Below are 115,343 nucleotides of genomic sequence, written 5' to 3'. Positions count from 1 at the left end.
CCGTAACCAGCTTTTGATCTCGGTGAAGCCCATCGTTCGGGGCCGTGTGCCGTTCGTTGACGGCGCCACACCGGACTCAGTGGACTGCATGGTCTCTGGCCTCCGTGAGGACGTCGTGCAGGGCAGGGGACAACGCGCGAGCCGTGCCGTCGGCGCTGTCGACGAGTCCAAGGACGAGCATGCCGCCGGCGAGCTCCACGCCGTCGGCGGATCGGCGTACGGTCCCGTCGATCCGTACGCGAGCGGCGCCGACGTGACCGACCGCGGTCTCGACGCTCAGCTCGTCGGGATAACGCGCCGAAGCGCGGTAGCGCATACGCACCTCGACCATGAAGAGTTCGGCTCTGTCGCGGGCGAGCACGCCGAGCCCGACGCCAAGACGTTCGAGGTTCTCCAAGAGGGCGGTTTCCAGCAGGGACGCGTACCGGGCGAAGTGCACGACGCCGGACGCGTCCGTGTCGACGTGCTCGACCCTGCGGCGAACCGGAACCAGAGCGGTCATGCCGTCATCCGTTGTGCGGCAGTCGATCCGGCCACCAGCCGGGCGGCGATGGACTCGACGTCGTCTTTCGTCGCGACCAACGGCGGGGCGACTCGCATGGTGGGGTGCAAGTAGCGCAAGCCGTGTGAGCGACGTCCGGCCCCGGACATGAACTCCACGTACACGCCATTGCGGATCATGCAAGCGCGCAGGTCACCGAGCCTCGCAGCGGCCGGTTCGGTCAGTTCGACACCGTGCAGGAAGCCCACTCCGCGTGTTTCCCGGTACAGCTCAGGGAACTCGGCCACCAGTTGCTCACGCAGCAGCGCGCCAAGGTGTTCGCCTGCTTCGGCGGACCGCGCAAGCAGATCGTCCTCGACGATGTGGTCTAGTCCGGCCCGGATCACCGCGCAGGTCAGCGGACGCAGATCGGACGTGGCGACCGCACCGGTCGACCGTACATCGAGACTGCGACGCGCGATGACCATCGATGTGGACAGTGCGCCCATACCAAGGCTTTTGCCGATCACTGTGATGTCGGTCGGGATTGGGCCCTGAGCGTCCGACATCGCGAAGAACCGGCCTGTCTTGGCGAACGTCAGCACCTCGTCCGCTACGAGCAAGGCTCCACTGTTTGCTGTCAGAGCGGCCAGGTCGCGTAGGTAACCCTCTTGCGGAACAAGGATTCCAGCGTCACCCTGGACCGGTTCGACCACGACGGCCAGCACTCGGTCGCCGTTGCGGGCGAACCACTCCCGCGCGGCGTCGATGTGCCCGAACGGAATATGTTCGACGGTGAATCCGAACGATTCCGGGGCGATCGTGGGCAGCCCGACCCGGTAGTGCCGGCGGTTGAGCAACGAGAGCAGACCGCCGGACCAGCCGTGCCACGCCCCTTCGAACGCCAGCACGACGTCACGCCGCTCAGCGCCGGCAACGGCTTTCAGCCTGCGCCGGTCGAAGCGGGACTCCAAGGCCAGGCGCAGTGCGAGTTCCATCGCCTCGGAGCCCGAATTCCGGCCGCTGACGACGTATTCCGCCACCGGGAACCTGTCGGCGAAAAGCCCGTCGGTCCCGAACAGACGCTCCAGCAACAAGGCCCGTTCCAGTGACGCGACCTCGTCGGTCACGTAGCCCGCAGTCCGCACCGCCTCGGCGAGTGCGGTGCCGACCACGGTCGAACCGGCCCCGAGGCAGGCCGAACCGTAGCCACCGCTCGCGTCGAGGACGTCGAACGACCTGCCGGCCTGTGGCCCGGCCAGTTCGACGAAGTGCTGGACGATGCCGCTGGCTCCCGTGCAACCGAACGGGAGTCGTGACCCGCCATAGTGATCCAGCTGGACGACTCGGTCGAACCAGGCCACCGACGGTGGATCGCCGGGGTGGACGCCGGTCGCGTTCGTGACTGACATGCGGGCGTGCTTCCTCTCCATGCCTGCCGAAAGATATTGCGCCGAAAGGGAAAGACCGGGCTCAGGAGCTGGAGACCTCGGAACGGGCCTGCAGATCGCGCACCAGAGTCGCGACGGTCCGGATGCTGGTGAAGTTCTCCGGGCTGAAGTCGGTGTCGGAAACGGTCACGCCGAACTTGTTCTCACACTGCACACGCAGTTCGACGAAACCCAGCGAGTCCAGACCGAACTCGCTGCGCAGGCCGTCGTCCACGCTCATTCGCTCGGGCGGTACTTCGACAAACAGATCGGTGATCAGGACGGAACGGATGGCCGACTCGATGTCGTCGATGATGACTCCTCGGGACGTCAGCTCGTCCCCAGCGGCACTGCCTGACCCGCCGGGTGCGACGCGGTGTGGGCAAACTGCTCGATCTTGCTCGGCACTCATTTGATAGTGATCGGAAGGCGACTGCTGCAACCAAAGGTGAACGGATCAAGATCGGGTCGTGAACAACGTCCTCGATCAGCCTGCTGTGTCGGCCGGACGGGTTAGCCGGTTACGACGTTGCTGGAGCCGTGTGCGTGCCGGGATCCGTTCCGCCGCAACCGGTTGCGCGGCCGGGTGTTGATCCTGTCGGAGGTAAGTGGCGAGTAATCGGACTGTGGGGTTGGCGAAGAGCACGACCGAGGAGACCGGCCGCCCGAGAGCATCGGCGAGCCGTTCCTGCACCTGGCCCAGCAGCAACGAATGGCCGCCGATGTCGAAGAAACTCTCGTCCAGGCCTACATTTCCAACGCCCAGCACCTCGCGCCAGATGGTCTGTACCAGCTCCTCCATGGTTGCCGGTGGTGTGCTCACTACGGCCGCTCTCGGTGTAGCCGGCGGTATTGGCAGTGCGCTCGCGTCGATCTTGCCGCTGAGAGTGACAGGCATGCTCGTGAGCAGGACGTAAGCATCCGGCAGCATCACGGACGGCAGGCTCCTGACGAGGTGCCTGCGCAGGTCAGGCACCTCAACACCGTTGACATCATTGAGAACCGCGTAGGCCACCAGCCGTTTTCCGGATGAGTGATCATCGACGGCGCGCACATGCGCCTGGCGTACGGCCGGATGTGTGGACAGTGCAGCGCTGATCGCGGCAGGCTCGATGCGGTGCCCGCGAACCTTCACCTGCTCGTCATTCCGGCCGACAAAGACGAGACCTTCTCGCTCCGCGCGCACCAGATCACCGCTGCGGTACGCCCGTGACCAGCCGAGCGCGGGTATTGGTACATACCTTCCGGCTTCGTTCGAGGGGTCCAGATATCGGGCCACGCCTACGCCTCCGATCACCAGTTCGCCGACCTCGCCCCAGCGGACCGGCGCGCCGTCCTCGTTGACGACCGCGAGTTGCCACCCGTCGAGTGGTAAGCCGATCCGTACGATTTCTCCCCGGACGAACTGCCATCCGCACGCGACCACGGCTGTCTCCGTTGGCCCGTAGGTGTTCCACACCTCCCGATCGGCGTGCAGGAACCGAGTGGCGAGTTCTGGCGGGCAATTCTCCCCGCCGAGGATCAGCAACCGCACGCCCGGCAGTGCATCGGCTGGCCAGAGCGCTGCGAGCGTCGGCACCGTCGAGACCACTGTGACGCCACGCTCGTTCAGCCACGGGCAGAGTTCGGCGCCGGACCTGACCAGGATTCGCGGCGCGGGTACGAGACAGGCTCCACTGCGCCAGGCAAGCCACATCTCCTCGCAGGACGCGTCGAAGGCCACGGAGAACCCGGCGAGTATCCGGTCACCTGGGCGGAGTGGACTATCCGGCAAGAACATTCGCGTTTCGGCATCGGCCAGTGCTGCAGCGGATCGGTGGGTGACCGCAACGCCTTTGGGGCGTCCGGTTGTGCCCGAAGTGAAGATGATCCATGCGTCGTCATCAGGCGTTGGGCGCCGATGTGTACCACACGCGGGCACTTTCGCCCGAAGCCGTAGCTCCTGCCCTGCTTCGAGGATGGCACATACTCCCGCTTGTTCCCACACCATCTCGGCGCGCTCGTCGGGATCGTCCACGTCAACCGGGACGTACGCTGCCCCGGAGGCGAGTATTGCCAGTATTGCCAGATAGATGTCGGCGGTTCCGGAAGGCATGCGCACGCCGACCCGATCGCCGACGCCGATACCGGCCGTGCGAAGGTGAGCGCGTGTGAGTTCGACTTCTTGCGCCAGCGCGGCATACGTCAGAACCGTCTTGCCGTCGTCGATCGCGGGGGAGTTTGGATGCGCGTGAATTGTCGCGTCAAGAACGTCGAGCAACGTACGCTCGGGTGGAGCGGGACGTGCTGGCAGCACGGCAAAGAGATTGTCCATTGTGGCCCCAAACCGATGGGAAAGCATGCGTCAGGCGGAAAACCGGCCGCTGACAGGAGAGCCGTTTTCCCCTGTGCTGTCAAGGTGAACAGGACGGGTCACCGGCAGGCAAGGTCATGTTCACCGAACGTCTGCCCGTCGTCCGCTCCGCCCGTCACTTCCGGCCGGTTAGCGTCGTGACTCACGATGACGAACGTCGATGAGAACTTCCAGGACGAAGACGAGAGCGGCTATGTGGCCGTCATCGGGATGGCCGGCCGGTTCCCAGGTGCCCGAAGTGTTGACGAGTTCTGGCGGAATCTGCTACAGGGCAAGGAAACCATTGAACGGGCCGAGGCTGTCGAGGCTGGATACGTTCCGGCGTATGGAGTACTGAACGGCGCCGATGAGTTCGATGCGGAGTTCTTCGGCTACACGGCCGAAGAGGCGTTGATCATCGACCCGCAACAGCGGCTGCTGCTGGAATGTGCCCATGAAGCACTGGAACGTGCCGGGCACGGCGGCCCGCAACGCCCGATGACGGGCATCTTCGTCGGAGGGGCCAGCACAGACCACGCCACCCGCCTACGGCACAAGTCCGTAGCGGAAAGCCAGATACGCCTGGGCAACGACCTCGACTACCTCGGCAGTCGGGTCGCCTACAAACTGGGCCTCACCGGTCCGGCAATGTCTGTGCTGACTGCTTGTTCGTCGTCGCTTGTCGCTGTGCACGTCGCCATTCAGTCCCTACTCGCCGGTGACTGCGCTATGGCTCTCGCAGGTGGCACGAGCGTTCTCGCCGGCATGCCCGTGCTGCGCCACGATCCTGGCGGGATCTTCTCGAGGGACGGGCATTGCCGACCCTTCGATGCGGCTGGTGACGGCACGGTCGGAGCCAGCGCGGTAGGCCTCGTTGTGCTTCGGCCTCTTGCGGATGCGCGTGCCGAGGGCGATCACATCCATGCCGTCATTCGCGGAACGGCTGTGAACAACGACGGCCGCAACAAGATCGGATTCGCCGCGCCAAGCGTGGCCGGTCAGGCAGAAGCTGTTCGTGCAGCCCATTTGGTGGCCGGGACAAGTGCCGACGAGATCGGCTACGTGGAGACACACGGCACCGCGACAGCGTTGGGCGATCCCATCGAGGTCGCGGCCCTGACGCAGGCATTCCAGGCAAGCACCGGACGCACCGCGTACTGCCGGATCGGCTCGGTCAAGTCGAACATCGGGCACGCCGACGCGGCGGCCGGAGTCGCCGGGCTGATCAAAACCGTACTGAGTGTCGAGCACGGCGTGCTTCCGGCCACTTTGCACTACACCCAGCCGAACCCGGAGATCGACTTCGGCTCGTCGCCGTTCGAAGTCAACACTCACACGCAGCCGTGGGCTACCGCAGGACGTCCCCGGATCGCCGGGGTCAACGCGATCGGCATCGGTGGTACCAACGCGCACGCCGTGATCGCGCAGGCCCCACCTCCGTCCCCGACCACGCCGGGGCAGCCGCATCAACTCCTGGTGCTGTCAGCGAGAACCGACGACGCCCTTGAGCGTGCGGTGTGGCAACTGGCTGAGCACTTGGCTGATCACCCCGACACGGATCTCGCCGACGTGGCGTGGACGTTGCAGACCGGACGGACACACCACGCCAAGCGCCGGTTCTTCGTGGCCTCGGATACGGCCGAGGCCGTCGCCGCGCTGCGCGGCGACGGCCCTGGCCAGACGTATCCCAGCAGTGCGATAGAGACAGGCGAGTTGTGGGTGTCCGGAGCTGAAGTGGACTTCGAAGCCCTGCACACGGGCGGTCGGCGCCGACGGACGTCGTTGCCGACCTACCCGTTCGAGCGGCAGCGCTACTTCGTTGCGGCCTCAGCACTTTCGTAGTCCCGCAACCGCCGTATCGGTGAGAAGAGCGGGGGAATGAACGACAGCACATTGAGGGCCGCGGCCATCCAGAACACTCCCGGCAGCCCGACCGAATCCACCAGCAGACCGCCACCGGCCGCACCAAGGGGGATCACACCCCATGTGGCGAACCGGAAAACGGAGTTCATCCGGCCGAGCAGGTGCGACGGCGTCACCGCCTGGCACAGGCTGACCTGCAGAACGTTGAAGATGTAGGCACCCAGGAACACCACAAAAAGCCCGAATCCGAAGGATACCGGCCCGATCGACATCGGCAGGGCGATCGATCCGCCGGTGAACAGCACGATCGCGACCATGAAGGCCGTCCCGGTGCCGAACCGCCGCGCGAACGGTTCCGCCACCAACGCCCCGAGTATGCCACCGCCGTTGCCGATCGCCAGTACGACGCCGATCACTGCAGGGGTCATGAGCAGCTCGTTCGCCGCGTAGACCACCTGCAGTGCAAGCACTGCGGCGAACGCGAGTTCAGCCAGGGTCGCGCAGAGTAGCAGCGGCCGGATCAGCGGGTGGCCGAAGACGAATCGCAGACCTTCCTTGATTTCGCGGCGCAGGTTGAGCCGCTCGGCCGGGGGCGCCGCGCGGGGCTTGCCCTTGATGAACAGCACGAAATAGGCAGAGGCCAGGTAGGTGATCGCGTCCGCGAGGATCGCCAGGGGAGCGGTGAGCACCTGGACGAGGAAGCCACCGACTCCGGGACCGCCGATCTGGGCCACCGAGCGCGACAGCTCAAGCTTGCCGTTCGCGTCGACAAGCCTGTTCTCCTCCACCAGATCGGGCAGAATGGACAGCTGGGCCACGTCGAAGAACAAGGTCCCCAGCCCGATGCAGAACGCCACGCCGTACAGCAGCGGCATGCTGAGCTGATCGGTCCACAAGGCGACCGGCACGGCCAGCAAGGCCACTGACCGCCCCACGTCGGCGACGACCATCACCGTCCGCAGGGGCAGCCGTTCGACCCAGACCCCCACAGGCAGGCCGACCAGCACGATCGGCACGTACTCCACCGCCCACAGCAGGCCGATCTCAAAAGGTGAGGCGTCCAGGAAGAACAACCCCACCAACGGCAGTGCGAGCAACGTGACGCTCGTGCCGAACAGGGTGACTGTCTGAGACAACCAGAGATTGCGGAATCCGGCCACCCGCCACAGACTCTCGCGCAGGCCGGGCATCACCGGGCAAGCCTGTCGTCGATCTTTGCTGACATCGGGAAGGGCATCCTCTCGCCGGCGGCCGGGGCAGATTTCCCAGCCGGGATCGAACAAGGATCACGGGGTCAGCGGCCCCGGTCTGGCGCGTCACGCCCGACGCGGACATCGGTACCGTGGACTCCGAGTCCACCACGCGAAGGCTGCTCCCAACCGAACCCCGGGAAGAACATTCGATGATCACAACGTGTACAGATGCGGAGCAGGAGCACAGAGTCCGATATGGACAATCGAGAGCCGGGGACCAGTGGGCGAGGGCTCTGCACAACTTGTATCTGGTCACTCTTGCTGTCGCACTCGTTGCGACTGTGGTGTCTTTTCCGGTTGGAGTGGACTGGGTTGTCGCGGGCGTCGCCGCTGTTGTGCTTGGGGTTGTGGATGTGGCTGTGCGGCCTTCGGTCGGCTACTTCCTGGTTGCCGGGGTGATTGTGGGTGTGCTGACGGCTGTGTTCCCGATGTTCGCGGCGGTGGGGTTCGGGCTGCTTCCGTTGGTGTTCGTACAGTTGCCGCGTTGGGGTGCGGTATTGGTCGGAGTGGTCACGACCGGTTCGCCGTATGTCGTGCAGCCGTTGGTACGGACGCTGATGGCGGGCGCCGGTTGGGAGCGTGAGCCGGTCATCAGGCTGGGGCCGGCGTACTTTGTGCTGGTCGGGGTTGCCTTGCCGGTGTTGACCGGTCTTTTCACAGCCGGTGCGGTGCAGGCACTGCGTCGGCAGAGCCGGTACCGGCAGGCGTTGCTTGACCAGTTGTCGGCCACACGGGCGGAACTCGCGAACGCGTCGAGGCTTGCCGGGCAGGCTGAAGAGCGTCAACGGCTGGCTCACGAGTTGCATGACACGCTCGCGCAAGGACTGTCCGGGGTGCTACTCCAGTTGGAAGCGGCTGAGCAGCACCTTGATGGAGACTCGGCACGGCTTGTCGTGCGGGCTAGGGAAATCGCTGGTTCCTGCCTGGTGGACACACGGCGGGCGGTGGCGGCGCTGCGTCCGGAGCCGTTGGACAAGGCGGCTCTTGCCGATGCGGTGCGGCAATTGTGTGTTCAGTGGGCTGAACTGACCGGTATCCCAGCTGACTGTGCTGTGCAGGGGCCGGTCCGCCGCTTTCGTCCGCAGGTTGAGGTGGTCGCGTTGCGAGTCGTTCAGGAGGCTCTGACCAATGCGCGCAAACACGCTGCCTCCAGCGGGTTGACCGTCACTGTCGAGTATGGCACGCAGATGCGTTTGGTGGTGCGTGACGACGGCTGTGGATTCGATCCGGCCATCGTCACGAGTGGGTTCGGCCTGGCCACCATGCGGGAACGTGTCGCGTCGATCGGTGGCACCCTGTCGGTCAGCAGTGTGATCGGTACTGGCACCACTGTTACCGCGACCTTGCCTGACGTATCCACCGGAGACAGCCTGTGACAGATCCGATCCGCATCCTGCTCGTCGACGATCACGCAGTGATCCGCGATGGGATCTCCGCGATGCTTGCCCCGCACGACGACCTCTGTGTTGTAGGAGAGGCTGCGGACGGCGCCACAGCAGTGAGGCTTGCCGCGCAACTGCTTCCGGACGTCGTACTGATGGATCTGCGCATGCCCGACGAGGACGGCGCCCGCGCAACGGCCCAGATCACTGCACTGTCGCCGCCCCCACGTGTGCTCGTCCTGACGATGTACGACTCCGACGCCGACATCATCCGGGCTATTGCGGCCGGTGCGATCGGATATCTGTTGAAGGACACTCCGCGCCGGGAACTTCTCGACGCGATCCGTGCCGCTGCCGCGGGCAATTCCGTGCTGACTCCTTCAGTGGCCACGAAACTGGTACGTCAGCAGCACAGTTCCCGGCCAGAACTGTCCACTCGTGAGTGCCAGGTGCTTGTTCTGGTGGCCGAAGGCGCTACCAACAAGGACATCGCCGAAGCGCTCGGCGTCTCGCAGGCCACGGTCAAGACCTACCTCACCCGCATCTTCACCAAGCTCGACGTCGCCGACCGCACCGCCGCCGTGACCGCTGCCCTGGCCCAGCAGCTGATCTCACTCGACCGCTGTCGTCCGGATGGCTGACACAGGGTGTCGACTTTCGCCCGTCGCGGGGTGCTCCTGGGCTCGGCGACGCTGTGGCGCATGACATCGATGCCACGACGTGCCCTGCTCAGCGGCGCGATGGCGGTCGCCGCGACCGCCGGTCTCAGCACGGCCCGAGCCGACGGCGCGCCACAGGGCAGGCCTTGCGACGCGGTGGAAGGGCTGCTGCGGCTTTTCGCCACCACGCCGGTGGTCGCGTTGAACGAAGGCGCGCACCACCTTCAGGACTGCTGGGACTTCCTGGCCGCGGTGATGTTCCATCCTGGCTTCCGCGAGGTCGGCGCGATCGTCATCGAACTGGGCAACTCCCGCCACCAGAACGTCGCCGACGACTTCGTCAACGGCGGGATCGTGCGCAAGTCCACCCTGCAGAAGATCTGGCGCGACACCACCCAGAGCCCGTTCGCCACCGGTGACATCCCGGTGATCTTCCGGCTGCTCAGCCTGGCCCGGACGATCAACCTGCACACGCGGCGGGCGAACCCGCTGCGGGTGCTGCTGGCCGACCCGCCCATCGACTGGACCCAGATCCGCAACCGTGACGACCACGGGCGCCTGCTGTCCCAACGCGACGACAGCTGGACCGAGGTGATCACCCGCGAAGTCCTTGCCAGACAACAGCGTTGCCTCACCATCGGCGGAGGCCTGCATTTCTTCCGTAACCTGCCTTTCCTGGGCACAGTCCCGCCCGGAACTCCGCTACCGAGTCACAAGAACGTTTCAGCCCTGATCGAACAGAAACATCCAGGCTCGGTAAGCGTCGTACATACTCACGCAATAGTCGCCCGGGACAAAATCGCTCAGGTCGAACACCATCTGAACGGCTGGGCCCGGCCCAGTATCGCCGCCACCGCCCGCACTTCATATGGGACGGTTGCCGCGGCGGACATCATGAGTGATCTGCCACCTGAGATCCGCCAGCGGTTCGGCAGCCTGACCGTCGCCGACCTCGCCGATCACGTCCTGTTCCTCGGCCGGCGCAGCGAACTCACCGCCGCCGTCACCGACTGGGAAGTCTTCTACGAGCCCACCTACTGGGCCGAACTGAACCGCCGCAAGGCCCTCATCGAGTTTCCCCGCGATCTCGATCAGCTGCGGCAGGAGGAGAATCCGGCCATGTTCTAGAAGGCCATGCTCTGGAAAGGCCTCACCTGGCGACCTCGGCCGGGATCGCGGGGACGCTGGCGGACACGGCGGTGCCGCCGCCTGGCTCGGACTCGACCGCCAGTGCGCCCGCGAGCCGGGATACTCGCTGCCGCATGGTCATCAGGCCGTATCCGTCGGACTTCACCACCTCGGGATCGAATCCGACGCCGTCGTCGCGCACGTCCAACGTGACCAGATCCTCCATATAGGACAGCGTGAGGCCCACGCGTGAAGCCCGTGCGTGCTTGGCCACGTTCGCCAACGCCTCCTGTGCGGTGCGCAGCAGGGCCACCTCGACTTCGGGGTGCATCGGCCTTGCCGTGCCCGTGGTGGTCAACTCGACCTGGACATCTCCCGTGCGCGCCCACCCGTTGACCACCTCGGCCAACGCCTCTGGCAGTGCCGCGTTCTCCAACTGCGCTGGGCGCAACGCGTGTACCGATCGCCGGGCCTCAGTCAGGTTCTCGCGTGCCAGCCGGGCGGCTGTCCCGACGTGTGTGCGCCAGTCTTCTGACTGTTCAGCGGCCTGCAACTGGGTGATGATGGCGGTGAAGCCCTGCGCCAGGGTGTCGTGGATTTCGCGGGCCATTCGTCGCCGTTCGTCCAGTACGCCCGCTTCGCGTGCCTGGATCAGCAACTGCGCTTGCAGGCTGGCGTTCTCGTCCATCGCAGCGGCGAGCTGGTCCACCATCTGTTTGCGCTTGAGGCTCTGCTGGGCCGCGTTGTAGCTGAGGAACGTGATCGCGCAGGCGAGTGTCACGACGAACACCACCACGGCGACATAGATCGCGATGGACTCGATGTTCGCGGACGGGAACCCGCCGACCAACGAAGTGGCCGCGAGAACACCGGTCACTGAGACACCGACGAACTTCCATCGGCCCGGTAGCACCTCGATGGCGTAGATGTAGCCCGCGTAGGAGAAGAAGCCGAACATCGAGTTCCGCAGTCCGAGTACGGCGAAGAAGACGAGCACACCGACCACGAAGACGGCCATCAGTCCGCGCCGTTCCCGCCAGCCCGGGTGCAGCGTGAACCACCACAGCATCCACAGGCCTGCCAGCATGGCGATCCCCAGGTTCACCAGTTTGGCCGGCTGTGGGTCGTCCGTCGTGCCCAGATAGAGCCCGGTTGCGACAAACAGGACGAAGTAGGGGACCGCTGTGGCTGCGGAGGCCAACCTGCGCTGCCACCCGTTCACGCATTACTCCCCTCGGAAGGTCCTGGTCGCGACGGTACCCTCGGGCGGCGCGATCAGCGCGGTGATCGACAGGCGGGTCCGGTCACTCGGATGGCGGCAATCCGCAGGCCTGTGCTCCTCGAACACCTCGCGAGGGGATATCCGATCGAAACCGTCGTTTCCGACGATCGGTTCGGAATTTTCAGTAGGATGCCGCGCAGGTCGGGAGAGGGGCTCAGCACAGTGCGACTTGAGCTTGCCCAAGTGATACGACGGGTTTTCGGCAGGCGCGGGTCGGCGAGTTTCGGTGCCGCGTCGTTGGGAGTGGTGCTGCTGGCCGGTGCCGCGCTGGGAAACGGCCTGGCCAGGACCGCAGTGGACGTGACCGACGGCCTGACGTGGCTGCCGGACAACCCGCGCGGTGAAGTGGTCCAGATCAATCCGAGTTCCGGCCGTCCGGAGACCCGATTACAGGTCAGCGGCGGCGACGCGCAGCTTGAGATCACCCAGAAGGACGGCCTGCTGGTCGTGCTCGACCGGCGGACCGGCCAGATCACCAGCATCGATCTCGCCACCCTGCTGGCCGGCGGTCGCCGCCAGACTGTGCCCGGCACAAGCAAAGTGCTGATCTCCGAAGGCCGGGTCTACGTCGTCGACCGAGCGGCCGGGACAGTGCACAACGCCGAGCCGGTGTCGCTCGTGGACGTCGGTGAGCCGTGGCGGGCCGGAAAACCGCTGGCAGACGCGGTTGTCGACGAGAAAGCCGTGCTCTGGGCGGTGGACCAGGACGGTGTCCTGCACGCGCTCGAGTGGTCGGACGCGGAGTCCCGGTTCGTCGAACGCTCGGCGCGCCAGATCGTCGGTGCCGGCCCACGGACAGTCCTTGTGCCGCACCAGAACGGCGTTACGTTGCTGGACCTCGGCAGTGGCGTGATCGTCCAGACGGGTACCGGACGGGACGTCAACGCCTCCATGCTGCAGCTGCCAGGCGAAGCCCTTGGCGCGCAGACCAGCCCGGCCGGGCTCGTCCCGGCTTCGGTGCCAGGCGAGTCGATCGTGGTCATCGTGGCCGGTGATTCGGTCTTCCAGGTGGATGTCGGCGCGTTGGGCTGTGCCCGGCCCGGTCGCCCGGTTGTCTTCCGGGACAAGGTGTACGTCCCTTGCCTGGGCGAAAGCCGTGTCATCCTGCTCGACCGTTCCGGCGGCCGGGCGGGTCCCGACGTGCGTACTCCCGGAAACGGTGACCCCGAGATCGTCGTCGACGACGGCCAGCTGCTCATCAACGCGCCAGGCGGTGAGCAGGGCGTGCTTGTCGACTCCGAAGGCAACACCAGCCAGATCACCGTGCGCGACCCGGATCTGCCTGTGGTGAACCCGGATCGGCCACCCGCGCCGCCGGAAGTCCCGGCGCCGCCGCCACCTCGCCCGCCGCGCGAAGACCCTGGGCGGCAGCCGGGACGTGGCCCAGGCACACCGCCGGGAACGCCGCCTGGACAACCGAGTTCGCCCTCCACTCCATCAGAACCACCGCCGCCACCACCTCCGTCCGGTCCGGCGCTGTCGGACAAGACACCCTCGGCACCGACCGGTGTCTCGGTCGTGCTGCAGAACCGGAGCGCGAGCGAGGTGACGGTGACAGTCAGCTGGGGTCCGGCGATGGACAACGGCGACCAGATCACCGGTTACGCGGTCGTGGCGAACTTCCCCGGCGGCAGCCGGAACGCGCAGACGACGGCCGTCTCTACGCAACTCACTGTGCCTTGCAGCAGCGGCACTCTGTGTGCGGGCGGACGGCTTGACGTCTCGGTCACGGCGACCAACAGCGTGGGAACCGGGCCTGCGGGCACCGGTTCGCTGAACGTTCCGCCTCCGCAGCAGGGAAACAACCCTCCGCCTCCCCCTCCGCCCCCGCCGTCGGAGACACCACCTCCACCGCCTCCTCCGCCACCACCCCCTCCTCCGCCACCACCCCCTCCTCCACCACCTCCACCACCGCCGCCTCCCCCTCCACCACCACCACCGCCTCCTCCGTCGATGCCAACGGCAGGCGCGACTGTGATCACCACCGTCGCGAGGGTCAGTGTGTTGAGCAGGCGGTTGACGTTGAGCCCACCGGCGGACTGGGCCGGCCACAACGGGACGTGCGAGGTCGTGAACATGACCTACGCGTACCGGTACCCGATCGCTTGCTCCGCGACCACGGTCAACGTCGACGTCGACACCGGCAACAACCGGTTCGTCGTCCGGGCGTACGCCAGCGACGGCAGCCGGTCGGTGGATTCCGCGCCCAAGGTGGTGACCGTGCGGGAACCGACTTGCGGGAAGGTGCAGTGTTTCCGGTCGGAGGCATCCGCCCAGACCGGGTTCGGAGCGGGTGACGCCGGGATCGGCCTGCTGGTCGCGGCCGGTGTGCTGGCTCTGCGCGATCGGCGCCGCGACAAGGAAAGCAGGACCAAGTGACGGCGATGACCAGCGCGCCGGTCGGGGAACACGAGATCGCCGCGTTCCGGCTGCTGCACTCACAGGTGGCCGACGCCGTGGAAACCGCGTTGCTCGGCAAGCGGGACGTGATCGACCTGGTGCTCGTGGCGATGTTCGCGGGCGGGCACGTCCTGCTGGAGGACGTGCCCGGAACCGGGAAGACGACGCTGGCACGGGCGGTCGCGAACGCGCTCGGCGGCCAGTCGCGGCGCGTGCAGTTCACCCCGGATCTGCTTCCGTCGGACGTCACCGGCACGTCGGTGTACGACCCGCGCAGCGGCGAGGTCCGGTTCCGGCCCGGACCGGTGTTCGCCAACGTAGTGCTGGCCGACGAGATCAACCGTGCAGCGGCCAAGACCCAGTCCGCCCTGCTGGAAGTGATGGAGGAGCGCACCGTCACGGTCGACGGTGTGGGGCACCCGGTCGGCGAGCCGTTTCTTGTTGTGGCCACACAGAACCCGATCGACCTCGACGGCACGTATCGGCTGCCGGAGGCTCAGCTGGACCGGTTCATGCTCCGCACGTCCATCGGATATCCCGAGCGGCAGCACGAGCTGAACGTGCTACGGCCGGGCAGCCCCGCTGGGCGAATCGTCCAGGTGCCGGCGGTGACGAGCCCGCAAATGGTGGCGCAGTACAGTCATTTACTCGCCAACCTGCATGTCGCAGAGCCGATCCTGACCTATATCAGCGAAATCGGTGCGGCGACGAGAGCGTCCGACCGGCTGAGGCTGGGCGCGAGCACCCGTGGGCTGCGTGCGCTCGTCCGGTGTGTGCAGGTCTACGCCGCCGCGCAGGGCAGGCATTTTGTTGTGCCCAGCGATGTCCAGCGGCTGACCGGGCCGGTGCTCGCCCACCGGCTGGTGCTCACCAGGGAGGCTTTACTCGCCGGTGCCACCAGTGAGGAAGTGCTCAGCGCCGCCGTGCAGAGCGTTCCGGTTCCGCGGCCGGGCCCGTGAAGTCCGGCAAAGTCCGGCTCACCCTGCGTGGCGCCGGGACGCTCGTGCTCGGGATCCTGTTGACAGGACTGGGAATCTGGTGGCGCTATCCCGGCTTGACCGGGTTCGGGGCGGCGCTGACGGGGCTGGCTGTGGCCGGGTTCGTCTCGGTGCTCCGGTCTGTGCCGGTCGAGGCCCAGCGGGACGTGCATCCGCGTACCGTGCACCGCCGCAGCGTGTGCACCGGCACGCTGGAGCTGGCGAGTGTGAGCCGGCGGTTCCCGGTGCATCTGGACGCGACCGACCGGATCGCTGACGAGCCGGTCGTGGTCGACGTGCCGCCGCTGGGGCCGGGGGAGCGGACCAGCGTCGACTACCGGATCCCGACCGAACGCCGGGGAGTATTCCCGGTAGGGTCGCTAACCTTGCGGCGCAAGGGTTTTCTGGGCATGGCCGATTCCCGGACGGTGCTCGACGACACTATCGAGGTACGTGTGGTCCCGCGAGTGCTTCCAGTTCGCGGTGTGCCCGCAGGTGTACGTCGCGGGCATATCGGCGCGGACGAACGCGTCGAGCACGGCGGCACGGACCTGGTAGGGCTACGGGAATACGTACCCGGTGACGACCTGCGCAGGTTGCACTGGGCCACAAGCGCGCGGGCCGGAGCGCTGATGGTCCGTGAGGATGCCGATCCGGGACGCCCGCACCTGGCCGTGATCCTGGACGACCGGCCGGGCGGTCACTCTGAGCCGCAGGGTTTCGAGGACGCGGTGGAGCTGGCAGCTTCCCTGCTCAGCGCCGGAATGGTGGCCGGGCACCCGGTTCGCCTGATGGCCACCTCGGGCGCGGCCGACCTCGAAGTCCCCGCCGGGGTGATCGAAGCCGGAGGCGCGGACGCCGACATGGTCATGGCCGTGCTCGCCGACTTGCAACCTGTTGATGAATCGGCGAACGCGCCCAGCCAGCTGCCCGCTCGCGACCTTGATGTCGTCGCCGTGGTGTGCGGTGCGAACGCGGACCTGGCGCCGTTGCTTCTCGATGCCGGGCGCGCTTCTGTTGGCGTTGTGCTGGTTGTGGATCCGAACGTGCAGGACATGTCCGCGATGGGCTCTGCGCTTGTTCTTCGTGCGCCCAGGGTCGAAGAACTCATCCAGGCGTGGGACACGGTGGTGGCCCGGTGAGCGCGCTACGCGTCGGCTGGTCTGTCGCGATCCTGGCCATCGGTGCGGTGCAGCTCGCGCGCGGGTGGGCGGGCATCGTTGCGGTCGCTGTGTTCCTGGCCGCGATCGTGATCACTTACGGCCTGGTGTTCACTGGCAGGAAGCTGGGTTTCGGGGCTGGGTACACAGTCCTCATTGTACTGTCACTCGCAGTCGCCGGTGCGTACTTCGCCGCGGGTAGCGTTGTGTCGCCGACCGATCCTACCGAGAAGCTCAGCGTGCTGGACACGTTGACCGGCACTGTGCCACGGCTGCTTTCCATGGCTCGCCCTGCACCAGCGACTGCGATGTTGCTGATCCCAGGCGTGTTACTGGTGATCGTCGTGTCGCTGGTCGCTGCCATGTCATTGCGCGGACGTGCACTGCTGGCTCCCGCAGGTGGCGCCGCTGTCCTTTACACGGCCGCGGCGCTGCTCACGGCGGGGCAGGCGGACCGGACCGGGCTCGTGGCCGTGGTTCTGGTGGCCCTGACCGGGCTCGGCTGGCTGATCATCGACCGGCCCAGGACAGGGCGGCGCTATCTGGTGCTGCCTGCCATGCTGCTCGTCGTCCTGGCCGGGCTCACCACGATTGCCACGATTCTGCCTGCTGCCAACGCCTTCGATCCGCGTCGGCTGGTCAAGCCGCCGGTCACCGAACTGAGTGTGGCCAGCCCGCTGCCCAAACTGACGTCCTGGGCGGCGGCGAGCGGCGCCGAGCTTTTCCGCGTGCGCGGCCCGGAAGTGCCATTGCGGCTGGTCACGTTGTCCGACTACAACGGGGCGTCATGGCGGGCCGCGTCGCTCTACGGCCCGATCGGCGCGGTCGCCCCGCCAGATCTGCCGGACGGCGGGCAGACCTCGAGCTCTGACATCGAGATCACAGTCGAGAAGCTGACCGGCTCGTGGATGCCGACCGCGGGCCGCCCGTCGGCGACCAACGCCGAAGCCGCCGTGGTCGACCCGGATTCCGGCTCGATGGTGCTGCCCGCGGGCCTGGCCGAGGGCATGCGCTACCGGTTGACATCCACTTTGGACACCCCGGACGACGAAAGTCTGCGCGCCGCGACCGTTCCCTCCGGCCCAGCGGCTCGCCGTTACCTTTCCCTGCCAGGATTGCCCTCCGCGCTCGCCGAGTACGCCCGCAGGACGGTCGCCAACTCGCGCACGCCGTTCGAACGGGCGATCGCGATCGAGGAAGTGGTCCGGGCAGACCGGCGTCCGTCGGCGGACGCACCGGCCGGGTCTTCGTACACCAGGCTGGAATCGTTCCTGTTCGGCACAGGCAGCGTCGGCGCGAACGCGGGCACCGCCGAGCAGTTCGCGTCGGCGTTCGCGGTGCTTGCCCGTGCGGCTGGGTTGCCGTCTCGGGTCGTGGTGGGCTTCCGGCCGGTGCAGGCAGGCCCGGACGGTACGGCGGTGGTGCGGGGGAGCGATGCCACCGCGTGGCCGGAGGTGTACTTCGACAAGTGGGGATGGGTGGCGTTCGACCCGATGGCGGGCGACGCGGCCGGTCCGAGTTCGGCGGCTCGCCGGGACGTCCTCAACCGGCTCGCGGCAATGCCTCCGGCGCCTCCGCCTTCGGCTGTCCCAGGTGCCGTTCCATCGCCACGGCAACCCACAGCTGCGGCTCCCGTCGCTCCGAAGAACGAGCGTTCGTACCTCCTGCTGCTTGGCCTTGTTCCTGTGGTCATGGTGCTTGTGCTCGGAATGATGCGAGCAGGTCGGCGATCCCGGTTGCGTCGAGCCGGAGCGACCGGGGCGTGGGTTTACGTCCTCGACGCTTTGCTGCTGGCCGGCCGTAGTCCGGCGCGTCATGTCACCGCACCGGATGTCGCTCGCGGGCTGGCCGAGCCGGATGCGGTGCGGCTCGCGGAGCTCGCTGACCGGGCCGCGTTCGCTCCTGGGCCACCGCTTGGAGGCGCGGATGCCTGGCGGCTGGCGGTCAAGGTGCGTAGTGGCGTGCGCCGGGAAGTTCCTTGGTACCGCAAGCTGTTCTGGGCATTGGATCCGCGTCCGCTGTGGCGGCGTTAACGGTCGGTGCAAGAACGTTCTGACACGCCGCGTTCGTTGGCCGGATCGTTGAGCCCGATGGCGAGCACCTGGTAACAGTACTGCTTCGTGCCGCGGTCCAGTCCGTCCACAGTGAACGTCCGGGTACCGGCGGCGATGGTCCGCAGCGGCTGCGGTTTCGGCCCGGTCACGTCGAGTACGACGAACTGCGCCTTGCCCCCGGACGGATCTGACCACTGCAGCTTGATCGTGGTCCCGTTGTCCTCCAAGGCAGTGATCTTGGGTGCGAATGCCGGGTCGTTGACCAAAGACGGTGACGGTGCACTAGTCACAGTGGACGGAACAGGCACGGTTGTCGTCGCGGGTGGTGGTGTCGCTGTGCCGGGATCCCGGTTGTTGAGGAACACCGCGGCAACGCCGATCGCACCACCGGCAAGCAAGGCCAGGGCGGTGAAAACCACCGTACGGCCGCGTTTGCGCTTCGGCAGCTGTGGTGCTTCCGGCTGGACCGGCTGGTACACAGTGGGCATGGTCAGCGGCTCGGGGTCCACCGGTTTCGGCGGGTCGAGGCTGAACCACTCCGGCTGGGGAATGTCGGTCGGGGCGACTGTGGGCTGGTCCGGTAACTGGACGGTGATGTCGGAGATCTCGGATGGGCCTTGGGGCAACGAAGGCGTCCAGCCTTGCGTTTCGGTCTTGATCGCGGTGAGCGCCGCCCGGAGTGCCATGGCGTCGGGATACCGTTCGCCGCGTTCCTTGCGCAGGCACCGGGAGATCACCTCGCGGAGCTCCAGCGGAACGTCCTGACGGCGCAACGGTCGCGGCTCGGACGACCGGAGCCTGCCGAGATAGGACAGCATCGTGTCCTCGTCCGGGTTGTCCGACGCGAACGGCGCAACCCCTTCCAGCAGCGTGAACAGCGTCGATCCGAGCGACCACAGGTCATCCACCGCGGCAGGCGTCTGGCCGTCGACCATCTGCGGCGCCGCGTGCCGATAGCTGACCATCTGAAGCGATGTCGTGTGCCCGGCGTCGGCCATCCTGGCGATCCCGAAATCCGCGAGGACATAGGACGTCGGCAGAATGAGAATGTTCTGCGGTTTGACATCCCGGTGCAGGAAGCCTTGTCCGTGCGCGAACGCGAGTGCGTCCGCCACCGCGACACCCACGGCGATCACTTCGCCGACCGGCAACGGACCGTACTCACGCAACCTGTTGTGGAGCGAACCGAGGTCGTAGTACTCCATGACAATGCATGGGCGTCCATCCGGCGCAGTACCGGTGTCCAGCACGGTGACGATGTGCGGATGCTGACGGCCCAGCCGGACCGTGATCTCCAGCTCCCGCCGGAACCTCGCGACCCGCGACGGATCGTCGACGTTGATGACCTTGACCGCCACGAACCGGTCCAGCCCGTCCTGCCTGGCGCGGTAGACCGTTCCCTCGCCGCCCTCGGCCAGCGCCTGGAAATCGCTGTACCCGGGCAGTCGCATGTCGCCGATCGGAGCGGTCTGCGCGGGTTTCGGTGCCCACGCGCTTGACTCGGCGTCGTTCGGCTCCCCATCTTGCCCGGTCAAACAGCACGCCCGTCGATACCCATGGCGCCGGCCTGATGCACTCGCGCCGTTGGAGGCAATGGTATCGCGCGGCTGGTCAGGCCGTGGTCGTTTGGAGGTCGAGCTTGCCCTGCCTGCTGGCCCAGCGTTCGAAGACAACGGTGCCGAAGGGCGGGATACTCGCGAGCAGGGCGAAGAACGTGATGCGGTTGTCCCAGCGTTGCCGGTTGCGCAACGCCAGGGTGACGACCACGTAGCCGACGAAGATCGCGCCGTGGATCGGACCGAAGATCTGCACGCCGATCTCGTTGCGCACCACCACGTACTTGAAGAACATGCCGATCAGCAGGCCTGCCCACGACACTGCCTCGGCGAGGGCCAGAAGCCGGAAACGTCCGATTGGAGTGGAAAGCATGCACCTCATTCTGTGACGTGATCGCGGTCACCGGCCGTCCGGGGTACGTCATGCGACGCGGCTCAGGCGGGCAGTTCCCGTTTGACGACGTTGAAGATCTCCTCGTCGAGGAACGGTCTGCCGGTGTTGAGCAACCACTGTTCCATGACGCGGTAAGGATCCTTGTGGTATGTCATCTCGCCCGCCCGGGTGGTGCGGACCAGCCCGTTCTGCACCGTCACCGTTGTTTCGCCCAGGTGGACGATGAAACCCCGGTAGCCGAGCGGGTTGGCCAACTGGCCCGGCGTCGCCACCGGCAACGCCGCCAGTTTCTCTTTGAACTGGGCCGTATCCGTTTCCGGCAACCGCCATTCCGGATTCGGCCTGCCGGAGAAGATGTCGAGCTCGACCCGTGCCTGCGTCACCGCGCTCCCCGAGTTGGGCCCGGTGGTCTGCCCGCACGCGGACAGCAACAACGCCAGAAGCAGAAGCACCTGTTTTCCGGGCCGTGCGTTGATGGTGACTCCTACGCTACGAGTGCCGTGCTGTTGTTCTGGTAGAAATAGCCGCAGAAGTCGGTGTAGTTGCCCCTGCAGCAGTTGTTGGGAGCGTACCCCTGGCCGTTGTACTGGTAAATGCTGTTGCCGCAGTCGTCGGTGTATTTCGCCGGAGTGGCACCCGGCTTGTGGCCCCACCACCAGTTCGGCCCGCCGGTCACCAGGCGGTAGAAGTGATAGTCGCGGTTCGGCCAGATCACCAGGACGATGGTCAGCCCATTGGTCTGGCACCCGTCCTTCCAGCCGTCGGAGTACAGTCCGGCGCTCACTCCGCCGCAGGTGATGGATGTCGCGGGATTACCGCTGCGCCGCCCGGGAAGGGCGTACCGCGAATTGGCGATGTGGTTGCTCGCGAAGCAGTAACAGTTGTTCCTGCCGATATACGCCGGATCGTTGAAGGTGCTCGCGTTGGCGTTGAAATAGTTGGAGCCGCAGGCCCACCAGGTGGATCCTTGGATTCCGGTCTCGTCGGGCCCGGTCGGCCCATGGGGATCCTCGGTCGTGTCCTCGCCGCGGGCGGGCGCACTGTCGCGGACCTCAGTCGGGTCCACCGCCGTCCACGACGACTGCACGAGGCTGACGCCCTGCGCGGCGACGGAACGTAGCTCGTCGTCAACGGTGGTGTCCTGGGACTCCGAGGTCCCCAGCAGCCATTCGGCGATGGACGCCTCAGTGGCCGGTTTGCTGCCCACCCGGAACGCGAGCGGCAGCGAGCGGCCCGCGGCGAACCGGGCCCTGCTCCACGCACTGTCGTCCGGCTTGGCCAGCCGGACGAGCATGCCGCGATATCCGAGGCTGAACTGTTCGTCCTCGGTGGCCACCGGCGACAGTTGGGCCGGGTCGGCCACGACCCGCTGGATCAATTCGTCTTCCTGCGAACCGGACAGCGTCCAGGTCGGATTGGGCATCCCGGAGAAGATGTCGAGTTCGATTTCAAGCATATTCCCACCTCGCCGTCCTTGACACAAAAGGCTTCGCGCAGGGGGCAATGGAAATTCGCCGTATGGCGATCCCGGTGACCTCCCTGTCCTCAGGTATACACCGACATTCTTCGGTGAACCAGGGAGTTTATCGGGTGCTCACTCGATTGATCCCGGTATTGACGGCGGGCGACGATGATGCCGCACGAATGCGGGTTTCGCGGCCCGATCTTTGTATCGAACGGATGAAGACCACTTGGCAGTTCGAAACTCGGTGTGCGGCTACGCGTTCGCCCGGCGGAGGCGTTCGGCCGCCTGCGCGCGCACAGCATCACAGGCCACCGGGCGATCGCCGTGCAGGGCCTCCCAGCGGGAGTTGTGGACCGCAGGCCACAGGCTGGCCGCCCACGCGACTTCCTGCTCCTGCACAGTGAACCGGTGCCCCCGGAGATCCTGGTAGGCCGCCAGGAAAGCGGCGGAGCTCTCGATCGGGGCCAGGGTCGGCTGCGCGGAGTTGGCGAACATCCCGCACGCCGCACCCGCCAACGCCGCCTCCGGTTGCCACGCCAGGCTGTCCCAGTCGTGCACCGCCCACACTTCTCCGTTGTGCCAACGCAAATTCTGCGCTTCGAAGTCGGCGTGGCCCAGCACGCACGGCAGCTCGGCGGCCAGCAACCGTTTGCGGGCCCGCTCGGCCGTCTCGATGACGTAGACGGGCACGGCACTCTGGTCCCGCTCATCCAGGAAATCGAGCTTCGGCCACAGCCCGGAATCCGTGTGGTCCCAACGAGCCCAGCGTGGATTCGGCAGCGGCGGCGCAACAGTCACGTCGACCAGCTCGGCCATCAACCGGGCGAAGACCTGCGCGTAGCGCACAGCAATGTCAGGCGAGTCGCCGCGCAGCATTTCACCACCAGCCAGGGACTCCTCAGCGTGCACGGCCAGCGCGCCAACGACAACCACAGGCGTGATCGGCCGCGCACACGGAAACCCCCGCTCCGCCAACTGAACCTGCGCGGCAACACACGCCACGGCCCGGCCGTCATCCTCCCGCGCCTTCACCACGACATCCCGCCCACCAGCCAGCCGCAACCCGAACACCGCCGATATCGACCGCCGCTCGAACAGCACACCGACCGGCTCGTCCCCCAACTGGCCGGAACACCAGCCCGGCAGCCAGTCCGGCAAATCATCCGATGACACAGTTACGAGAGTGCCATGCGCGCGTTGATCTGTCGTGCACACGGAGTATTCCGCGTCCCCAGGGTTGCCACTCCGGGGGCACAGCGGAAGAATTCCCGCTCTCAACAGGGGGTGGGCAAAGTTGTCTTCGGAGCACCGCGAGCTCGGATCGAGCCTCTTCGGGTCGGAGCCATGGCAGCCTGTTCGGGCGAGGGCCACGATCGCCATGGTCGGGATCGCGCTGGCGATGGTGGGCGACGTTGTCGACCTGGTTGTCACCTGGCGCGTGGTGGACGGTTACGAGCGTTATCTGGCGGGGACGGTCAGCTGGCCCGAACTGGTTGCGTCGACTGACTTCGTCACCGCGTTGAACTGGCCGTTGGTGACCGTGGACCTGGTGGCAGGCATAGCGTTTCTCATGTGGATGTGGCGGGCCTACAACAATGCCAAGTTCTTCGGTGGTGCGGCCTCGCAGCGTCTGACCCAGGGCTGGGTGGTCTTCGGCTGGATGCTGCCGGTTGTCAACTTCTGGTTCCCGTACCGGATGATGTCGGACATCTGGCGGGCGAGCCCGCCGGTGCGGCTGACCAGGACCGCACCGATCCTCGGCATCTGGTGGGCGGCCTACCTGGGCGCCACGGTGATCGGCCTCGTCTTGCGGTTCTACCGGGAACCGGACATCGACGACCTCGGCACCTACCTGAGCCTCAGCGTCGCGGGCACAGTGCTGTCGTGCGCCGCCGGCGTGCTGATCTATCTGATCATCAACCAGATCACCGTGTGGCAGAACGAGGCCCGGGACCCCGATATCGGACGTTGACCTGGCGCGTTCCCTGCCAAGGGAGGGCACATGCGGGCACTGGCCGCGCTGGTTCTGCTGGTGTTGTTTCCCCTTGTCGCGGTGTTGCTCGCCGCCGCGAGTGTGGTGCTGGCGCTGTGGTCTCTGACGACCGGCTCCCCGGACCTGGCGCGTGTCCTGGTCATGCCGGGCATGACTGTGTTGGTGGTACTCGTTGTCGCGACCCTGTCGCTGTCGCGGGCGCGCCGCGTCCCTACGGCGGTGGAGGTCTCGGATCCGCAGCTCTGGGCATTGGTGAAGGAGGTGGCGGCCCGGACGGGAACGCCGCCGCCTGACCGGTTACGGCTGATCGCGGAACCCAACGCCTGGGTGTTCCGGATCGGGGCCCTGCGGTACCTCGATGTCGGCTTGCCGTTGCCGGCAGTGCTGGATGTCGACCAGATGCGGTCGGTACTCGCGCACGAAATGGGACACCACAGCAGTGGGCACGTCCCGTTCGCCTCAGCGGTGTACCAGGGCTACGAACTGATGACACGCATTGTTGCGGGGTTGGGTCCGTCGCCGCTGCGGCCGGTGCTGCGCGGGCATCTCGCCCTGTACTGGCGGGTGGCGTCGAAGGTGTTGCGGGACCAGGAAATGGCGGCGGACCGTGTCGCCGTCACCGTCACGGATGCCGCCACGACAGCGAGTGCGCTCCTGGAGATCACCCGATGCGGTGCGGTGTGGGAGAACTACCTGACGAAGTTGGGCGCCCCGGACCGGATTGTGCCCGGCGATGTCTGCGGAGGCTTCCGCGAGTTCTACCGGTCACCGGAAGGAGCCGAAATCCGGGCAGTGCCGTCGGCCAGACAGGTTCCTGGTGACACGCATCCGCCGATGGCACACCGGATCGCCGCGATCGGCGCCGTCGAGGACCGCGTCGGCGATCCGGTCGCACTCGCGGGCTGGACCGACCTGACCCAAGCTGTCGACGAACTCTTGTTCCCCGCGGCCGGCAGGGACCGGCTACCGGTGAAGCAGTATCTGGCGGAGACACGCCGAGACCGCGACCTGCAGACGACGGGTCGCCTTTTCCGTGCCGCGCAACGGATCGGCGGTAAGGGAGACACCGCAGGTGTGCTCGACCTCCTGGAGAACGGCCGGGCGCCCGAGTTGGCAAAGGAAATCCTGCGGGCAGATCCAAGGCCGCGACTGGCGCAGGTCGCCCTTGTTTCCCACTTGGCTGCCGCGCTGGAATTGACCGCGGACGGCGACTCGCTGCAACTGGCCAAAGCGGCTGTCGCCGGGGACGTGCGCGAGGCTCGTGGAGCCCTGACGTCAACCGTGCTCATTGCTCCGCCGCAGCAAACGTTCGCTTTGTTAGGCGCGATGACCGCTGTCGATGTGAACGGCAGGCCGTTCGTGCTGATATTGCTGGAGCACGGACTGGCGTTGTTGCCGACCACCTACATCGATCCGACTGTCGCTCAAACCGTCGAGCAGATCCAGGCATCCGGAGTCCTGCCGGAAAACGCGTGGCGCCTTTGGTATGAGGACTTCGCTGCTGCCCGCGTCGCCGCCGGACGGAAGCTACGGATGGACATCGAACTGCGTGACGGTACGCGCTTGGTGCTGCGCGAAGTCGGTGTCACCGAGGCATTGACGCTCGGTCCTCGCAGTCCACATGGGATCTTGGCGGGCGTCGCCGCAGCGCTGGAGGGTGTCCAGGACAGGGCGCCACGGCGGGGACTGCCGTTGGCGACGCCGAAATCCGCCAAGTTGTCCACCACGATCGCAGCGACGGAGTCGTACGCCAGACGGCTCATCAGCCTGGTGCTCATTCTCGCTGCGGTGCCGTTTGCCGCTGCGGCGGCCACAGGAACCAGTCCTGGCGCCATAGTGCCCGCGCTGGCCTGTGCGATCACCGGGCTGCTGTGGTTCGTCATCGACGCGGCGATGCGCCCCAACCAGACTCGTTGGCGTGGCTTAGGTTTCTCGTTGTCCGGCTTGGTGATCATCGCGGCCGGTGTGGTCGGCCTGACCTATGCCTTCAGGCCGGAACCCGTCGCCGGGTTCGCCGCGTTCGGTGTGGGCCTGTTGGTGCTTGGCGTGTTGCGGTGGCGCGGGCGCTGGCTTCGGATACGCGGCAACGGGTTCAAGGTCACCGCTCTACTGGCCGCGTGTATGGGCGCTGGTCTCATGGTGAGAGACGGCGTGGCGGGTCTCGTGTTGCTGATGATCTCCGCCGTGCTGTTCGGGGTCGGCGAGGCATTCGCCCGGTCGGTGCGGCGTTCCCTGTTCGGGGTGCCGGATCGGGTGAGCGTGGCCGGGGCGATCGCTCTGTTCACCTCGATCACGGGCGTGCTGGGCATCGGGATGGCGGTGTGGGCGATCGTCGAGGCCCGCAGGATGGGGGTCCGGCCGACCCTCGGACTTACGGCGTTGGCACTGTCGATCGCGGTGCTGGTGATTCTTTGGATCGTCCTTGTAACAAACAGTGCGCCGTCGCACTCCTAGTTGGTATCCACGACGAGGGAGGACGAGATGGAAACCGTACTGGGAGTCATCGCGATCATGCTGGCACAGGCCGTACTCCGGCTGGTCGAGCAGCGCGTCACCCGTGAACTGCCGGAAAGCAAGCGGCGATGACCGCGCCTTGGCACGAGCAGGCGATCCACGAGGCCTACGAACGCAACGTGGATCGCCTGGTGGCCTACGCCCGCCGCACCATCAGGTCGCACAACCTGTCGGACGCCGAGGCGGACGCGGAAGGAATCGTGCAGGACGCGTACCTCAAAGCGCTGACCCGATGGGCGGAGATCGAGGAACCGGTGCCCTGGCTGTACGCGGTGATCACCCACCGGGTGCGGGAGATCCGGCGCCGGTCGGTGCCGACGACCGAACTGACCGAGAGCGCGGGTTGGCGCTGGTCGTCGGCTTCGGCGCCGGCCGGTCCGGACGTGGCCGCGGAGTTCCGGGCCGTGCTGGGAGATCTGGCCCGTCTGCCGGAAGCCGAGGCAGTTGTGACGTATCTCGCGCGGGTCGAGGGCTGGTCACACGACGAGATCGCCGAATACCGCAGCATCACCGCAGGTGCGTCCAGGGTGACGCTGCATCGCGCCACCCAACGGATGCGGTTGCGCTGGTCGGCCCTCAACAATTGGACGCGGCCGGCTTGGCAAGGACGTCGTGCCTGGTGGGGGACTGTTTTCGGGTGCCTGCTGGTGGGCATGATCGCGGTGATCCTGTTGCTCTGAGATGGAGTGCCCAGGTTGCAGAGTTGTTGAAATTTCATACACTTGCACTGACGGTGACCATCGTGAGTGAGGAGTGTTACGTGCAGCGACTGCGGGATTTGGCCTTACTGGTGGCCCGGCTGGGCGTCGGCATCGTGTTCATCGCCCATGGCTGGCAGAAGTTCTCCGAGTGGGGAATCTCGGGCACTGCGGAGTCCTTCGGTCAGATGGGTGTGCCCATGCCGACCCTCTCGGCCTGGTTCGCCGCGATCGTGGAACTCGGCGGCGGCGTGCTGCTCGTCGTGGGGCTGGCCCTGCCTGTGGCCGGCGTCCTGCTCGCAGCGGACATGCTGGGCGCGCTTTTCCTTGTGCACGTGGACAACGGCCTGCTGGGGCAAGGCGGTTATGAGCTCGTGCTCGTGCTGGCTGTGGCTGCTCTGGCGGTCGGGTTCAACGGTGGCGCGTTCTCGCTTGACCGGGCCGTGTCGGCGAAGAAGGCGACTGTCTCTGTCTGATCTTGGGCCCAGGTCGGTCATTGCCGACTGACCTGGGCCAAGGATTTAGATGTTGTGAACATCTGGATGTTGTGAATATCCTGATCGCCATGGCGACTCGACACTTGTATGCGGTGCGGCACGGTGCGGCGGATTCGTTCGGTCGGTTGACCGATGCCGGGCAGCGTCAGTCGGAACTGCTGGGGGAGCGGTTGGCAGGTCTGCCGGTCGACGCCGTGTGGCACTCGCCCCTGCCCCGGGCGGTGCGGTGTGCCCAGATCGTGGGTGAGTACCTGCCGGGCGTCGCCGTGCGGGAGGCGGCTGAGCTGCTTGACCACGTGCCGTATGTGCCGGATGAGATGCCTCCGGCCTGGGCGGGGTTCTTCGACGGGTACGACGCGGCGCAAGCCGCTGAGGGTGCGGTCATCGCGGATTCACTGACCGACAGGTTCGCGCGGCCCGCCGAAACCGAGACCCACGAAGTCCTGATCACCCATGCCTATCCGGTGGCCTGGCTTGTGCGGCACGCCCTTGACGCGCCACCGGTGCGGTGGCTGGGGCTGGACTGTGGCAACACGGCGCTGACGGCGATCGAGTATCGCGACGGCCTGGCGCCGACAATGTTGCTGTACAACGACATGAGCCATCTTCCGGCTGAGCTGCGCTGGACGGGGTTCGGGCCCGGCGCCCTGCCGTGAGCGCTATTGATCACGAAGCACGGCATGGGCGGCGCTGAGGCGTTCGGCTTCGTCGCGTTCGGTGTGGTCTCCCGATACGTCGTCGGCCCACTCAAGTAGCCGGTGCAGGTGGGCGTCCGCTGTGGTCGTGACGATGCGAGGGGTGCCGAGGACGACTTCACCGCTGGTCCCATCGATGGTGACAAGGGTGCCTTCGCTGATGGTGCGCCCACCGGCGCTCACCGAGGCGGCGTCGATGGCGAGGCCGGTGATCCCCACGACGGCAGGCTTTCCCATCGCTCGTGCGACAACGGCGGCGTGACTGGCTGGGCCGCCGCGGGCGGTGACGATTCCTGTCGCAGCGGCCAGACCGCGCATGTCGTGCGGGGAGGTCTCCGGACGCACCAGGATGACCGGGCCGTCCGTGGCCATATGCACGGCTTTTTCGGACGTGGTCGCGACCCTGCCGACCGCGACACCGGGACATGCGCCAAGCCCTCGGGCGAGGATGTCGGTCTTCTCCGCTATCCGGTGTGTGCGGACGTGCCGGAGATGCTGCGGTGAGACCCTGAGCAGTGCTTCGTGACGTCCGATCACGCGCTCGTCAGCGAGGTCGGTGGCCACGCGGACAGCGGCACCGCCGACGAAACGGCCAGGCCGCACCTGCAATATCCACAATTCGCCTGCCTGGAAGGTGAACTCGACATAGCACGCGTCGCGGTAGTGCCCCTCGGTTCGGCTCAACGCATCGAGTAGGCCCGCCCATACTGCCGGTTCCCGGTCCGCGAGTTCGTGCAGTGGCCGGGTCAGTGATCTGCCGGAGACGACCTCTTCACCCTGATGTCCAAACAGGACTTCACCGAACGGGACGTTCGCACCGGTGTTGGGATCGCGGCTGAACGCGACGCCGGTGCCGCTGCGGTCGTCGCGGTTTCCGAACACCATCGTCTGCACGATCACGGCTGTGCCGAGGTGGTGCGGAATGTCATGCAGTTCCCGGTAGGTTCGTGCGCGCGGCGTGTCCCACGACGAGAACACGGTCTCCACCGCCAGCTCCAACTGCTGGGCAGCGTCGTCGGGAATCGGCCGATCACTTGTGATCGCGGAGGCGAAGCTGGACAGGAACCGCTGCCGCGAGTCCAGTGCGAACCGCGCGTCACCCGTCTCGGCCGCCAACCCGGCTGTGGCTTCGCTTGTGAGGCCGAGGTTGAGGATCGTGTTCATCATGCCGGGCATCGACACGCTGGCCCCGGAGCGGACAGACACCGCCAGCGGCACCTGTGCTCCTCCGAAGTGGCGTCCGGTGGCGGCTTCGAGGTCGGCGATGGCTGTCGCGAGTTCGTCGTCGAGTCCGCCAGGAAGGCGCCCATCACGCAGGAACGCGCGACATGCCTCCGTGGTGACAACGAACCCGGCGGGCACGGGCAATCCGAGACGGTGCAGGACCACGAGGCCGTGTGCCTTGCTGCCCACCATCTCCGCGGTCTCCTCCAGCAGGGCGGAGATCGGCCGAATCCATTTCATCGGGGGATTCCCAGTGTGGCAAGGAGATCTTCGTGAAGCTCGGCCCATACGCAGTGATAGGACGCGGTGTTGTCGGTCACGTACGCCCGATCTCCCGATGTGGCGCGGGCGAGGGCTTCGGCGAGCCGGGCGCGATACCGGTCGAACCGGGGCAAGGCGGCGGACAACTCGGCGCAGACGACAGCGGCGCGCTGGTGGAACTCAGTGAACCGATCGAGAACGCGGGCGTCATAGGACGGATCGTTGTGGTCGTTGGCGGTCATGACACCGTCGATGGATCGTAGCTGCCACGCGGCGCAGAGGTCGAGCAGTTCCGGGTTGAGCACAAGAAAGCTGTCGAACACCGCTGTTATGGCGGAGCGGGCGCCGGCTGACTCCAGCTCGGCGGTGATCCGCTCGGCATCCGCGGCCTTGCCGGCATCCGTCATTCCCCACCCGCCGAACTCACCGGCCATGTGTGTGACAAGACCGGCGACCGCCAGGTCGATCAGCTCGGACTCCACATCGGACTCACGCAGGCCCGCCGCGGCGGCGATCCGGGGGAGACCGGCGAAACCGATGCAGCGGAGAGTGTGGAGCACCAAGAGATCGGTGCCGGTCGCGGGAGGGGTCATGATTTGGCCTTCCTTGGCTTTGCGCTGGTCGAGGCTGCCGCGTAGGCGGCGCCTCGTCCGTGGGCGCGGGCGACGATCGCGCCGTTCTGGATGCGTACTGCGGCTTCGGTATCGTCATCGGGATCCGGGACTCCGAGCGCTGAAGCGACTGCGGCGTTGTCGTCGAGCACCAAATGCAAGGGCGGCAACGTGAATACGCGCCGCAGACATCCCGTGAGGTCGGTGATTCTGAGGCGTACCAAGCGGCCGGTTTCGGCAGGGTCGTTCGTGACAACTACTACCGTTACCTGTTCGCCGGGTCGCGTGGAACGGATGGCTTCCTCGGCGGCACTGAGGCGACCGGCTCCCAGTACCGCGATCAGGCCGTCGGTGTTGAGGTCGACCTGGGCCCCGCTGATCTGGTCGGTGAGTTCCGCGGGCGGATTCCACGTGTCCTGGCACGGTTGCGCCGGGGCGGCGTAGGGGAGGTGCGGTGGTGCCCAGGTGTCGGCCAGGTCGATCGTCGTCAGATGCTGACACGCGAGCACTACGTCAAAGGGGTCGCCTGCACCCGGTGCGGTTTCGGCTAGGTGGCCTGAACCGTCCAGCAGTGTCAGTACCAGCGCGGCCAGTCGTACTCGCCGCGCTGGCCCCTTACTCGCCGGTTCGCACGACTCCAACGCGGTGGCGAGCAGTAGCGCTTCCAGTTGGGCGACCTCTGCCAGTACCGCCCGTCCGTGGTTGTCATCGAAGACGCCGACCAGCGAGCGCAGTTGCAGGCGTCCGCCTGGAGCTGTGTCGTTGACCATGGGCAGGCGCTCGAGCCAGGTCCGGGCGAATACTCCCAGCGCATCGGCCGGCGGCAACGGCGGTGTTCGGGGCTTGTCGATGTTCTCGACCATGTCGATCAGGACTGCGAGGTAGAGCGCGCGTTTGCTCGGGAAGTTCGAGTACACCGCGCCTCGGGTCAGCTCCGCCCGCTCGGCGATCCGGTCGACCTTCGCCGGGGCGTAGCCGTGCTCGGTGAACTCTTCCTTCGCCGCGGCCAGCACCTTTGCGCGGGTGCGCACCTGCTGCTGTGCTCGCGTCAGCCGAACCATCGCAGCACTCCTTCCCAAGACCTTCGACATCAGGATACTATCAAAATCCGGATGTCGTGAACATCTCTGTTCAGGTTTGGTTGGGCGCCCGGCTTTGCTTCTGCTTTGGTGCTGGTGGCTGGGCTCTGTTCTGGTTTTGGTTCGGTGTCGGTGGCTGGGCTCTGTTCTGGTTTTGGTTCGGTGTCGGTGGCTGGGACGGCTCGATTTGATGACGCGGGAACCCCTGAGGCGGCCACGTCAGGACCAAAGGGCAGGCCCAGTGACGTCGTTGACGGTGAGCGAGACGGTGGACGTGGTGATGCAGCTCCTCGGCGAGCGTCAGGAAGATCTCGGTGTCCCGAAGCTCCACCCACATTTCCGTCGTAACACGTAGCTGGACTTTTCGCCAGGAACACAGTTTCTGCCTGGCTACGGCTTGCGGGCGATTCCGCCGATCAGGAGTTGCCGTATCGGGGCCAGAGGCTGGGTGCGGGGGCCGTCCGGCCACCAGTCGGCGACCGGGACCAGGCCTGGTTCGAGGATTTCCAGGCCGGCCAGCATGTCGGTGATCCGGTCGATGGGCCTGAACTGGATTGTGAGCAGGCTGGCGCTTTGGAATGCCGCTTGCAGCCGCAGGATGCTTTCCGCGAACTCGTGGTCGGGGCCTGGGTCGAGCAGGTGCGCGAACACGACGTAGGAGCCCGGTGCGCAGGCGGCCGTCAACTCCGCCATGATTCGCCAGGGGTCCCACTCGTCGACTATGTAGTTCATGGTGCCGGCGTGGCAGAGGGCTACCGGCTCGCTGAAGTCGATGTACTTGCGGACCGTTGGGTTGCCGATCACGTCCTGGGGGTCGCGGAGGTCGGCCTCCAGGATGCGTGCCTGGTCGTTGCCTGCCAGTAATGCGCGGCCGTGTGCGAGGGTGAGCGGGTCCTTTGCCACGTAGACGATGGTGGCTTCGGTGTTGGCTCGTAGCACTACGTCGTGCATGTTCTCTGTCGACGGGAGGGCTGGGCCGCAGTCCAGGAACTGCCTTATCCCGGCTTCGGCGGCGAGGAACCTGGTGGCGCGCAGCAGGAAGTTGTGAATGTCCTGGGACATCTCGGACAATCCCGGCGCGATCAAGGTCAGCCGGTCGCGCACTTCGCGGTCGTTCTCGTAGTTGTCCTTGCCGCCGAGCATCGCGTCGTACAGACGGACCAGATTCGTGACCTCTTCAGGCACGACGTACTGGTCGTCGTCGCCTGGAAGGTCGTCGTCCTGTGTCATGCGCAGCGTGCCCTCGTCACACTAACAGCCTAGTGCCTGCAACCGGTGCCGGTCGCGCACAGGTCGGTCACTGGCCGCCCAGCGCCGGCCCGAACAGCAGCAACAGATAGCGAATACAGCTCTGCAGCGGCCTGTCCATGAGTGTCGCGCCGGCAAGCAGCGCGATGGCGGTAAGCCCAGCGGCGATCGCATTGGTCCGAACCGGTTTGGCGAACATCGCGGCGATCAGCGTGAACGGCAGCCCGCCGCCGAGATACCCAAGAATCAGTTGGGTAGCCAGGTCGAACCCGGCGTCGAACGTCACCGCCGCGGCAAAGCCCCACCCAATCAACCCGCCGCCACCCACCGCGGCGGTCCACAGAATGGCCGCACGCGTGTCGTTCGGCAGCCACGTCACATCTTCAGTCCGCAACCCAACCGCAAACAACGCGACAAACAGGACAGCAACCAACGCGAGCAACGCGAACAGCATCAGCCCCGACAACCCGGAAAGCGCCCGAAACGGCCGGTCACCGCGCCCAGCCGTCAGAAGAACGGCAACGGTTCCCATAGCCACCGAGCCGGCGAGCCAAGTCCCGCCGAACTGCCATTTCACGAACGCGCACCTTAGCACCCGGTAGAAATGCGAGGCGTGGAACTTGCCGGCCGGGCCTGAGCCCGGCCGGCAACGCTTTGTCAGCTGTTGTCGGCGAAGAATGAGCAGAAGTTGTCGTTTGTCTGGGTTTCGCCGGTGACCTGGTGGTTGACGTCCAGGAAGATTCCCCAGGTGTGCTGGTCGACGACCTTCTTGGTGAGCCAGTAGAAGGTCGAGACCGACTGGCCGGCGGCCATCGGGGCCTGGGAGAACCTGACGTTCGCCTCGTTGCCCAGTTGGCCTGAGAACTCGTCGATGCCGTACACCGGGCGGACTCTGTTCTGGAAGGTCTGGTTTCCGGTCGGCGCGGTGCCCTCGTTCTTGTATGTGACCAGGAGTTTGTACCAGTCGATGCCGTCGCCGTAGTCGACTGGGTCGTCGACGATCGTGCACTGAGTTACGTCCAGGTCGGGGCCGGCCGCTGCCTGTGCCGGGCCGCTGCCGAGCAACAGCGAACCGGTGAAGCCGAATGCGAGTGCCATGCCACCAAGGCTTTTCTTCATGCCTGTGACTTTCCCTTCGAGTTGTTCCGTTCTGTGCGAACAGCTTCAGGGGAAGCGCTGGGCGGGCACATCGGTGGCTATTGCCTACGCGCCCGTTTCAGGGATAGAGCGTCATTCCGGAATCGAGGGCGATCTCGGTCAGTTGGGCGATGGTCAACGGCGGGATGGTGCTACCGGCCACGGTGTCTCGTTTGCCGTCGGAGGGGACGTTCTCGGCGACCACGGTGACGCCTGTTCCGTCGAGCTTGGTGACGTCCACTCGATGTGTCTTCACCGCGCCACGGCCTGACGTTGTGGCCACGATTGTCTCGCCGTTCGGGCCCGTACTGGGAGTGCAGGACTCCTGCGTCTGGTGATCGGTTGGGGGCGCACAGGCCTTCGCCGGGGTGACGTCGCCGCCGAGCCGGCCGATCACCGACCAGACGCTTCCACTTTCCGAGCCGTTGATCAGGGTGGCCCTGGTCTCCAGGTGGTCCGAGCCGCCGCTGCAGCCGTTGGCGTGGGGCTCTGCCTGCGTGGATACGTGGTAGTAGGCCAGTGGCGGGTGCATGATCCCCTCGGGGTACTGGGCCGCCTGGTTCGGGGCGAGCAGGGTGCCTGCCGCGGCTCGGTCGAGCACGGCCTTCTTCAGTACTGCTGACAGGCGGACGGCCGCTTGCTTGATGTCCACCGGCAGCCGGGGTGCGGTCGGAGTGTTGTCCGGACAGTACGTCTGTGTCTCCGGCGAAGGCAAAGGCGACGGTGACGGTGACGACGACGTGACTGGTGGCGGAAGGACCGCGGGCGGGGCCTCGGTGTGGCCGGACAACGTGACCGCGCCGGCGGAGATCGCGATGATCACCAGGGCGACGGGACCCACCCGAAGCCAGGACCTGCGTCGTTCCCGGGCTATCACCCGGTCGACGTCCACAGTGGACGGCGGGGTCGGGCCGATCGCCCGGTCGAAGTCGTCGATGTCCATCTCGTTCTCCATCATGGTTCGACCACCCGGGCCCGCAGGGTGTCCAGGGCCCGCGCGGTCTGGCTTTTCACCGTGCCCGCCGAGCAGCCCAGGATCTCCGCGGTCTCCTCGACTGACAGGTCGCAGTAGAACCGCAGGACGACCGCGGCCCGGCGCCGGACGGGCAGTTCGGCGAGCAGGTCGAGCAGCCCGGCCCGCTCCACGAGATCCGGACCCATGGCCACCGGGACCTCCGGCAGGTCCTCGGTCGGCTCCTCGCGCCGCCACGGCCTTTGCCGTTCGTCCAGCCAGGTCCGGACCAGGATCTGCCGGACGTACGCGTCCAGATGCGTCATCGCCCTGGCCCGTAACCAATGCCGGTACAGCTTCCCGATCGTGATCGACACCAGGTCGTCGGCGAGGAACCAGTCACGGCACAGCAGATACGCGGTGCGCCTGAGCACCTCCATCCGGGCCGTGACGTAGTCGCGGTACGCCGATTCTTCCGGCCGTTGCACCCCAGGGACCTCCCGTGTCGTCTCCCCCCGGTGCATCCACGCTCGGCAGGGCCATCAGGTTTGGCCGCGCGAGCAACCTCGTGCGGTCCGCGTCCCGTTGCAGCAGTGGAGGGGTTTCCCAGAGCGAGGAGACAGAGTGACGAGATCGACCCAACGGCAGGTGGCCGCTGCCCTGGTCACGACAGCGGTGTTAACCGTGATCCCGGCCGGCGTGGCAGTCGCCGCACCGGGAGCGCAGAGCACACCGGCTTCGCCTGCCCAGGTGACGCTGATCACTGGGGACCGGGTGACCGTCCGGACAGGCGGGTTCCAGGTGACGCCCGCGCCACGCGGACGGCCGATGCCGTTCCAGGAGTACACCCGCAACGGTGATCGCTATCTGGTGCCGGACGACGCGGTGCTGCTGATCCAGTCCGGCCGGCTCGACCGCGAGCTGTTCAACATCACCGGTCTGGTCGGCCAGGGCTACGACGACGCGCACACCACGAGCATTCCATTGCTGGTTCAGGGATCGCAGGCGTTGGCGCGCAAAGCGCCGCAGGGCGGCAAGGTTCGCCGGGAACTGCCCGGCCTGGGCATGACCGCACTCGATCAGGGCAAGACCGAGACGGGCTCGTTCTGGCGGACACTTGGCGCCGAAACCTTGGCCGCGGGCCCGGAAAAGATCTGGCTCAACGGGAAGGTACGCGCGACCCTCGACCAGAGCGTCCCACAGATCGGCGCCCCCACCGCGTGGCAGGCGGGCTTCACGGGCAACGACGTACAGGTCGCGGTGCTGGACTCCGGGATCGATACCGACCATCCCGATCTGATCGGCAAGGTGACGCAGGGCAAGGACTTCTCCGGCAAGGGCTCCATCGAGGACGGTCACGGTCACGGCACGCACGTGGCGTCCACGATCACCGGCTCGGGCGCGGCGTCGGGCGGCAAGTACAAAGGTGTCGCGCCTGGTGCCAACCTGGCCGTGGGCAAGGTGCTCGACGATGCCGGTGAAGCGACCGACGACATGGTGCTGGCGGGGATGCAGTGGGCGTCCGCCGAGATCCGCGCCAAGGTCGTCAACATGAGCCTGGGCAGCAGGCGCCCGAGCGATGGCACCGATCCGATGTCGGCCGCGGTCAACACCTTGAGCCGGCAGAACGGCACGCTGTTCGTGATCGCCGCAGGCAACTCCGGCGGGGCTGAGACGATTGCCAGTCCGGGTGCCGCCGACGACGCGCTCACCGTGGGCAGTGTGACCAAAAAGGACAAACTGAGCTGGTTCTCCAGCCGTGGCCCGCGGATGGGCGACGGCGCGCTCAAACCGGAGATCGCCGCACCGGGCGACGGGATCGTGGCCGCCCGCCCGGCCGGCGTCCACGCCGACGACCCGGTAGGGGACGCGTACCAGCGGATGAGCGGCACGTCGATGGCGGCACCGCATGTCGCCGGCGCGGCAGCGATTCTGGCTCAGCAGCACCCGGATTGGGCCGGGGACCGGTTGAAGGCGGCTCTGGTCAGCAGTGTCGCGCCTGTCGCTGAAAGCCCGTTCGCAGTCGGTGCAGGTCGTGTTGACGTCGCACGCGCCATCCGTGCGACGGTGGTCGCGACTGGGAGTGTTTCTACCTATCTCCCATGGCCCAACCAGGGTGCGCAGAAGCGGCAGACGGTCACCTGGCACAACTCCGGCACCGCCCCGGTCACCCTTGGCCTGCAAGCGAACCTGACCTCGGCTGACGGTCAGCAGGCGCCTGCCGGGCTGCTTGGTCTGGCCGCGAACAGTGTCACTGTTCCCGCTGGTGCGAGTGCGTCGGTAGACGTCATCGTGACCGCACAGGACGACCGTCCGGGCACGTACAGCGGTATTCTCAGCGCCCGCACCGCGGATGGTGTGATCTCCACTCGCACAGCCATTTCCGTACGCCAGAAGGAGCAGAGGCACAACCTGACGGTCACATTGCTTGATCGCAATGGTGTCGCTCCGCCGGTGGACCCCGAGCGGCCAGGCATCGCGATCATCAACCTGGACACCGGTGAGGTAACCAGATTGTTCCCGGGCACGATCGATCTGCCCAAGGGCCGTTACACCGTGCACGGCGTGATTGAGACTGCCAGAGCCGGGCAGGAGCCGGAGCTCAGTATGATCAGTCACCCGGAACTGGTGCTGGACAAGGATGTCACGCAGGTCCTGGACGCCAGGGCAGGCAAGCTCGTCTCCGCCGAGCCGGACAACCCCGCGGCCGACGGCGGAACCCACACCATGAGCGCGTTCAGCAAAGTCCGCTCCTGTTCCTGCACATTCGGGTATTTGGTCGAGATCAACCCCAGGCTCTACCCGATGTTCGCGGCGACGGTCCCGGGCACGGCGTCGGACGCGTACGCCTTCGGGCAGCACCGGCGAGCCACCGAACAGGTGCTGGAGCTGTCGGCGAACGACGGCCAGCCGTTCCAGGTCAAGACCGAGTGGTACCAGGCCTCGCTCACCGCGGAGAACCTGACTCTGCCAGTGGTGCACGGCGGTGCGGGGACAGTGGAGGACATCGCCAGGATCGATGCCCGCGGCAAACTCGTGCTGGTCGACATTCCACGCACAATCTCGTACGAAGACATGGTGCAGCGCACCAAGAACATCAAGGACGCCGGCGGCAAGCTGGTGATGGTGAACTTCTTCGACGAGGCCCCTGGCACCTCGGTGCTGGGCGGGGGACCGATCGAGCCGTTGGCGCTGCCGATGCTGTACTCGTTCAAGAGCGTGACAGCCGACAGGTTCGAGGCATACGTCAAGAAGGGCAACGCCGCGGCGAAGTATGTCAACCGGCCGTTCCCGAACTTCCGTTACGAGCTGGCCTACGGCGTCGAGCGTCAGCTCAGCACCCCACAGGTGCACAAGCCGAAGGACCGGGAGCTCATCCCGGTCCGGACCTCGTACCACGACAACGTTCCCGGCGAGGTGCGGTACTGGGCTGCCATGGATTTCTTCGGCAACTCGCTGTACAGCCAGTACACGCAACCGGCTGCCGGGCAGCAGGAACGGATCGAGTACTTCACCCCGGGCAAGTGGGCGGTGTCCTGGTCGACGGCAATGCGGGGCCCGAGTTATGATGACCAGCTTGACCTTCTGCAGGGCAAGTCCTACCGGATCGGGTGGAACAAGGCGGTGGTCGGCCCGTCGTTCCGCGGCCTGACCCGGACCAACGTCGCCGAGCAGCCGCGTCCCTGGGTCATGCGCAAGGACGGCGAGATCAACGGCTGGCTGCCGCTGTGGGGCGACTCGGCCGGCCGGGCCCGCCGGGTGGACGAGTTCCCAGGTCCCGACATCTCCGGGGAGTTCAGTCTGTACCGGAACGGAAACCTGCTCAAGAGCGTGCCGGTGGCGGACCCGGCCTTCATCCCGGTGCCGGATGAGGCGGCCGACTACCGGCTGACCGGTGAGGTCAACCGGAAGGGCGACCCGAACTGGCCACTGTCCACATCGATATCAGGTGACTGGCGGTTCCGTTCGTCCTCGGCGGACGAAGGCAAAGCCCTGCCGCTGCTGAACGTCCGGTACGACCCGGCTGTCGACCTCCGCAACCGCGCGCCAGGCGGGAAAGCCTTCTCGTTCCCGGTGTCCGTGGAGCGGCAGGGCGGAACACCCTGCGTCGCCAAGTTCACGGTCGATGTGTCCTATGACGACGGTGCCACCTGGCAGCCTGCTCACGTCTGGCACATCGGGAACAGCTGGAACGTCGGCGTCAAGCACCCGGCGTCCGGCTTCGCTTCCCTGCGGGCCAACGTGACCGACACGGACGGCAACTCGGTGCAGCAGACCGTGATCCGGGCCTACCAGATCGGAAGCTGAGAAAGTTTCGCGCGGACCGTCAGGACTTTCCTGGCGGTCCGCACCTCGCTGTTCTACTTGGCGTTGGCAAGGGCCGTCTTGGCGTCGCTGAAGAAGCGGGTCACGCCGTCGGCGACGGACATCTTGGCGAAGGCGACCTGTTTGGCGGCGGCGTCCAGGGCGTTCTTCACGTCGTTGTAGCCTGCCGGAGCGGTCGGGGCGTTGGGGATGCCGTCCTTGACGACTTCCTGGGAGACGTACTGGCCATAGGTCACGTCTCGTTTGTCGGAGGCGCTCAGGCTGGGCAGCAGGGTGTTGAGAGCCTTGTCGGAGGGCGGGAAACCGCGCTGGATGCCCATGATCTTGATGGCGTCGGTGTCGGTGGCGAAGAAATCGATCAGTTTGGCGGCGCCGTCCGGGTTCGAGCTCTTCACCGGGACGCTGAGCAGGACACCGCCACTGGGAGCCTGGCCCGTCTTGCCGTTGCTGCCGCGCGGGACGATCACGATGTCCAGTGCGTGCTGGGTCAGCGGCTGGATCTGGGCGAGGCCCCAGCCGGTGGTCATCGCGACCTGGCCGGTGATCAGCGGGTGGTTGCCGGTCGCGGAGTCCGCATTGGACAGCATCTCGGGCGGGCAGATCGCGCCGGACTTGCGCAGGCCCTCCCAGTAGGTGAACCATTCCTTGAGGTCGTCCTCGTTGAAACCCAGGACGCCCTCGGCGGTGTAGAGATCCTTGCCGCGCTGCCGCAGCCACGGCTGCAGCGCGCCGGAGTCGTCCCGGGACGCGTCCAGCGCACCGTATTTGCCTGATCCCATCGCCTTGGACAGTTCACCGGCGATGGTGGTGAAGTCGTTCCAGGTCCAGTTGTCGGTCGGGACCGGGATCTTGGCCTGTTCGAAGACGTTCTTGTCGTACACGACAGGGGCATATCCCGAACCTGAGGGGACGCCGTATGGCTTGCCACCGACGGTTCCGGCCGTACGCACAGCTGGGTACAGGGTGTCCAGGTGGATGGTGTCAGGGATGTAGCGCGACAGGTCGGTGAGCACGCCCTTGGCCGCGTAGGTGCTGACCAGGGCCGTGTCCATCTGGAAGATGTCCGGTGGGTTGCCGCCGGCGAACTCGGTGTTCAGCTTGTTGAAGTAGCCGTCGTAGCCCGAGAACTGAGCCGTGACCGTGATGCCGGTCTTCTGCTTGAACAGATCGAGCGTCTGCTGGTAGGCGCGGTTGCGGGCCTCGCCGCCCCACCACCGGAACACCAGCGCGCCGCTCGACGAGGAACCGCCGCCGCCGCTCGGCGGGGCGAAACCGCACCCGGCGAGCCCGGCCGCGGCGACGCCACCGGCCGCGAGGCCGAGGAACCCTCTCCTGGAGAAGTTTTCAGACATGTGCTGCAGCCTTTCTCTGGCGGTGAAAGGTCATTTGATGCCGGTGTTGGCCACGCCCTCGACGAGGCGTTTCTGCGAGATCAGGAAGACGGCGACCGTGGGCACCAGGGTGATCACGGACATCGCGAGCATGCCGCCGTAGCTGGAGCCGCTGGCCTTGTCCACAAAGGAGTTCAGGCCCAGTGGCGCGGTGTAGCGGGTGTGGTCGGACAGGTACACCAGTTGGCGCAGGAAGTCGTTGAACGTCCAGATGAACGTCAGGATCGTGGTGGTGATCAGAGCGGGTTTCAGCAGCGGCAGGATGACGCTGAGGAATATCCGGCCGTGCCCGGCGCCGTCCAGTTCGGCCGCCTCGTCGAGTTCCTTGGGGATGCCGCGGATGAACTGCACCATCAGGAAGATGAAGAACGCGTCGTAGGCCAGCAGGTACGGCACTACGAGCGGCAGGAACGTGTTGATCCAGTTCAGCTGGTAGAAGATCGTGTACTGCGGGATCAGCGTGGCCTGGAACGGCAGCATCAGAGTGCCGAGCATCAAGGCGAACCACGTTTTGCGGAACGCGAAATCCAGCCGCGCGAAAGCATATGCGGCCAGCGAGCAGGACACGACGTTGCCGACCACGACGCAGGCCGAGATCACGATCGAGTTGGACAGGTACACGCTGAACGACGTGCCGGTCGCGGTCCAGCCGCTGATGTAGTTGCCGAGCGTGAAGCTCGTCGGGAACGGGTTGACCGTGGTGAAGATCTGGTTCTCCGGCTTGAACGACGCGCCGACCAGCCAGACCAGCGGGTAGATCATCACAGCCAGGACGATCAGCAACATCGTGTGGGCGCGCCAGTGGTACTTCACGCGGCGCGGACGGGGCAGGGCGGAAACTGTCATCACGGAACCTCCCTCTCAGTCCGCGTAGTTGACCCAGCGGCGGGCCGACCAGAAGTACAGCGCGGTGAACAGGCCGATCACCGCGAACAACACCCACGCCATCGCCGAGGCGTAACCCATCTGCATGCTGCCGAAACCCTTGAGGTACAGGTAAAGCGTGTACAGCAGGGTCGAGTCGATCGGCCCGCCCAGGCCACCGGAGACCACGTAGGCCGGGGTGAACGTCTGGAACGCGTTGATCGTCTCCAGCACCAGGTTGAAGAACACCATCGGCGACAGCAGCGGCAGGGTGATCTTGAAGAACATCCGGACCGGGCCGGCGCCGTCCAGGGCGGCCGCCTCGTAGAGATCCTGCGGCAGCTGCTTGAGACCGGCCAGGAAGATCAGCATCGGGGTGCCGAACTGCCAGGCGGACAACAGCACCAGCGTCCACATCGCGTACCGCGGGTCGCCGATCCAGTCCGCGCCCTGGATGCCGAACAGGCCGAGGAAGTCGTTGAGCAGGCCCTGCTGGGAGAAGATCTGCCGCCACATCACCGATACCGCGACGCTGGCGCCGAGCAGCGACGGCAGGTAGAACACCGATCGGTAGAAGCCCAGTGCTTTCAGGCCGCGGTTGAGCGCCATCGCGACCAGCAGCGCCGCGGCGAGCTTCAGCGGTACTGAGGTCACCACGTAGATCAGCGTGACTTTCACTGACTGCAAATACCGCTCGTCCTGCAGCAGCATCTTGAAGTTGGCCAGGCCGGTCCATTGTGGAGGCGTGAGCAGGTCGAACTTCGTCATCGACAGGTACGCCGAGTACGCCATCGGCAGCAGGGTGAAACTGAACAGGCCGATCAGCCATGGTGCGAGAAAGCTGTAACCGGCCAGATTGTGCTTGTGCCGCTTGCGTTTGTGCACCGGTATGAAAGCGCCTGTCCTGGCATCCGGCGGTTTGAGCGCGGTGGATGACATCTTTTCTCCTGGGACTTGCCTGTTGATGGCTGCCGTCTGCACACGGCGCTGTCCAGGAGTCCGTCCCAGGGAACTGGAATGCGCTTTCCGAGACTGTAAGGACGACTTATCGTGCTGTCAAGGTCACCTGTCGTACACCGTCCTCACGGGCCAGATGAGTGGCGCCGAGGACGGTCGCGCGGTCGCCGAGGCGGCTCACGACCACCTCGGTCGGCCAGCTGAGCTCGGCGAGCGTGGCCGCGATCCCGGCCGTGAGCAGCGGATTGCCGCCGACCCCGCCACCCAGGACAAGCAGGCCGGGATCGAGCACCGCGCAGACGGACACGGCCAGTTTGCCGATCTCCCGTGCGTGTTCGGCGACCAGCACCTTGGCCAGCGAGTGGTCCTGCTCGGCCAGGTCGAACAGCGCATGTGCACTCTCGGGAACCTGGCCATGTTCTGCCGACCATCGGGCGCGGACCCGGCGCAGCAGGCCGGGGGAGCCGAGGCGGGCTTCCAGTGCCTCATGGCCCGCGGACTGGCCGTCCACCCATGGGTAGGCGAGCCGGGCGACTTCGCCCGCGGCCCCGTTCGATCCGCGGATCAGCTTGCCGTTGACCACTATTCCGGCGCCGATCGCCATACCGGCCTGGAGATACACGAATGTGTCCTGTGAGCCGCCTGTGCCTTCGTGCAGTTCGGCGATGGCCGCGCAGTTGACGTTGTTCTCGGTCCGGACAGGGGCGCCAGGCGGCAAGGCGAGCGCGTCGACGGCGGTGTGGATCCGCTGCTCGATCGTGGGATCGCCGGCGCGGCCGGTCGGTGTGACCACATCGGACACCGCGACCACAACCGCACGAAGTGGACCACTGCGTGTACGTCTGCGCAGCGCGGTACGGATCATGGCGTGTGCGGAGGCCGGCTCATCGGTGTGGTCCTCGTCCAGCAGCCTTCCGTCCAAGCCGATCACGCGGTAGGCGACCTGGGTGGAGCCGCGGTCGATGGCCAGCGCATATCCGGCCTCAGGGCCGAGCTGGTAGACGGCGGCGGAGCGGCCGGTCGCGCCGAACGCCGTTCCGTTGCGCTCGACGAGCCGCAGCGCCTCCAGTTCCGCCACCGCCGTGGAGACCGTGGGCTTGGACAACTCGCATGCGGCCGCGAGCTGCGGCCGAGTGGCTTTCCGCAGCTCTGCCAGCGCGGCGAAGACGTCACTCGCGCTGTCGGAAAGCGCTGACTCGACCATGGTCGCAGACCGTACACCTTGACAGCGGACGGTGTTAGTAAGTTCAATGCTTAACTAACCAAGCGGGTCCCAGCCGCTTTCCCTGCTGTATCCCTCCGTGAGGAGGTCGCCGCCAGCCCACGCACACCCCGGTGTCAGCCATCTCGAGGGAGGGAAACTGTGCCGGAACTGATCTCCGGTGTTCGGGTGGGGATCGATGTCGGCGGCACCAAGACGCACATCCACGCCACCCGCGGCGGCGAGACGATCGCCGACCGCGTGGTCGCCAGCGAAGGCTGGCTGCCCTCGGACGGCCCGGCCGCGGCCGCCTTTCTCGCAGAGTTGATCGGTACGACTGTGCGACAGGCCGGAGTAGACGGGATTGTCGTCGGCGCGCATGGATGTGACAGTGCCCGGGCCTGTGCGGTCGTGCAGGAGGAGCTCACACGTCTGCTGCCGGTCGCGTGCCTGGTGTGCAACGACGCCGAACTGCTGGTCCCGGCGGCCGGTCTGGCCGTGGGCGTGGGACTGGTCGCCGGTACCGGATCCGTGGCCGTCGGGCGGGATCGCCAGGGCGAGTCCGTCTACGTCGGTGGCTGGGGATGGCTGCTCGGCGACGAGGGCAGCGCGTCCGGTCTCACGCGGGAAGCCGCGCGAGCGAGTCTGGCGGCCCGCAACCGTGGCGAGCCACCTGATCTGCTGGCCGACCTGCTGGTGCGGTCGTACCAGGTCACCGAGGTCACCGACCTGCCTGACGCCATGGCGGCCGACCTCGGCGCCGCGGGCTGGGGCAGTCGCGCCAGCCTGGTGTTCGACGCGTTGAACGGCGGGTCCGCGCTCGCTGAGGCAGTCGTGCGGGAAGCCGCCGAAGCCTTGGCCGGTCTCGTGGCGATGCTCGCCACCAGGGATGTGCCGGTGGATGACGTAGTGGTCGCAGGTGGGGTGATTCTCAACCAGCGCAGGCTGTTCGACGCTTTCCTCCGTGAACTCGCGGTGGTCGCTCCGAGCAGCAAGGTGCACCGGTTGGCTGTGCCGCCGGTACATGGTGCCGTGCGATTGGCCGAGCAGCTGAAATGACGAACGTGGTGCTGATCGGTGCACACGGTCACGGCCGGGTGCACTTGGCCGACCTGCTGGCCAGGGACCACGCCGGACTGCTTTCCCTGCGTGGGATCGCCGACTTGCGGCAACCGGAACCGTTGCCGGGCATTGTCTTCGACACCGACGCGGTCCGGCTGATGGACAGGCTCCGGCCGGATGTGGTGGTGATCGCGACCCCGATGCACACCCACGCCGAGCTGGCCTCGCATGCCATGTCGTCCGGCGCGCACGTGCTGCTGGAGAAGCCGCCGGTGACAACGTTGGCAGACCATGAACATCTGCTCGATGTCGCTGCGCGGACTCGCCGGCACTGCCAGGTCGGGTTTCAGGCGTTCGGGTCGTCCGTGGTGCGGGAGCTGATCAGCCGGGTCCGGGCAGGCGAGCTCGGTGACGTGCGACGGATCAGTGTCGCCGGTTGCTGGTACCGGGATTCCGCCTACTACAGCCGTTCTGCGTGGGCAGGACGGCGTGCTTATGGTGATGGCGCTCTGGCGAATCCGTTCGCACACGGGCTCGCGATCGCGCTGCGACTGGCCGCCCCTGATCCCGGCACCTCGCTCAGTATGCGTGCTGAGCCGTATCGTGCCTACCAGATCGGGACCGACGACACGATGAGCGCCAGAATCGATGCGAGCACTGGTGTTTCGGTGACCGTGGCGGTGACATTGTGCGCACGATATGAGTTCGAGCCATATGTAAAGGTCTTCGGTAGCAGGGGACAGGCCACTCTGTGGTACACAAAGGACCTGTTGCGAGTGGGCTCCGAGGAGATCGCCGGTGACCGGGTGGCACTGATCGACGACCTGATCACGAACCTGGACGCCGATCCCGGGCAGGACGTCCTGTGCAGCCCGCTGCGCGCTGCCTATTGCTTCACCTCGGCGCTGGCCGCGATCCAGGACAGGCCGGGTGAGCACGCGATTCCCGAGCGGTACCAACGAATCACGCCGACTGGGCGTACTGTTGCGGGGATCGAGGACGCGGTGGTGGCAGCCACGGAACAAGGGCTGCTGTTCTCCGAACTGAACCTGCCCTGGGCCGTCAAGGAGCTCACATGACGCCGGTGTACCTGCCGAGTCAGCACGCCAGCGTGCACGACCTGCCCGACGACCCGGAAAGCCTGCGGGCAGCGCTCGCCGACGCGGTCGCCACGGTGATCGCCCGTCAGAGCCCGGACGGCAACTTCGAAGACCCGGCCGCTGATGACGATGTCGGCGACATGTCGCTGGGTGTGGTCTCGCTGCTGTGTCTCGCCTGGCATCGAGGTGACCGGCGGGACACCGAACTGGTCGCCGCTGCCCGCCGCGGCCTGGATTTCGTGCTGGCACACCGGATTTTCCGGACCGACAATCCGGGGGAGCTGTTCTACCGGATCCGCGACAGCGGCCTGCCGTACGCTCGATATGTCCTCGCCGCCGGGGAACATCCGTTCGGTGACTGGCCGAGCACGGTGTGGGCGATGCTGCACGCGGTCAACGTGCTGGAACTCGGTCAGGGACTGTGCACGCGGTCGCAGTATGCCGAACTGACCGAGGTGACCAGGGGATTCTGGCACTGGCTGACCGAGGCCAGCCTGTTCAATCCCCAGCAGACCGCCAACCAGGCGATCGGTGCCGTCGCCGCGGGCTTGGCGCTGGGCCGGCTGCTGGCCGATCAGTCGATAGTGGACAAAGCAATGTCTTTGTACCACAACGAGGTACGTGCTGCGTGCGTTACGGACCGAGGCTTCCGGCTGCCGGTCGAGCACGGCGCCGGCCATGACCAGAACTACCTGCCCATCTCGCTGACGTTCCTCGCGCGGGCCTATCAGATCAGTGGTCAGGAGTGCTTCCTGCAGGACGGCGACGAGATCGCCCGGCACCTGGAATGCAGGCTGTCCGCGCGTGGCTTCGACTACGGCGGGCCGCGCTACAGCGAACAGCACTGCGGCTGCGAAGGCATGCTCGGACTCCGGTTCTTCGGCAACCGAATCGAGGCCGACCTCGGCCGTTACCTCGGCGACCGGCGTGTCGCCTACTACTGCGCGACCACGCCCGGCGTACCCAGCGGGCATTTCGCGTTCACCACCGTCTGGTTCTACCAGGACGACCACAAGTGGTACCGGCATCCGGCCGATGACCCGGTGTCGACGCCTTACTCGCTGCGGCACGGACGTGTGTCCGTGTCGTTGACCGAGCAGCTCACGCCGTACCTGATCGATGCCGCCGGGACTGCCGTCATCGAGTCTGTTGTGGACCACCAACACGGGATCGGCCCGTTGGTGCGGTATCCGGACGGAGAATCGCTGCTTCTGGTCCGTCCGCTCGGCCCGGTACGCACGCGGGATGTGGCGATCACCGGCCTCGCGGGCAAGCTGGTGACCAAGCCTGTGGTCACCAGAGACCAGGTCATGCTTGCCGTGCAACACCTTTACGTGTCCGACGGCGACCGGATGTACGTGGTGGCAGTGCTCGATCGGTCGGCACTGCCTGCTGACGTGGACCTGACCTTCCTGGCCGGTCTGCCTTACGCGGCCGAGGAAGGTGAACGTCAGCACAAGATTCTGACGGTGTCGGAGCCGGACGCCACCCCGTTCGACCTTGGTTCGCCAGGCGAAGTCCTGGCCACCAAGGGAATCCTGCTCGCCGGTGGTCTTGCGATCAGCGGAAGCGCACCCCTGCGCGTGGTCAATCCACCTGCAGGCCGGGAATACGTCAACAGCCCTGAGACTATTGGTCTCACACAGGAACAGGTGGCGTTCGCACTCGGCGACGACCCCAGGGGGTACGGCAATCCGGATCACGGATGGCACCGCGTCGCTCAAACCAATCACGTGCTGGCCGACCCGATCCCGGAAACGCCGCACGGCCGAGCAGTGTTCGCCCTGTGTTATGGGCCTGACCCGAACCCGATTGCCCTGACAGCGGAAGCGATCGAGGAAGGTGTGCTCGTGCGTGCGCCGGGATTCGTCGCCCTCATCGGCCACCCGGCCGGTGATGAGCACGGCGATCCCATCCTGCTGCTGAGTGCCCGATGAGCCTGTTGTCCCTACGGGGAAAAATCGTTGCCGAGTACGTGATCGACCCGGACATCGACCCAACACTCGTCCCACGCCCATACCTGCACCCTGTACGCACGCTCACAGGCACAGCGGTCACCGATGTGTTGCCCGAGGATCACGAATGGCACCTGGGCGCCGGCATCGCGATGCCCGACGTATCCGGCACAAACCTCTGGGGCGGCCGCACCTACGTACACGGACAGGGATACGTCTGGCTGCCTGATCACGGCCGAATCGTGCACACCGGCTGGCGTTCCCAGTCGGACAACGCATTTGCCCATGATCTGCACTGGCTCAGTCCGAACGGCACCACCCTCCTGGAGGAACAGCGTGAGATCCGCGCCGAAGCAGTCGACGACCGGAGTTGGCGCCTCACGGTCAGCACTCGTCTGACCAATCCTGGCAAAGCGCTGGTGGAATTGCGTACTCCGGCGCTCAACGGCCGGGGCGAAGGCGCAGGCTACGGCGGATTCTTCTGGCGCCTGCCACCAACCATCGACGTAGAGCTCTCCGCCGGCTCACTGCGCGCCGAGTCCGCGATCAACGGTTCGGCCACACCTGAGTTGACCGTGTCCTCGGCGCGGTACAGCCTGACGTTCAGCGGCCTGGCCGACAACGACCGTTGGTTCGCCCGGATCGCTGAATACCCCGGCATCGGAGCCTCACTCGCGTTCGACCAGCCACTCGTCATCGGCCCCGGCTGCGCACTCAGCCGGACCTACCACGTGGTGATCGCCGACAGGTGAGCTACAAACCGATGTTGGCCTGAGGGCCTGACTTGGTGCGCAGCAACGCGGGAACCTGGGCCGTTGGGTCAAGGGTGTAGGAGTAGAACGAGCTTGGTGTGAACGCCGAGCCACCGCTCTGCTGCTTGCCGCTGGATTTGACCACAGTGCTGCCGGACTGGCGCAGTTGCGCGGCGCTGTCTTTGTAGTAAGGGTCTTTGACGTTCTCGAAGTAGCTGTTCTCCAGGACCATCTTTGTCGCGCCGCGGGCGTAGTTGCCGTACGAGGTGACGTTCTGGAGGTAGTTGTTGTACAGGTGCGCGTAGGCGACGTTGTCAGTGCTGGGGTTGCGCTGCTTGGTGTCGCGGATCCAGTTGTGGTGAATGGTCATTCGCGCGGTGACGTTGGTCGTCCAGCCGATGCCGAAGGACTTGTTGTTCTGTGCCAGCACGTTCCAGGAGACGGTCAGGTAGCTGGTGTCCTTACGGCTGTCGATCAGGCCGTCGTTCATCCGCGTGATGGTGTTGTGGTCGATCCACACGTGGTGCGCGTTGTCCAGCTGGATGCCGTCGTAGTCGAACTCCTTGTCGTCAGGATCGTCCGACGTCATCCGTGTGTCCCTGATGGTCAGGTTGCGGATGATCACGTTGTGCACGCCCGAACCCAGGAAGAACCCGCCGTTGACGATCTGCCCGCTCGTGCCCACGCCCACAATGGTCTTGTTCGAAGCGACGCGTATTTCGGTGCCGTAGGGGGCGACTGTGATCGTGCCGTTCACCCGGATCACGTGTGGGGCGCTCGCTGTGGCGTACTTGACCAGGTCGGCGTAGTTGCCGACGGTGACCGTGGCGCCGCCTGCGCCACCGGTTGTGCCTCCGCTGGTGCCGGCGAACCCGTCGGCTGTGTCAGCCCAGACGCGCACACCGGGATCTGCCTGCGCGGGCGCCACTGCCAGAAAAGCCATGGCAGCGACCGCGACGGCGACTGACCGCCGAATCGGTTCCGGCCAGGATTTCGCTGGAACGAACATGGAAACTCCTCGTTCTGCAGGGAAGTGCCGCACTGTGCGGAAGGGCAAGGCGGCATGTCTGGGAGCGCTCCCAGATTGTGACTGTAGTCACGGCGTTACCGGTTGTAAACCTTTGCGCTCTGGTCGGCGCCGGATCCGGTAAGCGCTTTCCCTGTAGGATGGCTCAGCCCTGGGCAGGGAGCCTGCTACGCGCGGTGGCCATGACCACCGGCACGATGGCCAACGCCAGGATGCCGCCACCGATGGCAAGCAGGGGATAGCCGGCAGCCGCGACGACGAGGCCTGAGGTCATGCCGCCGGCGCCGCCCGCGATGGCGATGGAGACGTCGACCGTGCCCTGGGTTTTGGCGCGTGCGGCCAGCGGGACGGCGTCGGTGATGATCGCGGTGCCGGTGACCACGCCGAAGTTCCAGCCCAGTCCCAGCAGGGCAAGGGCCACCGCGAACAGGGCGACGGATTCGCCGGGGGCGACGGCGGCCACGATTCCGGCGGCCAGCAGGACCAGACCGGCGGCAGCGGCGATGGTGAGGCGGCCGTAGCGGTCGACGAGCCAGCCGGTCACGGGCGACGGCAAGTACATCGATCCGATGTGAATGGCGATGACGAGGCCTGAGGCCGCGGTGCCGTGGCCGTGATCTTGCATGTGGACAGGCGTCATCGTCATGATCGCGACCATGACCAGTTGGGTGAGCACCATGACCAGCGTGCCGGCCAGCACACCGGACCGGCTCGTTCCGGCCGCCGGGCGCGGCACCTCGCTGGGATCGCCCTGCTGTTCGGCGTCCAGGGTGCGGGCCAGCAACAGTGGGTCAGGGCGTAGCCAGACGGCCAGAACCACGGTGGCCATTGCGTAGGCGGCACCGGCGAGGATGAATGGCCCTGCCAGGTAAGGGATTCCGAGTGCGTGAGCGAGGTCACCGGTGACCGGGGCGAGGTTGGGGCCGACGACGCCGCCCAGAGTGGTGGCCACCAGGACGGTGGACACGGCGCGGGCGCGTTGCGTCGGCGCGGCTAAATCGGCTCCGGCGTAACGGGCCTGCAGGTTGGTGGCCATGCCTGCGCCATAGACGAACAGCGCGAGGAACAACAGGACGGCGTCGCCGACGACAGCGGCAGCAACGACGCCCGCGCTGCCGACAGCACCGGCCAGATACCCGGCGGCAAGGCCAGGACGGCGGCCGCGGGCATGCGAGATGCGTCCGACGGCAATGGCTGCCAGCGCGGAACCTGCGGTGGACACCGCACTGGGCAGCCCGGCAAGGCTCGTGGAGTCAAGCAAATCCTGCGCGAGCAGGGCACCGACGGCCACGCCTGCCGCTAGTCCGGCGCCGCTGAGGACCTGCGCGGCGACCAGAACGGTCAGGATGCGGCGTTGTGCCTGGGAGCGTGTCCCGGCCGGCACTGAAGTCGTCACTGGAGAGTTTCTTTCGACAGGCGCCACCCGCACAGTGTCGGACGGGTGGCGGATGGCGCCGGACTCGGGTGATCAGTCCAGATCCAGGCGTGCGATCAGACCGGCTGCGGTGAACGCGGCCACCAGTTCGGCACGGCCTTCAGTGAAGTGGGTCCAGCTGTTGTAGTGGACGGGGACAACCCGGCGGGCGCCGAGGATCTCGGCCGCCTCGGCGGCCTGTGCGCTGGTGAGCACGAGCGGTTCGCCGTCGAAGAGGACAGGGATACGGGGAGCCCCGGCGAAGAGGATGGCGGTGTCCACCGGGCCGAACCGTTCGGCGATCTCCTTGACCGCGTCGAGCGAGGCGTTGTCGCCGCTGACGTAGACCGTGGGCAGGTCCTCTCCCGACAGGACAAATCCGACAACCTCGCCGGTGAGCGGTTCGACCTCCTCGCGCGGGCCGGGTCCGTGGACGGCAGGCACACCCGTCACCGTGATCGTGCCGCCGCCTGGACGGTCCAGCTCGACCGACTCCCAGTCGGCTAGTCCCTTGGCGCCGTTGCCCAGGCGCTGCCCGCCTCCGGGCGTGGTGAGGGTGAGTGCGACGTCGGCGAGCAGGGCCCGGCCGGAGTTGTCGAGGTTGTCGGCGTGCTCGTCGTGGGAGAGCAGGACCACGTCGATGCGGCCGAGGCTGTCCGGTGTCACGGCCGCATGCGCCGTCTTGGTCAGCTGGCCGCCCGGCACCGGGTAGTCGCCGGGGGCGTCGAAGGTCGGATCGGTGAGGAACGTCAGCCCGCCGTAGTCGAAGAAGGCGGTGGGGCCGCCGAAGACGCGGACAGGGAACTGCTCGGTGGTGACCACGAAGAAATCTCCTCACGGATGAAGGCTCATATATCCGTGAGAACAGTAGAGGTTTCTCACGGATAAAATCAAGCCGTACCATGAGACTTATGACCATCGAGCCCGCGGCGGGAGCGGAGAAGTACCTCGCCCTCGACTTCGCCAACAGCGCCGTCGCGCAGCCCGGTGGGCAGTTCATCGACTTGCTGGGCACCCCTTCGGCAACCAACCGGTGGCTGACCGAACGCGGCCTCGCTCCGGCCGAAGCCGGAATACAGGAGATGTGCGCGGCCCAGTTGCGCTCGATGCGTGAACACATCAGATCGTTGCTCGCCGCGCGCGTTGCCGGGATTCCCGCCTTGCCCGCGGCCCTGTCCGCCGTCAACGACGCACTGAGCAGAGTGCCCACGGCCGCGCTGCTGCACTGGGACGAAAAGAACGGCCCTTACCGCGCGGCGGCGTGTCCGCCCAACGAGATCCTCGACCGCGCCCTCGCCGCCCTGGCAACCAACGCAGCCGACCTCCTCACCGGCCCCGACGCCGATTCCCTCACCACCTGCGATTCCCCTCCCTGCAGCCGCTACCTGCTGCGCCACGGCCGCCGCCAGTGGTGCTCCACCCGCTGCGGCGATCGGGTCCGCGCTGCACGCGCCTACGCCCGGCGCACCAAACTGAACGCGGACTGAACTGGGAACCGGCACAGCCGAATGGATCTAGTTCGTCCTGGGCGAGCCTCGGCAGGATTCAGTGCGCATTGTCCACCCTGCAACCCATCGAGGTCTTCATGACGGTCCGAAGAACGATCGTGCCGCTGAGCGCGCTCGTAATGTCCCTGAGCGCCATCCCGACGGCCGCGGCCGCCGCCGACACCAACCTGGCCCTGAACAAGCCCGCAACCGGTTCCGCCGTGTGCGCGAGCTCCGAAGGACCGGAAAAGGCTGTCAACGGCAGCGTTTCCGGCGGTAACAGCGACAAATGGTGCTCCACGGCCAGCAGCAAGTTCCTGCAGGTCGACCTGGGTGCCACCGCGTCGGTCACCAGTTTCGCCATCAAGCACGCCGGTGCCGGCGGAGAGTCGGCGACATACAACACGAAAGCATTCACCATCTCGCTGTCCACCAACGGCACCACGTGGACTACTCCGGTTACCGTCACGAACAACACGGCAAGCACCACGACGCACCCCATCACCGCGACGGAAGCCCGTTACGCCAAGCTGACCGTCAACACCCCGACCCAGACCACCGACTCGGCGGCGCGTATCTACGAGTTCGAGGTCTACGGCACCAGCACCGGAACCCCAGGCGGCGGCACCATCTCGGTGTTCGACCACATCCCCCAATTCGGCATCTACACAAGCAACGACCCGGCCAACTACACCCCGCCTCCAGGCGTCCTGATGTGGAACCGGGGCACCGAGTTCGCCAGAAAGCTGACCGACGCGGAGAAAGCGCTGATCGGCAACGACCTTCGGGTGCGCGTCAGCTACCACGCCCAATGCGACAACTACGACCGGATCGGCACGGTGTTCTACGTCGCCGTGCCAAAGGGCACAACACCGACCGCGGCCACACCGCGAGTCACCCTCCAGGACTTCATCACGCCATTCAGCAACTACTGGCGTGGCACCAAAGCGAACTACACATTCCCGGACGCCGACCTCGGCCCGTACGCCGGCTCGCTCGCCGACCCGAACAAGGACATCTACCTCGGCATAGGCGGCGGCTCAAACCCGTACCGAGGCGACGCCTGCGAGTCACACCCCGAGGTCACCCCCGAATTCAGGGCAATAGGCTTCAAGTACTCGATGTCGCTGATCTCGACCACGGCCCTGGTGGCCAAGGACCACGACGTCACCGGAATGATCTCCGGCATCCGCGAGACAACGAACTCCATCAACGCAGGCCCAATCACCCACACCGCAGCCAGCAACCGAGGCGACATAGCCCTCGTGATAGCCGGCTACGGCTCAGCCGCAGGCGGCGAAGAGTACTCCAACACCACAGTCACCGTTTCGGTCAACGGCACCCGCGTCGGCTCGTTCTCCACCGCCGTCGACTGCGCCGCCCTCGAGCAATACAGCCCAGACGGAAACCCCGGAATCTTCCGCAACAACACAACATCCAACCCACGCAGCTGGTGCCCCGGTGGCCTGATCCCCAGCCGCTACTTCCCAACAGGTGACATAACCGGAAAGAACGTCAGCGTAACCATCGGCATCGCCCGCTCGGTGCCTTACGTCGGCGATTCCGGCTACCGAACAAGCGTCTCCCTCCTGGAGCACTGACCCCACTGCTGGCCCGCCACTCCCGGCGGGCCAGCACAACCAGAAGCTGAACAAAGACCGTAACCCCCACACCCAACGCAAACGCGGCGCCACCAAGCGGCCTGACGAGAGTCGACACCGTGACACAGAAAGCCGCGAAGCTGAACAGACCCATCAGCACCCCAGCCAAGGTCCGCGCAGTCACGTCGGCCCCATGCTGAGCGTGCCCAAAAGCCGCAACAACACTTGTCGCGACAGGAAAAGGCGCCAGCAGACCAGTCCAGTGCGGCCCCAACACACTGGAAGCCGTTGTCACAGCAAGAACCAAAACCCCAGTGGCAACAGCACGCCCAGGCAAATCCCACACAGACGACCGCCGCGGCCTCGCCGAAGGCTCCGACCCCGGCATCAGAACCATCGCCACCGTCGTCGCAGCCAACGAAAGCACAAGCCCACCAATCGTCGTGACAGGAACAAACGACAGCCCAAAATCCACGGCAAGAACAGCAACCCAACTTATCCCAACCGTGGCAAACCACCCGAATCGACGCGCAGCAAACGCAAACACCACCGCAAACACAGCCAGCGCCACAAGCCCAAGCAACGACGAATCAGCCGCCCGACCAACAAAGTCGCCGCCATGAAGACAATAGGAGATGAACAGAATCGGCCCAGCCACAATCGGCAGCCCAACCAGAATCCCCGCAACCCCAGCCCCCCAACGCCACCCAACCAAAGTAGACCCAACAACCAACAGGGGAGCAAGAAACAACTTCATCGCCAGAACGTCCACTTGCCGACAGTCTACCCGAACGCGCCCCACACGCCATTGTCCTGGCAGCCCGACATGAAGGGCCAGTTACCAGTCGCGGAGACGAAGGGCCGGCGGCCCCGGTCAGCAACCCAGCGACCGAGCCAAAGGCTCAGCGGCTCCGGTCAGCACCCCCAGTCGGAACGAGCACCGGTTAGCAGGGACAAGGCACTGCCGTGCCAGGTCGGTGGCCCTGAACGGAACCCGAGCCGGAAGAGCCTGGCGGGCCCGGTTGGCGCCCATGAACGGGAAGCGGGCCCGGTTGCCGAGCTTGAAGGTCTGGCGTGCCGGGTTGGCGCCCCCCGTCGCGAACCCAGCCCCGGTTACCGAGCCCCAGAAAAGCCAAAAGCGCGTCAGCGCAACAAGAGTGTGTCCTGGTGGCCTCATCCTCGGTCGGCCTGGGCGAAGCCTGATCACACATGTCCAGCGCAGCGGCGAGCACCCCAAGCCCGGCGCCCCGCAACGAAACCCGACCCAAACCCAAGTCGCCTTGAAGCGAGAAGCTGAAACACTGGGAGCGTCGGCGAACGAAAGCGTGCGGTGTCCTGGGCATGTGTGGTTACCCTTGGGCAGGCCGACCGAGGATGGGGACGCGAACCGCTCTTCCCCTCATCCGAGGGAGGTTTGCCGCCCGGCGAGGGCATTGTCTTTGAAACAATCACAGCCCCAACATCAGCCCGAGGCTCATCCAGGAAGCCATGCACCACAGGGAACCCACCAGGCAACACCCAAGCCTTACGCCACTCAGGTGAACCCAGTGCGAACGGCCCACCCGCACCGACTCACCCCGTGAAAACCCCAGATCAGACCCAATCCCCTGTAGACTGGACCAGGGACGCCCCCCAGGGATGGGTGGGGGACTGTCTATCCAAGGATAGGGCGAATCAGCCTTGAAGGTCTGGCTCGGTTGGGCTCGGGGCGGAAGGCGGGCCCGGCTGCGGCAGGACCGCGGCCGGGCCTGAATGGTCACGATGCGAGTTGGTCTTTTTCGATTTCTGCCATGGTGTTCATGGCGTGGCCGGCGACGATTCCGCCGTCGACGGGGAGGACGGTGCCGGTGACGTAGCTGGATCGGTCGCTGGCGTAGTAGACGGCGGCGTTGGCTATGTCTGTGGCTGTGCCGTCTTGTTGGAGGGGGCGGATGGATTTCATTGCCTCGCGGAGGCGGCGGGTGGCTTCGGCGCTGTCGGGGAGGTGTGCTGTGGCGGTTGAGACGATGGAGGTGACGATGGCGCCGGGGGCTATGGAGTTGACGCGGATTCCGTGGTGGGCCAGGTCTATCGCGGCGCACTTGGTGAAGTGGATAACGCCGGCTTTGGCCGCACGGTAGGAGAGTTCTCCTGTGCCGGCGCGGATTCCGCCTATTGATGTTGTGTTGATGATTGAGCCGCCGCCGTTTTCGGCCATGTGGCGGGCGGCATGCTGGGTGCCGAGCATGACTCCAAGGAGGTCGACCTCCATGATGCGGTGGAAGTCGGCGAGTTCGTCGTCGAGGAAGTTGGCTCGCATGGCGGTGGGGATACCGGCGTTGTTGAACATGATGTGCAGCCCGCCGAACCTGGCCACCGTGAAGGCGACCAGGTCGGCCACCTCACCCGAGGCGGAGACGTCGGTCTGCTTGAACTCCACGCCGGAGCCCAGTGCCGCGGCCACTGTCGAGCCGAGTTCCCGGTTGATGTCGGCGATGACGACCTGGGCTCCTTCTTCGAGGAATCTTTCGACTGAGGCGCGGCCGATGCCGGAGGCGCCTCCCGTCACGATCGCCACTTTGCCTGACAGTTCGTTGCCCATGATGGGGTTCCTTTCCCTGAACGGGTTACCAGGTGACTGGCAGCGAGGTGACGCCGAAGGCGAAGTGGTCGGATTTGAATTCGATCTGGTCGATGTCCGTGGCCAGCGCCAGCGTGGGAATGCGCCTGTAGAGCGTGCCGTAGACGATCTGCAGTTCGGCGCGGGCGAGTTGCTGGCCGACGCATTGGTGGATGCCGAAGCCGAAAGCGTGGTGCTGACGGGCCTCGCGGTGCAGGTCGAGGCGCTCGGGCGACGGGAAGACGCTGGGGTCCCAGTTGGCTACGGGCAGCGGCACGATGATGCCTTCCCCGGCGCGGATTGTCTGCCCGGCGATCTCCACGTCCTCGGTGGCGATGCGGCGCAGCCCGTGCTGGGCGATGGACAGGTAGCGCAGCATTTCCTCGACGCCGTCGGCGATGACCCGAGGGTCGTCGGAGTCACGGAACACCGCGAGCTGCTCGGGGTTCTGCAGCAGGGCGAACGTGCCGAGGGCGATCATGTTGGCGCTGGTCTCGTGCCCGGCGATGAGCAGCACCACGCCCATCTGGGCGGCTTCGGCCACGGTGAGCTCGCCCGCCGTGACCCGCTCGGCGATATCGAACACCCAGCCCTCGCCGGGCGAGTACATGCGTTCGGCGATCAGCTTGGCGAGATACTCGCCCAGTTCTCGCCCGGCGCGCTCACCTTCCTCCGTGGTGGCGTGCCGGTCGACCGCGACGACGGCATTGCGCTGGAAGAACTCGTGGTCTTCGTAGGGCACGCCCAGCATCTCGCTGATCATCAGCGTCGGCAGGGGCAGCGCCAGCGCGGTGACCAGGTCGGTCGGGTTCGGCCCGAGCAGCATCGCGTCGATCAGGTCGTCGGTGATCCGCTGGATCGCCGGGCGCAGGGCCTCGACCCGCTTGAAGGTGAACGGGAACGTCATCAGCCGCCGGAACCGGGTGTGTTCGGGGGCGTCGGAGTTGAAGACGGTCAACGGCCGGTGGGCCACGTTCTCGGCCATGTTCAGGTTCTGGTGCGGGAAGCCGGGCAGCCGCTCGTCGGCGCTGAACCGCGTGTCGGACAGCACTGCCCGTTGCTCGGCGTGGCCGGTGATGAACCAGTGTGTGCTGCCGTCCCAGATCCGTGCCTTCGAGATGGGTGCCTCGGCCTGGGCTTCGCGTTGCTGGGGCGGCGGGCTGAACGGGCAACCGGCGGCGCGGGCGGTGGGGAACTCGAGTGTCTCGGTCATGACTCCTCCTGAATGGTGATGGCCAGCGCGGGGCAGACGGCGGCGGCGTGCCGGACGTCGGCCGCGAGATCGGCGGGTGGGTTTTCGTTGAGCAGAATGACGATTCCGTCCTCGTCACGCTGGTCGAACACAGCGGCCGCGGCGGCCACGCACTGTCCTGCTGCGACACATTTGGCTTCGTCGATGAGCACCTTCATGGGATTCTCCTTACTGGACTGTGGCGAGCGCGTTGACGATTTCCACGCGGCGCAAGCGGGCCTGCTTGGGCATGTTCCAGCCCACGATGCCGGTGACCCGGCCGTACCGGCTGTAACGAGCGACGAACCGGCCGTCCGCGATGTCTCCGTCCACAATGGTCACGTCGGCGCCTGTCGGAACCGTGCCGTGGACCTGGATCTTGACGTCGAACTGGTCGGTCCAGAAGTAGGGGACCGGGGTGTAGGGCTCGTCGGCGCCGAGGATGGTGCCGGCGACGGCCGCGGCCTGTTCCGTGGCGTTCGTACGGTTCTCCAAGCGGATCAGGGTGCCGAGATGTTCGTCGTACCAGCGGGCGACGTCTCCGACGGCGTAGATTCCTTCCGCTGCCCGGCAACGGGAATCGCAAACAATTCCATTGTCGACCGTCAGGCCGCTGCCCGCGAGCCAGTCGGTGGCCGGGACGCCGCCGACGGCCACCACAACGACATCGGCCGGGAGTTGCTCGCCGGTGTCCAAGCGCACTCCTACGACCCGGCCATCGCGGCTGGGCAGCCCGGTGACTCCGGTACCGAGCCGAAGCCGTACGCCGCGATCGGTGTGCAGGTCACCCAGCAGGCAGGCGACCGCAGGGCCGAGCTGGGCGGCCATGGGGGCCAGCTGTGGGCCGACCATAGTGACGTCCAGCCCCAGGGTGCGTGCCGTCGCGGCGATCTCGGCGCCCAGAACGCCCTCTCCGACGACGACCAGCCGTGAGGCCGCCAGCAGGTCCGCACGCAGGGCGAGGGTGTCTTCGAGCGTCCGCAGCACGTGGACGCCCGTCAGCCCATCCTGCCCCGCAAGGGTCCGGGCTCGCACGCCGGTGGCGATCACGATCGAGTCGGCTCGCAGGTCACGGCCGGATTCGGTGTGCACAGTGCGGGTCGCCGCGTCGAGACCGGCCGCGGGATCGCCGAGAACGAACTCCACGTCCAGTTCGGACAGTGCCGTGGCCGGTCGGAGCGTTGCTCGCTCGGGTTCCCACTGGCCCGACAGGACCTGCTTGGACAACGGTGGCCGGTCGTAGGGCAGGTGCCGCTCTGCGCCCAGAACGGTCAGCTTGCCTTGATATCCCTTGCGCCGCAGTGACTCCGCAGTGGACAGTCCGGCCGCGCTGCCGCCGACGATGAGAACGCTGTTCATGGTTTTCTCCTAGGAAGCTTGACGCAGGACGAGTCCGGAGGCGGCGCCCAGGGCGACGACGCCGAGGCCGATTCCGGTCATGAGGCCGGCCGCGCCACCCACGAGCAGGAATGCGAGGGCACCGGCTGCGAAGTTGAAGAGGAACAGGAACCACAACACGGGCCGCGAGGACAGGAACGACCTGATCGGCTCCCGGCGGGCCAGGAAGTACCCGGACACCAGCGAGATGAGGACCATGGTGACGCTGGCCATGGTCTCCTGTGTGTGGTCGAAGATCAGGTGCGAAACGGACACCGTGCCGAGCAGTCCGAACACGAACACGAGCCCGAGCACCCACGACACCAGCGTTTTCACGATTGCGTCCTTTCCGGACGGACCAAGTGGATTTGCTGGTGACTACTTTTCCCGTGCGGGCTCGTCGGCAGCAGCGGGCACAGTCCCGAATCGATGGTGTAGACCGCTACACCATGACGGTGACGCTCGCCTGCCCCCGTTGGTGTCCTCGGTCGCCTAGCCTCATCACATGCGTGAGACGGTGCGGCGAGCAGGCCGGGCCACGGTTCTGCTGGCCAAGACGGCGGGCATGGCGTTCGGTTCTTACCTGTTCATCACTTTTCTGCTGATCGCGATAGTCGGCACGGTCGTGGTGATCGGGATCGGAGCCCTGCCTGAGTCGGTTCTCATGGTGCGCAAGTTCGCCGCGGCCAAGCGGCGTTACGTGGCCGAATGGACGGGCAGGGAGATCCCTGAGGCGTACCAGCCCTTGCCCACCAAGCTCAAGGACAGTGTGCGCGCGGTCCTCCGCGATCCCTGTACGTACGCCGACCTGCGGTGGATGTTCGTCCACTATGCCTACAGCCTGCTTGCCTACCTGGCGGTGCTGCTGTGGCCGGTCGGGCTGGTCGTGGACGGTGTCTGGTGTAGGCTGTTCCGCCGGAACGCGGTGGTGCTGCCGTTGATCAACCGGCTCGCCGATCTTGACGCCAAATGGTCCGAGGCCCTGCTCAAGCCCCCGCCGAAGGCACGGCTGGCCCAGCGGGTCGAGCAACTGACCGAGACCAGGGCGGGCGCGATCGCCGCGCACGGCGCCGAACTGCGTCGCATCGAACGGGACCTGCATGACGGTACGCAGGCGTGCTTGGTCTCGCTGTCGATGCGTATCGGTCTGGCCAAGCGGATGTACGACCGCGACCCGCAGTCCGGCCGCAAGATGCTGGACGAGGCGCAGGCGCTCGCCGAACAGGCGCTGACCGAGCTACGGACCGTCGTGCGCGGCATCCACCCGCCAATCCTCACCGACCGTGGGCTGGTCGGCGCGGTCCAGGCGCTTGCGGCCGGTAGCGCGCTGCCTGTCGCGGTACGAGTGGACGGTGTCGAAGAGGGGACACGGGCACCCGCCGCGATCGAGGCGGCCGCGTACTTCGTGGTGGCCGAGGCGTTGACGAACGCGACGAAGCACAGCGGCTGCGATCGGGTCGAGATCTGTCTCGTCCAGACAGGCACCAGCCTGCGCGTGGCGGTGCGTGACGACGGGCGGGGCGGGGTCGAGAATCTCCCGGAGGCCTCGGGCAGCGGCCGGGAGACGGATGGGACCGGGCTGGTCGGCATGCGTCGCCGGGTCGCCGCCATGGACGGGACCATGACCGTGATCAGCCCTGCCGGAGGACCGACGGTGATCGATGTGGAGCTGCCGTGCGTGTGGTGATCGCGGAGGACAACGCCCTGCTGCGGGAGGGCCTGGTCCTGCTGCTCACGTCGGCCGGGCACGACGTGGTGGCCGTGCTGAGCGCCGGGCCGGAGATCCTGCCCGCGTTGCTGGAGCACCGCCCGGACGCGGCCGTGCTCGATGTCCGGATGCCGCCCGACTACCGGGACGAAGGCCTGCGTGCGGCGCTGGCGGCGCGTATGGAGCTGCCTGATCTGCCGGTGCTCGTGCTCTCGCAGTACGTCGAGCAGACGTACGCCGCGGAGTTGCTGGGTGGTGGCGCGAGCGGTGTGGGCTACCTGCTCAAGGACCGGGTGGGCCGGGTCGACGAGTTCCTGGAGGCGCTGGACCGGGTCGCGGCCGGTGGCACGGCACTCGACCCGGAGGTGGTCACCGAGCTGCTCGCCCGCCGCCGGGATTCGCCCCTGGACTCGCTGACCCCGCGTGAGCTGGAGGTCCTCAAACTGATGGCAGAGGGGCAGGACAACACGTCCATCAGCGAGACTCTGGTGATCACGGAGCGGTCGGTCAGCAAGCACATCGGCAACGTGTTCGGCAAACTCGGTCTGCCGCAGAGCGAAAGCGGGCACCGGCGTGTGGTGGCCGTGCTGACATACCTGAACAATTCGTGAAGGCAGCCGGATCGAGGGGAACCCCGCAATGCGCGCCAAGCTGAACGCCACGAAAACCCGGGCCGCGTTGCGCAATTCGGCACGCATCTCGCTGCAGATGCTGTTGATCCTGCTGCTGATGGGCGTGGGGCTGTGGCTGCTGGGCTGGATGTGGCCGGTCGTCTGGCCGTTGGTGATCGGTCTGCTGCTCGCGACACTCACCTGGCCGATGACCCGGTTCCTGCGCAAGCGCAGGTGGCCGCCCGCGCTGGCGGCCTCGGTCGTGACGATCCTGTTCCTCGTGGGGTCGGCCGGCATCCTGGCGCTGATCGCGGTGCCGGTGGCGTCCCAGTCCGGTGAGCTGGTCGACGGCGTGGTCGACGGCATCCAGCAGTTGCGGCAGTGGGCGTCCGGGCCGCCGCTGAACATCGGCGACGACCAGATCAGCAGCGCGCTGGACACGGCGGTCGCCCGTATCCAGGACAGCATCGGCAACATCCTCAACGCCGCCGTCACCGGGGTCGGCGCCGTGGCGAACGGCCTGATCACCGCCGTTCTGGCGCTCTTCCTGATGTTCTTCTTCCTCAAGGACGGACCACGGTTCCTGCCCTGGCTGTCGCGGCAGCTGCCTGGCCGTCTCGCCTCGGATGTCCCGGCCGTGGCCGAGCGCTGCTGGCACACGCTCAGTTCGTTCGTAAAGTCCCAGGCGTTCGTGGGCCTGCTGGACGGCGTGTTCATCGGTCTCGGCCTGTGGATCGTGGGTGTACCGTTAGTGCTTCCGCTGGCGGTCCTCACGTTCGTGGCCGCGTTCGTGCCCATCGTGGGTGCGTTGTTCGCCGGTGTCGTCGCGGTCCTTATCGCGCTGGTGTCCAACGGCCTGACGGACGCGCTGATCGTGCTCGCCATCATCATCGCGGTGCAGCAACTCGAAGGAAACGTGTTCCAGCCCATGCTGCAGAGCCGCAGCCTGGGCCTGCACGCGGGAGTGGTGCTGCTGGCAGTCACCCTGGGCGGCAGCCTGACGGGCATCACCGGCAGCCTGCTCGCCGTGCCGGTCGCCGCCATGATCGCGGTGGTGTGGGGCTATATCCGGGAGCAGCTCAGCGATCCGGTGGAGGAGCCTGAAGCGGTACGCGACGAGCTTCCGTAACGCCGTGGAACGTGAGTATTGTTCGGGTTGGCTGAGTGTTAACGTTAACATCATGATCGGTTCGCCTGCTTGACGGATGTGTCGCGCAGACTGCGCGCCTGCTCGACCTCACCACTTGGAACGCCAGGAGCCGCGCATGCCCACCTCGATCATGATCAACCGGCGGGCCGTGCTGCGCCGCTCCGCGCTGCTTTCCGTCGGCCTGCTGGTGGGCCCCGCGGCCGTGCAGGGCCTTGCCGCGCCGGACACCACCTCGCCCTTTGTGGACTGGTACCGGTCCAACATCGTGGCCAACCAGACGCCGGAGACCAACGCGGCGGTCCGCATCCTCTCCGGAATGCGGCAGCTGTGGCGGACCGGGCCGACGTGGGACACCGGCGTCGTGCTGAACCAGCAAGTGTTGCGTGCCAACATGAACCACTGCGCGCGGATCACCAGGACGCGCACCGATGCCGAAGCCAAACGCGCGTTCATCTTCGACCGCCAGCACCAGAGCTACGCCATGATCGGCGGACTGGGCCCGTGGGCGGAGCTCTACAAGGCGGGCGCGAAAGCCGTCACGAGCATCACCTCCGCACCGGACGGCACGCCGCCGGCGAAGATCGACGACGCCGTTCCGCCAGGCGCGCCTGCCGGGTCGGCACTGGGCGCCGGCTCGCAGGATTCCCAGCTGGGCCAGGTGGTTCGCTTGGTCGACACGGTGCGTGGCCCGTTCGCCTCGGGCAACCCGTCCAAGTTCGCCCACCAGTACCCGCGGCCGTGGCGGATGACCCCGGACAGCAAGGTCGTCCCGACCGGCGCCACGGATTCCCTGGGTTACCCGGTGTACCGGTCCGAGGTGAAGGTCGCCCCGCAGCTGCTGCGTCAGCGCAGCACGACCCCGGCCGAGGACGGCGGCTTCCCCAGCGGCCACACCAATGCGTTCCACCTGGCGGGCCTTGCGCTGGCCTACGCGATTCCCGAGCGGTTCCAGGAGCTCGTGGTGCGGGCCCTCGAACTGAGCGATACCCGCATCGTGTCCGGGATGCACTCGCCGCTGGACGTCATCGGCGGCCGGATCCTGGCCACCGCGCTCGCCGCGGCCACGTTGGCGGACCCGCAGAACGCCGAGCTGAAAGCCGCCGCCCGAGCCCAGGCCGCCAAGTACTTCCAGGACAAGCCCGCCAGCGGCGCTGATCCGTACGCGGACCGTAAGGCCAACGCCGCGATCGTCGCCTCGAAACTGACCTACGAACTACCTCGCAACGGCTCGCATGCGGCGATGACGGTCCCCAAGGGTGCCGAGGTCCTGCTGGAGACGCGGCTTCCGTACCTGTCCGCCGAGCAGCGGCGCGAAGTGTTGCGTACTACGGCACTACCGGCGGGATACCCGGTGCTGGACGGTCCCGAGCAGTGGGGACGGCTCAACCTGTACGCCGCTGCCGACGGCTACGGCGCCTTCGACGACCGCGTGCGTGTGTTCATGGACGCGAGCCGTGGTGGTTTCCACGCCGCGGACACCTGGCGTAACCCGATCGCTGGCAATGGCGGCCTCGTCAAGGCCGGAACAGGCGAACTGACCCTCGCAGGAAGCAACCGTTACCGCGGCGGCACGCGTATCGAAGACGGAACTCTCACCGTCGCGTCGCCAACGGCGCTCGGCAACGGTGACGTCGAGCTTCGGGGCGGTACCTTGCGGCTGGCCGAGGAATGCGCGCAGGTGCAAGGCACCTACCGGCAGGCATACGGCACGACGCTGGCCGTCACGCTCGACGCCTGGTACCGGCCCGCACTCACGGTCTCCCGATCGGTCACCATCGACCAGGGCGTGACCCTGGAGATCACGATCGACCCGTCGCACTGCGGTGCTTTCCTGCCGGTCCTGGCCACGCCTTCGCTGCGGGGCAGGTTCTCGTCGATCAAGCTCCTGACCGCGGGCTTCCGAGCGGTTCCGGTGTACCTGCCGACCGGACTGTCCATCCGGCTCGTGCCAATCCGCTGAACGAGTGAAGGGTGGTGGCAGCCTCAACCCCCGGTAGTGAGGCTGTCACCACATTCACCCCCCGCGACCTGCAAGCTGTCGCACAACCACAATCGGTCAGCGGGTGGTGGCACGGCAAGGGGTTGCCCGTCGCCCATTGGCGAGGAAACAGGGAAACCCGCTCCTGGTTGACGGAGTTGATCGTCCCGTGCCACCCTTTCACTACTTAGTTAGTGAAAGGGTGTTTGACTGTGGGGATGAAATCGGTGGTGGTGGCGTGATCTGGGTGACATGGCGACAGCAACGCATGTCGATCCTCACCATCGCAGGCCTCGTTCTGGTGCTGGCAGGGGTGCTCGTCTATGTGCGGGCCGATGTGATGTCCTTGCTGCCGAACAGGGCCGTGGTCAGCGACAAGTATGAGATCTTCCTGAATGCCTTCACGGCTGTGATGATCGTTGTGCCGCCATTGGCCGGTGTGTTCACCGGTGGGCCGCTGTTCGCTCGTGAGATCGAACAGCGCACACACATCTTCGGGCTGACACAGGCGGTCAGCCGGCGGCGCTGGCTTGTCACGAAACTCGTGATGGCCGGCGGAACTCTCGCAGTCTCGATGATCACGCTCGGGATGGTCGCCGCCTGGGCTCTCGGCCCGCTGAACTTCCTGACGATGTCGAGCAGGCTGAGCAACCCGTCGTTCGAGATCCAGGGCCTGACTGTGGCCGCGTATTCGCTCGCGGCGTTCACCATCGGCGCGGTTCTGGGACTGCTGCTGCGCAATACCCTGGCCGCCATGGTCGTCACCATCGTGGCCTACGCCATCCTGCTGTCAGTAGCCATCATGGTCCGGCCTTACTATGCCGAGCCCACCCGTGTCGAAACTCCGCTCACATCAGCACCGGACGTGGATCCCTTCGAAACGTGGGCACTCGGTGGCGGCTACCTGGACGCCAACGGCAAGAAGGCGGACCGCGAGCTGTGCCTGCAAGCCGGGAAGGAGACACTCGACTGCCTGCGGGAGCACGGGGTCGTCGGTGTCTTCACCGATGTGCACCTGCCCGGCCAGTTCTGGCGGTTCCAGCTGACCGAGTCAGCCCTGTTCCTGATGCTGAGCGCCGGGCTGCTGGGTGCGGGCGTGCCGATCGCCCGGCGCAGGCTCAGCTGACGCCGGTTCGCAGTGGGGCACCGGCGCGGTGCAGGTGACGCAGGGCCTCGCGATACGAGTTGATCAAGCCGGTCTCGTGGTAGGGCACACCGATCTGTGCGCAGTAGTCGCGGACGATCGGCTGTGCCCGGCGGAGGTTGGGCGTCGGCATGCTGGGGAAGAGGTGGTGTTCGATCTGGTAGTTCAGCCCGCCCAGCGCGAGGTCGATCATCCGGCCACCACGGACGTTGCGGGAGGTCAGGACCTGGCGGCGCAGGAAGTCCGGCCGGTCGTTGCCGGTCAGCGTGGGCATGCCCTTGTGGTTGGGCGCGAAGATGCACCCCATGTAGACGCCCCACAGTCCTTGGTGCACGGCGAGGAAGACCAGAGCCTTGTCCGGGGACAGCACGAGGAACAAGGCGACGAGGTAGCCCGCGAAGTGTGTGAACAGCAGCGCGGCCTCCGTCCACCGGTGCTTCAACTCAGGGCGCCACAGCGAACGAACACCTGACACGTGCAGGTTGAGCCCTTCCAGCGTGAGCAGCGGGAAGAACAGCAAGGCCTGCCGGCGGCCGATCACCCTTGCCAGGCCCCGGCTGGCCCGGGCTTGGCGCTGGGACCAGACCAGAATGTCGGGAATCACGTCCGGGTCGAGCTCCTCGTGGTTGGGATTGGCGTGGTGGCGGGTGTGTTTGTCCATCCACCAGCCGTAACCCATGCCGATACCGAGGTTGCCGAGCAGCCGCCCGGCGATCTCGGTGGGCCGCCGGGCCCGGAACACCTGCCGGTGCGCCAGATCGTGCGCGGCCAGGGCCATCTGCCCGAACATCGCGGCGAAGAACACCGCGACGAGCAACTGCCACCAGGAATCCCCGACGTAGAGGAACGCCGCTATGCCCGCCGCGTACAGGCCGGCCAGCGCACCGAATCTGGCGACGTAGTAGCCGGGCCGCCGGTCGAGCAGGCCCGCCCGCGCCACCAGGCGGGACAACCTGGCGAAATCACTGCCCGTCCTGGGATCCGGCGACAGCGCATCGTCGATGATCATTACCCCAGTCTGGGATCGCCACTCAGCCCGCGACATGGGCCCAGCACCCCGATCGATCGGGGGGAAGACCCTACCGTCACCAGGATTCCCACCGGAGCCGGCGGGCAAGGCCCGCCGGCGTCACATTTCATTGCAGCCGGTGCCAGTAGACCTGTCCGCTCGGACCGGTTATCACGAGGTTGCCGTCGTTCTGTACAAGGAACAGGTTGGCGGCTGTGCCGTTCGTGGCAACGTGCCACAACGCGACCCCGTTCGCGCGGTACAAAACGAAGTTGCCGTCACTCTGGAAAATCGCGAACGCTCCGGGATTGCCGCCTGTGGAGCTGTGCCAGATCGCTTGGCTCGCCTGGTTGTAGAGCACCAGGTTGCCATCGCTTTGCATGGCCAGGGTGTACAGGCCGTTCTGCGAGCGCAGAACCTGGCCCGACGACAGCGATTGACCGCGGATCAGGCGGTCCGGACCGGGCGCGGGCGCCGGTGGCGTCGGGTGGGCGACAAAGAGCATCCGGTTCGGTGAGCCTGGGCCAGGATTGCCGACCAGGCCCATGGTCGCGTTGGCGTACAGGGTGCCGGCGACCTGTTGCGGGTTCAGGCCAGGGTTCGCGCTCAGCACGAGTGCCGCGGCACCGGCCACGTGCGGGGCGGCCATCGACGTTCCACTGAGGACAGCCGCGCTAGCGTCGTTGTCCTTGCCCGCGGAGGGGATGTTCACGCCGGGGGCGAAGATGTCGGTGCAGGCGCCGAAGCTCGAGAACGAGGCCCGGAAGTCGTTGGGATCGGTGGCGTTGACGGTGATCACCTCACCCATCCGGGCCGGGGTGGACGCGCAGGCGTCGGCGCCCGAGTTGCCGGAGGCGACGGTGTACACGATGCCGTCGGCGACGGAGTTTCGGATCGCGGTTTCGATCGTCGGCACGGCTGTGGCGAATCCGAGGCTCATGTTGGCGACCGCCGGGCCGGACGTGTGGTGCGCGGTGACCCAGTCGACGCCGTTGAGGACAGCCGAGGCGTTGATGTTGCCCAGGCAGTCCCCGACCTTGACCGAGACCAGCAGCACGCCTTTGGCCACTCCGAAGGACGCGCCACCGACAGTCCCGGCGACGTGCGTGCCGTGGCCGTAGCAGTCGGTGTTGGGTCCGCCGAACGTGTTGACGCCGAAGAAGGCCCGGCCACCGAACTCCTGGTGGGTGATCCGGATGCCACTGTCGATGATGTAGGCGACGACATTGGACGCGGTGTTCGGGTAGGTGTAGCTGCCCAGCAGTGGCCGGATGCGCTGGTCGATCCGGTCGAGACCGTGTGACGGCGGGTTGAACTGTGTGGCGTCGACGGAGCCGGTGACGTCCTGCTGGACACGCAGCACCGCGGGATCGGCGGCCAGCCGCCGGGCAGCGGCCTCGGTCAAGGTTGCCGCGAATCCGTGTACAGCGTGTCGATAGGTGTGTGTCACGGTGGCGCCATACCGGCTGGCCACTGACTCGGCGGTGCGGGAGCGCGCGCTGCCCTTGAGTTCGACGATGTAACTGTCCTTGATGGCGTTCGGGACGCCCGCGCCGAGAATCGTGCCCTCGGCGGCGGCCGCCGGTGCAGCGAGACCGAGGACCAACACGACCCCGGTGACGATAGATGACCAGACCGGCCACCTGCGAACCTGCGTCATCGGATTCCTCCGGAGTAAGGGAATGCCCGGCCGACGGCCGAAGCGCGCCGACACTAGCCGCGGGCACTGATTTTCCGCTGATTCCGCACTGATTCCAGGGGGATGCGATTACGGCCCGGCCGTCCGGCGCGATAGATCACCCAGGCAGGTCTTCGTTATGAGAACGGGGTTTTGGCTGTGCGGTTTCGGTTGCTTGGGCCGCTGGAGGTGTGGGACGGCGTGGCCTGGTCGGAGGTCGGTCCGGCCCGGCAACGAACCGTGCTCGCGGTTCTGCTGATCGAGGCGGGACGCGTGGTGAGGACCGACCGGCTGGTGGACGAGATCTGGGGTGAAAGTCCGCCCAGGACGGCCACGAACGCGTTGCAGGGGCACGTAATGCGGTTGCGGCGGTTGATGGGGGACAGCTGCCCGCTTGTCACCACGAGACAGGGTTACCAGTTGTTGGCCGAGGACGATGACCTGGACACATCGGTGTTCGGCAGGCTCGTCGAGTGCGGCAAACGGCATCTGGCGCAGAGCAGACCGTACGAGGGCGCGACGCGGCTGGCCGAGGCGCTCGCGTTGTGGCGCGGGCCTGCACTTGCCGACGTTCCGGGATGTCCGACCGTCGACACAGCAACGCAATGGCTCGAACAATGCCGGCTCAACGCGGCGGAGGACCGCATCGAGGCCGAACTCTCGCTCGGCCGGCACGCGGAGGTCGTCGACGAGCTGTACCGGCTGGTCAGCGAAGCCCCGCTGCGTGAACGACTGCTCGCGCAACTGATGCTTGCCTTGGTCAAATGCGGCCGACGTGGTGAGGCACTGGACGCCTACCACGCGGGCCGCAGCGCCCTGATGGACGATCTCGGCGTCCTGCCCGGAACACCGTTACTCGAACTTGAAAAGGAGATCCGGGCCGGCAGCGGGATCACCACGACGGCGGTCCGAGTCGTTCCCGCACAGTTGCCGGCCGACGTCTCCGGGTTCACCGGCCGGACGGTCTACCTGGAAAAGCTGGACAAGAGCCTGCCCACCGGTTCCCACTTGGGGATCGTGACGATCACCGGTGCTGCCGGGGCCGGAAAGACTGCTCTGGCAGTACATTGGGCTCATCGCGTGCGGCACAGGTTTCCCGACGGCCAGCTGTACGTGAATTTGCGCGGATACGCCGACGGTGCTTCTTCGCGCCCGCTCGACGTACTCGCCGGGTTCCTGCTCGCGTTGGGAGTGCCCGCGGAGGACATCCCGATCGACGTGGACCTGGCCGCCGCGTTGTACCGCAGCAAGCTCGCCGACACCCGCACCCTGGTGGTGCTCGACAACGCCGGCGATGCCGACCAAGTCCGGCCGCTGCTGCCGGGTGGTCCCGGCTGCATGGTGGTGGTCACCGGCCGCGATCAGTTGCGAGGCCTGGTAGCGCTGGAGGGCGCGCATGCGTTGACTGTGGAAGCGTTGCCGCCCACCGAAGCGATGACCCTGCTCACTCGGTTGCTTGGCGACCGGGTGACTGCCGAGCCGGATTCGGCTGCTGAGCTCGCCAGTCTCTGCGGATGTTTTCCCTTGACGCTGCGGGTTGTTGCGGCAAACCTGTCCGCTCATCCGCAGCAGCTACTGGCCGACTGTGTGGCGATGCTGCGTGACGGTGACCGGCTTGGCGCGTTGGAGGTGGCCGGGGATCGGCGGGCCGGGATTCGTGCCGCGATCGGTCATTCCTATGCGGCGCAACAGGAATCCGCTCGTCAGGTGTTCCGGATGCTTGGCGTGGCGCCCGGTCAGGACGTCACGGTGGCTGCTGTTGCCGCGTTGTGTGCTGTCCCGCTTGACAAAGCCGCTGCCTTGCTGGATCGGTTGGTCGTGGCTCACCTCGTCGAAGAAGACGTGGCCGGACGGTATTCGATGCACGACTTGCTGCGGCTGTATGCCATCGAGCGTGCCGACGCCTGGGAACGTGATCTCGCGCTTGACCGGCTGCTGAGCCATTATCTCGCCAGTGCGGACGCGGCAGCGCGAATGCTGTACCCGGAGAAGCTCCGGCTGCCCGTGCCCGCACATGATCCCGTGTCATTCGAAGACCACGCGCAGGCCATGGCGTGGCTGGACGGGGAACGCCGCAACCTGGTCGCGGCGATCCGGTTCGCCGCAGGCAACGGTCGTCGAGCAATCGCTTGCTTGCTCGCAGACACGCTCCGCGGCTACTTCGACATCCGTATGTACACTGTGGACTGGCTGGCCGTCGCGCAGATCGGCCTGAACTGCGCGGAGCCGGGCGACGGGCGGGCTCAGGCGGCCGCGCAGCTGAGTCTGGCTCTGCTTGCCTGGAAGCAAAGCCGTCATGACCAGGCGGTCGAGCACTACACACACGCTCTTGCGCTCACACAGAGCGTCGGCTGGCTGGCAGGTCATGGTGCCGCGCTGGGCAATCTCGGCAAGGTCTACGCCGATCTCGGCCGGCTCGAACTGGCTGCGGAGCACCACGCCCAGGCACTGGCGATCGACCGCCGGACCGGTGAACTCACCGCGCAGGCAATCAAACTTGGCAACCTGGGCGAGGTCTGTCTCGATCTCGGCCGGCTGGACGACGCGATGAGCGCTCTCACCGAAGCTCTCGACCTGCACCGGCAAGTGGGTTCGCGGGGCAGTGAGTCCATTGTGTTGCGTGCCCTGGCTCTCGTGCACCACGAACGCGGCGACAAAGCCAAGGCGTTCGAGCTGGCGACCGAGGCGGTCACCGTGGCCCGGGGAATCGGCGGCCAGCGTCAGCTCGTCAAGGCGCTGACTGTGTTCGCCGCGATCCATCACGAGTCCGGTGACGACCGGCAAGCCGCGGCTGCCAACAAGGAGGCCCTGGACCTCGCCCAGGAACGCGGTGACCGGTGCGGCGAGATCGAGGCCCGCATAGGCCTTGCCGCCGTGCACAGGATCACCGCTGATGCCGAGCAAGCGATCGCACTCGCTCGTCAGGCAGGTGCTCGCATTCTGGAAGCCAAGGCCCTCACGACACTCGCCGCCATCCAGCTGGACTGCGGCCGGCCTCAGGAGGCGGCGGCCACCGCGCGGGCCGCCATGGCAATCCACTCGGAAACCGGGCACCGGCTGTGGCTCGCGCGGACACGTGCCCTGCTGGACGGCTAGGCCGTGTCGCACCGCTGCTTCAGGCCACTGGTCTCCATCTGCAGGTAACGCCGGGTGAGCCTGCTGCTCAGCGTTCCGACGAGCACCCCGACCGGTCCCTGCTGGACAAGCCGCAGGCTCACCAGCGTGCCCTCGCCGGACGGCTCAATCCGGTGGTGTGCGGTAGTCGTGGCGCCCGGCCCACCGGCCCGCCATACAAACGACCGCTGCTCGACCAACTCGGTAAGTGTCCACACGGTTGCCGGGAACCACGGCTGGCGTATCCGGATCCGCTGCCCCACATGCAGCGGCCCAGGATCGACCCGGGCAATCGACGAGACCGACGCGGTCCACTGTGGCCATGACTCGACGTCCCCCAGCACCTCCCACACCCGCTCCGGCGCCGCGTCGATCAGTACCGACGAGCTCCACTCCATCTCCCGAGGGTAAATGTCTCCGGCGGTGGACGACCAGGCCGCCCACCGCGAGACATCAGCCGAGGTGGTCGTTCGCGCCGCTGACCCAGGCGATGTAGCGGTCGGCGGACTGGCGGACGGCCTGTTTGGCGTCGGCGAGGACTGTGCCGCCCAGCAGGCTGTAGAGGCGTTCGAACTCGTAGGGCTCGAGCCGGTCGACGATCCGCCGCACCAGGCCGGCCGAAAGGGGGATCTTGTTCGGGTAGCTGCGCATGAACGTCACCCACCCCTTGGCCGGGACGGGGACGATGGTGTCCCCGCTGAGCAGGGTTCCGCCGGATTCGTTGGCGATGTGGGCGACCGCGGCGCCGGGGAAGTGCCCGCCGCCTTCGATCAGGGTGACCCCGGGCAGGACGAGTTCGGTGCCGCTCCACTCCCTGATCACCGGGTCTTCCCGCTGCACCCATCGCCGGTCTGCCGAGTGCACCAGGACCGGGATGTCGCCCAGCCGGTGGCTCCAGCTGACCTGCGAGCCGTACATGTGCGGGTGGCTGGCCACGATCACCGCGGCGCCGCCCAGTTCGGCGATCTTGTCGGCGGTGTCCTGGTCGAGGTGGTTGGGCGGGTCCCACAGCAGGTTTCCCGCGGGCGTCTGGACCAGGTGTGTCCACTGGCCGATGCCGAACTCCGGTTCCCGGTTGAGCCGGTGGACGCCGGGTTCCAGTTCCTGGTGCACGAGTACGTGGCCGTCGGCTGCCAGCTTGTCCAGCGTCGTCCACGCCTGACCGGAACCCGGTACGTACTGCCGCTCGTCGACGCAGATCTGGCAGGTGGTGGGTGGTTGTTCGGTGTCGGGGTGCTCGACCCCGCAGGTCGCGCAGATCCAGATCGTCATGCGCACAGTCTCGAACCTCAAGCCGGCTTGAAGTCAAGGCCTTTGGAAGCGTTTTGGAAGCGGCCGGGCGGACACTGCGCGCGAATCGCTGGGGACGAGGAAAGGGTTCGCACTGATGGGGTATGCGATGCGTCGGGCAGCGGTGGTGAGCGTGGTGGCGGCAGTGGGCACGGTCGTCGTGGTTCCGGCGGCGAGTGCCATGGCGGACAGCGTGTCAGGTTCCTGTCGCGCGGACGGGTTCCGGGGCTCCGCGAAGCTGGTCTACAACAAGGTCGGCGGGGTCTACCGGCCGACCGGGATGACGGTGGGTGCCGGGCCGCATCTCGGGGAGACCGAGCCTGCCCTGGTCCGGGCCCGGATGCGGATCAGCCATGTCGAGGGGCACGAGGAGATCGTCGACTTCGACAAGACCAGAAGGGGCCTGGAGACAGGCGGCTCGGTGGCTGAGCCGGTCGAGGACGTCGCGATCCCGATCACCACGTCGATGACGATGAGTGTGACCTTCACCTTCGTCCGGCCCGGTGGTACCCGGCTGACCTGCCGCGTTGTCAAGGAGGTCGACGCCTTCACCTCCTAACGAGTCAGTGAACATCGGGTGGCCAATTGATGTAGCCCAGCCGTTGATCGATCACGAAGGTCCCGTCGGAAGCCCGGATTTCTATAGGGTTCCGGCGACGCGATCCGCCAATCGCGCCGTTGCGACTTTTCGAACGGGGACACATGCGTTACCGCGTACTGGGGCCGGTGACGGTGATCGACCAAGGCAGATCGGTGCGGCCGGGTGGGCCGAAACAAGCCGCTCTGCTGGCCGTGCTGTTGCTCAACGCCAACCGGGTGGTGGCCGAGGCCCGGCTGATCGAGCTGATCTGGGGCGACCGGCCGCCACCGAGCGTGCGCGGCCGGATCCAGGTGTACGTCTCGGAACTGCGCAAACTGCTCGGCCGGGACGTGATCTCGCGGCGTCCGTCCGGCTACGTGATCGAGGTCGGCTCCGGTGAGCTGGATCTGGACCTTTTCGACGCGGCCGTGACAAAGGCCCGTGGCAGCGGGCCGGACGCGGCCGGGCAGTTGCGATATGCACTGTCGCTCTGGGACGGGCCGCCGTTGGCCGGAGTGACCGAGGCACTGATCGACAGCGCCGGCCCGGCGTTGGCCGAGCGAAGGCTTGCCGCGCTCGACGAACTGTACGATCTGGAGCTCGCAGCCGGACGGCATGCTGAAGCCGTTGGCGAACTGCGGGACGCCGTCGAGCAACACCCTTTGTCCGAACGGTTGCGCGGCCACCTGATGCTCGCCCTGCACCGCTCCGGGCGCACGTCGGAGGCCTTGCAGGTCTACGACGAGACCCGCGCCCGGCTGGTGGAGGAACTCGGGATCGATCCGGGACAGCCGTTGCAGGACCTGCGGACCCGGATCCTGACCGGCGAGGACAAACCCATCGCCTCGGCGGTGGTGCAACAGACCGGCATCCGTCCCGCGGAACTGCCGCTGGACGTCAGGGGATTCGCCGGCCGGACGGCTGAGCTGGCCACATTGAACTCCGCGCCCGACGGGATCTGGGTGATCAGCGGAACGGCCGGGATCGGCAAGACCGCGTTGGCTGTCCACTGGGCGCACAAGGTCCGCAAGCGTTTCCCGGACGGGCAGCTGTACCTGAACCTGCGCGGTTTCGAACGGGAAAGTACGCCGGTGGCCCCGGCCGCGGCGCTGGCCCAGCTGGTGCGCACGCTGGGCGTCGATCCGGGCGAGATGCCCACTGAGCTGGACGAGCTGGCACGGTTGTACCGATCGTTGCTCGCCGACCGGAAAGTCCTTGTCCTGCTGGACAACGCGCGGGACGCCGTCCAGGTCATGCCGCTGCTGCCGTCCTCCGGACTGGTGCTGATCACCAGCCGTAACCGGCTCGGCGAGGTGGTCGCCCGCGCCGGTGCCCGTTCGCTGCCGCTGGGCGCGCTTCCGCCAGAGGACTCGTCCGCCCTGCTCACCGCGGTCCTCGGGGCGGAAGCTGTGGCCGCGGAACCGGAAGCGACCGAGCAACTGGCCCGGCTCTGCGGTCACCACGCCCTCGCGCTGCGCATCGCCGCGGCGAACGTCTCGACCACGATCGCCGGTGTGGTCGCCGAACTCGGCAAGGGCAGCTCGCTTGACCAGCTCATTGTGGACGGTGCCGACGAAGGGGCGGTGACCGCCGCGTTCGCGTTGTCCTATCAGGCGCTCACACCGGCGCAGCAACGTACGTTCCGGATGCTCGGCCTGATTCCCGGCCCGGATTTCACCGCCGAGGCCACGGCCGAGCTGACCGGCGTCGACGTCCGCCAAGCCACCAAGCAGCTCAAAGTGCTTGCTGCGGCAAACCTCGTGGAGCCGTACACACCGGACCGCTATCGCTTCCACGACCTGGTACGCCAGTACGCGAGCGGACTGGTGATGGAGGACGACACCAGGACACGCACCGAGGCGTGGAACCGGTTGTTCGCCTACTACCTCGCAGTGGCCGACGCCTTCTCGCGGCTGCTCGGGCCGAAGATCGTCAGCCTGCCGCGGGAGCCGATCTCCGGCCGGGTGCCGGACATCGAGTTCACCGACGTCAGCTCCGGCCTGGCCTGGCTCGATCCCGAACTGGGCAACCTGACTGAGGCCCTGCGGTACGCCGCGGCGCACGGGCCGTACCCGATGGCCTGGTACCTGGCGGATTCCCTGCGCCGGTTCGTGCACGACCACGGCAGGCGCGCCGAATGGCTGGAGATCGCACCAGCCGTCCTGCGCGCCGCCGACCAGCGCGGGCAGGAGCAGGTCGCCGCGCTGATGCATCTGAGCCTCGGCTCGGCGTACTTCCGCGAGGGCCGCCATGAGCAGGGCATCCACCACATGACGCAGGCGGTTGAGGTCAGCCGGGCCTGTGCCTGGCCGGAGTGCGAGGCCACGGCCGTGGCCAACCTGAGCTCGCTGATGGAGTGGACCGGCAGGTTGATCGAGGCGGTCGGGCACGGCCGTCAGGCTGTGCTGCTGTTCCGCCAGATCGACGCCAAACCCGGTCAGTGTCTCGCCCTGAACTCGTTGGGCTGTCACTACCGGCACCTCGGCTGGCTCACCGAGGCCCAGGACTGCCTTGCCGAGGCGATCACGTTGGCGCAGGCGGAAGGGCTGGTCTTCTGGGAGGCGGCCGGTCTGGCCGACTACGGGCATGTCCTGCTCAGCATGGGCAACATCGCGGACGCGCTGGACGCGTTGCTGCGGTCCCGTGCATTGTTCGACGCCTCGGGTTCCAGTTACGGGCTGGCGATCGCGTTCACCGGGCTGAGCCAGGTGCGTATCGCCGCCGGAAATCCTGCGCAGGCCAGGCTGGACGCTGTGAGCGCGGTGGAACTGGCTCGGCAGGACGGGGACAAGGTCGCCGAGGCGACCGCCCTGATCGCAGTGGGCAACGCCCAGGCCGAGTTGGAGATGTGGCGGCAGGCCGAGGAGAGCCACCGGCTGGCCGTGGACATCACCACCAGGTCCGGCCTGCATTGGCAGCGCGCCGAAGCCATCGCGGGCCTGGTGCGCAGCATGGCCAGGCTGCGGCGGATCGACGAGGCGTACGCCCTTGCCGCAGAGGCGCTCGCGGTGGCGATGCAAGGCAAGTTCGTGCTGATCGAGGCGACCATCCGGATCGCGATCGCCGAGGTCCACCTCGTCGCGGGCAGGCAGGCCGAAGCTCTCGAGCAGGCCATCGCCGCCCGGGAGCTCTGGCTGGCCAGCGGGCACGTCACCGGCCAGCAGACCGCCCAGCGGCTCCTCGATCGCCTGCCCGCGTCGCAGGCCTCGTAGCAGTCTCACCGCCAGCGGACTCGGCCTTCCCCGCTGACCGTCACCAGTTCACCCGCGGCGGTGAACCGGGCCGCGGCGACGTCGTCCTGCGCGCCGGTGGTTTTGCCCGCCGCGTCGACGATCTCGAGCTTTCCCTGTGATGCCAGGGCAAAGGTGGTGCCGGACGGGTGCGCGGTCACGATGGCCTCGCCGGAAACCCGTTTCGACCAAGTCTGTTCGCCGCTCAGCGCGACACCGCGGACCGACGTCGTGCGGGCGTGATTCTGGTCGACCGACCGCTCCACCACCGCGCCACCAGCTTCGCCGAACGCGCACTCCCCGGCACTGCTCAGATCGGTGCGCAGCGGGATCCGTTGCCCGCCATCGAGAATCAGGGCCGGTTCGAGGCCCACCAACGCGACGGCCTTGCCGGTCACGCAGGCGCCCCAAGCCTGGCCCCGGGGTGTCTTGCTCTCCACGATGTGCCAACCGGTTTCGTCGTGCCGTGCCCGCATGAGCGTGGCGGCGGTGTCCTCCCGTGCGCCGGAGAAGGCGACTGCCTCGGTGCGGTCCGCGTTCTCGAACCATCGAAGCCGATTGTTGCTCAATGGAATCTTCTCTTCCGGCATCCCCGGGCGGACCAACCGCATCCACGAGCGTCGCGAGTCACCTTCGACGACTACCGCATCGGTGGGCGACTTCGCAGTCAGCACACGACGGACCGGCGTGGCGGTCAGCCGCAGCGGCTCGCCGTCCGACGTCCACGGCTCAGGATCCTGGCTGTCCACCGGGCCGACGCCGGAGAAAACCGCGTCCGGGCACCGGGCCATGCATCGCGCGTCCGCGTGGATCGCAAGCGCCCGCCGGTCGGTCCACACCTGCTTGCCTGACCGGTCGACACCGATCAGCGTGTCGCTCCTGATGTCCAGCACGATCGCGCCGTCGGAGCTCGCGCCGATCAGGGTGAAGTCCTGCCGCTGCAAGGGCGGCCGGCCAGAGCCGGCCGCCGAAGAGCCGGCGACCAGCATCAGCCCACCGGCCAGCGCGGCCACCAGTTTTACGCCCATGGATCGACGGCCGCGGCGGCGGCCACACCCATGCCGATCTTCCTCATTGGCCGGACTCCCTCTTTCGCTCGTCCCGGCGTGGTCCCAAACCGGTTGCGGGCGACGCTATTGAGCGGTGCTTCGTAACGACTTCCGTCCCGCTTCCATCTGCCTTCCCGCCAGCTTCTCCTGCACGGGGCGGCGGTCACGGCGGATCAGGAGGAACGCTGGGAGCGTCGCGATGGCGGTCAGAATGAAGGTCGCCGGGTAGCCGACCGAGGCGACGAGCAGTCCCGCGCCGAGCGCGCCTGCGGCCATGCCGAGGTCGTAGGCGGCGTTCCAGATCGCGCTCACGGCGCCTTCTCCGCCTGCGGGCACGCGGGCGTACATCAATGTCTGTGTCGCGTTCTGCAGTACGCCGAATCCGGCGCCGAACACGAATGCTCCGCCGATCACCGCGATCGGGCTGCTGGTGGCGGCGATCGCGGCGATGCCTACGGCGGTCAGTGCCAGTCCGGGCGCCAGCAAGTGGGCCGAGCTGTGCCGGTCGCCGATTCGGCCGGCGAACCAACGGGCCACAGTGGACGCTGCGGGCTGGGCGAGCAGTGCGGATGCTGCCACCCAGACCGGCTGGTCGGTGGTGGCGAGTGGGAGGAAGGTGATGAGCACGCCTGCGGCACCGGCCGATGCGGCGAAGATCGTCGCTGGACGCATGAGTACGGCGCTACGCAGACCGGCGAGCACGCCGTGATCGCTTGTTTTCGTGGAGGCGTCGCGTTGGGGGAGTCCTGGTATGGACGGCAAGGCGAGCAGCGTGGCCGCTGCTGTCGCCACGAACACGGGCGTGTATCCCCAATGCGCGGCTGCCCAGACGCCTGCGGGCAACGCGAGCATGCCAGGCACGCCACTGACGATTCCAACGAGCGCGAGGCCTTCGCCGCGTCGCTCGGCGGGGATGAGCGTGGCGGTCAGGGCGCCGCCGGCCACGACGCTGATCGCGAATCCGGCGCCGCGCACCACGTTGACCGCGATGATCACCCAGGTGTTGTCGCTGACTGTCAGGATCAGGATCGGCGTTCCCAGCAAGGCCAGTCCGAGGGCCAGTGCCCACCGGTAGCCCACCCGGGCGATCAGCCGGGGCGTGACCAGCTCACACAACACCGTGGCCAGCAACAACACGACCGTCGACAGCCCGGCCCCGCTGTCTGAGCCTGCCTGCTGCGCGAACAGCGGCACGACCGACAGCGGCAGGAAGAAACCGATCGCCGCGCCGACGATCGAGACGAAGCGCAGCAGCAACGCGCGGGTGACGAGCCTGGGCCGGATCTCTGGGGTGGTGGTCATGTCAGAAGACGCTACGAGGCAACCGGAGCACCGGTAAGGTCCAGTTTCATGTCTGTGGAGTGGGCCGGTTGGGGGCCGGAGCTGTTGCTCACGATCGATCGGGACAGCGGCGTGGGCCTTCGCTCCCAGCTTGAGGCTCAGTTGCGGGACGCCATCCGCTCGGGTCGGCTCGCTGGTGACGAGCGGCTTCCGTCCTCACGTGTGCTGGCCCGCGTGTTGGGGCTGTCGCGTGGTCTTGTGCAGGACTGCTACGCGCAGTTGCAGGCGGAGGGGTACCTGACCAGTCGGCCAGGGGCACCCACGCGGGTTGCGGCGGACGCAGCCCCCGTCCGGGACGCTCCTTCACGGCCAAGCCCACCGTCTGTGCCACGACAGGTGATCGCTGACTTCCGGCACGGTGTGCCTGATCTTGGTCTCGCGCCGCGCGAGGACTGGGCCTGGGCGATCCGGGAAGTCTGCCGGACAGCGCCGAACACTGCTTTCGACTACGGCGACCCGATCGGTGAGCAGCGGCTGCGTGAGGTGCTTGCCGGGTATCTGCGACGGGTGCGGGCGGTCGCGGCGACCAGTGACCACGTCGTTGTCTGCAGTGGAATGGCGCAGGCGTTGGGATTGGTGCTGAAGGTTCTTGCCGCTGAGGGCGTCGACACCCTTGCCTTTGAGGATCCTGGAGCCGGTAACTCGACGACTGAGCAGGCGACTGCGGCAGGCATGGCCGTGGTACCTATTCCGGTGGACGAGGATGGCCTTGACGTTGCCGCGCTTGAGCGCAGCGGGGCGCGTGCTGTGCTCGTCACCCCTGCTCACCAGTGGCCCACAGGTGTCGTGCTTGCCGGGCACCGGAGGCAGGAACTGATCGCGTGGGCGCGTCGGTGTGACGGCGTGATCATCGAAGACGACTACGACGCCGAGTTCCGCTACGACCGTGAGCCAGTTGGTTCGCTGCAAGGGCTTGCCCCTGATTGTGTTGTCTCACTGGGAACTGTGAGCAAATCACTCGCGCCTGCCCTGCGTCTGGGCTGGTTGGTCGCGCCCGATCGGCTGCTCGCGGCGTTGGCGCGCGCCAAGTTCATCGCCGATCGTGGCAGCCCGGGGCTTGACCAGCTGGCGTTGGCAACGCTCATCGAATCCGGGCGCTACGACCGGCATTTGCGGCGTGCACGCGCTGAATACGCGGCCCGGCGGGAAACTCTGCTCACGGCTCTGGCCGAACATGCCCCTGACTTGCGTGTCACAGGGCTCGCGGCTGGTTTTCACGCGGTCCTGCACCTGCCGCCCGGCACCGACGAGGACCAGTTGATCGAGCAGGCCCGGCAGCGCGGCGTCGAACTCTACGGCATGGCCACGATGCGTCGCCTGCCTGCAACCGAAGGGCCGCAACTGGTACTCGGCTTCGGCGACACCCCGCGGCGGGCGATCGAAGCCGGCATCGCGACCATCGCTGACCTGCTCGGACGCTGACTGACCCGGTTTTGTCGGTGGGTGGATGTAGCGTCAGCGCGGACAAGCCAACCGAGGGGGAACGTTGATCGAACTCACTGTTGTCTATTGCGAGGGCTGGGATTACGAGGGTCGACGGCTGGTCGGCCCGCTTCCGGAGGCGGTCGCGCGCGAGCGCGACGAGGCGGGGGAGCAGTACGCCGTTGTGTTCGTCGGGGACGACGGTCAGGCGGCGGCTGTCACGGAGATTTGCTGGCAGGCAAACCATCTTTCGGTGTCTCATGTGGACGGCTCGAGCGAGTTGTCCAGTCAGAGCGTGCATCGGAGACTGGCCGATCGGATGCTGACCGTGCGGATCCAGCAGTGGAATCCCGAGAGCCTTGCCGAGTTCACCGGTACCGGCCGGCGCGAGCTGACCACCAGGGCAGGCCAGGGCACGCAGGTCACCATCGACCAGATCGATGTGGACGAGATCACCTGGCCCATCCCTGCCTTCGGCGACTGGGCCAGGTTCGCCCGGCTCGACGACGCGACTTTCACCCAGGCACCAGATCCTTCGCCCTATGTGCCGACGGAAGAGCGGCCGTGGCAGGCGCCCAAACCGTTGCAGCCAGGTGATTTGGCGGCGATGTTCCGAGCAGCGGGTGAGGTCGTACCGGCGGGCGTGCTCCGGATGCCGAGCGGCTCGCTGATCGTGATCGATCCCGGTTACCTCGGCCTGGGACACCAGCCGCGGCCGTTCACCGCCACGGCTCCGCCCGGTGAATATCCCGTCGAGCTGGCCGTCGTCGATGGCCGGACCGCAGGCGCAAGGGTGATCGTTTCCCATGAACCAGTGGCCACATGGGAACTCGCGTTACGCGAGGGTCAGGACCCCAGGCAGCTCGGGAACAAGGAGTTCTACGGGTTCGGGGTCGATTCCGGTCAGGCTTGCTTCCTCGACGCGGCAGCGATGCCAGGGCTGGACGAGGCAGGCGACGACCTGGTCGACGACCTGACGGACACACCGGAGGACGGATCCGTTTCGTTGGACGACCCGCGCACGGGCGCGAACCTGGTCGCCTTCTGGAGCGGACCCGGCGACGGTGCCTACCCGGTCTGGGTCGGGCGCACGGAGTCCGGGCAGGCCGCGTGCTTCGTCGCGGACTTCCTCATGATCAGACAGGAGGACTGATCAGGCTCAGCTGGTCATGTGGCGGGCGCTGATGGCGCGGGTGGCACGTTCGACGACGATCTCCAGCGAGGCGCCGATGTGTTCGTGCAGCAGGCGCAGGGCTTTCTCCAGTTCGCCGGACTGCACGTTCTCCATGATGTCGATGTGCTCGGCGATGGAGGTCTCGATGCGGCCTTCGACGATGAAGTCGTACATCCGGATGTAGCGGATCCGGCGGTTGACCGACTCCAGCGTCGCGACCAGTTCCCTATTGCCGGAGGAGGCCAGCAGGGCTGTGTGGAAGCGTTCGTCCTCGAGGACGAACTCGGTGGTGGGCGCGGGTGGGTCGGCGCGCAGGCCGTACCAGTACTCCAGCTCCTGTGCGAGGGCGGAAGGGGAGTGTTTGATCGAAGGGTTCTCGATGCACCGGGTGATCCCGCGCAGCTCGACCGCGATCCGGACTTCGTAGAGGTCGCGGATGGCGCCCATGTCCGGCACGACAACGGAGTAGCCGTACTCCTCGCGCCGGATGAGCCCGTCCGCGAGCAGGCGGGTGAGCGCCTCGCGGACAGGGGTACGGGACACGCCGAGGCGCCGGGCCAACGCGGGCTCGGTGAAGCGCTCGTGCACGGCCCATTGGCCGCTGAGTACCTCGTCACGCAGACTGAGGTAGATCGTGTCCCGGAGTGGTGTCGTCATCTCAGATGGTCATCGCGGTTCGGACGGAGTCGATCGCCTCGGCACCGCCATGTCCTGAGGCCGTCACATGGCCTGCAGCCAGGACATAGTATCGCCCGGCTGTGGCCAGGGCGAAGCCGATGTGCTGCTCGACGAGCAGCACGGCGAGACCGGTCGCGGCCAGGTCCTGGACGGTGTTCTCGATCTCGGTGACCACCGACGGCTGGATGCCCTCGGTCGGCTCGTCGAGGATCAGCAGCCGCGGGCCGGTCAGCATGGCCCGGGCGATCGCGAGCTGCTGACGCTGCCCGCCGGACAGCAGGCCCGCGCGGCGTGACAGCACGGGCCGCAGCGCCGGGAACAACTCAAGAGCCTCGCCGACGGGTTTGCCACCTTTGGTCTCGGCGACGAGACGAAGGTTCTCCTCGGCGGTCAGTTGAGGAAAACACTGTTGTCCTTGCGGCACATAAGCCAGCCCACGCCGGACGCGTTCGTGCGGTTTGAGACGCGTGATGTCCTCGCCGTCGAACACGATCCGGCCTGAGCTGGGCTTGAGCAACCCGACGGCCGCACGCAGCAGCGTCGTCTTGCCCGCGCCGTTGTGGCCCATCACGGCCGCGACGCCGTTTGTCGGCACCTCGATAGTCGCGCCGTGCACGACCGTCGTGCGACCGTAGCCCACGTGGATGTCCTGTAGTTCCAGCATCAGGCCTGCACCTTCGATCCTGGTCCGAGGTAGACCTCCTGCACACGCGGGTCTGCCTGCACTTCGGCCACAGTGCCCTCGCTGAGCACCTTGCCCGCGTGCAGCACTGTCACCGAGGTCGCGAACGACCGCATGAAGTCCATGTCGTGCTCGACGACGATCACAGTCCGTTCAGCACCCACCCGCTGTAGCAGTTCGCCGGTCCGGATGCGCTCGTCAGCGCTCATCCCGGCCACGGGTTCGTCGAGCAGCAGCACACGGGCGTCCTGGACCAGCAGCATGCCGATCTCCAGCCACCGTTTCTGGCCGTGCGCGAGCACTCCGGCAAGCTGATCGCGCTGGCCGGCGAGCCCGATGGTCTCCAGCGCTGCCTCGACAGCGGGCGGGACACCGAGGCGGGCCCGCAGCATCGTCAGCGGGCCACGTCCCGCGCCTGCCGCGATGTCGAGGTTCTGCAGCACGGTCAACTGCTCGAACACGCTGGAGGTCTGGAACGTCCGGCCGATGCCCAGCCGGGCGATCCGGTGCACCTTGCGCCCCACCAGTTCGTCACGGCCGAACCGGATCGACCCGGTCGCCGGTGCCAGGCCGGTGACCGCGTCCACCAGCGTGGTCTTGCCGGCGCCGTTCGGCCCGATCAGGAACCGCAGATCCCCTTGCAGCACAGTCATGGTGACGCCGTCGACGGCCTTGAACCCGTCGAAGGTCACCCGCACGTCGTCCAGCTCAAGATAGTCGGCGTTCACGCGGTCCTCCTGCGCAGCGAGGCCAGTGCGGACAGGCCGTTGGGCAGGAACGCCACGACCAGTACGAAAAGCGCACCCTGGAAGTAGCTCCAGAACGAGGGAAAGCTCTCCGACAACGAGGTCTGTGCCCAGGCGACCACGATCGCGCCGAGCGCCGGACCGAGCAAAGTGGACCTTCCGCCGATGGCGACCCCGATCACGAAGGCGATCGACGGCACCACCCCGATCGCGGCGGGGGAGATGATCCCGACTATCGGCACGAACAACGCGCCGGCGATCCCGGCCATCACCGCGGCGACCACGTAGGCGACGATCTTGACATTCGCCGGGTCGTAGCCGAGGAACCGCACCCGTTCTTCCTGATCCCGAACGGCCACAAGCAGTTCACCGTACCGGGAGCGGTAGAGCTGCCAGACGATCACGAGCATCGCCAGCAGCACCCCGGCCGCGATGTAAAAGAGCATGCGCTTGTTCACCGGGTCGAACAGGTTGAACCTGAAGAACGACCGGAACCCGTTGAGCCCGTTCGTGCCGCCGGTGGTGGTCTGCTGCCCGATCAGCAGGATCGCGAACGCCGCGGCCAGGGCCTGGGACAGGATCGCGAAGTAGGCACCCCGGACCCGGCGCCGGAACACCGCGAGACCCAGCCCGAACGCCACCAGTGCCGGGATCAGCACGATGCCCAGGATCGTCACGACAGGCGAGCGGAACGGCTCCCACCAGCCCGGGACCGTGCCCGATCCGTACAGCCGCATGAAGTCCGGCACACCGGTCGGCCCGGCGTCGGACAGCTTGAGGTGCATGGCCATCACGTACGCGCCGAGTCCGAAGAAGACACCCTGGCCAAGGGTGAGCATGCCGCCGCGGCCCCACGCCAGCCCGATGCCGACCGCCACGATGGCGTAGCAGACGAACCGGCCCAGCAACGACAACCGGAAATCCGACAGCACAGCGGGCGCGAGCACCAGCAAAGCCAGTGCCAGCGCGACGAATCCAGCCAGGCGCCAGTACCTCAAGCCAGGCTCCTTGTCCGTACGCTGAAGATGCCCTGCGGCCGGATCTGCAGGAACACCACGATCACGGCGAACACCGCGACCTTGGCGATGCTCGCGGTCGTGGAGTACTCGAACGTGGCCTGCAGCAGGCCGAGCCCGAACGCCGCGATCACTGTGCCCTTGATCTGCCCGATGCCGCCGGCCACGACGACCAGGAACGCGTCGACGATGTAGCTGGTGCCGAGCGTCGGGCCGGTCGAGCCGAGCAGGGTGATCGCCACGCCGGCGATTCCGGCCAGCCCGGAGCCGATGAAGAACGTCAGCCGGTCGGTCGCCCGGGTGGAGATTCCCATGGTCTCGGCCAGGTCCCGGTTCTGCACCACCGCTCGGATTCGCCTGCCCAGCGCGGTTTTCACCAGAACCAGTGCCAAAGCCGTCACCGCGGCGACCGACAGTACGAGGATGAAAAGGCGCGCCGCGGGTACCTGGGTGAAGCCCAGGTCGACGCTGCCTGACAGCCACGACGGAGCCCGCACGTCCACGTTCGGCGCGCCGAATACGTCCCGCGCGAGTTGTTGCAGGATAAGGGAAACACCCCACGTCACGAGCAGGGTGTCCAAGGGCCTGTTGTACATCCGGTGGATCAGCGTGGCCTCAAGCAGCAGCCCGAGCATGCCGCCGATCAGGAACGCCACCGGGATAGAGACGACCAGCGACACACCGGCGTCGCCGATCACGTTCTGCACCACGAAAGCGGTGTACGCGCCGGCCATCATGAACTCGCCGTGCGCCATGTTGATCACGCCCATCTGGCCGAACGTCAGCGCCAGGCCGAGCGCGGCGAGCAACAGCACCGAGCCGAGAGACAGCCCGGCGAACAGCTGACCGGTCAGTGCCTCCACACCGGTCCTCCCTTCGCTCTAAGGAAGGCCGGGCCCGTGGGCCCGGCCCGGCTTCTCAGCTCGACAGGCCCTTGCCCCAGTCGTAGCCCTTCAGGAACGGGTCCGGCTCGATCGGCTTGCCCGAGCTCCACTCGGTGTGGATCAGGCCGTCCGTGCCGACCTTGCCGATCAGCGCGGTCTTGGCGATGTGGTGGTTCTCGCCGTCGACGGTGACCTTGCCCTCCGGCGCGTCGTAGCTCACGCCGCCCGCGGCCTTCTTGACATCGTTGGGCTGGAACGAGTTCGCCTTCTCCACCATCGCCTTCCACAGGAACAGCGAGGTGTACGCGGCCTCCATCGGGTCGGACGTGACCCGCTTCTCGCCGTACTTCGCTTTGAAGGCGGTGGTGAACGCCTTGTTGGCGGGCGAATCGATGGTCTGGTAGTAGTTCCACGCGGTCAGCTGGCCCACGAGGTTGTCCACGCCGACACCGCTGACCTCTTCCTCGGCGATCGACACCGACACGACCGGCATCGCGGACGCGGTCAGCCCGGCGTTGCGGTACTCCTTGAAGAAGGCCACATTCGAGTCGCCGTTGAGCGTGTTGAACACCGCCGAGGCGCCGGCCGCCTTGACCTTGTTGACGATCGTGGCGAAGTCGGTGTGCCCGAGCGGGGCGTACTCCTCGCCCTTGACCTCGATCCCGTTCGCCTTGGCGTACGCCTGGATGATCTTGTTGGCGGTGCGCGGGAAGACGTAGTCCGAGCCGACCAGGAAGATCGACTTGATGCCCTTCTCCTTGAGGTAGTCCAAGGCGGGCACGATCTGCTGGTTGGTGGTCGCGCCGGTGTAGAAGATGTTCGGCGAGGCCTCCAGGCCCTCGTACTGCACCGGGTAGAACAGCAGTGCGTTGGCGCCTTCGAACACCGGCAGCATCGCCTTGCGGGACGAGGAGGTCCACCCGCCGAAGACCGCGGCAGTGCAGTCCGAGCTGATCAGCTTGGTCGCCTTCTCGGCGAACACAGTCGGCTCGGACGCGCCGTCCTCACTGACCACAGTGAGCTTCTTGCCCAGCACGCCACCGGCCGCGTTGATCTGCTCCGCGCCCAGTTGCAGCGCGTCGTGCACTGTCTTCTCGCTGATGGCCATGGTGCCGGACAAGGAGTTGAGGAACCCGACCTTCACCGAGGCTCCGGATGTGTCCACACAGGACGAAGCGCTGGCGGTGCCGCCCGCGGTGTCGTCGACTCGGCTGCCGCACGCCGTGGCCACCAGGGCGACAGCGCATAAGACGAGGATCTTCTTCTGCACGATGAGGCCTTTCATCAGCGAGGTGGCGCTGTGTACAACCCTGTGCACCTCGACGTATCCATGTCCGGAGGCTATGAAGCCCGTGTTTCCGATCTGATCGCCGAGTGTCACCGGCCTGTTTCTCAGAGTTACGGGCATCCTGGGGTCGGAGTTACGTACGACTTGCGTCAAGTGGCCCATAACGCAAAGCGCGAGCCATGCGCAAGACGCCGATCGTCTCGGTCGCCGCGGCCGGTCGGCCGGCCTTCAAGACGTTGGTCTTTCGTTGCGGGTGCTTGCCGACTGGGGTGCGTCCGGCAGCCGTAGTAACCAGCGAGCAGCCTCGCGGCGAAAAGGAGCCGGTCATGAAGAAGTCCATTGTGGCGATCGTGTTGGCGATGCTGGTGGTCGCCGGTGGTGTGGTGATCGCGGTGATGAAGTTCAGCGGCGAATCATCGGCGATGAAGGCCGGGGAATGTGTGGCGGTGGCCAACCACAACGAGGACCGCGCGGATGTCACGACCACCGCCTGCGGCAGCGACAAAGCGGTGTTCAAGGTGGGTAAGATTCTCACCGAGGCCGCCGGGAACTGTCCCGACGTCGTTGACGAATACACTTCGGTCGTGCCCAACGCCGGTGGCGGGAAGCTGTGCCTGCTGCCCAACTTCCTCGAAGGCGGGTGCTACAAGCCCGATGACACCGATGACAGCTGGGGCAAGTCCTCGTGCGCGGGCGAGGACACAGTCAAGGTCACCAAGGTCCTCTCCGGGGTCACCGACGGCACGGGGTGCCCGGACAGCGAGACCGGCCAGGACATGGCCTTCCCCGAACCACCGATCACCTACTGCCTCTCTCCAGTGAAACCGTGAACTCGCCCCTGGTCACGGTACGTAGAGATAAATGTGAGCGGAGCACACGCCCTGATCAGGACGCCACGACTCGCCCCGCGAGTCGTGGCGCTCGGCTGCGAGCTGGTCTTGCTCGGATTCGTCGGTGTCGTCAGCTACATGGCGGCGTTGTACATCGACTGGAGTTCGGCACCATGTGCGACCCCCAGTGCGAGGTTGCTCGTCGCGGGCGGCGCGATTCTGGTGGCCGCTGTCCGGCGGCTGTTGCCGGTGACCGCACTGCTTGCCGCGTCGGTGCTGTTCGGGCTGTACCCGGCGACAGGTGTGACCGTGGCTTTGGCGGCGTACGGCGTCGCTGGGCGAGCCTGGTCGGTCAGGCGGCGGGCCGTCGGGCTGATCGTCGCCGCGTTTGTGCCGTTCACGATCGCGCTGGTCGGGTCGGGGTACCAGTGGCGGGTCTCGTTCATCGTCTTCGGGGTCGCCGCGCTGGTGTGCCTCGCCGGGCCGGTCGCAGTGCAGATGCTGCTGGGACAACGGGAACGGTTGATCGGCGCGCTGCGGGACCAGACGAGGTACGCGGCGTCCGCGGCCAGGTTGCAGGAGCGTTCCCGTATCGCACAGGAGATGCACGATCTGCTCGGTCACCGGCTGAGCCTGATCTCGCTGTACGCGGGCAGTCTCGAAGTCGACGCCACGAAGCCGTCGCATGAAACCGAGCCCGCGCGGCTGATCCGGGGGACAGCGCGCACGGCGATGGACGAACTGCGCGCGACACTGGGGATGCTGCGTCAGCGCGAGCCGGCCGCCACAAAACCCGCGGACTGCACCGGCACATGGTCGGACGTCGCCGAGCTTGTCCGGCAGGCACAAGCCGGTGGCATCCATGTCGAGCTGCACTGGTCGGGCGCCGACCTGGTGGGCGTCGGCCAGCCGATCCGGCAGGCCGTGCACCGGATCGTCCGTGAAGGCCTGACGAACGTGTACCGGCACGCACCCGGGTCGACGGCCAGTGTCTTCGTGGAGCACGGCCAACGCAGCATCCATGTGGGTGTCTTCGACGACGGCCGTGTGGGGATCGGGACGCCCGGCACCGGCCTCGGCCTGGTCGGGGTTCAGGAACGAGTCCGGCTGCTGGGCGGGAGTTTCCTGGCGGGAGCCCTGCCAGGGCAAGGATTCCGGGTCGCGGCCGAACTTCCGCTGGCCATCGCCCCGCCCGCGCCCGTCGAGCCGGACACCGACTCCGAACCGGCCGACAACCGCTGGGCCCGTGCCGGAATGTCGGCGGTGCTGGCGACCGGGTTGATCGGTGCGGTCGCGATCCTGGTGGTCACGTTCAACTCGGTGACGTTCAACGCCCCACCCGAACTCGTCGGCGCCCCTCGCGTCGGCAGCACCCGTGCCGAAGTCACCGACTACATCGGGCGCGACGATGTCCTGGCCCGCCAGGCCGCCCGCGGACTCGAGACGAACCCGCCGCAAGGCGCGGACTGCATGTACACCTATTTCTCCACAGAGGACGGCACGATCATGATCGAACGCTATTGCTTCCGGCAGGACATCCTGGTCGACAAAGCCAGATTCGGTGTGCCCGCGTGACCGCCGGGAAAATCCGTGTCCTGCTCGCCGACGACGAGCGCCTGCTGCGCGCCGGCATCCGCCTGGTACTCAGGCACGCCGAGGACATCGAAGTGATCGCCGAGGCCGACGACGGCAGCCAGGCAGTGGAACTCGCCTGCCAGATGCCCGTGGATGTGGTCCTGATGGACATCCGCATGCCCGGCACCGACGGCCTCACCGCCGCCGAACAGATGGCCGAACGCGCCCCAGGCGTGAAAGTCGTCATGCTGACCACATTCGGCGAACACGACTACATAACCCGCGCCCTGCGCGGCGGAGCTGTCGGCTTCATCCTCAAAGACACCGGCCCCCAGGAACTGATTCAAGCCGTGCGTGCCGCGGCTCACGGCGGCGCCATCCTCTCGCCCCGCATCACCAAAGACCTCATTGACCAACACGTCACCACCAACGACACCCGCACCACCGAAGCCCGCCGCCTGGTAAGCGACCTGACAGATCGCGAACGCCAAGTCCTGGTTCTCATCGGCCTCGGCACCTCCAACGCCGAAGCCGCGCGCCGCCTCTACATGGGCGAGGGAACCGTCAAAACCTACGTCAGCCGCATCCTCGCCAAACTAGGCTGCGCCAACCGAGTCCAAGCCGCCATCATCGCCCACGACGCCGGCATGCTCCCCACCCGCTGACAGAGTCCCCGGCTGCCGGACCCACATCCCCACTGCCACCAACACCCCAAATCCTGAATTCAGTGTTCAACACTCAGCCCACCAGAAAGGCACCGCACAGCACCGCATCCAGCGTCCCGGGTGACGGGACTGTCCCGATCATGCCGCAAGCTGAGTTCAGTGCTCACTTGGACTGAGTGTGACATGCTGAATGCAGCATTCGCCCGATCAACAAACCTGAACGCTGAATACAGCAGCACCCCGCACCCTGAATACAGGCATCCTGAATACAGCTGAGCCGCATCCTGAATACAGCCTGGTCGAGGCCTGTGCTCTACATGCTGAATGCAGACGTCTGAAGTTGAGGATTGCGTGTTGTATGCAGCAGGGCCGAGGGCTGAGTGCTGCGTGTTGAATTCAGGTGGGCTGAGGGCCGTGCTCTGCATGTTGAATACAGGTTGGCTGAATGCTGGGCTCTGCATGCTGCATGCTGAATTCAGGGGGCTTGGTGGAGGAGTCTGGGGCGTTCGGGGTGAGGTGCCCCAGGTGCCGGGGCCTCTGGTGGCTTTGACTGTATATACCGGTGCCCAGGGATCCCGCCGAATCCCTGGGCACCGGGCCCCGAACCTCCTCCGGGGCGAACAGTCATGGCCGGCGGATTGAGGAATTCCTGCCGGATGCGGTGCCCGAATTCACCGCGGGCAGGGCAAACCACTGGCCGTGACTGTCAGCGTGCGGTGCAGTTGCGTGCTGCGGTGGCGGCCTGGTTGGCGCGGTTGGCCTGCTGACTGGCGGCCTGGCGGGCCTTTGCCGCCCGGGTGGTCTGGTTGTTGGCGGCGGCCTTGGCGCGGGCGGCTTGGCGGGCCTGGCGGTTGGCGTTCTGCTGGGCCTGTGCCGCTTGCTGACGAGCCGCTTGCTGAGCGCCGTTTTGGGCAGCGCGGGTGGCTGCGGCGCGGGCTGCCTGCTGTGCTTTCGCGGCACGGGCGGCTGCACGGTTTGCCGCGTTGCGGGCCCTCGTCGCGTTGTTCGCCGCTCGCTTGGCTGCCTGCTGAGCCTTCGTCGCGCGGTTGGCGGCGTTGTTCGCGTTGTTGTTGGCCGCCTGTTGCTGCTGGGCGTTGCAGGCCCGGTTGTTCTGGTTCGCCGCGTTGCCCTGGTTGTTGTTCGCGTTACCTTGGTTGTTCGCGGCACCCGCGTTGCCCTGGTTGTTGTTGGTGGTGGTGTTGTTGGCTCCTTGGTTGTTGGCATTGCCGCGGTTGTTGGCGCCCTGGTTGGCTGCGTTTCCTTGATTGTTGGCGGCGTTGTTCTGGGCTGAGGTACTGGGTGTGGGACTCGGTGTCACAGCGAAACTTGTCCCGGTCGTCGCGAAGCTCAGCGCTGCGGCGAACACAGCTGCGAGCACGCCCCGGGAAATGGTCTTCGTCATGCCCGATTCCTTTCATTGTCGGCCCCGCCTTACCGCGTGGCCAGTCGATCGGAAACACGGGTTCCGGGGTTCGGCGAGTTCACGAAATCCGCAGCCCGGAACGATCGTCCCCGCGGTGTGGCCGATCGGCAGCGAAAGTCGATCCGATCGGCATATTGCGCTTCGCCGTCCTGGCCGTGAGGTACCAGTTCTTTGAGTTCTCTGTGAAGTCCGGCGGGTGCCCGGTCATCTCGGTGAGACTGGAGGCATGTCGCAGACAAAGGTCCTGGTCGTCGATGACGATGAGTTCTTGGCCGACGCGGTGTCCACCGCGTTGCGGTACGAGGGGTTCGACACGGAGATCGCTGGGACCCGGGCGGCGGCCCTTGGTGCTGTGCCACGGTATCGGCCGGATCTCATCTGGTCCGCCGGGAGTTGCGGCCGTTGGACCGGATCGCGCGCACGGCACAGGCCATCGGCAGCGGCGACCTCACGCAGCGCGTCGAGCCCGTGGACCCACGCACCGAGATCGGTCGGCTCGGCCGCGCCCTGAACGACATGCTCGGCCAGCTTGAAACCGCCTTCGGCAAACGACGCGCCTCCGAGCAGCAACTGCGCACCTTCCTCGCCGACGCGTCCCATGAACTGCGCACGCCTGTGGCCACAGTTCGCGCCTACGCCGAATTGTTCCGCCGTGGCGCTGCGGATCGCCCTGCGGATCTGGCTAGAGTTATCGCCCGCATTGAGAGCGAAGCCGAACGGATGGGCGTCCTTGTCGACGAAATGCTCCTGCTGGCCAGACTCGACCAAGGCAGACCTCTCGACCTGCGGCCCACCGACCTCAACGACCTCGCCGCCGATGCCGTCGCCGCCGCCCGCGCCACCGAACCTGACCGGCCGCTGATCCTGATCGCCTGCAGGCGACCGGTGATTCTGCCGTGTGACGCCACCCGAATCCGTCAGCTGCTCGACAATCTTCTTGCCAACGTCCGCGCTCACACTCCGTCGGATGCTGGTGCCACTCTCACGGTCGGCGTCGACAATCGCATGGCCACGATCGATGTCGCCGACACCGGGCCCGGGATCGCCGAGGCCGACCGACCGCACGTCTTCGACCGCTTCTACCGCGCCGCCCACAACCGCGCTGCCGGGACTGGTCTGGGCCTGTCCGTTGTCGCTGCCGTCGCCCGCGCCCACGGCGGAACCGCAAGTGTCCATACTGGACAGAATGGCAACGGGACCCGGCTGCACGTCGAGCTGCCGGTCACCCGGGAGGTAGAAGTCCACGGCCTGGCCACTGCTGCCGGCCAGCAACGTGCTGACGCCACCATGATCAGCCCAGCGCCCGCCTGCCACCATTTCCGGTCGGTGCACACCCGGATCACCGTGAAAATCAGCACCCCGCCGACCGCGACCAGCGCGGACGTCAGCACATGCTCGGTCAGCAGATAGACGATCAGGAACAGGATCCGCGAGGTGAAGGCCTCCGCGATCGTGCGCCACCCGCCCACCATGGCGAACACGTGCAGCGACTTCCGCGTCAGCAGACCGAAGTTCATACGATCAACCCTGCGGTACAGATCTTCAGAACCTCTGGGATACCTCTGCGAGAACTCAAGGAACCTGGATGTTGTTATCAACCGTCGAGGTGACTTCTGGTCATCCACAGGGGTGGAGTAATGCGTGCCGGGTTGATGGACCTCAGAATCCGGGTCAGCTGTGAGAAATCCCTGACCGGAAACTTGATCAGTTCGGCGAGGCGGCGAACCGTCAGGTAGTCGGCGCGTTCTCGCGCGTCACTGGATACTCGGGACACGCGGCCGATGACAGCCGGCTCGCTCAACTCTCCGCTGGATGCGTGCATCCCCGACGCTTTTGTTCGTTCGTAATCGATCTCAGTGCGGCCCTGTGCGTGCCGGACGACTTCTTCCACATCGGACAGTGAACGAGTGCCGGTCAGTTCGCCCACGAACAGATGCGCTTGCGTCACCCTTTCCATTGGGGTGGCGTAAACTTGCCCGGTGGTGTCGTTGAGGATGACCTGCAGTCCGGCGTCTCGAATCTCGGCCGTTCCGCGTTTCCCCGCGACGGCGGACACCCAAAGTCCCGTCGCCTCTGACGGGTGCCATTCGAAGATGGGCAAAATGTGTTCGACCTGATCGGGGCGGAGGTCGGGGTAGCGAGTGCAGTGCAGCGCCCGGCACCGTCCGGCTACCTGCTCCTCTGAAAGTTCGCCATCGGTGCCAGGCCCTGCGATGAGCACCTCGCACGGAAGTCGGGTAAGGGCGCACGCCGCCAATGCGAGAGCATCGGCAAGTGGACTGCGCAGTTCTGGTTCATCGCCTCTGGCAACAAGGTCACCGCCGACGTCAACCAGGACAAGCGACGATGCCCCAAGAAATCGGGCAATCGACTGAAGCTGTTCGGCCATCCCGATGGCGCCGCTGTATGGGTCAAGCAGGAATAGGCGTGCGTCGAGTTCGCGGGCGAGTCGGGGCAGGGTTGAGCCGGCGGGTGGTTTCAGGGTGGTGTTGGGCGTGATCTCCCAGACGTGTGCGGCGTGTTCGTTGAGGTTGTTGAAGTCTTGGGCGCCGCGAGGGCCGGGGAGCGGGTCGATGATCAGGCGGTCCCAGGCGTAGGTGGCGATGGCGGCCCGCTCGCCGGGTGCGTTGCGATTGGCGAGGACGGCGGCGGCGATCGCGTCTCCTCCGCCGCCTGCGGCCACGTACAGCGTTGAGGTCACTCTGTGACGTTAGCCCTGAGAGTCCCGCAAGGATCTGTGCGCGGCGGTATAGTGGCCACTGGCATAGGCCAGTGAGGAGGTGATGGCGTGCCTGAGATTCAGGAAGCTGTGCCGAAATACCTGCAGATCGCCAACTTCATCAAGAATGAGATCGTCCGGGGTGATCGCAAGCCGGGGGAGGAGATCCCGTCTGAGCGGCAGATCGCTTTGGAATGGAGCGTCGCGCGGCCGACGGCGGCGAAGGCTTTGAACGCGCTTCGCGTGCAAGGACTTGTTGAGTCGCGTCAGGGATCCGGGACTTACGTGCGTGATCCACAGGCCGCGATCCGGGCGAGAGAGCGGTACCAGCGAGCGCGGAAGTTCGGGCGGATCCACGCGACCGGTGACTATGCGGAGATCAAGTCCGCGGAAGTTGTCGACGCGCCGGACTATGTGCGGGAAACGTTGGCGCTGAAGGAGAACGCTCGTGTTGTGCGGCGGCAGAGGGTCACGTTCAGCACGGTTGACGGGCCGGTCGAGTCGTCGGTGTCCTGGCTGGACGCGAACCTGGTCGAGGTGGCGCCTCGGTTGGTGAAGACGGAGCGGATCAAGAACGGCACCGTGAGGTACGTCGAAGAGGTGACAGGCCGGAACGCGGCGTACGCGCGGGACCAGGTGGCGGCCCGGCTCGCGACAGACGAAGAGGCGCGGGACTTGAACCTGGGAGGAGAGGGTTCGGCGGTCCTGGTCTATCGCCACACCGTCTACGATACCGCTGATCAGCCGTTGGAGTTCGCCGAAGCGGTATACCCGCCCAACAGGTGGACGTTCGAGCAGAAGTACTCCGTCACCGAGTAGGCGGGTCTCCGCTTGCCTCAAGTGGCATATGCCACTACGGTGGCTAGTGGGCAAGGCCACTTGAGGTGCCGGTGGAGACCGGGTGGCCTTCGAGGCGAGTATCGGCTCGTGAGCGCCACTCCTGACCGGACGGCGACTGTCGACTTGTTCCGCCCCTGTGGTGCCCGCTCGCGATAGTCCATAATAGACAGATGGGTCGCGCGTTGTCGAGCGCATCTTGGACTGTATGAGTCTTTGTCAGGTGGCGAAGGCGGAAGTGTGTTCTTGTGCCCATTGTTGGAAGGGGGTGGCGGGGCGGCCGAGGACTTGCTTGGCTGTGTCTGTTGCTGGTGATCCGCCGGTTGCCGCGGATGCGATGAGCTCGATGATCGCGTCGACGGTTTCCGGGTCGGCGAAGTGACTAAACTGTTGGCGTGCTTGGGTTTCTGAGAGTTCCTCGATCTTGAGGTCGCGGCCGATGGCGGCGCCGACGAGTTCGACCTGGCGGCGCTGGGACAACAGTTCGCTGCCGGTCAGTATTGCGCTGACCTTCTCATTGGCTGTGCCGGTGAGGGCGGCGACTGCGACGGCTGCGATGTCGCGTTCGTGGATTGGCGCCGTCATTGCTTCGGGGTGCACCAGTCGTACGACACCCTCGGCGCGGATGGAGTCGGCCCAGCTCAATGCGTTGCTGGCAAGCACAAGTGGGCGGATCGGCGTCCAGGGTAGGCCTGAAGCGTCCATTGCCTGCTCGATCGAACGGTGCTCTTCGGCGATCCGGTTGCCCACTGCGTCGGGCAGGAGGACACTTCCGGATGACAACAACACAATGCGTTTGAGATCGGCGTCCTGAGCTGCGGTGATGAAACTGTCCGCGCCTTGTGTCGGGGCGTAAAGGAAAACCTGCTGCACTCCGTTCATCGCGGCCCTCAGTGTCGCGGTGTCGGTCAGATCGGCGGTGACGATCTGTACGTCGGCGGGTAAATCCGCCGACTTGCGGTCGCGTACGGACGCGCGCACCGACTTCCCTGCTGTCAGCAACTGGTCGACGACATGCCGCCCGACACTGCCCCGGGCTCCGATCACCAAAGTTGTCACGAGGATGCTCCCCAGCGTAGGCGAATCTGTGCGCGCCTTCGTGGTTACGAACCGTGACAGGCGAAGCGTTCCGGCGCCGCACTTCGCGTACGCCAACGGTAGCAGGTCAGCTGCCGCCGACGATTCGGCGTAGGGCGGCGACATGGCCCTGGTAGGCCGACCGGCCGGTTTTGGTGAGGCCGAGCCAGAGGCGCTGGCGGGTGTCACGGACGGCGCGGCGTTGTTCGACGTAACCGGCGTCGGTGAGTACTGAGATGTGCTTGCTGAGAGCGGATTTGCTGACGCCGAGGACTTCCAGCAAGGTGCCGAACTCGATTTCCTGCACGGGATCCAGGGCTGCGCAGATCCGCAGCCGGACGGGGGCGTGGATCACGTGGTCGAAGCCGTCGTCGGTCGCCGTTGTGGTTGATTCGGAACTCACTGACGCGCCGCCCGAGTGCGGAGTGTGTGTGCGGTGATGGTGAATACGGCGAATCCCAGCACTGCGGCTGTGACGGGCGCCCACCATCCGAGCAATGCCATGAACGAACCTGCGGTCAATAGGAAGACCGTCGGTCCATACAGCAGAGCGGCTTCACGCAATCGCATCGCACTGCGTGTCCAGCCCTCGCACACGCCGCGAGCGCGGCTCGTCCTGATGGTGAGTACGAGTAGCAGCAGTGTGAGCGCGACTGTGCTGGTGAGGCCCAGCCATAGCGGCGACAGCAGGGTGGTGAGTGGCACTGCGGCCATGCCTGCTCCGATGGCGTACCAGTGCCAGGCTGGATAACCGGCCCACGCCACGCGTGCCCGGCTCTGTTCTGTCGATGCCAAGGCGGCCAAGGCTTCGGCCGCGGTGACGTGCCCGTGTGTTTCCATGGTGGCAACTGTAGAGTTTCCGCTCTGGAAACGCAAGCTAGATGTGGACCGCGTGCGAGAGGCGCAGCGGCAGGCTGCTCGGCCCTCGGGTGTTGGCCGGGCGCCACTTCAGGTCGTCCTCGGGCACCGCGAGACTGAACTCGGTGAAGTGTCTCAACAGGACAGTCAGGGCGACCTGTGCCTCCATGCGTGCGAGGTTGGCACCTATGCAGAAATGGGTGCCGCGCCCGAAGGCCATGTGGGCGTTGTCCTCGCGTGTTATGTCGAACCGGTCGGGGGCGGGGAACCGGTCCGGGTCGTGATCGGCCGCCCACAGGCCCAGGGAGACCACTTGGCCCGCCGGGACGGTGACTTCACCGAGTTCGATGTCCGCGGTGGAGAATCGCATGGCGCTGAAGGCAACCGGGCCGACGTGCCGCAGGCATTCCTCCACGGCGTTCGGCATCAACCCGGCATCGGCGCGCAGGGCGTCGAGTTGGTCGGGATGACGCAGCAACATCAGAATGCTGCTGCTGATGAGGTTCACGGTCGTCTCGTGGCCCGCGACCAGCAGCAGGGACAGCATGGTCCGCAGTTCGGTGCTGTCGAGCCGGTCACCGTCGTCGTGGACGGCGACGAGGGCGCTGGTCAGGTCCTCGCCCGGGTTGGTGCGCTTGGTCTCGATGAGCGCGCCGAAGTAGCCGTCGAGGCCCGTCACCGCAGCGCGATAGGCGGCCACCGAGGCTTCGTCGCCCTGGTCGAACACGATCGCGTTCGTCCATTGCCGGAAGGTCTCGTGATCCTCGACGGGAACACCGAGCAGCTCGCAGATCATCAGGACAGGCAAGGGAAACGCGTACGAGCTGACCAGGTCCACCACCTCGCCGGCAGCGGCCTGTTCGCTCATGGCTGTGGTGAGTTGCTCGCAGATCTCCTCCGCGCGTGGCCGTAGGCCATCGACGCGCCGGGCGGTGAAACTGCTCGCCACCAGCTTGCGCAACCTGGTGTGGTCCGGCGGGTCGGTGCTGAGCAAGCTCTTGCTTTTGCGCTGGAACAGCGAACCGAACCGCTGCGGGAGTTCGCCCCGCTCCACCAGATCGGCCTCGATCTCAGGCGCGGACATCACCAGCCGTGGATCGCTCAGCGCGGCGCTGACCTCGCCGTAGCGGGTGACCAGCCAGGCGTCGATCCCGGTGACCAGCCGGCCGCGGTGCGCCGGGCACACCGCGGCGGGAGTGCCGCCGCCGGCCGGATCCGGCACCAAGGGCGCCGGGATACGTGCTGGATCCCCTGGGGAGAACTGGACCGCCATCACACTTCTCCTTCCCCGATGTGATCAGGGCTTACGTCCCACGGCCGCGAGAACCGCGTCGTGCCAAGGTGCGTCGTCCACCACGCGGAGCCCGTCGGGACGCCAGCGCGAGGTGTAGACCAGGCCCGGTTCGACGACCTCCAGGCCGGTGAGCAGATCGCCGATCCACTCGGGCGTTCGCGCGGTGGCCGCGCTGGTGAGCGTCTTGGTCATCTCCAAGACGTTGCTCAGCCTCACCGCGTCTCGCTGGTGGCTGCCGAGCGTGGTGTGCGACAGCACGAGATAGCTGCCGGAAGGGACCGCGTCGAGGTAACGCGCGACTGTCTTGGCGACGAGGTCGTGGTCCGAGACGTAGTACAGCGACGCGGTCATCAGTAAAGCGACGGGCCTGTCGAGATCCAGCAGTTCCTGGATGTGGCGATGGCCGAGTACGTAGTCCACGTTGCACATGTCCGCCTCGATCATGGCGGCGCCCTCGACGTTCTCCAGAGTCAGCACGCTGTGCGCGACGGCCACAGCTTCGTTGTCCACGTAGACGACCCTGCAGTCAGGGGCGACCCGGCGGGCCATCTCGTGCACTCCCTGCACAGTGGGGATGCCCGACCCGAGATCGAGGAACTGGCGTACCCCCTCTTGCGCGCACATCCGCACCGCCCGCTGGAGGAACGCCCGGTTGGACCTTGCCGCCTCACGGATCCACGGCATCCGTTCGATGGCCTGTTGGGCCCACTCACGGTCCACCGCGAAGTTGTAGGCCCCGCCGATCAGGTAGTCGTAGACGCGGGACGGGCTCGCCTGGTTCATGTCGATGATCCGCGACGACTGGTCGGTCCGGTCGTCCATCACGTCGCACGCCCAATCTTGATAAGAGGGGTAAAGCGCATAGCCTAATGGATGATGCCGGGTATTTCGATACCGATCTCGCAGCATACGTGGATGGTTCGTGGTAAAGCGAAGCAGAGTATTTAACCGATCAGGTGATCGTGCCGATCTTGCACAACCAGTAGCCTGCAGGCTTCGTTGTCATCCCCGACCTTGAGAAGGTTCTCAAGAAATGCGATCTTTGCGGGTACTCGTAACCTCTCTGCTCACTGGCTGCGCTGTACTGGCCGGGGTGCTCGTCATACCTGCGTCCGCCGCGGCGGCGACCCCGAAATGTTCGATTGTGTCCCAGCCGGTGTCGGTGATTCCCTTGCTGCCGATGACGGCCAAGGGGCAGCTGTGCGTTCCCGACACCGGTACTCCCAAGACAATGCAGTTGTTGCTGCACGGCGCCACTTACAACCGCGTGTACTGGGATCTGCCTTATCAGCCGGCTCGCTACTCCTATCAGCGCGACATGGCCACGCGAGGACTGGCGACATTCGCCGTGGACGAGCTGGGCGTCGGTGGGAGCAGCCGGCCGCTGAGCACGCTGCTGACCGGCGCCGCGCAGGCGTCGGCGGTTCACCAGCTGGTCGGCGACCTGCGGGCAGGCCGTGTGGACGGCGTGCGGTACGACAAGGTCGTGCTGGTGGGTCACTCGGCAGGGTCGGCCATCTCGGTGATCGAGGCCGCGACCTACCGCGACGTCGACGGCGTCATCCTCACCGGCGTGACCCACCTGCCGAACGTGCCCGTGGTGGTCGGCGACGTGGTCTTCGGCCTGTACCCGGTGACGCTGGATCCCCAGCTCGGACCGCGTGGCGACGACCCGGGATACCTGACCACCAAGCCGGGCACCCGTGGGCCCATGTACTTCGGGCCCGCTCAGACCGACCCCTTGGCGGTGGCGGCCGACGAGGCCTACGCCAAGGACACGGTCTCGGCGACCAGCCTGCTGGACATCATCGGACTGGGGCTGGTGAGCCCGTTGTCACGGGGGATCGACGTCCCCGTGCTGCTGGTCAACGGCACCGACGACACCGGGTTCTGCGGGCTCATCCGGGACTGCTCGACCGCTGAGGCGCTGCGTGCCCAGGAAGCGCCGTACTTCAGCGCGGCCGCGCAGCTCTCGGTGTATGTCCTTTCAGGTGCCGGGCATTCCGTCGCGTTGGCCACGAACTCGCCTGATTACCGGAATGTGACCCGGGACTGGCTCAGCCAATACGTCGGCTGACGATTCTCGCGGCAGGGCCGTTCCAGTCCTGGGACGGCCCTGCCATACGTTATGAGAGCGCGTCTTCGATGAACAACGGTGCGATATCCTCCGGTAGCTGCGCGTGAGCGAAGAAAGCGCCGCAGGCCGAATCCGCACCGGCCGCGCGCCACCAGTCCGCCTGCGCGGTGGTCGCGACTCCGCCGATGGTCACCGCTATGCCCGCGTCACGCAGAATCGAGAGCAGATTCTTCAGCGCTCGCGGCGCCCACAAATCCTCTTCGGGTCGTGTCGGCGCCCATTTCGCGACCGACCTGGCGATCTTCACGCTCTGCACCGGCAGTTCCGCGAGCCGCAAAAGGCACGCGGAGCCCATGCCGGCATCGTCCAGCTCGACGTGGATCGCGCTCTGCACAAGGAGTTTGACGTTGTCCACAGCCTGGCTCACCTCGGCCGACAACGCCTCGAGCGGGATCCCGACCCGGATGCAGTTCGTGCGCAGACCGGTCTCACGGATGATCATCCGTATCGTGCCGGCCAGATCGGGATCGACTGCCTGGCTCGGGGTCAGGCTCACCCGCACCAGGATGTCCTGGTCGTATTTCCGCTGCCACGCCGCCACCTGCGCACACGCGGATCGCAGCAGCCAGTGGCCGAGCGGAACCGCCAGGCCCGTCCGGTCGGCCTGCCGCATGCACTCGTCATGAGGCAGATGACTCAGCAGCGGGTGATGCCAGTCCAGACTGGCCTCGACTCCGGACACCTGGTTGTCGCTCAACCGCACCAAAGGCTGGTACAGCACCTTGATCTCGCCGTTCTGCCACGCCTTGGGCATGGCCACGGCGAGGCCCAGCATCGCACGCCGGCCAGCGCCGCGGGCCACGTCGAAGAGTTCCCACTGCCGCCAGCCCCGGCTCTTGGCCCTGCGCAGTGTGAGATCCGCCGAGTCGAGGAGGTCGGCGGGGGAGATGTGGTGGGCGGGCCGGTCGACGACGCCGATGGTCACCGATCCGGCCACGATGTGCCCGTCGAGGTCGACCGGCTCGGCCAGCCTGTCGCTGATCTGCTGGACCATGCCGGCCACGTCCGGGGTGGTGGCCGAGTTCTCCACGAGGATCGCGAACTCGTCGCCGCCGAACCGCGCGACCATCGCGTTCTCCTTGGCCACGATGTCCTTCAGGCGTTGTGCCACGGTCTTGAGCAGCAGGTCGCCGGCGCGCCGGCCGAGCCCGCAGCTGATCATGGAGAACGCGTCCAGATCGAGGTGGTAGAGGGTCACGCCGGTGGCGGGATCGGCTGTGCGCAGGGTTTTCTCCAGCCAGGTACTGAAGAACTGCCTGTTGGGCAACCAGGTCAGTTCGTCGTGCAGCAGCTGCCGGTTCAGCTGGCCCTGCAGCAGGTGCAGCTCGGTGCTGTCCTCGACGACCATCATGACGTGGCCCTGCCCGGCCGGTCTTCCCAGCAGTGACAACGTCATCGACACCCAGGCGGTCTCGGTGTCCTGGCGGACCAGCCTGCGCCACTCGTGGGTCCGGGCCTTCTCACCGCGCAGCACTGCCTCGTAGTCGGCCCGCAGCGGGCGCTCGTCGTCCGGGTGGACCAGGTCGAACAGGGTCGACCGGACGAGCTGGATCGAGGTGTCGCCGAGGATCGTGCAGAGCGCCCGGTTGGTCCGCAGGAATCTGCCCTGCGGGTCGGTGATGGCCATCCCGCTGGACGAGGTCCGCTCCAGCTGGTCGAAGCGGGCCTCGCTGGCCTGCAGGCCCAGCTGAGCGTTGAGCATCGCCTTGAGGATCGCCTGGCGCAGGGTCTCCTGCTGGTCGAGGGCGGACAGCCGCATCCGCTCGGCGTAGTCCGCGGCCAGGAAGCTCAGCAGGCCGATCACCCGATCGGATCGCTGTGGCCCGGCCAGGCTCAGCAACCCGCTGCCGAGCACCTTGATGGTGACCCGCAGGCTCGCCGGGTCCGTGCATCTGAGGTCCACCAGGTGCGCGGCCACCTCGCTGTGCGCGGTGGGCGGCTCGTGCCCGAGAGCGTCACACAGCTCGTCGACAAGCTTGGCCAGCCGCTGCTCGAGTTCGGCGTAGGTCAGCGGAACGCATGCTGTCTCGCTGAGCTGATGGGCCCAGCGTCTCGCGAGCTTCAAGCGCTCGCGAGCGGCGGCAGTCGAGGCCGGCTCTGCCGGCCCATGGGGCATCGGTGAAGTCATCTCTCGAATTCCCCTCGTGCCGCCTCCCCGCCGGCCAGGTGGTCCTCTGTGGACGCGGCGGCTGGGGGAGCCAGTGGCCATGTCCGGCTCGGATCGCCTGGCATGGCACTGGGGCGGAGGTTCTGGGCGATGGCGACGGGGATATCCAACTCCCAGTGGAGAACCGGATGCCACCCGCACCGAGTGGCTTAACACAAACGGATGAAGCCAATGCGGGCTGAATACGGATTCCGTCTCGGAGTGTAGAAGGCGGTATTACTCTCAGGTGTCGTACGCTCACTTGTTGTCAGAACGTCAAAACGCGGCGGGCGAATCCGGCGGAGAGATCAACATGATCCGCGGCAATGATCGAACCAGGCGCAGTTGTTCGCGCTGCTGGGCATCGCACCCGGAGCCGACATCAGCCTGCCTGCTGCCGCGAGTCTCCTCGGCCTGCCACCAGCCGAAACCAGGATCGTGCTGCTTGGCCTGGAGCAGGCATCGCTGATCACCCAGGACATGCACGGCCGCGGTCGGTTGGTATACCGCCTGGATCGGCGATTACGCGACTGCACGTGCCCACTGTGAGGCCGCACTCGCCTTGCAACGCCACCATGACAACACCGAAGGCGCAGCAGCCACATTGGACAGTCTCGGCTGGATCGACCACCGGACCGGCGACCACCACCGCGCCATCCACCACTACACGCAGGCCCTCATCCTGTTCCGCGACCTGGGAAACACCTTCCAGGCCGCCAACACCCTCGACAACCTCGCCCATCCCCACCTCGCTCTCGGTGACAGCGGGCAGGCCCGTCTGACCTGGCAGGAAGCGTTCGAGCTCTACCGCCAGCAAGGACGAGACCAGGACGCCGAACGCGTACGGCGACACCTCGACGAACTCGAGCGCACCGGCGAACCGGCCGACCCCTGGTCACGGCCGGTGCGCCGGTGTTCATCGCGTTGCCTGTTCGCCCCGATGCCACGGTGGTGCATGGTTGATGTGAAACACTTGAAGAATCCTGGACAGCGCTGGTCAGGGTGCGTTCGGCTGCTTGGCTGCAGGCAATGCCCGATTCGGAGTCGACCATGGACCCACGGTCGCGACTATCCTGGTCCGGCTCACGGATCGGCGATGCGAGGCGACCACGGACGGCGACCACGGACACCGCCTTGGGGGGAGACATGCGGACGATAGGCCAAGGCCGGTACGAACTCGATCGGACGATCAACCACGACGGCAACGGCCTGCTGTGGAAGGCCCGCGACAACGACACCGGACAGCAGGTGATCGTCAAGGAGCTGATCCCGCCCGACGATCTGGAAGGCCAGGCGCTGCACATCCACAGCCAGCACGCCTTCCGCGACGCGCGGCTCGCCAAACGCTTGTCCAGCCCCACCCTGGCGAAGGTCTACGACGCGATCAACGAGGACGGCACGATCTACGTCGTCACCGAACAGGTCACCGCGCCCAGGCTGAACGACCTCGTCGAGGACTCGGGCCCGCAGCCGGAAGCCTGGGTCACGCTCATGGCCGACCAGTTGCTCACCGCGCTGGAAGCCGCCCAGGACGCCGGGATCATGCACCACGGCGTCACGCCGCGGCGGGTCGCGATCATCGACCAGGACGAGGCGACGGTGAAGCTGACCGACTTCGGCTTCGGCACGGTCAGCCGTGACCCCACCGCGGACATGTGGGCGCTGGGCAAGACCTTGTACTACGCCGTCGAAGGCCGTCCGTTGAAGCGGGACCGCCCGATCATGAAGGTGTGCACGGGCCCGTTGGCGCAGTTGATCCCCCGGCTGCTCGAACCCGATCCGGAGGAGCGCATCCGGCCGCACCGGGCACGGCAGGTCATCTACCGCGCGCTCGGTGACAGTCAGTCCCCGGCGACTGTGGAGCGCCTGCGGATTCGCCGGCGCCCGATGCGCAAACGCCTGCAGGATCCCGTGCCTGTGCCGCAACTGCCACAGCTGGCGTCACTCGTCGGGCGGCAGATCAGCAACGGCCGGTACGTGCTCACGCGTGAGCTGGGCCGTGGCGGGATGGGCATCGTGTGGCTGGCCAAGGACACTGTGCTCGGCCGCGAGGTCGCGGTGAAGGAACTCATGGTGCCCGGCGGGATCCCGGTCGACCAACGCGGCGAGTACGCCGAACGTGTGCTGCGGGAGGCCCGGATCGCCAGCCGGCTCGTCGACCCGGGCATCGTCACCGTCCACGACCTGATCAGAGAGCACAACGACACGTTCATCGTGATGGAGCTCGTCGACGCGCCGACGCTGGAGGACCTGGTCAACAAGAACGGCCCGATGCAGCTGCACAAGGTCGCCAAGCTCGCCGACGACCTGCTGTCGGTACTGGAGGTGGCGCACGAGGCGACGATCGTGCACCGGGATGTCAAGCCCAGCAACGTGATGGTGCCTTCGCGTGGGTCGGCCAAGCTCGCCGACTTCGGCCTCGCCCAGTCCTACGACGATCCGAAGCTGACCTCCATCGGCACCATCATCGGCTCGCCCGCGTACATGTCGCCGGAACGCATGCAAGGCGGCCAACCGTCGGACGTGTGGGACCTGTGGGCATTGGGCGCGACGCTCTACTTCGCGGCAGAAGGACGTGGAGCGTTCGAGCGTGCGACGTTGCCCGCCACGATGGTCGCGGTGATGACCGAAAAAGCGGAGTTACGCAGAAGCCGGGGCGCGCTCGCCGACCTCATCGTCGGCTTGCTTGAGCGCGACCCGGCGGAACGGATTCGCATCCCCGCGGCCAGGGCGCTGATCGAACGAGCGACCAGCGCCTCGACCTAACCTGGACTTCTCGGGAACACATAGCGCCGGACTGCTGCCGCGACGGCGACCACGAGCAGCAGTGTGGCCAGCGGTCCGGCGACCAGCCAGTCACTGGCGGGCGTCGCGGGCGTGACGTCCGTCTGGACCACCGCGATGTGGTTCTGCGCGGGCGGTCCGCTACCCGCGCCGTTCTGGGCGAGCGTGAAATCCCGCGGGGCCGGTGGTCCGCCGCCCGCGCCGTTCTGAGTGTGCACGACTGGTGACATCAGGCCGTATTCGATGGCGGTGGGCATGCCGTCTGCCTCCTTCATGAGCCGGTGCCCTAGCACCAGTGTGGCGTCACTGGTGCCAGGGCACACCACCAACCGGCCGTACTCAGAACGAACGCAGTTTGTACGCACGCAGCGCGGTGTAGTCGACCGCGCTACCGTCCGCGAACGTCGCTGATGCCCGCAGGGACACCGTTCCCTTCCACGGATGGGCCATCAGCGCGACCCAGGAATCCCGCCCGGTGGGAAGGATCAGTACCTTCCGCCAAGTAGTCCCTTCGTCGAACGACGCCTCGATGTTGATCTCGCGTACCTTCGGCGAAGCGGAGCCGGGGTAGCGCTGCAACGAAACCGGCAGGGGATAGATCAGACCGCCGGGAACGCTGTTACCGATGTCGGTGTGCGGTGCGAACGACACGCCTGCGAGTGGCATGTAGGTCGGCTTGTCGGTGCCCACCTCGCCGGACTTGAACGTCCACGAGCCGCTGATCTGCGTGCCCACGTCGAATCCGGTCCGCCGGTTCACCTCGTACTCCAGCCGATATGTGCTCGTCGCGGCCGGTACCGGGCCCTGCGAGTCGTAGAAGTACGTCGGTACCTCCACGAGCTTCGTGCCGTCGCGGTAGAACGCCATCCGGCCGCTGTCGAGCAACGAGTAGCCGGTGGTGCCGGCCTGGTCGCCGAACGGCGGCAGGTTGAAGAACATCGTGTTGCCGGTCCGTGCCATGTAGGTCCGCTCGCCGAAGCGCGGCCCGATCACCGCCCGCTGCCACTGTGCCTCATAACGATGGCCGGGCTTGTAGGTGATGTCGTTGGTCCAGTACTGCGACTGGGGCCCGATCTGCTCCCACCGCCGCCGCCACGTCGTGTCGGCGGCGGTGACGTAGATCGTCCGGGTGCCGGGCACGGTGAACCTGATCGGTGCGGACAACGCGCTGCCGCCCTCCGGAGGGAAACCCCAGTTGTGGGAGAAGCCCTGTTTCTTTTCCGGTGAGACGGCGTAGTACTTGTCGGTGACCGTGGCCAGTTCCTGGGGCTTGGCCGCCCGCTTGAAGTTGGTCAGGAACTTGCCGCGCTGGAACCAGACCAGGTCGTACTCGTACGGCGAGTCGAAGAACGTGCCGTCCGGTGTGGGCTCGGCCCAGACACTGCGTACCTCCGAGATGATCCGGCCCTGATCCGGGGTGACCTCGCCGCCCAGGTCGGCGGTGAAGAGCTTGGCGAACGAGTCACCTATGATCCGGGGCGAGGTCTGGTAACCGGAGGGCAGGGTACGCAGGAATCCCGCGCTGGCAAGGCGAGTACGCGCCGACGCACGCGGAACCGTCACCGAGACCGACGTTCCCTTCCGTGCGTCCAGTTCGAGCTGGCTGTCGCCGGCGACCGTGAAACTCGGCTGTACCAACAGAGTCGAGCTGCCGTCCGGCGAGACGATCTTGGACTCGATGTGGTAGCGGCCGGGCCGCACCCGGACGGAGACCGTGCCCGACTCGTTGAAAGGCACCTGGTAGATCTGGTGATCGACACCGACGACGGAGGTCTCGTAGGTGCTCGCGGCCGTGCCGTCGCGGTTGATGTGCCGGATGGTCAGCGTCCGGGACTCATGTCCTTTTGTGACAGTGAGCGGAACTCGCACGGACTGGTCGCCGGTTGCGATGAGAGCGCCGGTGAAGACACCGGTCGCGCTCGGCACCCTGGTGTCAGTGGTGAGTGTGACGTCGGCCGAACCGTTTGCCGGGACAGTGATCCGGCTCGGGTTCGCGGTGAACATGCCTGCGGGCACGGGTTTCCCGTCGGGCGCGGTGACCTGAGTGGACAGATCGAGGGTGACCGCGGCCGTGCCTGTGTTGCGGTAGGTCACGGTCTTGACGATCGGAACGTCGTCCTCGGCGGGCCAAGGCTGCGAGCCGAGGGCGAGGCTGACCGGACCGGGCTGCACGGTCGTGTTGATCGCACGGGCCACGTCGACACGGCCCGCGCCCTGGGCGAAGACGTTGAGCGCGGGGTTGGGCTTGGCCGAACCCATCAGCGTCGCCTTCAAGTCACCGGCCACCCACTTCGGGTGCTGCTGCGCCAGCAACGCCGCCGCACCGGCGACGTGCGGCGTGGCCATCGAGGTCCCGTTCAACTGGGTGTAGCCGGGCGTGGACGCCGGAGGGTAGCCACTGTGCGCGGCCAGGGCGGCGACAATGCCGACACCGGGCGCGGTGATGTCCGGTTTGATGGCGCCGTCGACCCGCGGTCCACGGTTGGAGAACGGAGCCAGGTTGTCCTGCTTGTCGACCGCACCAACGGCGAGCGCCGCATCCGCGGTCGCGGGCGATCCGACGTTCGAGTCGGCGCCCTCGTTGCCCGCCGCCACCACGAACAGCGCACCGGTCTGTGCGGTCAGGCTGTTCACTGCTTCCTCGACCGGATCGATCCCCGGGGAGTCGGGCGCGCCCAGGCTCAGGTTGATCACGCGGGCGCGGGGTGCGGCCCACTCCATCCCTGCGAGGATCGCGGAGTCGGAGCAGTTGCGTGTCGGGCACACCTTGCCGATGAGCAAGGACGCACCTGGTGCCACGCCACGGAACTTGCCGCCGGACGCGGCTCCGCTACCGGCCACTGTGGACGCAACGTGCGTGCCGTGGCCGACCGTATCGTCGGTGTCGGGGGCTTCGGTGAAGTTCTTCGCCTCGACGATCTTTCCTTTGAGATCCGGGTGCGTCGCGTCGATACCGGTGTCCAGCACCGCAACGGTGACGCCGGTGCCGTCATGTCCGGCGGCCCACGCGGCGGGTGCACCGATCTGCGGCACGCTGACATCCAGCGAGACTTCTCGCGCGCCGTCCAGCCAGATCTTGGTCACGCCTTCGGCCGCCCGGCGCGAGACCTGCGATCCGGTCGTCAGCCCGGACCAGAACTCGGCTGACGAGTTCTTGGGGACTCGCAACGCTTCGGCACCGATGCTCGGCAGGCTGCGGCTTACCTGGGCGGTCGCGCGCAAGTGCTTGGCGGCATTGCTTTGCTGGACGATGACGGGCAGTTCGCCGACCGCTTCGTCGTGGTACCCAGCCTTGACCAGCCCGGTGACGTCGAACAACCGACGGTCCACCTGGCCCTCGGAGACCATCCGCATCGCGTCGTTGGGCACGACGTACTGATGGCCGTCCTTCTCGTACTGGCTGAACCCGATGTGCTCGCGGCCCGCGGCAGGGGTTATCCCGATCTGGTTGCCCTCGACGTACACGCGGTCGCCGGTGAGCAACGTGACCCAGTGTCCCTCGCTGCCAGCAGGTGCCGTTCCGGTCTTCCAGCCGCTGTTCTCCTCTGCTGACGCGGCCGGAGCCGCCATGCCCGTCAGCACCACCGAAACCGTGGTTAACATGATGGTGATCAAACGCCGGGATCTGGCCACCGGGTCTCCATTTCTCCTGGTCGGACCCGCTCGACTCTTCCGGCGGCATCGATCTGGCGGGTACTCCCATCCGCCCATAACATCGTGCTATGGATCTTGAGATCCGCCATCTGCGCGTGGTCAACGCCATCGCGGAGGCGGGCAGCATCAGCAAGGCGGCCGCCGCCCTGGGACACACACAACCAGCGCTGACCGCTCAACTCCAGCGGATCGAGCGGGCATTGGGCGGCCGGCTCTTCGTGCGTGACGGCAGCGGAGCACAGCCGACCGCGCTCGGCACAGTCGTGCTGTCACATTCGCTGAGCATCCTGTCGACGCACGAGGAACTCATGCGTGCGGTCCGGCAGAACGACACCGACTCGGCCACCCTGCGACTCGGCTCTGTGCCAGGGCCGTTGACCGCCGTGATGATGACCGCCGCCCGCGGCCTGTTCCCACGAGCCGAGACGTCATTGCTCGTCAACGAGTCCGAGGAAGAACTCATCGAACTGCTCGTCGACGGCAGACTGGAAGTAGGCCTCGGCCTCGACTATCCAGGCTACGAACTGGCGCTGCCCACAGAACTCACCGAGGCGGTCATCGCGATCGAGCCGATCTTCGTACTGCTCTCGGCCGAACACCGGCTCGCCGGCCTGCCCGAGATCCCTCTCAACGCCCTCGCCGAGGAGGTATGGCTCGCCGGCGAGGGCAAGGACATCCGCATGCGCGCCCAGTTCCGGGCGGCCTGCCGACGCGCCGGATTCACCCCCCGAGCCGTCCAGCGGATCAACGCGAGCGTCACATTCCCCCTGATCGGCCAGGGCCACGGCGTCGCACTGGCCCACGCCCTGACCCCAGAAAGAGCCAACGTCGTCATCAGGCCACTCACAGACGACCCAATGTGGGTCCGCCAGCGCCTGATCTGGCCAACCCAAAGCCCAGTCGCCTCGCAGGCCCCGCAACTCCGCGACGCCCTCACTGAGGCCTACCAGACAGAGACAGCCAAGTCCCCGGCCTACAGCGCCTGGCTACGTCGCCGTGGCCGCGTCTAGTTCCGCACTGAGCTCATCGGGGGTGCTGGGCGGGTAGAACTGTGCGTACCAGCGGCGCAGTGCCTTGATCCCCTTTTCGTGCGGGAGCAGGATGGGCCGCTGCTGGTGGATCTTGTGATCCCAGATCTGGACCTCTTCGCGGACCTCGCGCAGGGCCTCCGCGCGGAACGCGAGTTTGAGCACGGGTGCCAGGAAAGGGAGTCCGGCCGGTTTACGGACGTAGTACAGCATCCGCATCTCGCTCGTACGGTCATCGATGGGCGTGGTGAGAGCGACAGCGGTCAACGAGAGGATAGGGCCGTCGACGCGTACGACCATGACGCCTGGCCCGTACATGAACACGTCGAAGGTGTTGTCGATGTCCCAGCCGAGCACGCGTCGGCGGAACCGGCTGTGGGCCTCGGCGAAAGGGCCGTCGGGCTGAAAGTTCTGGACAGGCGGTTCGCTCTGGCCGTGGATGTGGTGGAAATGCGACTCGTCCACGATGTTCTCTCGCATCTCCTGGACATGGATCCGCGCCCGGCAGACGTCGTCGACCGGTGCGGCGTAGCCCGCGGAGGTCGTCTCCGGGATTTCCGGCACTCGCCAGGACGGCCCGGTTGGTCCACAGTAGACAAAGATGAGCCCGCTGTGCTCGTGGACCGGCAGACCGCCGATGGATACCTTGGGCACCCGGGAGGCGAACGGCGCGAACGTGCATCGGCCGTCCGTGCCGAACCGCCACCCGTGGAACGGGCACTCCACGGACCCGTCCACGACCTTCCCGCCGACGCCCAGGTGCGCGCCGTAGTGCGGGCAATGGGCGTCGCGGACAGCCGCCTTCCCGTCCGTCCCCCGGAACGCGATGAGGGCACGTCCGAAGTAATGCAGACTGACGACCTTTCCCGGTCGTAATTCACGGCTGCGGAGTACGGCGTACCACCCGAATGGAACAGCGGGCATCGGGTATTCGTCGGCACGCGGATCACGGGGCTGGTCGATGAGGTCGTTGCGACCACGGCGAAACGGCACTCGTCGGATACTAGGCGTAGTGATCGTTTCCGGGCAGCGCGCATTCGCGTGCCGAATTGCGCGCTCCCGCCGTTGTCATCTTTGCGGCCCAGCAGGCTTGATCCGTTCGGCGTACCCGGGTGTTGCCGCCTCCGAACCGTTACACCGCAATGACATCAATGCTGCCCGCGATCAACTACTGTCGCGGTTCTGCCAGGGTCTCCGGGGGCCCGCGCACCGCCGACTTTCAAGGAAGAACATGTCCGCTCCAGGCGTTCCGGTCCCCGCGAAGGGGCCGTCCAGAGGCAAGATCATCGCCCTTGTGGCCGTACTGGTGCTACTGGCCGGCGGTGGCGGCCTGTGGTGGTACCTGGGCTCCCGCAGCGACATCGCCGAGGTGGACACCGGTGACTGTGCGATCGTCGACGGTTCGGTTCGGAAAGTGGACTGCGGTTCGCCCTTCGCCACGCACATCGTCGGCCAGGTGCTGCCGCCGGAAGTGGTGGCACAAGGCACTTGTACGGATCCCTACCAGGACTACGACGAAGCCGGCGTACATCTGTGCCTGATACCGGAGATGCCCGAAGGGATCTGTTTCGACGGCACGATCGACTCCTTCGACGTGACCCCGGTGCGGGTCGACTGTTCCAGCGACCGCGCGGCCAAGGTCATCAAGGTGATCCAGGGAAAGGCCGACGAGAGTCTGTGCCCGCGAGGGGCGAACGCGTCGGTGTACCCGGAACCGCCGCTCACCCAGTGCATCGAACCAGTCAAACGATGAGTGTTCGAAACTTTCGATAGCAGCGGCCCGGTACTGATCACGTTGTCCCTCGATCTGGACTCGATGAGCCGGGCAAGTGGCCAGGGCTAATACTTCTCCGCGTCGATGAGTTTCCGAAACATCCTCGAAAGTCGTTGACCACTCTGCGGAGTCGTGCCGATACTGTCTTCATCGGCAGACCTGAACCCACTGCCGATCCGGGTCGCCCGCCGCGTGCTACGACGCCGATACGCGGCGGCCGTCGTTTCTGGCCGCCGACAGCCCTTGCCGGGTCGTATCGCGCTGCCTGGGCAGCCATGCCAGCCTCAACGAGGAGGAAGCATGCACATGGACAACGTCCCTGCACATCCGCTCAGCCGCCGGGGTTTCCTCAGCACGGCCGGTTCCCTGGCGCTGGTCACGTCCGCACTGGTGCTGCCCGGCACCGCCTACGCCGACACGACCATAACCAGGAACCAGACAGGCACGAACAACGGCTTCTACTACTCGTTCTGGACCGACGGTGGCGGATCGGTCTCGATGACCCTGAAGTCCGGTGGAAGCTACAGCACTTCGTGGACCAACTGCGGGAACTTCGTCTGCGGTAAGGGCTGGAGCAACGGCGGACGCCGCAACGTCAACTACTCGGGCAGCTTCAACCCGTCCGGCAACGGATATCTGTGTCTCTACGGGTGGACGGCCAACCCGCTGGTGGAGTACTACATCGTGGACAACTGGGGCTCCTACCGCCCCACCGGGACATACAAGGGCTCGGTCAGCAGCGACGGCGGCACGTACGACATCTACCACACGATGCGGTACAACGCGCCGTCCGTCGAAGGCAACAAGACCTTCCCGCAGTACTGGAGTGTCCGGCAGGCGAAGAAAACGGGTGGAACGATCAACACCGGCAACCACTTCGACGCCTGGGCCCGGGTGGGAATGAACCTGGGTGCCTTCCGCTACTACATGATGCTCGCGACCGAGGGATATCGCAGTAGCGGGAACTCGAATCTCACTGTGAGCGGCTGACCGCCGGCGGCACAGGTACACAGCCACCCCGTCGTTCCGGCATCAGATCGGCTGTTCCCCTGTAGGCGTAGGGATGCTGGAGGCAAGATGCCGGTTGCCGACTACCCGGCCGGTGCCTGGCTGCGGCCGCGGGTGATCGACGACTTCGAGTTCGTCTGGATGCTGCGCGGGCGGGCGGTTTTCCACACCGCGCGCAGCGACATCACGCTCACGCCCGACGTGTTGCTGCTCGTGCCACCCGGCGTCGAGCACTCCTTTGTGTGGGATCCCAGAAGGCCGTCCCGGCACGGGTACATCCACTTCAGACGGGACGGCCTTGCCCGCGATGTGCAGACGCGGCCCATGCGTGATCCGTTGAAAGGCCTGTGCGCGTACCTGATCGCGGAAGACCGGGCGGTCGAGGACACGGTCGACTTCATGCTCAAAGTGGTCAGCCTCGGGCCGCCGGACGAGCCCGGGCCTTTGCTCGGGCCGGCTCTGCGCGCCGCCATCGGCTACCTCCGCCGGTACTGGGCTCAGATGCCGCTGCGGCGGGTCAGCGTGACCCAGCTCGCCGACGCCGCGCACGTCTCCCGCGGCTATCTCAACCGCTTGTTCCGCGACACCTTCGACATGAGCGCGGCGGCTGCCTTGGAGCAACTCCGGTGTGCACGAGCCGAGAATCTGCTGGCGCGTACGGATTTGACGATCGACGGGATCGCAAGGCAGTGCGGCTTCGCCGATGTCAGCCACTTCTCACGCCGATTCACGCTGCTGCACGGCATCCCGCCCAGCGCGTACCGTGTGTTCGCCACCACCTCAGTCCTGGATCACCCCGGAATCCGTCGGCTCAACCACCTCGTCGCCGAAACTGCCTGATCAGCGTGTCTCGTTGAGATATGCCCGGCGTTCCTCGAGGGTGATGTTGTCTCGGCCGGCGCCCCGAATCCCTTCACCACAACCGGATCGCCGGAGCCAGAGGCGCGCCAGATCCTTGTTGTGCCGTCGTTGCCGTTGCTGACGACGTCGGATCCAGTTGGCGTTCGCGTCGCCCCATGATCCCCCCATTTGATCACGCGGTCGATTGTTGCCTGGTGCAGCAGTTGTCGCCGGGCAACTCGGTTGCCCAGCCGAATCCCAGCCAATCGATTCCGGTGACTCGATAACGGAATTCCGGGTGTTTCCGAATCAAGTTTCCCGCGGCTGGGCGGCCACTCAGTGCCGGCTCAGTGCTGCCTCAGCACCTCTGCCTACGGTCCGAATCGATGATCAGCAAGCTATCCGAAGAGGAGCGGCATATGTCTAGAGCGATGTCCGGCCGGGCCGGATTACGCGGGATCGTGCTGGTCGCGGCTCTGATCGCGGCACCGGTTCTCGCGGCGGTTCCGGCTGTGGCCGACGGGAACCACTGCACGCCGTCCGCGGCGAACAAAGGGCTGGCGGACTTCCACATGTCCGAGCGCGACTGGATCCGCACATTCGAGATCGTGAACATCCGTGCCGAGGTCTTCGTGCCGACGGAGTCGTTCGACAGCGGCCACAACCCGTCGGAGTCCGCGTCGACGTTCCGCGTGGCTGCCACCCGGTCGGACACTGTCGCGGTCCAGAAGACGGAGCCCGGCCCCTTCGGTTTTTTCGGACCGCTGCTCGCGTCGTACTTCGACGGGATCATCGGGGCGCTGGGCCGTAAGACCGGAAAGACGACAACCAGCAGCACCACCACATCCAGCACCATTACGGCGGAATACCCATGGCCGGGACGAGGCCGTGTCTCCACCGCGAACGGCGTGTACGTGGTCGACGCCGATGTGATCATGCGGGTGTTCTACGCGAGAAACCGGGACGGACACCTGGCGTGTGATCTTCAGGGTGGCCCGACCGCTCCGATCTTCCAGCGTGTTCCCACGATCGTGCACGGTTTCGGCAACCAACGGGAATACCCGGTGATCAATCGCGGTGGCGTCGTCAACGCGTTGAACTACCGGCAGGACGACATCCACAACGGCGGGATCATCGCCATCTTCGGCGAGTATTTCCACGAACGTGGCACCACCGACACCGTCGAGATCACTCAGGGCGGCCGGACGTGGACCAGGACCGCCGGTTCGGAGAACTGGTACAACGGCGACCGGCAGATCAACCTGACACTGCCCGGTGACATGACACCTGGCGAGGCCACGATCAAGGTCAGGGCACAGGAAGGGCAGCTCTCCTGGCCACGGCAGATCACGGTCCTGCCGTAGGCGGCACAACCCGAGGGGTGGAGCAGGCGGGCCGGGCGCGCACATCGTCAGTCCCGGCCCGCCGGTCCCGGATCGGCGATGCGGTAACCCACGCCGGGCATGGTGACGATGATCGGCGGGCTGCCGAGTTTGCGGCGCAACCTGCTGACGGTCACCGTCACGGTGTTGGTGAACGGGTCGGTGTTCTCGTCCCAGACCTGTTCGAGCAGGTCCTCGGTGCTCAGGAAGGCCGGCCCGGCGGTCAGCAGGGCTTCCAGGAGCGCGAATTCCTTGACCGAGAGGTCTAGCCGATGGCCGTTGCGGGTGGCTGTGCGGCGCACGGGATCGAGTTCGATGCCCGCGGCGCGCAGGGTCCGGGCACGGGCGGCCGGGCGCCGGCGTGCGAGGGCGCGTATCCGCAGAATGAGCTCAGGGAAGTGGAACGGCTTGGCCAGGTAGTCGTCGGCGCCCAGGGTGAGGCCGCTGACCCGGTCGTCGGGGGAGCCCGCA

The 115,343-nt window shown here is 66.5% G+C and carries 100 protein-coding genes (2 of these 100 cut by a window edge); 44 read left to right on the top strand and 56 right to left on the bottom strand.

Annotation, left to right across the window (positions count from 1 at the left end; genetic code table 11):
* The 5 genes from amcE to JOF56_RS53715 form a co-directional block, all read right to left on the bottom strand.
* Positions 1–90, bottom strand: the beginning of a protein-coding gene (gene amcE, locus JOF56_RS53735) for a cispentacin biosynthesis cyclizing decarboxylase AmcE (protein WP_209647136.1). It extends 420 nt beyond the left edge of the window; only the first 90 of its 510 coding nucleotides appear in the window; it begins with the start codon at positions 88–90; the stop codon falls past the left edge of the window.
* Entirely contained in the window at positions 77–502 is a 426-nt protein-coding gene (locus tag JOF56_RS53730; RefSeq protein WP_209647135.1) for an acyl-CoA thioesterase, read from the bottom strand. Before JOF56_RS53730 ends, amcE begins: the two co-directional genes overlap by 14 nt.
* Complete coding sequence (amcC, locus tag JOF56_RS53725; protein WP_209647134.1) at positions 499–1,893, bottom strand: amipurimycin biosynthesis protein AmcC; 1,395 nt, start codon at positions 1,891–1,893, stop codon at positions 499–501. Before amcC ends, JOF56_RS53730 begins: the two co-directional genes overlap by 4 nt.
* A 61-nt stretch (positions 1,894–1,954) precedes the next feature.
* Positions 1,955–2,323 carry a cispentacin biosynthesis acyl carrier protein AmcB gene (amcB, locus tag JOF56_RS53720; RefSeq protein ID WP_209647133.1) on the bottom strand — a complete coding sequence of 123 codons (369 nt, stop codon included), beginning with the start codon at positions 2,321–2,323 and terminating at the stop codon, positions 1,955–1,957.
* Between the two features lie 75 nt (positions 2,324–2,398).
* A complete protein-coding gene (locus JOF56_RS53715; RefSeq protein ID WP_209647132.1) occupies positions 2,399–4,207 on the bottom strand; it encodes a non-ribosomal peptide synthetase in 1,809 nt (602 codons plus the stop codon).
* Positions 4,208–4,411: 204 nt separating this feature from the next.
* On the opposite strand from JOF56_RS53715, the gene JOF56_RS53710 reads away from it, so the two are divergent.
* Positions 4,412–6,085, top strand: a complete 1,674-nt coding sequence (locus JOF56_RS53710; RefSeq protein ID WP_209647131.1) for a type I polyketide synthase — start codon at positions 4,412–4,414, stop codon at positions 6,083–6,085.
* Here the strand turns inward: JOF56_RS53710 and JOF56_RS53705 are convergent.
* Positions 6,055–7,296 carry an MFS transporter gene (locus tag JOF56_RS53705; RefSeq protein ID WP_245381139.1) on the bottom strand — a complete coding sequence of 414 codons (1,242 nt, stop codon included), beginning with the start codon at positions 7,294–7,296 and terminating at the stop codon, positions 6,055–6,057. The two genes, JOF56_RS53710 and JOF56_RS53705, sit on opposite strands and share 31 nt — an antisense overlap.
* A gap of 365 nt (positions 7,297–7,661) precedes the next feature.
* Here JOF56_RS53705 and JOF56_RS53700 point away from each other — a divergent pair, with 365 nt between their 5' ends.
* From JOF56_RS53700 to JOF56_RS53690, 3 genes are read left to right on the top strand one after another with little or no spacing between them, the layout of a single operon-like run.
* The gene (locus JOF56_RS53700) at positions 7,662–8,735 is read left to right on the top strand and encodes a sensor histidine kinase (protein WP_209647129.1); all 1,074 of its coding nucleotides are present in this window, start codon (positions 7,662–7,664) and stop codon (positions 8,733–8,735) included.
* On the top strand, positions 8,732–9,382 hold the full coding sequence (locus JOF56_RS53695) for a response regulator transcription factor (protein WP_209647128.1): 651 nt from the start codon (positions 8,732–8,734) through the stop codon (positions 9,380–9,382). The genes JOF56_RS53700 and JOF56_RS53695 overlap by 4 nt, the downstream gene beginning before the upstream one ends.
* A 60-nt stretch (positions 9,383–9,442) precedes the next feature.
* Positions 9,443–10,528: a hypothetical protein gene (locus tag JOF56_RS53690; RefSeq protein WP_209647127.1), complete on the top strand. Its 1,086-nt coding sequence runs from the start codon at positions 9,443–9,445 to the stop codon at positions 10,526–10,528.
* A 22-nt stretch (positions 10,529–10,550) separates the two neighbouring features.
* On the opposite strand, the gene JOF56_RS53685 is transcribed toward JOF56_RS53690, so the two are convergent.
* Positions 10,551–11,750 (bottom strand): sensor histidine kinase, encoded by a 1,200-nt coding sequence (locus tag JOF56_RS53685; protein ID WP_209647126.1) that lies wholly within the window; start codon positions 11,748–11,750, stop codon positions 10,551–10,553.
* 243 nt (positions 11,751–11,993) lie between these two features.
* Here JOF56_RS53685 and JOF56_RS53680 point away from each other — a divergent pair, with 243 nt between their 5' ends.
* The 4 genes from JOF56_RS53680 to JOF56_RS53665 are packed head-to-tail and all read left to right on the top strand — an operon-like array spanning position 11,994 to position 18,380.
* Positions 11,994–14,189, top strand: a complete 2,196-nt coding sequence (locus JOF56_RS53680) for a fibronectin type III domain-containing protein (protein ID WP_209647125.1) — start codon at positions 11,994–11,996, stop codon at positions 14,187–14,189.
* A gap of 5 nt (positions 14,190–14,194) precedes the next feature.
* Positions 14,195–15,169, top strand: a complete 975-nt coding sequence (locus tag JOF56_RS53675; RefSeq protein WP_209649041.1) for an AAA family ATPase — start codon at positions 14,195–14,197, stop codon at positions 15,167–15,169.
* Positions 15,166–16,329, top strand: a complete 1,164-nt coding sequence (locus tag JOF56_RS53670; protein WP_307855695.1) for a DUF58 domain-containing protein — start codon at positions 15,166–15,168, stop codon at positions 16,327–16,329. The genes JOF56_RS53675 and JOF56_RS53670 overlap by 4 nt, the downstream gene beginning before the upstream one ends.
* On the top strand, positions 16,326–18,380 hold the full coding sequence (locus JOF56_RS53665; RefSeq protein WP_209647124.1) for a transglutaminase TgpA family protein: 2,055 nt from the start codon (positions 16,326–16,328) through the stop codon (positions 18,378–18,380). Before JOF56_RS53670 ends, JOF56_RS53665 begins: the two co-directional genes overlap by 4 nt.
* On the opposite strand, the gene JOF56_RS53660 is transcribed toward JOF56_RS53665, so the two are convergent.
* From JOF56_RS53660 to JOF56_RS53640, 5 genes are all read right to left on the bottom strand, one after another.
* Positions 18,377–19,852: a serine/threonine-protein kinase gene (locus JOF56_RS53660; RefSeq protein WP_209647123.1), complete on the bottom strand. Its 1,476-nt coding sequence runs from the start codon at positions 19,850–19,852 to the stop codon at positions 18,377–18,379. The two genes, JOF56_RS53665 and JOF56_RS53660, sit on opposite strands and share 4 nt — an antisense overlap.
* A 160-nt stretch (positions 19,853–20,012) precedes the next feature.
* Positions 20,013–20,330: a DUF3817 domain-containing protein gene (locus tag JOF56_RS53655; protein ID WP_209647122.1), complete on the bottom strand. Its 318-nt coding sequence runs from the start codon at positions 20,328–20,330 to the stop codon at positions 20,013–20,015.
* Positions 20,331–20,392: 62 nt separating this feature from the next.
* Positions 20,393–20,803: a hypothetical protein gene (locus tag JOF56_RS53650; protein ID WP_209647121.1), complete on the bottom strand. Its 411-nt coding sequence runs from the start codon at positions 20,801–20,803 to the stop codon at positions 20,393–20,395.
* 32 nt (positions 20,804–20,835) lie between these two features.
* Entirely contained in the window at positions 20,836–21,807 is a 972-nt protein-coding gene (locus JOF56_RS53645; protein ID WP_209647120.1) for a hypothetical protein, read from the bottom strand.
* Between the two features lie 261 nt (positions 21,808–22,068).
* On the bottom strand, positions 22,069–22,989 hold the full coding sequence (locus JOF56_RS53640) for a phosphotransferase (RefSeq protein WP_307855694.1): 921 nt from the start codon (positions 22,987–22,989) through the stop codon (positions 22,069–22,071).
* Positions 22,990–23,110: 121 nt separating this feature from the next.
* Between JOF56_RS53640 and JOF56_RS53635 the strand changes: the two genes are divergently transcribed.
* From JOF56_RS53635 to JOF56_RS53615, 5 genes are all read left to right on the top strand, one after another.
* A complete protein-coding gene (locus tag JOF56_RS53635) occupies positions 23,111–23,788 on the top strand; it encodes a DUF4328 domain-containing protein (protein ID WP_245378792.1) in 678 nt (225 codons plus the stop codon).
* Positions 23,789–23,818: 30 nt separating this feature from the next.
* Complete coding sequence (locus JOF56_RS53630; RefSeq protein WP_209647117.1) at positions 23,819–26,263, top strand: M48 family metallopeptidase; 2,445 nt, start codon at positions 23,819–23,821, stop codon at positions 26,261–26,263.
* 128 nt (positions 26,264–26,391) lie between these two features.
* Positions 26,392–27,003, top strand: coding sequence for an RNA polymerase sigma factor (locus JOF56_RS53625; RefSeq protein ID WP_209647116.1), 612 nt, complete (start codon positions 26,392–26,394; stop codon positions 27,001–27,003).
* A gap of 53 nt (positions 27,004–27,056) precedes the next feature.
* A complete protein-coding gene (locus JOF56_RS53620; RefSeq protein ID WP_307855693.1) occupies positions 27,057–27,497 on the top strand; it encodes a DoxX family protein in 441 nt (146 codons plus the stop codon).
* A gap of 89 nt (positions 27,498–27,586) precedes the next feature.
* Entirely contained in the window at positions 27,587–28,174 is a 588-nt protein-coding gene (locus tag JOF56_RS53615) for a histidine phosphatase family protein (RefSeq protein ID WP_209647115.1), read from the top strand.
* 3 nt (positions 28,175–28,177) lie between these two features.
* On the opposite strand, the gene JOF56_RS53610 is transcribed toward JOF56_RS53615, so the two are convergent.
* From JOF56_RS53610 to JOF56_RS53575, 8 genes are all read right to left on the bottom strand, one after another.
* Complete coding sequence (locus JOF56_RS53610; protein WP_209647114.1) at positions 28,178–29,677, bottom strand: pyruvate, phosphate dikinase; 1,500 nt, start codon at positions 29,675–29,677, stop codon at positions 28,178–28,180.
* The gene (locus JOF56_RS53605; protein WP_209647113.1) at positions 29,674–30,291 is read right to left on the bottom strand and encodes a transcriptional regulator; all 618 of its coding nucleotides are present in this window, start codon (positions 30,289–30,291) and stop codon (positions 29,674–29,676) included. Before JOF56_RS53605 ends, JOF56_RS53610 begins: the two co-directional genes overlap by 4 nt.
* Positions 30,288–31,370 (bottom strand): TetR/AcrR family transcriptional regulator, encoded by a 1,083-nt coding sequence (locus JOF56_RS53600; RefSeq protein WP_209647112.1) that lies wholly within the window; start codon positions 31,368–31,370, stop codon positions 30,288–30,290. Before JOF56_RS53600 ends, JOF56_RS53605 begins: the two co-directional genes overlap by 4 nt.
* A 408-nt stretch (positions 31,371–31,778) precedes the next feature.
* Positions 31,779–32,618 carry an SAM-dependent methyltransferase gene (locus JOF56_RS53595; RefSeq protein ID WP_209647111.1) on the bottom strand — a complete coding sequence of 280 codons (840 nt, stop codon included), beginning with the start codon at positions 32,616–32,618 and terminating at the stop codon, positions 31,779–31,781.
* A gap of 67 nt (positions 32,619–32,685) precedes the next feature.
* Entirely contained in the window at positions 32,686–33,213 is a 528-nt protein-coding gene (locus JOF56_RS53590) for a hypothetical protein (protein ID WP_209647110.1), read from the bottom strand.
* Between the two features lie 80 nt (positions 33,214–33,293).
* Positions 33,294–33,755 (bottom strand): hypothetical protein, encoded by a 462-nt coding sequence (locus tag JOF56_RS53585; protein ID WP_209647109.1) that lies wholly within the window; start codon positions 33,753–33,755, stop codon positions 33,294–33,296.
* Between the two features lie 97 nt (positions 33,756–33,852).
* Entirely contained in the window at positions 33,853–34,731 is an 879-nt protein-coding gene (locus JOF56_RS53580) for a hypothetical protein (protein WP_209647108.1), read from the bottom strand.
* Positions 34,728–35,213, bottom strand: a complete 486-nt coding sequence (locus JOF56_RS53575; protein ID WP_209647107.1) for a SigE family RNA polymerase sigma factor — start codon at positions 35,211–35,213, stop codon at positions 34,728–34,730. The genes JOF56_RS53580 and JOF56_RS53575 overlap by 4 nt, the downstream gene beginning before the upstream one ends.
* Positions 35,214–35,349: 136 nt before the next feature.
* Between JOF56_RS53575 and JOF56_RS53570 the strand changes: the two genes are divergently transcribed.
* On the top strand, positions 35,350–39,033 hold the full coding sequence (locus JOF56_RS53570; protein WP_209647106.1) for a S8 family serine peptidase: 3,684 nt from the start codon (positions 35,350–35,352) through the stop codon (positions 39,031–39,033).
* Positions 39,034–39,086: 53 nt separating this feature from the next.
* Here the strand turns inward: JOF56_RS53570 and JOF56_RS53565 are convergent, their stop codons facing one another.
* From JOF56_RS53565 to JOF56_RS53550, 4 genes are all read right to left on the bottom strand, one after another.
* Positions 39,087–40,403, bottom strand: coding sequence for an ABC transporter substrate-binding protein (locus JOF56_RS53565; protein WP_209647105.1), 1,317 nt, complete (start codon positions 40,401–40,403; stop codon positions 39,087–39,089).
* 30 nt (positions 40,404–40,433) lie between these two features.
* Positions 40,434–41,288, bottom strand: coding sequence for a carbohydrate ABC transporter permease (locus JOF56_RS53560; protein WP_209647104.1), 855 nt, complete (start codon positions 41,286–41,288; stop codon positions 40,434–40,436).
* Positions 41,289–41,303: 15 nt separating this feature from the next.
* Positions 41,304–42,245 (bottom strand): carbohydrate ABC transporter permease, encoded by a 942-nt coding sequence (locus JOF56_RS53555; protein WP_209647103.1) that lies wholly within the window; start codon positions 42,243–42,245, stop codon positions 41,304–41,306.
* A 106-nt stretch (positions 42,246–42,351) separates the two neighbouring features.
* Entirely contained in the window at positions 42,352–43,467 is a 1,116-nt protein-coding gene (locus tag JOF56_RS53550; protein ID WP_209647102.1) for an ROK family transcriptional regulator, read from the bottom strand.
* Between the two features lie 159 nt (positions 43,468–43,626).
* Between JOF56_RS53550 and JOF56_RS53545 the strand changes: the two genes are divergently transcribed.
* From JOF56_RS53545 to JOF56_RS53530, 4 genes are read left to right on the top strand one after another with little or no spacing between them, the layout of a single operon-like run.
* Positions 43,627–44,523: a BadF/BadG/BcrA/BcrD ATPase family protein gene (locus JOF56_RS53545; protein WP_209647101.1), complete on the top strand. Its 897-nt coding sequence runs from the start codon at positions 43,627–43,629 to the stop codon at positions 44,521–44,523.
* Positions 44,520–45,605 carry a Gfo/Idh/MocA family protein gene (locus JOF56_RS53540; protein ID WP_209647100.1) on the top strand — a complete coding sequence of 362 codons (1,086 nt, stop codon included), beginning with the start codon at positions 44,520–44,522 and terminating at the stop codon, positions 45,603–45,605. The genes JOF56_RS53545 and JOF56_RS53540 overlap by 4 nt, the downstream gene beginning before the upstream one ends.
* Positions 45,602–47,563: a hypothetical protein gene (locus JOF56_RS53535; protein WP_209647099.1), complete on the top strand. Its 1,962-nt coding sequence runs from the start codon at positions 45,602–45,604 to the stop codon at positions 47,561–47,563. Before JOF56_RS53540 ends, JOF56_RS53535 begins: the two co-directional genes overlap by 4 nt.
* A complete protein-coding gene (locus JOF56_RS53530) occupies positions 47,560–48,333 on the top strand; it encodes a DUF6807 domain-containing protein (protein ID WP_209647098.1) in 774 nt (257 codons plus the stop codon). Before JOF56_RS53535 ends, JOF56_RS53530 begins: the two co-directional genes overlap by 4 nt.
* Before the next feature lies 1 nt (position 48,334).
* Here the strand turns inward: JOF56_RS53530 and JOF56_RS53525 are convergent, their stop codons facing one another.
* From JOF56_RS53525 to JOF56_RS53515, 3 genes are all read right to left on the bottom strand, one after another.
* Positions 48,335–49,342, bottom strand: coding sequence for a pectate lyase family protein (locus tag JOF56_RS53525; protein WP_209647097.1), 1,008 nt, complete (start codon positions 49,340–49,342; stop codon positions 48,335–48,337).
* 163 nt (positions 49,343–49,505) lie between these two features.
* A complete protein-coding gene (locus tag JOF56_RS53520; protein ID WP_307855692.1) occupies positions 49,506–50,756 on the bottom strand; it encodes an MFS transporter in 1,251 nt (416 codons plus the stop codon).
* A gap of 72 nt (positions 50,757–50,828) precedes the next feature.
* Positions 50,829–51,596, bottom strand: a complete 768-nt coding sequence (locus JOF56_RS53515; protein WP_209647096.1) for an MBL fold metallo-hydrolase — start codon at positions 51,594–51,596, stop codon at positions 50,829–50,831.
* A gap of 89 nt (positions 51,597–51,685) precedes the next feature.
* Here JOF56_RS53515 and JOF56_RS53510 point away from each other — a divergent pair, with 89 nt between their 5' ends.
* On the top strand, positions 51,686–52,261 hold the full coding sequence (locus JOF56_RS53510; RefSeq protein ID WP_245378791.1) for a CGNR zinc finger domain-containing protein: 576 nt from the start codon (positions 51,686–51,688) through the stop codon (positions 52,259–52,261).
* Between the two features lie 98 nt (positions 52,262–52,359).
* Positions 52,360–53,862: a discoidin domain-containing protein gene (locus JOF56_RS53505; protein ID WP_209647094.1), complete on the top strand. Its 1,503-nt coding sequence runs from the start codon at positions 52,360–52,362 to the stop codon at positions 53,860–53,862.
* 1,756 nt (positions 53,863–55,618) lie between these two features.
* Here JOF56_RS53505 and JOF56_RS53500 read toward each other — a convergent pair.
* The 5 genes from JOF56_RS53500 to JOF56_RS53480 are packed head-to-tail and all read right to left on the bottom strand — an operon-like array spanning position 55,619 to position 59,405.
* On the bottom strand, positions 55,619–56,443 hold the full coding sequence (locus tag JOF56_RS53500) for an SDR family NAD(P)-dependent oxidoreductase (protein ID WP_209647093.1): 825 nt from the start codon (positions 56,441–56,443) through the stop codon (positions 55,619–55,621).
* Positions 56,444–56,468: 25 nt separating this feature from the next.
* Positions 56,469–57,674 carry a cytochrome P450 gene (locus JOF56_RS53495; protein WP_209647092.1) on the bottom strand — a complete coding sequence of 402 codons (1,206 nt, stop codon included), beginning with the start codon at positions 57,672–57,674 and terminating at the stop codon, positions 56,469–56,471.
* Positions 57,671–57,871, bottom strand: a complete 201-nt coding sequence (locus tag JOF56_RS53490; protein WP_209647091.1) for a ferredoxin — start codon at positions 57,869–57,871, stop codon at positions 57,671–57,673. Before JOF56_RS53490 ends, JOF56_RS53495 begins: the two co-directional genes overlap by 4 nt.
* 10 nt (positions 57,872–57,881) lie before the next feature.
* A complete protein-coding gene (locus JOF56_RS53485; RefSeq protein ID WP_209647090.1) occupies positions 57,882–59,051 on the bottom strand; it encodes an NAD(P)/FAD-dependent oxidoreductase in 1,170 nt (389 codons plus the stop codon).
* 9 nt (positions 59,052–59,060) lie between these two features.
* Positions 59,061–59,405 carry a hypothetical protein gene (locus tag JOF56_RS53480; protein WP_209647089.1) on the bottom strand — a complete coding sequence of 115 codons (345 nt, stop codon included), beginning with the start codon at positions 59,403–59,405 and terminating at the stop codon, positions 59,061–59,063.
* A 169-nt stretch (positions 59,406–59,574) separates the two neighbouring features.
* Here JOF56_RS53480 and JOF56_RS53475 point away from each other — a divergent pair, with 169 nt between their 5' ends.
* From JOF56_RS53475 to JOF56_RS53455, 5 genes are all read left to right on the top strand, one after another.
* Positions 59,575–60,756: a sensor histidine kinase gene (locus tag JOF56_RS53475; RefSeq protein ID WP_209647088.1), complete on the top strand. Its 1,182-nt coding sequence runs from the start codon at positions 59,575–59,577 to the stop codon at positions 60,754–60,756.
* A complete protein-coding gene (locus tag JOF56_RS53470) occupies positions 60,744–61,388 on the top strand; it encodes a LuxR C-terminal-related transcriptional regulator (protein WP_209647087.1) in 645 nt (214 codons plus the stop codon). Before JOF56_RS53475 ends, JOF56_RS53470 begins: the two co-directional genes overlap by 13 nt.
* A gap of 28 nt (positions 61,389–61,416) precedes the next feature.
* On the top strand, positions 61,417–62,517 hold the full coding sequence (locus JOF56_RS53465; RefSeq protein ID WP_209647086.1) for an AI-2E family transporter: 1,101 nt from the start codon (positions 61,417–61,419) through the stop codon (positions 62,515–62,517).
* A 136-nt stretch (positions 62,518–62,653) separates the two neighbouring features.
* Positions 62,654–64,498 carry a phosphatase PAP2 family protein gene (locus tag JOF56_RS53460; RefSeq protein ID WP_245378790.1) on the top strand — a complete coding sequence of 615 codons (1,845 nt, stop codon included), beginning with the start codon at positions 62,654–62,656 and terminating at the stop codon, positions 64,496–64,498.
* A 256-nt stretch (positions 64,499–64,754) separates the two neighbouring features.
* Positions 64,755–65,642: an ABC transporter permease gene (locus JOF56_RS53455; RefSeq protein ID WP_209647085.1), complete on the top strand. Its 888-nt coding sequence runs from the start codon at positions 64,755–64,757 to the stop codon at positions 65,640–65,642.
* Here the strand turns inward: JOF56_RS53455 and JOF56_RS53450 are convergent.
* On the bottom strand, positions 65,635–66,669 hold the full coding sequence (locus tag JOF56_RS53450; protein ID WP_209647084.1) for a fatty acid desaturase family protein: 1,035 nt from the start codon (positions 66,667–66,669) through the stop codon (positions 65,635–65,637). The two genes, JOF56_RS53455 and JOF56_RS53450, sit on opposite strands and share 8 nt — an antisense overlap.
* Before the next feature lie 127 nt (positions 66,670–66,796).
* Positions 66,797–68,329, bottom strand: coding sequence for a S8 family serine peptidase (locus JOF56_RS53445; protein WP_209647083.1), 1,533 nt, complete (start codon positions 68,327–68,329; stop codon positions 66,797–66,799).
* Between the two features lie 177 nt (positions 68,330–68,506).
* Between JOF56_RS53445 and JOF56_RS53440 the strand changes: the two genes are divergently transcribed.
* Positions 68,507–71,443 (top strand): AfsR/SARP family transcriptional regulator, encoded by a 2,937-nt coding sequence (locus JOF56_RS53440; RefSeq protein ID WP_209647082.1) that lies wholly within the window; start codon positions 68,507–68,509, stop codon positions 71,441–71,443.
* Here JOF56_RS53440 and JOF56_RS53435 read toward each other — a convergent pair.
* Positions 71,440–71,859, bottom strand: coding sequence for an SRPBCC family protein (locus JOF56_RS53435; RefSeq protein ID WP_209647081.1), 420 nt, complete (start codon positions 71,857–71,859; stop codon positions 71,440–71,442). The genes JOF56_RS53440 and JOF56_RS53435 overlap by 4 nt on opposite strands.
* A gap of 55 nt (positions 71,860–71,914) precedes the next feature.
* Complete coding sequence (locus tag JOF56_RS53430) at positions 71,915–72,733, bottom strand: MBL fold metallo-hydrolase (RefSeq protein ID WP_209647080.1); 819 nt, start codon at positions 72,731–72,733, stop codon at positions 71,915–71,917.
* 127 nt (positions 72,734–72,860) lie between these two features.
* On the opposite strand from JOF56_RS53430, the gene JOF56_RS53425 reads away from it, so the two are divergent.
* Together JOF56_RS53425 and JOF56_RS53420 are read left to right on the top strand one after the other, a co-directional pair.
* The gene (locus JOF56_RS53425) at positions 72,861–73,310 is read left to right on the top strand and encodes a hypothetical protein (RefSeq protein WP_209647079.1); all 450 of its coding nucleotides are present in this window, start codon (positions 72,861–72,863) and stop codon (positions 73,308–73,310) included.
* A 143-nt stretch (positions 73,311–73,453) separates the two neighbouring features.
* Entirely contained in the window at positions 73,454–76,543 is a 3,090-nt protein-coding gene (locus JOF56_RS53420) for an AfsR/SARP family transcriptional regulator (protein ID WP_209647078.1), read from the top strand.
* A 5-nt stretch (positions 76,544–76,548) separates the two neighbouring features.
* On the opposite strand, the gene JOF56_RS53415 is transcribed toward JOF56_RS53420, so the two are convergent.
* Positions 76,549–77,589 (bottom strand): hypothetical protein, encoded by a 1,041-nt coding sequence (locus JOF56_RS53415; protein WP_209647077.1) that lies wholly within the window; start codon positions 77,587–77,589, stop codon positions 76,549–76,551.
* 105 nt (positions 77,590–77,694) lie between these two features.
* Entirely contained in the window at positions 77,695–78,912 is a 1,218-nt protein-coding gene (locus tag JOF56_RS53410; RefSeq protein WP_209647076.1) for an MFS transporter, read from the bottom strand.
* 48 nt (positions 78,913–78,960) lie between these two features.
* Between JOF56_RS53410 and pdxR the strand changes: the two genes are divergently transcribed.
* Both pdxR and JOF56_RS53400 read left to right on the top strand, forming a co-directional pair.
* Positions 78,961–80,373: a MocR-like pyridoxine biosynthesis transcription factor PdxR gene (gene pdxR, locus JOF56_RS53405; protein ID WP_245378789.1), complete on the top strand. Its 1,413-nt coding sequence runs from the start codon at positions 78,961–78,963 to the stop codon at positions 80,371–80,373.
* A gap of 64 nt (positions 80,374–80,437) precedes the next feature.
* Entirely contained in the window at positions 80,438–81,526 is a 1,089-nt protein-coding gene (locus tag JOF56_RS53400; RefSeq protein ID WP_209647075.1) for a DUF4241 domain-containing protein, read from the top strand.
* Between the two features lie 6 nt (positions 81,527–81,532).
* Here the strand turns inward: JOF56_RS53400 and JOF56_RS53395 are convergent, their stop codons facing one another.
* The 6 genes from JOF56_RS53395 to urtA are packed head-to-tail and all read right to left on the bottom strand — an operon-like array spanning position 81,533 to position 86,871.
* Positions 81,533–82,204, bottom strand: coding sequence for a GntR family transcriptional regulator (locus JOF56_RS53395; RefSeq protein WP_209647074.1), 672 nt, complete (start codon positions 82,202–82,204; stop codon positions 81,533–81,535).
* Position 82,205: 1 nt separating this feature from the next.
* Positions 82,206–82,889 carry an urea ABC transporter ATP-binding subunit UrtE gene (urtE, locus tag JOF56_RS53390; protein WP_209647073.1) on the bottom strand — a complete coding sequence of 228 codons (684 nt, stop codon included), beginning with the start codon at positions 82,887–82,889 and terminating at the stop codon, positions 82,206–82,208.
* Entirely contained in the window at positions 82,889–83,635 is a 747-nt protein-coding gene (gene urtD, locus JOF56_RS53385) for an urea ABC transporter ATP-binding protein UrtD (protein ID WP_307855691.1), read from the bottom strand. The genes urtE and urtD overlap by 1 nt, the downstream gene beginning before the upstream one ends.
* A complete protein-coding gene (gene urtC / locus JOF56_RS53380; RefSeq protein WP_209647072.1) occupies positions 83,632–84,651 on the bottom strand; it encodes an urea ABC transporter permease subunit UrtC in 1,020 nt (339 codons plus the stop codon). Before urtC ends, urtD begins: the two co-directional genes overlap by 4 nt.
* On the bottom strand, positions 84,648–85,532 hold the full coding sequence (gene urtB, locus JOF56_RS53375) for an urea ABC transporter permease subunit UrtB (RefSeq protein WP_209647071.1): 885 nt from the start codon (positions 85,530–85,532) through the stop codon (positions 84,648–84,650). Before urtB ends, urtC begins: the two co-directional genes overlap by 4 nt.
* Before the next feature lie 55 nt (positions 85,533–85,587).
* Positions 85,588–86,871, bottom strand: coding sequence for an urea ABC transporter substrate-binding protein (gene urtA, locus JOF56_RS53370; RefSeq protein ID WP_307855690.1), 1,284 nt, complete (start codon positions 86,869–86,871; stop codon positions 85,588–85,590).
* Between the two features lie 296 nt (positions 86,872–87,167).
* Here urtA and JOF56_RS53365 point away from each other — a divergent pair, with 296 nt between their 5' ends.
* Genes JOF56_RS53365 through JOF56_RS53355 form a run of 3 tightly spaced genes read left to right on the top strand, consistent with a single transcriptional unit; the run spans position 87,168 to position 89,911 of the window.
* Positions 87,168–87,671: an LppU/SCO3897 family protein gene (locus tag JOF56_RS53365; RefSeq protein WP_209647070.1), complete on the top strand. Its 504-nt coding sequence runs from the start codon at positions 87,168–87,170 to the stop codon at positions 87,669–87,671.
* Positions 87,672–87,704: 33 nt separating this feature from the next.
* Complete coding sequence (locus JOF56_RS59255; protein WP_209647069.1) at positions 87,705–89,246, top strand: sensor histidine kinase; 1,542 nt, start codon at positions 87,705–87,707, stop codon at positions 89,244–89,246.
* Complete coding sequence (locus JOF56_RS53355; RefSeq protein WP_307855689.1) at positions 89,243–89,911, top strand: response regulator; 669 nt, start codon at positions 89,243–89,245, stop codon at positions 89,909–89,911. Before JOF56_RS59255 ends, JOF56_RS53355 begins: the two co-directional genes overlap by 4 nt.
* Before the next feature lie 706 nt (positions 89,912–90,617).
* Here the strand turns inward: JOF56_RS53355 and JOF56_RS53350 are convergent.
* On the bottom strand, positions 90,618–91,313 hold the full coding sequence (locus JOF56_RS53350; RefSeq protein WP_209647068.1) for a hypothetical protein: 696 nt from the start codon (positions 91,311–91,313) through the stop codon (positions 90,618–90,620).
* 399 nt (positions 91,314–91,712) lie between these two features.
* On the opposite strand from JOF56_RS53350, the gene JOF56_RS53345 reads away from it, so the two are divergent.
* The gene (locus JOF56_RS53345) at positions 91,713–92,744 is read left to right on the top strand and encodes a sensor histidine kinase (RefSeq protein ID WP_281065962.1); all 1,032 of its coding nucleotides are present in this window, start codon (positions 91,713–91,715) and stop codon (positions 92,742–92,744) included.
* A 184-nt stretch (positions 92,745–92,928) separates the two neighbouring features.
* Here JOF56_RS53345 and JOF56_RS53340 read toward each other — a convergent pair whose 3' ends face one another.
* On the bottom strand, positions 92,929–94,035 hold the full coding sequence (locus tag JOF56_RS53340; RefSeq protein ID WP_209647066.1) for a DUF1152 domain-containing protein: 1,107 nt from the start codon (positions 94,033–94,035) through the stop codon (positions 92,929–92,931).
* 87 nt (positions 94,036–94,122) lie between these two features.
* Here JOF56_RS53340 and JOF56_RS53335 point away from each other — a divergent pair, with 87 nt between their 5' ends.
* Entirely contained in the window at positions 94,123–94,872 is a 750-nt protein-coding gene (locus JOF56_RS53335; protein ID WP_209647065.1) for a GntR family transcriptional regulator, read from the top strand.
* Between the two features lie 237 nt (positions 94,873–95,109).
* On the opposite strand, the gene JOF56_RS53330 is transcribed toward JOF56_RS53335, so the two are convergent.
* The 5 genes from JOF56_RS53330 to JOF56_RS53310 form a co-directional block, all read right to left on the bottom strand.
* Positions 95,110–95,949, bottom strand: coding sequence for an SDR family oxidoreductase (locus JOF56_RS53330; RefSeq protein WP_209647064.1), 840 nt, complete (start codon positions 95,947–95,949; stop codon positions 95,110–95,112).
* Positions 95,950–96,055: 106 nt separating this feature from the next.
* On the bottom strand, positions 96,056–96,370 hold the full coding sequence (locus tag JOF56_RS53325; RefSeq protein WP_209647063.1) for a transcriptional regulator: 315 nt from the start codon (positions 96,368–96,370) through the stop codon (positions 96,056–96,058).
* Positions 96,367–96,807: a hypothetical protein gene (locus tag JOF56_RS53320; RefSeq protein ID WP_209647062.1), complete on the bottom strand. Its 441-nt coding sequence runs from the start codon at positions 96,805–96,807 to the stop codon at positions 96,367–96,369. The genes JOF56_RS53325 and JOF56_RS53320 overlap by 4 nt, the downstream gene beginning before the upstream one ends.
* 37 nt (positions 96,808–96,844) lie before the next feature.
* Complete coding sequence (locus JOF56_RS53315; protein ID WP_209647061.1) at positions 96,845–98,098, bottom strand: cytochrome P450 family protein; 1,254 nt, start codon at positions 98,096–98,098, stop codon at positions 96,845–96,847.
* Between the two features lie 24 nt (positions 98,099–98,122).
* Entirely contained in the window at positions 98,123–98,941 is an 819-nt protein-coding gene (locus JOF56_RS53310; RefSeq protein WP_209647060.1) for an SAM-dependent methyltransferase, read from the bottom strand.
* Positions 98,942–99,152: 211 nt separating this feature from the next.
* Between JOF56_RS53310 and JOF56_RS53305 the strand changes: the two genes are divergently transcribed.
* Positions 99,153–100,196 (top strand): alpha/beta hydrolase, encoded by a 1,044-nt coding sequence (locus JOF56_RS53305; protein ID WP_209647059.1) that lies wholly within the window; start codon positions 99,153–99,155, stop codon positions 100,194–100,196.
* 49 nt (positions 100,197–100,245) lie between these two features.
* Here JOF56_RS53305 and JOF56_RS53300 read toward each other — a convergent pair whose 3' ends face one another.
* Positions 100,246–102,384, bottom strand: coding sequence for a putative bifunctional diguanylate cyclase/phosphodiesterase (locus tag JOF56_RS53300; protein ID WP_209647058.1), 2,139 nt, complete (start codon positions 102,382–102,384; stop codon positions 100,246–100,248).
* A 363-nt stretch (positions 102,385–102,747) separates the two neighbouring features.
* Between JOF56_RS53300 and JOF56_RS59250 the strand changes: the two genes are divergently transcribed.
* From JOF56_RS59250 to JOF56_RS53290, 3 genes are read left to right on the top strand one after another with little or no spacing between them, the layout of a single operon-like run.
* Complete coding sequence (locus JOF56_RS59250) at positions 102,748–102,951, top strand: hypothetical protein (RefSeq protein ID WP_245378787.1); 204 nt, start codon at positions 102,748–102,750, stop codon at positions 102,949–102,951.
* Positions 102,952–102,964: 13 nt separating this feature from the next.
* A complete protein-coding gene (locus tag JOF56_RS53295) occupies positions 102,965–103,561 on the top strand; it encodes a tetratricopeptide repeat protein (RefSeq protein WP_245378786.1) in 597 nt (198 codons plus the stop codon).
* Complete coding sequence (locus tag JOF56_RS53290; RefSeq protein WP_209647057.1) at positions 103,549–105,168, top strand: serine/threonine-protein kinase; 1,620 nt, start codon at positions 103,549–103,551, stop codon at positions 105,166–105,168. Before JOF56_RS53295 ends, JOF56_RS53290 begins: the two co-directional genes overlap by 13 nt.
* Here JOF56_RS53290 and JOF56_RS53285 read toward each other — a convergent pair.
* A complete protein-coding gene (locus JOF56_RS53285; RefSeq protein ID WP_209647056.1) occupies positions 105,165–105,443 on the bottom strand; it encodes a hypothetical protein in 279 nt (92 codons plus the stop codon). The genes JOF56_RS53290 and JOF56_RS53285 overlap by 4 nt on opposite strands.
* An 82-nt stretch (positions 105,444–105,525) precedes the next feature.
* Positions 105,526–108,789 carry a S8 family peptidase gene (locus JOF56_RS53280; protein WP_209647055.1) on the bottom strand — a complete coding sequence of 1,088 codons (3,264 nt, stop codon included), beginning with the start codon at positions 108,787–108,789 and terminating at the stop codon, positions 105,526–105,528.
* 119 nt (positions 108,790–108,908) lie between these two features.
* Between JOF56_RS53280 and JOF56_RS53275 the strand changes: the two genes are divergently transcribed.
* On the top strand, positions 108,909–109,850 hold the full coding sequence (locus JOF56_RS53275) for a LysR family transcriptional regulator (protein WP_209647054.1): 942 nt from the start codon (positions 108,909–108,911) through the stop codon (positions 109,848–109,850).
* Here the strand turns inward: JOF56_RS53275 and JOF56_RS53270 are convergent.
* Entirely contained in the window at positions 109,827–110,861 is a 1,035-nt protein-coding gene (locus JOF56_RS53270) for a Rieske 2Fe-2S domain-containing protein (RefSeq protein WP_307855688.1), read from the bottom strand. The two genes, JOF56_RS53275 and JOF56_RS53270, sit on opposite strands and share 24 nt — an antisense overlap.
* A 238-nt stretch (positions 110,862–111,099) precedes the next feature.
* Between JOF56_RS53270 and JOF56_RS53265 the strand changes: the two genes are divergently transcribed.
* The 4 genes from JOF56_RS53265 to JOF56_RS53250 all read left to right on the top strand — a co-directional run bounded on the left by JOF56_RS53265 (position 111,100) and on the right by JOF56_RS53250 (position 114,854).
* Entirely contained in the window at positions 111,100–111,621 is a 522-nt protein-coding gene (locus JOF56_RS53265; protein WP_209647053.1) for an LppU/SCO3897 family protein, read from the top strand.
* Between the two features lie 327 nt (positions 111,622–111,948).
* Entirely contained in the window at positions 111,949–112,632 is a 684-nt protein-coding gene (gene xynA / locus JOF56_RS53260) for an endo-1,4-beta-xylanase XynA (protein ID WP_209647052.1), read from the top strand.
* Between the two features lie 87 nt (positions 112,633–112,719).
* Complete coding sequence (locus JOF56_RS53255; protein ID WP_209647051.1) at positions 112,720–113,490, top strand: AraC family transcriptional regulator; 771 nt, start codon at positions 112,720–112,722, stop codon at positions 113,488–113,490.
* A gap of 419 nt (positions 113,491–113,909) precedes the next feature.
* A complete protein-coding gene (locus JOF56_RS53250) occupies positions 113,910–114,854 on the top strand; it encodes a hypothetical protein (protein ID WP_209647050.1) in 945 nt (314 codons plus the stop codon).
* A 47-nt stretch (positions 114,855–114,901) separates the two neighbouring features.
* On the opposite strand, the gene JOF56_RS53245 is transcribed toward JOF56_RS53250, so the two are convergent.
* Positions 114,902–115,343: the 3' portion of a response regulator transcription factor gene (locus JOF56_RS53245; RefSeq protein ID WP_209647049.1), read on the bottom strand. The gene runs 239 nt beyond the window's last position; 442 of the gene's 681 nt are visible here — the last part of the coding sequence; the start codon falls outside the window, past its right edge — the gene reads right to left on this strand; it ends in the stop codon at positions 114,902–114,904.

This window comes from Kibdelosporangium banguiense (assembly GCF_017876405.1).
In the GTDB taxonomy this organism is placed as follows: Bacteria; Actinomycetota; Actinomycetes; order Mycobacteriales; family Pseudonocardiaceae; genus Kibdelosporangium; species Kibdelosporangium banguiense.
The sequence above is the reverse complement of the archived record's forward strand: the minus strand, read 5'-3'. Positions and strand labels throughout refer to the sequence as shown.

Excerpts from the sequence above, each read along its gene's own strand:
- JOF56_RS53730 (WP_209647135.1), bottom strand. The coding sequence starts at position 502 with ATGACCGCTCTGGTTCCGGTTCGCCGCAGGGTCGAGCACGTCGACACG.
- amcC (WP_209647134.1), bottom strand. The coding sequence starts at position 1,893 with ATGTCAGTCACGAACGCGACCGGCGTCCACCCCGGCGATCCACCGTCG.
- amcB (WP_209647133.1), bottom strand. The coding sequence starts at position 2,323 with ATGAGTGCCGAGCAAGATCGAGCAGTTTGCCCACACCGCGTCGCACCC.
- JOF56_RS53710 (WP_209647131.1), top strand. The coding sequence starts at position 4,412 with ATGACGAACGTCGATGAGAACTTCCAGGACGAAGACGAGAGCGGCTAT.
- JOF56_RS53705 (WP_245381139.1), bottom strand. The coding sequence starts at position 7,296 with ATGCCCGGCCTGCGCGAGAGTCTGTGGCGGGTGGCCGGATTCCGCAAT.
- JOF56_RS53690 (WP_209647127.1), top strand. The coding sequence starts at position 9,443 with ATGACATCGATGCCACGACGTGCCCTGCTCAGCGGCGCGATGGCGGTC.
- JOF56_RS53675 (WP_209649041.1), top strand. The coding sequence starts at position 14,195 with ATGACCAGCGCGCCGGTCGGGGAACACGAGATCGCCGCGTTCCGGCTG.
- JOF56_RS53660 (WP_209647123.1), bottom strand. The coding sequence starts at position 19,852 with ATGCGACTGCCCGGGTACAGCGATTTCCAGGCGCTGGCCGAGGGCGGC.
- JOF56_RS53655 (WP_209647122.1), bottom strand. The coding sequence starts at position 20,330 with ATGCTTTCCACTCCAATCGGACGTTTCCGGCTTCTGGCCCTCGCCGAG.
- JOF56_RS53645 (WP_209647120.1), bottom strand. The coding sequence starts at position 21,807 with ATGCTTGAAATCGAACTCGACATCTTCTCCGGGATGCCCAATCCGACC.
- JOF56_RS53630 (WP_209647117.1), top strand. The coding sequence starts at position 23,819 with ATGCGGGCACTGGCCGCGCTGGTTCTGCTGGTGTTGTTTCCCCTTGTC.
- JOF56_RS53625 (WP_209647116.1), top strand. The coding sequence starts at position 26,392 with ATGACCGCGCCTTGGCACGAGCAGGCGATCCACGAGGCCTACGAACGC.
- JOF56_RS53615 (WP_209647115.1), top strand. The coding sequence starts at position 27,587 with ATGGCGACTCGACACTTGTATGCGGTGCGGCACGGTGCGGCGGATTCG.
- JOF56_RS53610 (WP_209647114.1), bottom strand. The coding sequence starts at position 29,677 with ATGAAATGGATTCGGCCGATCTCCGCCCTGCTGGAGGAGACCGCGGAG.
- JOF56_RS53605 (WP_209647113.1), bottom strand. The coding sequence starts at position 30,291 with ATGACCCCTCCCGCGACCGGCACCGATCTCTTGGTGCTCCACACTCTC.
- JOF56_RS53600 (WP_209647112.1), bottom strand. The coding sequence starts at position 31,370 with ATGGTTCGGCTGACGCGAGCACAGCAGCAGGTGCGCACCCGCGCAAAG.
- JOF56_RS53595 (WP_209647111.1), bottom strand. The coding sequence starts at position 32,618 with ATGACACAGGACGACGACCTTCCAGGCGACGACGACCAGTACGTCGTG.
- JOF56_RS53585 (WP_209647109.1), bottom strand. The coding sequence starts at position 33,755 with ATGAAGAAAAGCCTTGGTGGCATGGCACTCGCATTCGGCTTCACCGGT.
- JOF56_RS53580 (WP_209647108.1), bottom strand. The coding sequence starts at position 34,731 with ATGATGGAGAACGAGATGGACATCGACGACTTCGACCGGGCGATCGGC.
- JOF56_RS53565 (WP_209647105.1), bottom strand. The coding sequence starts at position 40,403 with ATGTCTGAAAACTTCTCCAGGAGAGGGTTCCTCGGCCTCGCGGCCGGT.
- JOF56_RS53560 (WP_209647104.1), bottom strand. The coding sequence starts at position 41,288 with ATGACAGTTTCCGCCCTGCCCCGTCCGCGCCGCGTGAAGTACCACTGG.
- JOF56_RS53555 (WP_209647103.1), bottom strand. The coding sequence starts at position 42,245 with ATGTCATCCACCGCGCTCAAACCGCCGGATGCCAGGACAGGCGCTTTC.
- JOF56_RS53550 (WP_209647102.1), bottom strand. The coding sequence starts at position 43,467 with ATGGTCGAGTCAGCGCTTTCCGACAGCGCGAGTGACGTCTTCGCCGCG.
- JOF56_RS53540 (WP_209647100.1), top strand. The coding sequence starts at position 44,520 with ATGACGAACGTGGTGCTGATCGGTGCACACGGTCACGGCCGGGTGCAC.
- JOF56_RS53535 (WP_209647099.1), top strand. The coding sequence starts at position 45,602 with ATGACGCCGGTGTACCTGCCGAGTCAGCACGCCAGCGTGCACGACCTG.
- JOF56_RS53530 (WP_209647098.1), top strand. The coding sequence starts at position 47,560 with ATGAGCCTGTTGTCCCTACGGGGAAAAATCGTTGCCGAGTACGTGATC.
- JOF56_RS53525 (WP_209647097.1), bottom strand. The coding sequence starts at position 49,342 with ATGTTCGTTCCAGCGAAATCCTGGCCGGAACCGATTCGGCGGTCAGTC.
- JOF56_RS53510 (WP_245378791.1), top strand. The coding sequence starts at position 51,686 with ATGACCATCGAGCCCGCGGCGGGAGCGGAGAAGTACCTCGCCCTCGAC.
- JOF56_RS53505 (WP_209647094.1), top strand. The coding sequence starts at position 52,360 with ATGACGGTCCGAAGAACGATCGTGCCGCTGAGCGCGCTCGTAATGTCC.
- JOF56_RS53500 (WP_209647093.1), bottom strand. The coding sequence starts at position 56,443 with ATGGGCAACGAACTGTCAGGCAAAGTGGCGATCGTGACGGGAGGCGCC.
- JOF56_RS53495 (WP_209647092.1), bottom strand. The coding sequence starts at position 57,674 with ATGACCGAGACACTCGAGTTCCCCACCGCCCGCGCCGCCGGTTGCCCG.
- JOF56_RS53490 (WP_209647091.1), bottom strand. The coding sequence starts at position 57,871 with ATGAAGGTGCTCATCGACGAAGCCAAATGTGTCGCAGCAGGACAGTGC.
- JOF56_RS53485 (WP_209647090.1), bottom strand. The coding sequence starts at position 59,051 with ATGAACAGCGTTCTCATCGTCGGCGGCAGCGCGGCCGGACTGTCCACT.
- JOF56_RS53475 (WP_209647088.1), top strand. The coding sequence starts at position 59,575 with ATGCGTGAGACGGTGCGGCGAGCAGGCCGGGCCACGGTTCTGCTGGCC.
- JOF56_RS53465 (WP_209647086.1), top strand. The coding sequence starts at position 61,417 with ATGCGCGCCAAGCTGAACGCCACGAAAACCCGGGCCGCGTTGCGCAAT.
- JOF56_RS53460 (WP_245378790.1), top strand. The coding sequence starts at position 62,654 with ATGCCCACCTCGATCATGATCAACCGGCGGGCCGTGCTGCGCCGCTCC.
- JOF56_RS53450 (WP_209647084.1), bottom strand. The coding sequence starts at position 66,669 with ATGATCATCGACGATGCGCTGTCGCCGGATCCCAGGACGGGCAGTGAT.
- JOF56_RS53445 (WP_209647083.1), bottom strand. The coding sequence starts at position 68,329 with ATGACGCAGGTTCGCAGGTGGCCGGTCTGGTCATCTATCGTCACCGGG.
- JOF56_RS53435 (WP_209647081.1), bottom strand. The coding sequence starts at position 71,859 with ATGGAGTGGAGCTCGTCGGTACTGATCGACGCGGCGCCGGAGCGGGTG.
- JOF56_RS53430 (WP_209647080.1), bottom strand. The coding sequence starts at position 72,733 with ATGACGATCTGGATCTGCGCGACCTGCGGGGTCGAGCACCCCGACACC.
- JOF56_RS53425 (WP_209647079.1), top strand. The coding sequence starts at position 72,861 with ATGCGTCGGGCAGCGGTGGTGAGCGTGGTGGCGGCAGTGGGCACGGTC.
- JOF56_RS53420 (WP_209647078.1), top strand. The coding sequence starts at position 73,454 with ATGCGTTACCGCGTACTGGGGCCGGTGACGGTGATCGACCAAGGCAGA.
- JOF56_RS53415 (WP_209647077.1), bottom strand. The coding sequence starts at position 77,589 with ATGGGCGTAAAACTGGTGGCCGCGCTGGCCGGTGGGCTGATGCTGGTC.
- JOF56_RS53410 (WP_209647076.1), bottom strand. The coding sequence starts at position 78,912 with ATGACCACCACCCCAGAGATCCGGCCCAGGCTCGTCACCCGCGCGTTG.
- pdxR (WP_245378789.1), top strand. The coding sequence starts at position 78,961 with ATGTCTGTGGAGTGGGCCGGTTGGGGGCCGGAGCTGTTGCTCACGATC.
- JOF56_RS53395 (WP_209647074.1), bottom strand. The coding sequence starts at position 82,204 with ATGACGACACCACTCCGGGACACGATCTACCTCAGTCTGCGTGACGAG.
- urtE (WP_209647073.1), bottom strand. The coding sequence starts at position 82,889 with ATGCTGGAACTACAGGACATCCACGTGGGCTACGGTCGCACGACGGTC.
- JOF56_RS53365 (WP_209647070.1), top strand. The coding sequence starts at position 87,168 with ATGAAGAAGTCCATTGTGGCGATCGTGTTGGCGATGCTGGTGGTCGCC.
- JOF56_RS53350 (WP_209647068.1), bottom strand. The coding sequence starts at position 91,313 with ATGACGAAGACCATTTCCCGGGGCGTGCTCGCAGCTGTGTTCGCCGCA.
- JOF56_RS53320 (WP_209647062.1), bottom strand. The coding sequence starts at position 96,807 with ATGGAAACACACGGGCACGTCACCGCGGCCGAAGCCTTGGCCGCCTTG.
- JOF56_RS53315 (WP_209647061.1), bottom strand. The coding sequence starts at position 98,098 with ATGGCGGTCCAGTTCTCCCCAGGGGATCCAGCACGTATCCCGGCGCCC.
- JOF56_RS53310 (WP_209647060.1), bottom strand. The coding sequence starts at position 98,941 with ATGGACGACCGGACCGACCAGTCGTCGCGGATCATCGACATGAACCAG.
- JOF56_RS53305 (WP_209647059.1), top strand. The coding sequence starts at position 99,153 with ATGCGATCTTTGCGGGTACTCGTAACCTCTCTGCTCACTGGCTGCGCT.
- JOF56_RS53300 (WP_209647058.1), bottom strand. The coding sequence starts at position 102,384 with ATGACTTCACCGATGCCCCATGGGCCGGCAGAGCCGGCCTCGACTGCC.
- JOF56_RS53290 (WP_209647057.1), top strand. The coding sequence starts at position 103,549 with ATGCGGACGATAGGCCAAGGCCGGTACGAACTCGATCGGACGATCAAC.
- JOF56_RS53285 (WP_209647056.1), bottom strand. The coding sequence starts at position 105,443 with ATGCCCACCGCCATCGAATACGGCCTGATGTCACCAGTCGTGCACACT.
- JOF56_RS53280 (WP_209647055.1), bottom strand. The coding sequence starts at position 108,789 with ATGTTAACCACGGTTTCGGTGGTGCTGACGGGCATGGCGGCTCCGGCC.
- JOF56_RS53275 (WP_209647054.1), top strand. The coding sequence starts at position 108,909 with ATGGATCTTGAGATCCGCCATCTGCGCGTGGTCAACGCCATCGCGGAG.
- JOF56_RS53265 (WP_209647053.1), top strand. The coding sequence starts at position 111,100 with ATGTCCGCTCCAGGCGTTCCGGTCCCCGCGAAGGGGCCGTCCAGAGGC.
- xynA (WP_209647052.1), top strand. The coding sequence starts at position 111,949 with ATGGACAACGTCCCTGCACATCCGCTCAGCCGCCGGGGTTTCCTCAGC.
- JOF56_RS53255 (WP_209647051.1), top strand. The coding sequence starts at position 112,720 with ATGCCGGTTGCCGACTACCCGGCCGGTGCCTGGCTGCGGCCGCGGGTG.
- JOF56_RS53250 (WP_209647050.1), top strand. The coding sequence starts at position 113,910 with ATGTCTAGAGCGATGTCCGGCCGGGCCGGATTACGCGGGATCGTGCTG.